This is a genomic window from Saccharopolyspora antibiotica, assembly GCF_047200635.1.
Lineage (GTDB): Bacteria > Actinomycetota > Actinomycetes > Mycobacteriales > Pseudonocardiaceae > Saccharopolyspora_C.
On the sequence record NZ_JBJZOI010000001.1, the window covers coordinates 56,753 to 172,095 of the forward strand.

Below are 115,343 nucleotides of genomic sequence, written 5' to 3' on the forward strand. Positions count from 1 at the left end.
AGCCCTCGTGCCCGGCCACCCCGAGCGGCAGCGGCAGTTCGCCGACCAGGTCCCACACCACGAGCACCGCGATGAACGTACTCGCGATGATCAGGTTCTGCCGGACCAGCGCACGGGCCCGCCGGGCCAGGGAGACCAGCTTCGCGGCGGCGGCGAGCTCGTCCCGCACGATCACCGCGTCGGCGGTCTCCAGTGTGAGGTCCGCGCCCGCGCCGCCCATCGCGACCCCAGTGTGCGCCGCGGCCAGCGCCGGAGCGTCGTTCACCCCGTCGCCGAGCACCAGCGTCCTGGGGCCGAGCTCCCGCACCGCGGCCACCTTGTGCTCCGGGAGCAGCCCGGCTCGCACCTCGCGCAGGCCCGCCTCCGCCGCGATGCGCCGGGCGGCGCGCTCGTGGTCACCGGTGAGCAGCACCGGTTCGGTGCCGGTGAGCTCCCGCAGCGCCGCCACCGCCTGCGCCGCGTCCGGGCGGAGCCGGTCGCTCAGGCCGAGCACCCCGGCCTGCTCCCCGTCCACCCGCACCACCACGGCGGTGCGCCCGGTCGCTTCGACCGCCCCGACGGCGTCGGTGGGCTCCGCCGGGCGGGTCACCTCGACGCGGCGGCCCTCGACGGTCGCCGCGACCCCGCGACCGGGTTCGGCGCGGAACTCCGCGGCCGGAGGCACGGGCAGCCCGCGGTCCCGGGCGGCGGCGACCACCGCGCGCCCCAGCGGGTGCTCGCTGAGCAGCTCCGCCCCGGCCGCCAGCGCGAGCAGCTCGTCCTCGTCCTGCCCCGGTGCCGGCCGGACCTCGGCGACCCGGGGCACGCCCTCGGTGAGGGTGCCGGTCTTGTCCAGCGCCACCCGGTCCACGTCGGCGAGCCGTTCCAGCACGACCGCCGACTTCACCAGCACGCCGCGCCTGCCCGCGTTCGCGATCGCCGACAGCAGCGGCGGCATCGTCGCCAGCACCACCGCGCACGGCGATGCGACGATCATGAACGTCATCGCGCGCAGCAGCGCCTCCGGGGCCGGTTCCCCGCACAGCAGCGGGATCCCGAACACAGCCAGGGTCGCCACCACGATGCCCGCCGAGTAGCGCTGCTCGACCTTCTCGATGAACAGCTGCGTCGGGGCCTTCGCCTCGCTCGCCTCGGTCACCATCGCCACGATCCGCGCGATCACCGAGTCGCCCGGGTCCCGGGTGACCCGCAGGCGCAGCGAACCGGATCCGTTGAGGGTGCCCGCGAAGACCTCGTCGCCGGGCGACTTCGGGGCGGGCAGCGGTTCGCCGGTGATGGTGGACTCGTCGACCTCGCCGCCACCGGCGACGACCTCCCCGTCGGCGCCGACGCGCTCACCGGGGCGCACCAACACCTCGTCGTCCACCCGCAGCTCGGTCGCGGGCACTCGCTCCTCGGCGCCCGCGCGCACCCGCACGGCCGTCTCCGGGGCGAGGTCGAGCAGGCCGCGCACGGAGTCCTCGGTGCGCGCGGTCGCGTAGGCCTCCAGGGCACCGGAGGTCGCGAAGATGACGATGAGCAGCGCGCCGTCGCGGACCTGTCCGATGGAGGCGGCGCCGATCGCCGCGACGATCATCAGCAGGTCCACGTCGAGGGTCTTCTCCCGCAGGGCTCGCAGCCCGGCCAGCGCGGGCTCCCAGCCGCCGGAGGCGTAGCAGACCAGGTAGAGCGCCCACCACGTCCAGGACGGTGCCCCGCCGAGATCGGCGGCGAGTCCGAGCAGGAAAGCAAGCAGCGACGCCCCCGCCCAGCGGGTTTCCGGCAGCGTGGACAGCCGTCGGCGCCCGGCGGCGGGCGGCGGGGTGCGGGAGGGGTGCTCGGCGAGCGCTGTCATCGCGACGTCCTCGGGTCCGGGGGGCGGGACACCGCGAAACAATACCTGAACGACTGCTCATGTGTTCAGGTATTCAGTTGGTCGGGTGCGGATAGACTGCGCGCATGGGGCACGGAGTCGAGAACGCGGTGACGCCCGCGGCGAAGCTGGATCCGGCGTCCGCCGCCTCCGTCGCGGAGACCCTCCAGGCCCTCGCCACGCCCTCCCGGCTGCTCATCCTCAGCGAGCTGCGCCAGGGCGACCGCCCGGTGGGCGAACTCGCCGAGGCCGTCGGCATGGAGGCCTCGGCCGTCTCGCACCAGCTGCGGCTGCTGCGCTCGCTGGGCCTGGTCACGGGCAGCCGCTCCGGGCGCAGCGTGGTCTACCGGCTCTACGACGACCACGTCGCCCAGCTGCTCGACGAGGCCGTCTTCCACATCGAGCACCTGCGCCTGGGCCTGTCCGGCTGACCGCGACCCCGCTCGGCGCCGAGCCGCGGCGGAACCGGACGGTGCCGCGCCGCGCGCCCCGCCGGGGCAGCCCCGGTCAGGGCTTCAGCGCGACCTTGGTCCAGCCCTCGTCCCGGCGGTCGAAGTGCTCGTAGGCGTCGGCCGCCCGTTGCAGCGGCAGGTCGTGCGAAACGATGAACGACGGCCGCGCCTGGCCGCGGTGGATCAGCTCGCGCAGCCGGCGGTTGTACGCCTTGACCGGTGCCTGCCCGGTACCGACGTGCTGGCCCTGGAACCAGAACGAGCCCATCTCGAACTCGATCTTCCCCTCCTGCTGCAAGCGGCCGGGAGCGCCCGGATCGGCGGGCAGGAAGATCCCGGCCACCCCGATGCCGCCGGTGAACCGGACCGATCGCACCAGGTCGTTCATCGTCATCTCCGGGTGCTCGGCGCCCTGCGGGTCGTGCGCCTGGTAGCCGACGCACTCGCAGCCCCGGTCGGCGCCGCGCCCGTCGGTCAGGTCCAGGACCTGTCGGACCTGGTCGCCCTCCGAGTCGTCGACGGGGATCGCGCCCATCCGCTCGACCAGCCGGAGCCGATCGGGGTGGCGGTCCACGACCATCACCTGCGAGGCGCCCTGCAGCATCGCCGAGTACCCCGCCATCAGGCCGACCGGGCCCGCGCCGTAGACCACGCAGCTCTCGCCGGGACGCAGGCCGGCGAGGCGGGTGGCGTGCCACCCGGTCGGGAAGATGTCGGCGAGCATCACGTAGTCGTCCTCGCGGTCGGCCGCGTCTTCCGGCAGCCGCAGGCAGTTGAAGTCGCCGAAGGGCACCCGCAGCAGCTCGGCCTGACCGCCGTGGAACGGGCCCATCCCGGCGAAGCCGAACGCGGCGCCCGCCACGTCCGGATCGGGGTTCGCGGTGAGGCAGTAGGAGGTGATGCCGTCCTCGCAGTTGCGGCAGAACCCGCAGCCGATGTTGAACGGAAGGCACACCCGGTCGCCGACCCGGATGCGCTCCACCCCCTCGCCGATCTCCTCGACGACGCCGAGGTTCTCGTGGCCGAGCACCCGCCCGGTCTCCAGGTCCGTGCGGCCCTCGTACATGTGCAGGTCGGAGCCGCAGATGTTGGTGGTCGTGATCCGGACCAGGACGTCGGTGGGGCGTTCGATCCTCGCGTCGGGGACGTCCTCGACCCGCACCTGCCGGGGACCTTCGTAGACCAGGGCCTTCATGGCGGCTCCTCACTCGCGCTCGACGTCGGGACGCCACCGCCGGTTAACCGCCCGCGCCGCGGTGCCAAACCCGCGGCGGCTCAGGGCAGGTGGCGGGCGGACTCGGCGGCCGCCGCGTCGGCCCGGTCCGCGAGCCCCGGATCGGCCCCGGCCGCGGTGAGGTCGATGCGCACCAGGATCGCGGCGGCGCGGGCGCTCGCGGCGGCCAGCGCGGCCGCGGTGGCCGCGTCGCCGCGCAGCGCCGGACTCGCCGCCCGAGCCGCGTCGTCCGCCAGCCGGGCGACCTCGGCCGCGACCTCCGCCAGCCGGGCCGGGGGCTCGGCCGCCGCCCGCAGCGCCGCGCGCCGGTCGCGCGCGGCCCGGACCCGCCCGTAGGCGGCGGAGTCCGCGTCGGCCAGTTCCAGCCCGCGTTCCCGCAGGCGCTCCGCCCGCTCGGCGAGGCCGGCGTTCCCGCCCAGCCGGGCCACCATCGCCACCAGGCCCGCGGCTCCGGCGGTGGTGACCGCGGCGAGCACCCCGCCGGTGGCGGCGGGGGTGCTCGCCGGGTCGAGGAAGTCCCGCACGCTCGCGTCGAGCCCGCTCAACTCAGCCCCACCACCTCGCCGCGCTCGTCGATGTCGATGCGTTCGGCCGCGGGGCTCGACCCCAGGCCCGGCATGGTGCGCACGTCGCCGCAGATCGGGTACACGAACCCGGCGCCCGCCGAGGCCCGCACCTCCCGCACCGGCAGCGTCCAGCCGGTCGGGGCGCCCAGCAGCGACGGATCGGAGCTCAGCGACAGGTGGGTCTTGGCGATGCACACCGGCAGCGAACCGAAGCCGTTCGCCTCGCACTCGCGCAGCGAGCGCGCCGCCGCCGGGGTGTAGGAGACGCCATCGGCGCCGTACACCCGGCGGGCCACCGTCTCGATCTTGGTCCGGAGGTCGGCGGAGTCCGGGTACAGCGACCGGAACGCGCTCGGTTCGGCGGCGGCCTCGACCACGGCCTCCGCGAGCTCCTTCGCGCCCTCGCCGCCGCCCAGGTAGTGCCCGCTGACCGCGACCCGGGCGCCCGCTGCCTCGGCGACCTCGCGGATGACCGCGTGCTCCGAGGGGTGATCGGTGGGGAAGGCGTTCACCGCCACCACGGGCGAGACGCCGTGCAGCCGGATGTTCTCGATCTGCTTGCGCAGGTTGTCCGCCCCGGCCAGCACGTCACCGGGGTTCTCCGCGAGCAGTTCGGGCGGCAGCGGGCGCCCCGCCACGATCCGGTAGCGCCCGGAGTGCGCCTTGAGCGCCCGCACCGTGGCCACCAGCACCGCCGCGTCCGGACGCAGGCCGGAGGCGCGGCACTTGATGTTGAAGAACCGCTCCGCGCCCATGTCGGCGCCGAACCCGGCCTCGGTCACCACGTAGTCCGCGCAGCGCGCGGCGATCTGATCGGCCACCACCGAGGAGTTGCCGTGCGCGATGTTGCCGAACGGCCCCGCGTGCACGAACACCGGCGTGTTCTCGGTGGTCTGCAGCAGGTTCGGCTTGATCGCCTCGCGCAGAAGCACCGCCATCGCCCCCGCCGCCCGGAGCTGCTCGGCCGTGACCGGGGTGCCGTCCCGGGTGCCGCCGACCACGATGCGCCCGAGCCGGCGCCGCAGGTCCCGCAACGACGTCGCCAGCGCCAGCACCGCCATCACCTCGCTGGCGGCGGTGATGTCGAATCCCGCTTGGCGCGGGGTGCCGTCGCCGCGCCCGCCGAGGCCGGTCACGATCGAGCGCAGCTCCCGGTCGTTGACGTCGAGCACGCGGCCCCAGGTGATCCGCTGCGGGTCGATGCCGAGCTCGTTGCCCTGGTGCAGGTGGTTGTCCAGCATCGCCGCGAGCAGGTTGTGCGCCGAGGTGACCGCGTGCCCGTCCCCGGTCAGGTGCAGGTTCAGCGCCTCCATCGGCACCACCTGGCTGTACCCGCCCCCGGCCGCGCCGCCCTTGATGCCGAAGGTCGGCCCCATCGAGGGCTGCCGGATCGCCACCGCCGAGCGGTGCCCGAGCAGGTCCAGCGCCTGCCCGAGCCCGACGGTGGTGGTCGTCTTGCCCTCGCCCAGCGGGGTGGGTGTGACGGCGGAGACCAGCACGTACTTCGCCCGCGGTCGGTCGGCGAGCTCCTCGGCGGCCTCCAGCGACACCTTCGCCACGTGCCTGCCGCAGGGCTCCAGCAGGTGCGGCCCGAGGCCGAGCCGCCCCGCCACCTCCTCGATCGGGCGCAGCGAGGTCGCTCGCGAGATGTCCAGGTCGGACGGGATGGTCATGCGGGAACCTCCTGAATCCTGTCGAGGAACTCATCGCGCCACCGGGCGGTCCCGGCGATCTCGTTGAAGGTGAACAGGTGCCAGCCCGCCACGCCCGCCGGGCCGAGGTGCGAGCGCAGCGCCTCCACCAGCGGCTCCGGGGAGAAGGGGGTGAGCAGCCTGCTCACCACGCCGTGCTGCTTGCGCAGGAACCGCAGCGACTCGCCGAGCCCGATCCGCATCGAGACCCGCAGCAGCTTCGCCACGTCCACCGCCCCCGGCAGCCCGACGTGCACCGGGAGCAGCACGCCCCGGGCGCGCATCGCGCCGATCCAGCGCGCGATGCGCTCCGGGTCGTAGCAGATCTGCGAGACGGCGTAGTCGGCGTGCTCGGCCTTCTCCGACATCGCCCGGACGACGTCGTCGTCGGGCAGGAAGGGATGCCGCTCCGGGTAGCCCGTGATGCCGACCGACCCCGGCCGCCGCCCCAGCTCGTCCATCGCCCGCAGCAGCGCGAGCGCGTCCGGGAACTCCCCGGCCCGCGACGGGGAGTCGCCGGCGACGACGAACACCTCGTCGCTGCCCAGAGACGCCGCCCGGTCCAGCAGGTCGGCCAGGTGCGCGCGGTCGCGCACCGAGCGGGCCGCCAGGTGCGGCACCGCCCGCAGCCCGGTGGCCGCCAGCCCCGCCGCGGTCTCCAGCGTCGCCTCGAGCCCCTTCGCCGCCGAGGCCGTGACGGTCACCGTGCTGCCCGGGGGCAGCACCCGCGCCGCTTCGGCGGCCCCCCGCACCGGGAGCACCTCGAACCGGGCGCGCAGCAACGATTCGCGCAAGGCGTCCATCAGACCGTCTCCCGCCCGCTCACGCCGACGCCGTGCGTTCGAGGTGCTTGGGGATGTCCTTGTTCGGGTCGTGGAACGGCTTCCGCACCACGATCGCCTCCTGCGGGCCGTGCTGGGTGTGCACGACCAGCTCGGTGCCGGGCTCCTGGTAGGCCACCGGCACCATCGCGAAGCCGATGTTGCTGTCCAGCCGGGGCGAGTGGCAGGCCGAGGTGACCTCGCCGATGCGCAGCCCGTGCGGGTCGTGCACGTCGAACGGTTCGATCATGCTGCCGTCGTTGAACGAACCGACTCCGGGGCCGCCGATCCGCACGCCGACGAGCTTGCGGGCCACGCCCTCGGACTTGATCCTGGTCAGCGCCTCCTTGCCGATGAAGTCGGCCTCCTGGTCCAGGTCGACCATCCAGGTCTTCTCGAAGCCGTACCCGGCCTCGAACGGGTTGGTCTCGTAGGTGATGTCGCAGCCCCAGGACAGGATCCCGGCCTCGATGCGGCGGATGTGGCAGGGCCCGATGACCCGCAGGTCGTGCGGGCGGCCCGCCTCCCAGATCCGGTCCCACAGCTTGACGCCGTCGCGGGAGGCGTCGTGCAGGTAGATCTCGTAGCCCAGCTCGGCGGTGTAACCCGTGCGGGAGACCACGACCCGCATCCCGTCCAGCTCGCGTTCCACCGCGTAGTAGTACGGAACGTCCAGGATGGACTCGCCGAACAGGTCCGCCATGACGTCCCGCGACTTCGGTCCCTGCACCTGCACCGGACCCACGTCGGGCTCGCGGATCCGCACGTCCATGCCGAGGTTGTGCGCCAGGCCCTTCGCCCACAGCAGCACGTCGCTGTCGGCCAGCGAGAGCCAGAAGTGGTTCTCGCCGAGGCGCAGCAGCACCGGGTCGTTGATGATGCCCCCGTCCTCGGCGGTGACGAAGACGTACTTGCACTGCCCGATCCGGCACCGGGTCAGGTCCCTCGGCACCAGCATGTTGGTGAACTCGAACGCGTCCGGGCCGGTGATCTCCACCTGCCGCTCCACCCCGACGTCCCAGAGCGTGACGCCCTCCAGCAGCGCCCAGTACTCCGCGACCGGATCGCCGTAGTGCCGCGGGTGGTAGGTGTGGTTGTAGACGCTGTAGAGGCTCACGCCGTGCTGCCGGGAAGCGTGGAAGAACGGCGACTTGCGCAGCCGGGAGTACTGCAGGATTCCGGGGTTCGGGTTCACGGTCATCGGTGCTGCTCCTTCGCGGTGCGGTGGGTGGCCGGGACGCGCGGGGCGCGGCCCGGAGGACTGGTGCGGGCGCCGCTCAGCGACGCATTCGGGACATCCCGGGGTCGAACACCGGGTCGGCGACGACCACCGCGGGGTGGCGCCGGTCGAAGTAGGACACCCCGACGTCGGTTCCGGGCTCGGCCAGCTCGGCCGGCAGCCAGGCGTAGGCGAGGCTCATGCCCGCGCTGTGCCCGTATGCGGCGCTGGTGGTGAAGCCGACCGCCTCGCGGCCGGTCCCGGCGAACACCGGCTCGGCGCCCAGCAGCGCTGTGCCGTCGGTGATGTGCAGGCAGCACAACCGCCGCCGCACCGGTCGTTCGCGGCGCCGCAGCAGGGCGTCGCGCCCGATGAAGCCGGTCTTGCCGTTCTTGACGGCGAAGCCGAGCCCCGCCTCGTCGGGGTCGTGCTCGCTCCACACGTCCGCGCCCCAGGCGCGGTAGCCCTTCTCCAGGCGCATCCCGTTGAACGCGCCCCGGCCCGCCGGGAAGATCCCGTGCTCCGCGCCGTGCTCGGCCAGCAGGTCCCACAGCCGCCGCCCGAACTCGGCGGAGGTGTAGAGCTCCCAGCCGAGCTCGCCCACGTAGGACAGCCGCAGCGCGGTCACCGGCACCTCGCCGACGAACAGCCGTTTCGCGCGGAAGAACCGGAACGCCTCGTGCGAGACGTCGGCGTCGGCCAGCGGGGCCAGCACCTCACGCGCCAGCGGCCCCCACAGGCCGAGGCAGCAGGTGCCGCCGGTGACGTCCCGGACCCAGGTGGTCTCGTCGGCGTGCGCGCGCAGCCAGGCGATGTCGCGCGGCCCGTTGCAGCCCACCTGGAACTCGGTCTCGCCGAGCCGGGCGACCGTGATGTCCCCGCGCACCCCGCCGGTGCGCTCCAGCATCAGGGTGTAGGTCACGTAGCCGGGCGCGCGGTCGAGCTCGCCGGTGGTCAGCCGCTGCAGCAGCCCGAGCGCGCCGCGCCCGGTGACCTCGGCGCGGGTCAGCGAGGTCATGTCGAACATCGCCACGCCCTCGCGCGCGGCTTGATGCTCGGCGGCGACGACCGGGGACGAGAAGCGCCCGGCCCACTCGCCGGGTTCGGCCGACTCGCGCCCGGCGACGAGGTGCTGGTTGCCGGTGTAGAAGTGCGGGCGCTCCCAGCCGTTGGCCTCCAGGAACACCGCGCCGTGCCGCTGCTCCCGCTCGTGGAAGGGCGAGGTGCGCACCTGCCGGGGTCGGCGCGGCGGTTGCTGCGGGTGCACCACGTCGTAGACCTCGCGGAAGCTCTGCGCGGCTCGCTCGCGCACGTAGGCGGGGCTGTGCGCGAAGCCCTCGAAGCGGCGCAGGTCGGCGGCGCGCAGGTCGATGCCGGGGGAGCCGTCGCTCATCCACTCGGCCATCGCCCGGCCCACCCCGGCCGAGTGGGTGATCCACACGGCCTCGGCGACCCAGAACCCGGCGACCTCCCGGGACGGCCCGAGCACCGGCATTCCGTCGGCGGTGAACAGGAACAGCCCGTTCATGCCCTCGGCGAGCTCGGTCCCGCGCAGCGCGGGCAGCAGCTCGCATGCGTCGTCCCAGGGCTGCTTGAAGTCGTCCGGGGTGAACGGGTGCACCGACGGCATCCCCGTCCAGCGGCCGCCGCCGGAGGGGGCCTCGGTGCCGTCGCCGGGTGCGGTCGCGGCCAGCTCCTCGGAGCGCACCGGGATCACCCGGTGCTGGTAGGAACCGATGCCGAAGCGGTCGTGGATCTGCCGGAAGTACATCGAGGCGTCCTGGTGCCGCAGCATCGGCTGCGCCACCTCCGACCCGCCGTCCTCGCGGGCCGGGCCGAGCCCGGGCACGGGCCCGGTCACCGCGTACTGGTGCGCGAGCGGGAGCACCGGGATGGACACCCCGGCCAGGGCGCCGACCTTCGGGCCCCAGATCCCCGCGCAGCACAGCACCGACTCGCACTCGACCCGGCCCCGGTCGGTGCGCACGGCGCGGATCCGGCCGCGATCGATCTCGAAGCCGACCACCTCGGTGCGCTCCTGGAACCGCACGCCGCGCGCGGTGGCCTCGCGGATCATGACCTCGGCGGCGCGGACGGGCTTGGCGACGCCGTCGGTGGCGACGTGCAGCCCGCCGAAGATCCGGGAGGCGTCGACCTGCGGGACGCGGTCGGCGACCTCGCGGGGGCCGATGAGCTCGGCCGGCACGCCCCAGGCGGCGGCCAGCCCGCGCTTGCGGTGCAGGTCCGCCCAGCGGGTGCGGGTGGTGGCGACCTCGATGCCGCCGACCTGGTGGAAGCAGGGCGCACCGTCCAGGTCCTCGGCGGTGAAGCGCCGCACGGTGTCGCGGGCGAGCCGGGTGAGCAGCTCGGACCCGCTGGTCTGGAAGACCAGCCCGGGGGCGTGCGAGGAGGAGCCGCCGGTGGCGGGCAGCGGTCCCCGGTCCACCACGAGCACGTCGGTGGTCCCGAGCCGCGCGAGGTGGTGGGCCGTGGAGCAGCCGACGATGCCCGCCCCCACGATCACGATCCGCGCCCTGTCGCCCATGTGCCGCCCCCTGGCTCATGCCCCTGGCTCATGACGTCGCGCCCCGGGCCCGCCCGGAACCGGTCCCGGGCGACTCCCCTCCGAAGCGCCCCCGCGCCTGTTGCGCTCCCCACAACCGGACGCGATGGACGCAACGGTGCGCGCTGCTTCCGGGACGCGTCAAGCACACGGCCGAGCTAATTTTCCCTGGTGAGATCGGGTTTCGGGAGGATCGGGCTTCTTCGGAGCGGAGAGCGGCCACGCTCACCCGCGCGGGGGCCGCGGGCCGCCCGGTGGTGCCGGTACCGTCACCAGCAGTGCGTACCGCCCGGCCTCGCTCGGTGGACCTCCGACCGGGGTTGTTGCGCAATCAGCAACGCGGTGTATGGTTCGGGGCGGCATTTCCGCGCAACGAATACGGGTTCAACCGTGGTCAACGCAGGACGATCCTCCACCGGCGAGCGCTCCGGCGCGCTGGTGCAGTCGGTGGACCGGGCGGTGACCGTGCTGGAGCTCCTGGCACGCCACGGCGAAGCGGGCATCACCGAGATCGCGGGCGAGCTCGGCGTCCACAAGTCCACCGCCTCCCGCCTGGTCAGCGTGCTCCTCGCGCGCGGCCTCGTGGAACAGCTGGGGGAGCGCGGCAAGTACGTGATCGGCTTCGGCATCGTCCGGCTCGCCGGGGCTGCCACCGATCGGATGGACCTCTCCCGGCTGGGCCGCCCGTTCTGCGAGAAGCTGGCGGGCGACCTCGGCGAGACGGTGAACATCGCCGTCCGCGACGACGACGTGGCCATCAACATCAGCCAGGCCCGCGGCACCGCCTCGGTGACGGCGCACAACTGGGTCGGCCAGCGCACCCCGCTGCACGCCACCTCCAGCGGCAAGGTGCTGCTGGCGCACGCCCCCGCCGATGACCAGGACGCGCTGCTGCTCGGGGAACTCGCGCAGTACACCCCGCGCACCGTCACCGATCCCGGCGAGCTGCGCGCCGGCTTCGACCTCATCGTCCGCGACGGCTACGCGACCAGCTACGAGGAGCTGGAGCTCGGGTTGAACGCGGCGGCGGTCGCGGTGCACCGCCACGACGGCGAGGTGGTCGCCGCGCTGAGCGCCTCCGGGCCCTCGTACCGGTTCTCCCGCAAGCGGATGCGCGAGGTCGTCGGCGCGATGACGGTGGCCGCCAAGGAGCTCTCCGGGCAGCTCGGCTTCCTGGAGGAGTGAGCCGCGCCCGTCACTCGCGCTGCAGCATCACGTCTTCGAGGTCGAGCTCGTGCAGGACCTTGCGCAACACCTCGTCGTCGATGCGGCCCTCGTCGCGGAAGCGCACGAACACCTCCCGCTCGGCGGCGAGCATCTCGCCCCGCAACCGGCGGTAGGCGGCGGTGGGGCTCTCGCCGAGCTCGGAGTCCGAGCGGCCCAGCCGTTCCCACGCCCGGTTGCTGCGGCGCTCGGCGGCCCGGTGCAGGTGTTCGGAGACCTCCTCGGGCACCGGGGTGTCCTCGGCCAGCTCCTCCAGCCTGCTGCGGGCGGCGAGCGCGGCGTTGTGCGCGGCCTCCGCCTCGGCCAGCGCGTCGGTGTAGTCCTCCTGGCCGCGCACCCCGAGCACCCGGATCACCCACGGCAGCGTCGCGCCGTGCAGCAGCAGCGTCGCCAGGGTCACGAAGAACGCCAGGAACAGCACCTGGGCGCGTTGCGGGAAGGGCGTGCCCGCCGCGGTGAGCTGCGGGATCGCCGCGGCCGCCGCCAGCGAGACCACCCCGCGCATCCCGGCCCAGGAGACCACCGCCCCGTAGCGCCACGGCTCCGCCGCCCGCCGCCGGAACAGCAGCTCCGGAAGTTGCAGCGTGAGGAACACCCACACCGCCCGCACCAGCACCACGGTCGCGGTCAGCCCGAGCCCGACCAGCACCAGCGGACCGAGCTGGTGCGCGACGCCCTCGGTCACCGCGCGCAGCTGCAACCCGATGAGCGAGAACACCAGCGCCTCCAGCAGCGTGTCCGCCGACAGCCACACCGCCCGGTCCTGCAAGCGCACCGAGGCGCTCGCGGTGGGGGAGCGCTGGCCCAGGTAGAGCCCGGCCACCACCACCGCCAGCACCCCGGAAGCCTGGATCCCCTCGGCCAGCAGGTACGCCGCGAAGGGCACCAGCAGTCCCGCCGCGCTCTCCAGCACCCCGTCGGAGAGCGCTCGCCGAACGCGGTGCACCGCCCAGCCGACCGCGAAACCCACGACGAGCCCGCCCCCGGCGGCGAGCAGGAAGGAACCGATCCCGGCCAGCAGCGAGTAGCCGGTGCCGACCACGGTCGCCACCGCCACCCGGTAGGCGGTCAGCGCGGTGGCGTCGTTGACCAGGCTCTCCCCGCTGAGCACCGTCATCACCTTGCGCGGCAGCCCGAGCCTGCGGCCGATGGAGGTCGCGGCGACCGCGTCCGGCGGCGCCACCACCGCCCCCAGCACCAGGGCCGCGCCCAGCGGCATCGCGGGCACCAGCCACCACGCCACCAGCCCGGTGACCAGGGTGGTGACCAGCACCGCGCCCAGCGCCAGCGAGGCGATCGGGCGGGCGTTGGCGCGGAACCCGAGGGTGGAGCTGGTCAGCGCCGCCGAGTACAGCAGCGGCGGCAGCACCAGCACGAGGACGTGCTCCGGGTTGATCGCGTAGTCCGGGACGCCCGGCACGAAGGACAGCGCCAGGCCCGCCAGCACCAGCACCAGCGGCTCCGACAGCCCCCACCGGCGGGCGAGCGCGGTGAGGCCCAGCGCGACCGCCAGCAGCACCATGAGCGCCGGAAACTGCTGCACCGCGAGCCCCCTTCGACGTCGACGACGGCAGTCTAAGGATGATCGGATGCCACCGCCCCGTTCCGGCGGCGTGCATGAGCGCGCGCCCGTCCGGGGACCCCGGTGGCGGACGCGACGAGCACGGAGGTGGCCGGTGGCGGGCTGCGAGCACCTGGAAGCGGCGGCGGGGCGCGATCCCGCGCCGGGCTCCCGGACGGCGTGCCAGGACTGCCTGGCGCTGGGGCGCGACGAGTGGGCGCACCTGCGGCTGTGCACCGAGTGCGGGCACGTCGCCTGCTGCGATTCCAGCCCGCTGCGGCACGCGACCCAGCACCACCGGGACACCGGGCACCCGGTCGTGCGCTCGTTCGAACCCGGCGAGACCTGGGCGTGGTGCTACGTGGACGAACGCCTCGGCTGAGGCGGCAGCGCCGCGTCGGCGGTGCCGAAGCGGGTGCGGATCGCCTCGGCGAACTCCCGCTGCTCGGCCGCGTCGAACAGGGCGGCCAGCCGGGTGGCCAGCTGCGCGCGGTCGGCCCCCGCGCCCTCGGTGCTGAGCTCGTCGATCAGCCCGCGGACGTGGTCGATCGCGGTGTGCTCGGCCCCTTCGGGGAGCCCGCCGGGCGCCGCGGCGAGCTGGCCGTAGGAGAAGAACTGGCCGGAGTCCAGGGTGCCGCTGAACGACAGCGACTCCTGGGAGAACGGCAGCCCCCCGGCGAACGGGGCCTGCCTCGACGAGGGCACCAGGTGCCGGAACTGCTCGGCGATCTCGGTGCCGTTGGCGGCGGCGGACAGCTGGGCGAGAGTGCCGATGAGCTCGGCCGCCCGCTCGACGTCGTGCTCGTTGCGCGACAGCCACCAGACCACCGCGCTGCCGGTGTCGCGCAGCACCTCCTCGCTCAGGTAGGCGCGCTTGCTGCGCTCGTGGTCGCGCTCCCGGTGCCACAGCTGCTCGTCCTTGCGCACCTCGGCGAGCCGGTGCAGCCGGTCGGTGTCCTGCTCGGACAGCACCAGGACCACCTCCGAGGCCCAGGTCTCGACGTGGCCGTGCGGGTCTCGCCGCACCGCGCCGAGCGCGCCCGCGAGCTTGTGCGCCACCACGTCGGCGGCACCGGGATGCTCCACCGAGGTGATCTCGCGGGCCCGGCTGAGCAGGGTGTCCAGCGCCAACCCGGCCGGGTTCTCGTGCCCGACGCCGACCGCGTCGGCCGGGCGCCGCCACCAGGCGGTGGCTCCGAAGACGAACTGGTAGTCGGGCTCCGAGCTGGGCAGCGACACGTTCCGCACCAGCTGCTGACGGGCGGGTTCCGGCTCGGGCTCGACGGGTGCGGCGGTCCGCTGCTGCTGGACCTCCAGCGCCTCCCGCAGCTGCCGCTGGCGGTGCAGCAGCAGGAGCTGCCGGGCGTAGGCACCGACGCCGACCAGCAGACCGGCGCTGAGCAGCGACCACGCCCACAGCGGCCACCGCAGGGCGAGGACCAGCACCCCGGGCACCAGCACGGCACCGCAGGCGAGCGAGCCCAGCAGGATCTTGTTCTCGCGGCTCATCGGTCCGGGCACTCCGCATCGATCGCTGGCACAGCGCCGACAACTGTATGGCGCGTGATCTTCCCGGCGGTACCCGGCGTCCGGGCGACGCGCCGGGCGCGGTGTAACCGGTTCGGTAGCCGGGTAACCGCACAACGTCACGACGTGCTGCGACTCCCGGGGGTGTGGGGCGATGACGGGGCGGAAGAAGGAGGCGCCGCACCCGGTGCACACGGTCCACCGGGTCGGGGCCGTGGTGCTGGGCCTGGTGCTGTGGGTGTTCGGATCCCTCGGGCTCTCCAGGGGGCTGGAGTTCTTCTCGACGAGCGGGCAGGCCGTGCTGGGGTTGTCCAGCAACGGCCTGCTGTCGGTGATCTCGCTGGCGACCGGGGCGGTGCTGATCGGCTGCGCGGCGTGGGGAGGCAAGCAGGCGTCCACGGTGACCACGGCCTTCGGCGGGGTGTTCCTGCTCTCGGGGCTGCTGCACCTGGCGGTGCTCAACAGCCCGTGGAACGTGCTGGCGTTCCGGATGCCGAACGTGCTGTTCAGCCTCGTGGTGGGGCTGGTGCTGCTGTTCACCGGCCTGTACGGGCGGCTCTCGGGCGGGCTCCCGCCGGACAACCCCTACCGGCAGCAGCACCCGATCCGCGAGCGCCGCCCCGACCCGGAGGAGCAGCTCGTGGAGCAGCGGCGCCCGCCGGAGGACGAGGAGAGGCGCTACGAGGAGGCGGAGATCGCGATGGGGGAGGGCCACCCCACCCCCGAGCAGACCCAGATCGTGCTGCGCGACCAGGCCCGGCGCCGCGCGGTGGAGCGCGCCCGCGCCCGCAGGAGGGCCGCGGGCGGCCGATCGTGATCGTCCCGGGGTGGGTGCGGTGGCCCCCGGGCCTGCTGCTCGCGGCGGCCCGCGAGTTCACCAGCGACGTCCCGGTGCACCTGGTGGAGGTCCGCGAAGCGGTCCAGCCGCCGGAGCCCCGGGGGCCGGTCGAGGGCCTCCAACTGCCGGAGCACGGTGTCGGTCCGCTGTTCCACCGCCGCTACCGAGCGGACATCCACCTGCACCTGCGCGACGCGGAACAGGTGATGGCGCTGTTCGAGGCCGCGCCGGACCGGATGGTGCCGGGCGAGGTGGCCCGCTTCGAGCCGGAGGGCGATCACCCCGGGCTGCGCGTCGGGGACGACCTGGTGGTCCGGATGCCGGGCCCCTGGGACGGCCCGGTGCGGGTGCTGGAGGTGACGCCCACGTCGTTCCGGCTGGCGACCCGGCCCGGGCACCTGGAGGCCGGGCAGATCGAGTTCCGCGCCGCCGACGTCGGGGAGCTGCTGCGCTTCGAGATCGAGTCCTGGGCCCGCAGCGGTGACCGGGCGGCGCACCTGCTCTACGACAAGATGCGGCTGTCCCGGCAGGTGCAGACCTACATGTGGGTGCGGTGCTGCGCCCGGGTCTGCTCGGTGGCGGGCGGCAGGCTGGTGCGGGGCGTGGAGGTCCGCACCGGCCGGGACGAGCTGGCGGGCGGACTCGCGTGACGGGCCCGGGCTGCGCCGACGACCCGGCGCTGCGCCGACGGCTGGCGCGGCTGCGGGAGCTGCCGGTGAACTTCGACGTCGATCGAGTGGATCCGCTCGATCCCGGGCCCGGGTGGAGGGTCGACGACTTCCGGCAACCGCTGGGCGCCGAACCGCCGGGGCCGCCGCTGGTGGGAGGGCCGTGGGAGCGGGCGTGCGCCCTGGTGCGGGACTACAAGTTCGCCGATCCGATGGTCGTGACCCGAGCCTGCCGTTCCGGGGAGTCGCTCGCGGACTCCGACCTGCTGCTGGAGGCGAACTTCCACGGGCTTCCCTTCGACCTGCCCTGCCGGGTGGGCGGTGTCGTCGACACGACCAGCGACGGGGTGCGGATCTGGGGCTGGAACTACCGGACGCTGCGCGGGCACCTGGAGCAGGGGCAGATGGACTTCGGCGTGCGCAAGGACCTCGCGACCGGTGACGTGGAGTTCCGGGTGCACGCGTTCTCCCGGCGGGCTCCGATCCCGAACCCCGTGGTGCGGCTGGGTTTCGTGCTGTTCGGCCGAGGCGCTCAGCTGCGCTTCATCCGGAGCGCCTGCCGCCGGATGCGGGATCTGACGCGGCCAGCAGCGCTTCCAGCCGCTCGCGGTCGGCGACCGTGACCGTGACCGCCGGGTGTCGCAGCACCCCCAGCGGTTCGATGCCGGGGACCGGCTCGGCGAACCGGACGCGCACCCCCGGTTCCGCGTTGGTGGCGCAGATCAAGCCGCCGTCGCGGAGCGACATCCGCGCGGGTCCCGCCGTGCGCAGCAGCGGGCAGGGCCCCGAGGTGCTGGTGCCCGCGACGTTGGACCGGGGCGTGCGCAGGCTCCAGGGCCCGAAGCGCACGGCGAACTCGGCCGGGCCGACCCGGACCCACGCGGTCGGCGGTGCGATGCCGAACGCCAGTGCCAGCAGCCGGTGCGCTCCGGCGAACCGGAAGGGGAAGGTCTCAACGGTGCCCGGGTCCATGCCCCGGGTTACCCGGACGATCTCCCGGGTGCACCGGTGGTTCAGGGCTTGCGGGCGACGGCGGCGATGACGCAGTGGCCGACGGCCGACAGCGGGGTGAGCCGCGGGCCGTCCGGCCACCACTCGTCGGCCACCACCAGGCCCGGTTCGAGCAGGTCCAGGCCGGCCAGCACGGGTTCGAGCTGCGCGCGGGTGCGGAAGAACCCGGAACCCATCCCGGAGCCGAGCAGTTCCTGCAACCGCCGGGCCGGGCCGCTGTGCTCGTCCTCGGGGTCGAAGAAGTGGCTGAACGCCAGGAAGGAACCGCTGGGCAGCGCCGCCAGGTACTCGCCCATGATCTCGGCGACGGGGCGTCCCCCGGCGGCCTCGTCGTAGTGGTGCAGGGTGCCGACGTGCAGCAGGCCGAGCGGCCGGGAGAAGTCGAGCGCGCCGCGCACCAGGGGGTCGGCGAGCAGCAGTTCCGGCTGGAAGACGTCCGCGCCGAGGAAGTGGCTGCGGTCGTTGTCGGCGAGCAGCGCCCGGCTGTGCGCGGCGACCGCCGGGTCGTTGTCCACGTAGACCACCCGCGATTCCGGCACGGCTCGCTGCGCGACCTGGTGGGTGTTCTCCGCCGTGGGCAGCCCCGAACCGCAGTCGAGGTACTGGTCGATGCCCGCTTCGACCGCGAGGAACCGCACGGCCCGGATCAGGAAGGCGCGGCTGGTCCGGGCCAGCGCGTTCGCGTCGGGCACCTCCCGGTTGAGCATCCGGTTCAGCTCGCGGTCGACCGCGAAGTTGTCCTTGCCCCCGAGCGCGAAGTCGTACACGCGGGCCAGGCTCGGCCTGCTCGTGTCGATGGCACCCGCCGTATCGCCCGGAATCGGCATGACTTCCTCGCAGCGGCGTCGGGGCCAAGATCATCGACACCCTACAGCGCGGCGCGGTCCGCGGCACCGGTGTTGGCGCGGCGGGAACGGGACGGTTCAGGAGGAGGTGCGGGCCCCCGTGCGGGGGCGCGCGTCGTGCTCAGGCCCGGAGGGCGCGCAGGAAGCGGGACCACTGCGTCGCGGTGGCCGTGAGGTGCCCGGCGGCGCGGTCCTTCGAGTCGCGCACCGCGGCCCCGCCACCCGGCAGCGCGCCGACCTCGACGCAGTTGGTCTCCTGGCTGCTGTAGGTGGAGGTGCGCCAGCCGCGCGGTTCGGCGCTCACGCCGGGACCTGCTCGCGGGAGGCGATCTCGGCGATGAGCTTGCGGGAGTCCTCCCTGCTCAGGGCGACCTGCTCCAGCTCGTCGCGGGCGGAGCGGAACGCTTCGACGGCCTCCGGTTCCCGCAGGAACGCCGAGGAGCGGTGGTGCTCCAGGTGCACCACCGGGTCGGCCTTCGCGAACTCCAGCAGCAGGAACGGCCCGGCGTGCGCGGGCGTCCACCCGGCGGCCGAGGGGATGATGCGCAGTTCGACGTTGTCCCGCTCGGCGATCTCGTCGAGGAACCGCAGCTGGTCGTACCGTCCGGCGGGGCGGCCGATGGGCTGGTGCAGCACGGGCTCCAGGATCAGCGCGGTGTACCTCGCCGGGGCCCGCTTGCGGGTGATGATGTCGCGGCGGCCCTGCCGCATCGCGACCCGCTTGTTGGCCTCCTGGTCGGGCACCCCGGCGGTCATGATCGCCCGGGTGTAGTCGGCGCACTGCAGCAGGCCCGGCAGCAGCAGAGGCGCCACATCAGTGATCTTGGTGGCGGTGCGCTCGAACTCCAGCAGCGTGGCGAGCTGGTCGGCCTCGCCGATGCCGTCCGGGTTCAGCGCGGGCGAGGGCTCGGCGGCGGCCTCGCGCGCGAGTTTGAGCATCCGGGATTGCGCCGTGTTGCTGACGCCGAGCACCACGCACACCGCGGAGATGGATTCGGCCGACGGCACCCGGTCCCCGTGCTCCCAGCGCACCAGCACCGAATGCGATACGTCCAGGATCGAGGCCAGTCCGCGCAGGGTGAGCCCGTTCTTGCGGCGCGCGTCGCGCAGTTCCGCGCCGAGCACGTAAGCCCGCGGTCGTGGTGGGTTTGCGGTCATGTCGAGGAATGCTAATCCATTGTCCGCGGGACCGGCGATCATCCGAATGAGTCATTGTCCCGAGTTCTCGGGTGCTGGCATTCTCCTATTTTCCCCATATGCGCTTCCCGTCGCAGCTCACGCGCGTTCCCCGGTCTTTCCGTCGCGGGAGGGCGATTCGGGTGGGCGCGGCTGGTGGACACCGCGGCGCGGTGCAACGTTTCCATTCGATTCCGCACCTGTGCGGAATCGAATGGAAACGTTGCAACGACCGGTTGCTCTTCCGGGTTCGGCAGGTCATTGCCGTCGCGGCGGAATTCGCGGGGGACCGCGCACCGGGATCGGCGAAGACCCCGGTGTTCGGGCTCGCGGCGGATCTGCCGCACCGCGCCCGGCGTCTCGCCGGAATGCGGGAGGCGAATGCGCGCCCGTCCGGCCCGGTCGGGGCCCGCCGCACCGCGCCGCGGGTGAGCCCGGCAGCGGGGAGCTCGGCCAGGCACCGGTTCCGGTGGTGTCACCGCGCGGGTGCGGCGGGCCCCGTTCCTCCGGTTCGGCTCCAGGCCCCGGGACCACCGGGCGCCCGGACCACCACCAGCTCCGCGCTGATCAGCTGCGGCCCTCGCGCCAGTAGCCCATGAACGCCACGGCCGTTCGAGGCACGCGGTGCTCCTGCACGAGGATCCGCCGCAGCCGCTTGATCACCGCCGCCTCGCCGGCCAGCCAGCCGTAGACCTCGCCGCTCGCGGGGCCGCTGTCCGGGACCTCCCACAGGGTCGCGGTGTCGACGTCCACGTCCTCCAGCCCGGAGTGGGCGCCGCCGCGCGAGCCGAACTCGCCGAGGACCTCGGTCACCGTCTCCTCCAGCAGGGCGCCGTGCGGGACGGTGCCGCCCGCTCGCTGCCGCACCAGCCAGCGGACCTCCACGCCGCGCGGGCTCCGCCAGGTCTGCACGTCGGCGGCCGTGGGCACCTCCGCGCACACCACGCCGCGCGAGTCGTGCGGCAGCGATTCGACGATCGCCGCCATCGCGGGGACCGCGGTCTCGTCCCCGGCCAGCACGAGCTGCCGCGCGGTGCTCGGCGGCGACCACTCGCAGCCCCACATCCGGCCGGTGCCGGGACGGTCCGGGCCGAGCAGCGCGACCTCGTCGCCGGGCGCGGCGGTCGCCGCCCAGGTGGACGCCGGACCGCCGTGGCCCTCCTCGACGCCGTGCAGCACGAAGTCGATGTCCAGCTCGGCCTCCCGCTCCCGGAAGGCCCGCACCGTGTAGGTGCGCAGCGTCGGGCGGATCTCGTCCGGCAGCTCCAGCCAGCGGGTGTACCAGTTCTCGCCGCTGGGCATGTCCGCGACGGTCCGCCCGGGCCGCGGCAGGGCGAGCTTCACCCGCTGGTCGTCCCCGCCGGTGCCGAAGCGGTGCAGCTGCTCGCCGGTGAAGGTGATGCGCGCGAAGCTCGGTCCGAGGCGTTCCGCGCGGGCCACCCGGGCCGGGAACACCAGGTACCGCGGGCGCTGCGCACCGGAGCGCTCGGCCATCATCACACCTCTTCACCGCATCGACGTCGCAGGTTCAGAGGTTAGCCTAACCTGTCCCCGTGCGGGAGGGTGTCGCCGCCGGGAGGACGAGGGGACGAGACGACGCCGGCGCGTCGGCGGCACCGCGCGGGAGCCGGGAAGGGGCGCGGCGCTCCCCGCCCGGCGCCGGGCGCCCCGACCGGCGATCGCCCGGGTGGGGCCGGACCGCTCGCCGCGGGGCGGGGAGCGGTCCGGCCGGGCCGGATCAGTCCCAGGACAGGGAGGAGCCCGACTGGTACTCGGTGACCCGGGTCTCGAAGAAGTTCTTCTCCTTCTTCAGGTCCATGGCCTCCGACATCCAGGGGAACGGGTTCTCGACCTCGGCGAAGACCGGGGCGAGGCCGAGCTGGGCGCAGCGGCGGTTGGTGATGAAGTGCATGTACTGCTCGCACAGCTCGGCGTTGATGCCGAGGATCCCGCGCGGCATCGTGTCGCGGCCGTAGGCGACCTCCAGGCGGCACGCGTCGACGAGCATCCCGCGCACCTCCTCCTGGAACGCGGTGCTCCACAGGTGCGGGTTCTCCAGCTTGATCTGGTTGATGCAGTCGATGCCGAAGTTCAGGTGGATCGACTCGTCGCGCAGGATGTACTGGTACTGCTCGGCGATGCCGACCATCTTGTTCCGCCTGCCCAGCGACAGGATCTGGGCGAAACCGGTGTAGAACCACATCCCTTCGAAGATCACGTAGAAGGCGATGAGGTCGCGCAGGAAGGCCTGGTCGCGTTCCGGGCCGCCGGTGGCGAACTCGGGGTTCTCGAGGTTCTGGGTGTGCCGCAGCGCCCACTCGTCCTTCTCCGAGATGGACGGGATCTCGCGGTAGGCGTTGAACAGCTCGCCCTCGTCGAGGCCCAGGCTCTCGCAGATGTACTGGAAGGTGTGGGTGTGCACGGCCTCCTCGAAGGCCTGGCGCAGCAGGTACTGGCGGCACTCGGGATTGGTGATGTGCCGGTACACCGCGAGCACGATGTTGTTGGCCACCAGGGACTCCGCGGTCGCGAAGAACCCGAGGTTGCGCTTGAGCATCAACCGCTCGTCGTCGGTGAGCCCGTCGCGGGAGCGCCACAGCGCGATGTCGGCGTGCATGGACACCTCGGTGGGCATCCAGTGGTTGTTGCAGCCGGCCAGGTACTTCTCCCACGCCCAGCCGTACTTCAGCGGCAGCAGCTGGTTCACGTCGGCCTGCGCGTTGATCATCGCCTTGTCGTCGACGTTGATCCGGCCCGCGCCGCGTTCGATCTCGCCGAGGCCGGTGGCGTCGGGGGTGTGCGTGGACGTCATGAGTCCTCCAGGGGGGTCGGGCGGGTCACTGGCAGGCTTCGCAGTCGGGGTCGTCGATCGCGCACGCCTGCGGAGCAGGAGCCGGAGCGGCGGCGGGGGAGACCGCGTTGAGCTTGCCGTCGGTGCCGCGCAGGGTGGACTTCTCCACGTGCGTGGCGCTGCTGGACCGCAGGTAGTAGGTGGTCTTGAGGCCCTTGCGCCAGGCCAGCCGGTAGAGCTCGTCGAGCTTGCGGCCGCTGGGCGCGGCCATGTAGAGGTTCAGCGACTGCGCCTGGTCGATCCACTTCTGGCGGCGGGAGGCGGCCTCCACCAGCCAGCGCGGCTCGATCTCGAACGCGGTGGCGTACAGGGACTTCAGCTCGGCGGGCACCCGGTCGATCGGGCCGAGGTCGCCGTCGAAGTACTTCAGGTCCTGCACCATCGCCTCGTCCCACACCCCGGCGGCCTTGAGGTCGCGGACCAGGTCGGCGTTGAGCACGGTGAAGTCGCCGGACATGTTCGACTTCACGTAGAGGTTCCGGTACAGCGGCTCGATGGACTGGCCGACGCCGCAGATGTTGGAGATCGTCGCGGTCGGGGCGATGGCCAGCACGTTCGAGTTGCGCATCCCGTCGGTGCGCACCCGCTCGCGCAGCCCGTCCCAGTCCAGCGTGGACGAGCGGTCCACGTCGACGCCGGTCTCGCGGGCCTGCGCCAGCAGCTCCAGCGAGTCGACCGGGAGCACGCCCCGGCTCCACAGCGAACCCTCGAAGGACTCGTAGCGGCCGCGCTCGGCCGCCAGCTCCGCGGACGCCGCGATCGCGTGGAAGCTGATGTGCTCCATGCTCAGGTCCGCGAACTCGACCGCGGCCTGCGAGGACATCGGGATCCGCTGCGCGAACAGCGCGTCCGAGAAGCCCATCAGCCCCAGCCCGACCGGCCGGTGCCGCAGGTTGGAGGTCCGCGCCTCGGGGATCGTGTAGAAGTTCACGTCGATGACGTTGTCCAGCATTCGCACCGCGGTGCGGGTGGTGCGGCGCAGCCGCTCGGCGTCCAGGCCCTCGGCGGTGACGTGCCGGGCGAGGTTGATCGAGCCGAGGTTGCAGACCGCGACCTCGTCCCCGCCGGTGTTCAGCGTGATCTCGGTGCACAGGTTCGAGGAGTGCACCACGCCCGCGTGCTGCTGCGGGGAGCGCAGGTTGCACGGGTCCTTGAAGGTGATCCACGGGTGCCCGGTCTCGAACAGCATGGTGAGCATCCGGCGCCACAGGTCCACCGCGCGGACCTGGCGGAACACCTTGAGCTCCCCGCGCTCGGCGGCCGCCTCGTGCTCGCGGTAGCGCTCGGCGAACGCCGTCCCGTAGAGGTCGTGCAGGTCCGGGACCTCGTCCGGGGAGAACAGCGTCCACGTCTCGTCGGCCTCGACGCGGCGCAGGAACTCGTCCGGCACCCAGTTCGCGGTGTTCATGTCGTGGGTGCGCCGCCGGTCGTCGCCGGTGTTCTTGCGCAGGTCGAGGAACTCCTCGATGTCCACGTGCCAGGTCTCCAGGTACGCGCACACCGCGCCCTTGCGCTTGCCGCCCTGGTTCACCGCGACCGCCGTGTCGTTCGCGATCTTGAGGAACGGCACCACGCCCTGCGAGGACCCGTTGGTCCCCTTGATGTGCGCGCCGGTGCCGCGGACCGGCGTCCAGTCGTTGCCGAGCCCGCCCGCGTACTTCGACAGCAGCGCGTTGTTGCTGATGCCGTGGAAGATCCCGTGCAGGTCGTCCTCGACGGTGGTGAGGAAGCAGGACGACAGCTGCGGCCGGGTGGTGCCCGCGTTGAACAGCGTCGGGGTCGAGCACATGAAGTCGAAGGAGGAGATCAGGTCGTAGAACTCGATCGCCCGCGCCTCGCGGTCGTCCTCGCGCAGGGCCACGCCCATCGCGACCCGCATGAAGAACGCCTGCGGCAGCTCGAACCGGATGCCGTCCTCGTGCAGCAGGTACCGGTCGTAGAGGGTTTGCAGCCCGAGGAAGCCGAAGGCGGTGTCGCGGTCGGCGTCCAGCTCCGCGCCCAGCCGCTCGAGGTCGAAGCCGCCCAGCTCCGGGTCCAGCTGCTCCAGCTCGATGCCGCGGCGCACGTAGTCGGCGAAGTAACCGGCGTAGCGGTCCCGCATCTGCACCTGGTCCGCCTCGGCCGGCTCGCCCGCGACGAAGCTCAGCGCCTCCCGGCGCAGCTTGTCCAGCAGCAGCCGCGAGGTCACCAGCGAGTAGTTCGGCTCGTGCTCGACGAAGGTGCGCGCGGCCATCGTCAGCGATTCGGCCAGCTCGGCGGCGCTGATGCCGTCGTAGACGTTGCGCCGCACCTCCCGCAGCACCGCGTCGGCGCGCACGTCCTCCAGGCCGGAGCAGGCCTGCTCGACGACGGTGGACACGCGCTCCCAGTCCAGCGGGACGCGGGCACCGTCCGGCCCGGTCATCTCCAGGCGGGGCGGGTCGTCGGCGGGGCGCTCGTCCCCGGCTTCGCGGGCCTGCGCGTGCTCCTCCCGGTAGAGCACGTAGGCGCGGGCGACGCCGTGGTGCCCGCCGCGCATCAGCGCGAGCTCCACCATGTCCTGGATCTGCTCGATGTGCACGAGGCCCTCGGCGCCCGCGTGCCGCAGCACTCCCTCCGCGGCCTGCGCCGTCAGCTCCGCGACGACCTGGTGCAGCCTCGACGACGAGGCGGCCGACTCCCCCTCGGCAGCCAGGAACGCCTTGGTCAGCGCCACGGAGATCTTCGTTTCGTCCCAACCGGAAACGGTGCCGTCGCGCCGCAGCACCCGCACTCCTGCCGGTACCGCGGTGGCTGTGGACGCCCGGGTCGTGGACTCGGTCACTGGCTCTCTCCTCGCAAGCTCGGACAGCTGCCCGGAACTCCTCGGAACGCGCCAGGACCGCGGTGCGCGCGGCACCGCTCGTCCCACGACCCTCCCGCGAGGTCCCGGACGGCGCGCACCCCTCGTGCGCGCACCGATGGCAGGTCTTCGGACTCACGGGCGACCGGTGCGCTCGGCACCGGGCCTACTGGCCGTCGCTTCCCGGACGCCGGACGTCCAGTGCTGCACCACCCTCGGCGGGGTGGTGACGGCGGTCGTTCCCGTTCACCGCTGCGGGGCAGTCCCGGACTCGCACCGGGTTCCCTGTTGTCACGCCGGGCGGACCGGCGAACCATCAGCGGGCGCCACACTACATCTTGGGTTCGAGGTTGATCGGAACCCCATCATCGTCGGCGCGGCGGACGCCGCGCGGAGGTGTGATCGGGAAGCGCTGGTGGCTGGCGGCCCGGTTCGGCAGACTGCGACGCGAGATCGCCACCCGGAAGGAATCCCGAGCCATGCGCGCCTCCCGCGTGCGACGCGGCCTCACCGCCGTCGCCACCGCACTGGCCACCGCCGCCACCGCCACTGCGGCGACCGCCGGCGCCGCACCCCAGGCCCCGCCCGAACCCGCCACCGCCGACGTGCGACTGATCACGTTCAACGACCTGCACGGCAACCTGGAACCGCCGACCGGTTCCTCCGGCGAGATCGAGCTCGACGACGGCGGCACCGTCGAGGCGGGCGGCGCGGCCTACCTCGCCGCGCACCTGGAGCGGCTGCGCGCGGAGGTGCCCAACTCGCTGGTGTTCTCCGCGGGGGACAGCGTCGGCGCGTCGCCGGTGAACTCCGCGCTGTTCCACGACGAGCCCACGATCGACTTCCTCAACTCCCAGGACGTCCGCGCGCACGTCGCCGGCAACCACGAGTTCGACGAGGGCTACCAGGAGCTGTGGCGGATGGCGACCGGTGGCTGCCACCCGCAGGACGGCTGCGAGTTCCGCGATTCCTTCGCGGGCGCGGACTTCCCGTACCTCGGCTCCAACGTGACCTTCGAAGGCGGCGCCCCCGCGCTGCTGCCGTTCACCGTGCAGCTCTCCGGCGGCGTCCCGATCGGCGTCATCGGCGCGACGCTGCACGACCTGCCCAGCTCCGTGAGCCCCGGAGCGGTGCGCGGCCTGGAGTTCGGCGACGAGGTCGAGGCCATCGACCGCACCGCCGACGCCCTCGACCGGATCGGCGTCAAGGCCCAGGTCGTGCTGCTGCACCAGGGCGACGAGGCCGAGAGCGGGGGCCCGAACTCCTGCGACGTCGCGCCCGGGGGCCCGGCGCACCGCATCGCCGCGGCGGTCACGCCGAAGGTCGACGCGCTGTTCACCGCGCACAGCCACCAGCAGTACACCTGCACCGTCCCCGACCCCGCCGGCGCGCCTCGGCCCGTCCTGCAGGGCGCGTCCTACGGGCGGCTGCTGTCCGTGCTGGACCTGCGCGTCGACCGCGCCAGCGGCGAGGTCGTGCGGCAGGGCAGCCGCGCCCGCAACGAGGTCGTCACCCGCGACATCGCTCCGGACCCGGAAGCGGCCGCGCTCGTCGAGGAGGCCCGCGAGAAGGCGGCGCCGATCGCGAACCGCGCCGTGGGCACCACCGCGGGCGACCTGCTGCGGGAGCCCGCGCCGTCCGGGGAGTCCTCGATGGGCAGCGTGATCGCCGACGCCCAGCTGGAGTCCACCGCGGACGCGGGCGCGCAGGTGGCGCTCACCAACCCGGGCGGCGTGCGCGCCGATCTGCCGCACGCCTCCTCCCCGGCCGGGGAGGGCGACGGCGTGGTCACCTACGGCGAGGCGTTCGCGGTGCAGCCCTTCGGCAACACCATGCAGACGATCACCCTCACCGGTGCCCAGCTCAAGGGCGTGCTCGAACAGCAGTGGACCCCGGAGGGCGCCACGATCCTGCAGGTCTCGGCCGGGCTGCACTACGCCTGGTCCGAGTCCGCGCCGATCGGCTCCAAGGTCTCGGGGCTGACGCTGCACGGCGAGCCGGTGGTCCCGGACGCGCCGTACCGGGTGGCGGTGAACAACTTCCTCGCCGGGGGCGGGGACGGGTTCACCGGGTTCCTGGAGGGCACCGACGTCACCGGCGGGAAGCTGGACCTCGACGCGCTGCTCGACTACTTCGCGGCGCACCCCGGAGTCGTCCCGCCGTCCGCCGACCGCATCGAGGTCCAGGGCTGATCGACGCCGATCCGCCCGGCCCCGGCGGGACCGGGCGGATCGGGTGCTCAGCGGGCGAGGGCGCGGGGGGCCATGACCCCGTCGATGCCGGTGGCGAGTTCCGCGGCGCAGTCGCGCCAGGGGTGGCCGGTGCCGAGCAGGTCGGCGCAGCGCCCCCGCAACCCGGCGAGCCGCCCGCGCAGCCGGGCGCTGCGCACCCCGGCCGCCAGCAGCAGCGCCCGGCGGCCGTGCCGGAAGCCCGCGCCGTGGTCGCCCAGCGCGAGCTTCGCCTCGCCCAGGCTCGCCAGCTCGAACACCGCGGAGCGGACCTCGCCCGGCCCGCGCGCGGCCACCGCCCGCGCCAGGTGCGTCGCGGCCGCCTCGTGCTCGCCCAGCACCAGCTGCACCGTGCCGGTCATGCCGAGCAGGTCGGCCTCGCCGAACCAGCGGAACGGCTCGTAGTCGGCGCCGCGATCCGCCGTCGCGTGCAGGGCGCGGCCCTGCTCCAGCAGCCTGCGCACCGAATCCCGGCGCTCGCAGTGCGCGGCGGCCCACGCCGAGTTCAGCTGCAGCACCGCGCCGACCAGCGCCGAGCCCTCCGCCCGGATCGTGCCCAGCTGGAACAGCTTCAGCGCCGAGTTCGGGTGGCCGAAGTGCAGCTCCGCGCGACCGGCCGCGTACAGCGTCCGCGCGATCGCCAGCGGATCCGAGCCGTCCCGGCCGTAGTCCAGCGCTCGGCCGAAGTGCTCCTGCCCGGTGGACAGCAGCCCGTTCTCCACGGCCGTCCAGCCCGCCGTCGCGTGCAACCGGCACAGGGCGGCCAGGAGCTCCCCGCGCACCTGCTCGCACATGAGGCCCCGCAGCATCCGCTCCGCGCGCCGGGTCGTGGCCGAGATCGTGCCGTACTGCCCGACTCCGCCGTAGCGGTGATCGATCCGGCGCAGCGCGACGATGAGCTCGTCGAGCGCGCGGATGTCGGAGGAGCCGATGCGCCGGGGCGCGCGGTCCGGCAGGGCGAGCTCGTCGAGCAGGTTGCGGTGGCGGGGTTCCGCTCCGCACCGCCACGCCGGGCCACCGGACCGCGCGCCGTCGCCGAACACCACGTCCCCCGCGTAGGACAGGAAGGAGCGGCGCTTCTGCTGCTCGTCGGGCTCGTCGGCCGCGTCCGCGGTCTCGTCGTCGCGGGGGTGCTCGTCGGCGGCCATGCCCATCCAGCCGCGCGGTATCCCCAGCCCGTCCGCGATCCGGGACAGCAGCTCGTAGCTGCGGACCGCGCGGCCGTTGAGCACGTCGCTGACCTCGCTCTGCGCCTGCCCGGTCAGCTGGGCGATGCGGCTCTGCGGGATTCCGTGCTCCCGCAGCGCCCGGTAGACCGCGCCGATGTCGCGCACCGCCAGCGCGTCCCGGATCTCCGCGCGCCGCCAGATCTCCGGCGGAACCTCCTCGGTGGACACCGCGCCAGCGTATGCTGAAAGTGATCAACCGTGTGCGGAGAGTGAAAATATCACCGGATCGGAGCGGCAACCCGACCGCCGGGCCGCGAACCGGCTGCCGGGGCGGGGTGCGGGCGCCCGCGTCGGAACCGGCGCCGGGGCGAGCGGCGCGGTTCCGCCGTCGGCGCCCCGCGCGCACGGGTGCTCGGACCGCTGAGGCGAGGCCACGCAGAACCACACGAACCCACATCCGCACGTTGTGCGCCCGCGCGCGCCGCAGGTAACCTCCGCCGCAGGGGGATCAACGGCGGGAGCGATGCCGAGATGTATGCCGAGGAACGCCACTGGGCGATCTTGGAATTGGCCCGGAAGGAAGGGCGGGTCGACGTCGCGGCGCTCGCGTCCCGCTTCGACATGACCACCGAGACAGTCCGCCGCGACCTGACCGTGCTGGAGCGGCGCGGCGTGCTGCGCCGGGTGCACGGCGGTGCGATTCCGGTGGAGCGCCTGGGTTTCGAGCCCAACGTGCCGGCGCGGGACTCCGTGATGACCGCCGAGAAGAACCGCATCGCCAAGGCCGCGCTGGAGCTCGTCCCGGACGAGGGCGCGATCCTGCTCGACGCGGGCACCACGGTCGCGCGGATGGCGAACATCCTGCCGGTGGACCGCGAGCTGACGGTGGTCACGCACTCGCCGACGACCGCCCTCACCCTCTCCGGGCGCGGCAACATCACGCTGATGCTGGTGGGCGGGAGGCTCCGCGGGCGGACGCTGGCGGCGGTGGACGGCTGGGCGCTGCACGCGCTCGGCGACATCTACGTGGACGTGGCTTTCATGGCGACCAACGGGCTCTCGCTGGAACGCGGGCTGACCACGCCGGACTCGGCCGAGGCGATGGTGAAGCGGGCGGCGGTCTCGGCCGCGCGGCGGACCATCGTGCTTGCCGATCACACGAAGGTCGGGAATGATCATTTTGCGCGGTTCGGCGATCTCGCCGAGGTGGACACGCTGATCACCGACGACGGCCTCGACGAGCAGGTCGCCGAGGAGATCAGGCGTGCCGGGCCGCGGGTGGAGATGGTCTGAGCCGCTTCCCCGCCGCGCGCGGCACCGAGCGCAGCGGCCGCCCGGGGGCGGCACGGGAAGGAGCCCCGCATGGTGGTCGACCGGGACGCGGGCGGGGTGTTCGTGGGGCGCGACGAGGAGCTGGCGCGCATCGACGACGCCGCCCGGGCCGCCGGGTCCGGCTCCGGGCGGGCCGTGCTGCTGCGGGGGCCCGCCGGGATCGGCAAGACCGAGCTGCTGCGGACCGCGCTGGCCCGGCTGAGCGGCCGCGCCGCGCGGGTGCGCACCGCCCGTTGCCCGGAGTCGGGCTCCGCCGCCTACGGCATCGTCCGGAGCCTGTTCGAGCCGTCGCTGGACACCGACCTCGTCGGCAGCTCCCGGCTGGCGCTGCCCGCGCTGGTCGCGGAGAGGACCGCGGGTGGCACCGCCAGCGGGACCTACGCCGTGCTGCACGGGCTGTACTGGCTGGCCGCCGACCTGGCCGCCGACGGCTTGCTGGTCCTGGCCGTGGACGACGTCCAGTGGTGCGACGAGAACTCCCTGCGGTTCCTGGCGTTCCTGCTGCGCCGCGCGGAGAACCTGCCGCTGCTGGTGCTGCTGGCCCAGCGCACCGACGGCGCCGCGCCGGTGGAGGCGCTGGCCGAGATCGCCGGGATGCCGCTGTGCCGCCGCGCCGAGCTGCCCGCGCTGGGGCCGGACGGGGTGGCCGAGCTGCTGGCTGCCCAACTGCCCGAGCCACCCGGTGCGGAGTTCGTCGCGCGCTGCGCGGAGGTCACCGGTGGCAATCCGTTCCTGCTGAGCCGGGTGCTGCGGATGCTGCGCGAGCACCCGGGCGACGCGGACGGGGGCGTGGACCGGCTGGACCAGCTGGGCCGCACCGTGGTGCTGCGCTCGCTGCTGGACCGGCTCTCGCCGCGCGCCGTCGCGGTGGCCCGCGCCGTGGCGGTGCTGCCGGGGGAGCGGGTGGAGCTCGTCGCCGCGCTGGCCGGGACCCATCAGCGGCTGACGGCCACCGCGCTGCGCGAGCTGCGGGACAACGACCTCGTCGTGGGCGACGGCGCGGAGTTCGTGCACGGTTTCGTCCGCCAGGCCGTGCTGGACCGCACCCCGCCCGCAGAGCTGGGCCGGTTGCGCGAGCGGGCGGCGATGCTGCTCAACGATTCCGGCCGCCCCGCTGAGGAGATCGCGGGCCTGCTGCTCCAGCTGCCCGGGGTCCCGCGGCCGTGGATGGCGGGAGTGCTGCGCGACGCCGCCGCCCGCGCCGAGCAGCGCGGTGCGCCCGGCGTGGCGGCGCGCTGCCTGGAGCGGGTGCTGGAGGTGCACGGTTCCGACGTCGCGGTGCTGACCCACGCGGCGCGGGTGACCGACGCGGCGGTGGGGTTGCGGTACCTGGAGCGGGCGCTGGAGTTGACCTCCGATCCGCGCGCGCGGATCCCGATCGCGGTGCAGTACGCCCTCACCTCGCTGACCGCGCAGAACTCGGTGCGGGCCTACGAGGTCGTCTCGGCGGCGCTGGACGAGCTGGATTCGGTGCTGGAGCCGGAACCCCCGGATTCCGACCGGACCCTGCGCACCCTGGCCGAGTCGGTGCTGCTCATCTCGGGCATGGACGAGAAGTCCACCCTGGTCCGGGTCGGGGAGCGGTTCCGCGACGTGGTCCCGCCGCCGGGCGACACCGCGGAGGAGCGCCAGCTGCTGAGCATGCTCGCCGCGCTGGGCACCCTGCTGAACCGGCCCGCGGCGGAGGTCGCCGGGCAGGCCCGCCACGTCCTGCGGATCAACGACCTGGACCACGGCGGCTGGGCGCTGCTCGGCGCGGCGCTGCCGCTGTACCTGGCCGACGACAACGAGGCCGCGCTGGAGGCGCTGGGCGCGCTCGTGGCGCACACCCAGCGCACCGGGCAGGCGTGGACGTACTGCGTGGCCACCAGCACCCGCGCGGTGGTCCACCACTGGACGGGTGAGCTCACCGAGGCGCTGGCGGACGCGCAGACGTGTCACGACGTGCTGGTGCAGGAGTCCTGGGCGGAAGCCATGACGATGCCGCAGATCGCGCTCGCCACCTCGCTGATCAGCCAGGGCGAGCCGCAGCGGGCGGACCGGTTGCTGGCCGGGATCGCCCGCCGCCGCTTCGAGGACTTCGCCGTGGAGTACCACCAGTTCCTGATGGCCCGCGCCCGCGCGCGGGAGGGGATGGGGGACGGGGAAGGGGCGCTGGAGCACCTGTTCCAGTGCGCCCGGAGCCTGCGCTCCGCGGGGATCGCGAACCCGGTGTTCGCCCCCTGGTGGTTCGACGCGGCGCGGATCCTGGGTGATCTCGGTCGGATCGATGAGGGGATGCAAGCCGCCGAGCACGGCTCCGCGCTGGCCGGGCGGTGGGGGACCCGGCGCGCGCAGGGGATGGCGCTGGCGGCGCGCGGCGCGGTGACCACCGGGAAGGCCGCCGTCCCGCTGCTGACCGAGGCGGTGCGGGTGCTGGCCGGGTCCCCGGCGAAGCTGGAGCACGCCAGGGCGAAGTACTTGCTGGGGCGAACCCTGCTGCGCGAGGGGGAGCCGGAGGGGGCGCGCGAGCAGCTCCGCTCGGCGCTGGACCTCTCGGTGCTGCACCGCGATCACGCGCAGGTGTCGCTGGCCTCGGCGGCGCTGCTGGAGGCGGGCGGCCGGTTGCGGCACGGCACGGATTCACCGGTGCGCGCGCTGAGCGGCAGCGAGCGGCGGGTGGCGACCCGGGCGGCGGCCGGGGCGACGAACCGGCAGATCGCGGAGTCGCTGTTCCTGACGGTGCGGACCGTGGAGCTGCACCTCACGAGCGCCTACCGCAAGCTCGGCGTGCGGGGCCGGGCGCAGCTGCCCGGCGCCTTCGAGGCCGATCCGGAGGGCTGATCGCCCGGCTCGTTCCCCGTTCTCGTTCCCGTTCGGCCGGTGTGCTGACGTTCCGTCCCGGCTCGTGTGGGAATGATTTTGCTTTGTGCGCGAGAAATGCGGGATATAACACGTTTGGGTGATACGGTGAGTGGCGATTCGGCCCTGGCTTCATCTTTTCGAGCTACGGGAGGTTGGTATGGTCGATCTCCCGCCGGTCGTCGCGAATGGAGATCTGCGGTGCTGCGTATCAGGAATCCTGGTTGAAGTTCGTTCGCGCGCGCTGATCACGCAGGGTGTCCGGCGTCGTCCGGTCGGACGTCCCGAGTTATCTCCGAATTTCTTTCATGTTCGTCCGACTCCTGTCCGGATGACGTTCGACTCCGGGCCCGGGACCATCCGCGAACCGGTGGGAGCGTGCTGATGAGCGCGGTCCACGACGTTCCCGAATCGCGGCCGGGCACCGCCGAGAACCGCTTGGTGGGCCGGGACCAGCAGTTGCACGTGCTCGGGAACCTCGTCGCCGACCTCGCCCGCGGGCGCTCCGGGCTGGTGACCATCAGCGGGGGACCCGGCAGCGGCCGCAGCGCACTGCTGGAAGAGGTGCTGGACCGCGCCCGCGCCGCCGGGATCAACACCGCCGCGGCGCAGAGCTCCCCGCTCGAGACCGACGTCCCCTACAGCACCACCGCCCAGCTGATCGCGCTGCTGTGCCCGCCCGAGCAGCTCGCCCGGATCAGCTCCGCCTGGGCCGAGGGCGCCACCACCAACGCGCCGATTCCCCACCTGCGCAGGCATTTCATCGACCTGGCGCGGGAACGCCCGCTGCTGTTCGCGGTCGACGACCACCAGTGGATCGACCCCTGGTCGCTGGCGTGGTGCCACGCGCTGCTGCGGCACGTGGACCGGGTGCCGATCCTCATGATCCGGACCGTGCGCGCCACGGCGCCCGAGAGCCCCGGCGGCGCCCGCTGGGACGAATCCGTGCCGGTCTCCGCGCGCCGGGTCCGGCTGGAACCGCTGGAGACGCCGGACGTCGCGCGGTTGCTGTCCCAGCACGGCGATCCGGACCCGGCGTTCGTCGCGGCCGCCGTTTCCGCCACCGCGGGCAATCCGGCGGTGCTGCACGAGGTGATCGAGGAGTTCCGGTGCGCCGGGCTGGGCTTCGAGGCCCGGCACGTCCCCCGGCTGCGGGTGCACGCTTCTGACGCCGTGGCCGTCGCGGTCGGGCGAACCCTGCGCGGGCTGCCCGCCGACCAGGTCGCGCTGCTGCGCGCGATCGCCTTCTGCGGCGGGGAGTTCGACTTCGAGCTCGCCTGCGCGCTGGCGGGGCTGCACGGCAGCGCCGCGGTCGAGGCCCGGTCCGCGCTGCGCCACCTCGGGCTGCTGTGCGAGTCCGCCGATGGCGGGCGGGTGCCGCGCGTGTCCAGTCCCGCGGTGGCCACCGGGGTGTTCGCCGAGATGGAGCCGGCCGAGCGCGAGGACCTGCACGCGCGGGCAGCCGAGATCGCCCAGCGCGCCGCCGTCGAGCCCGCCGTCGTGGCCGAACTCCTGCTCAGCGCACCGCAGATGCGCAAGCGCTGGGTCGTGGAAACCCTCGTCGACGCGGCCGAGCAGCACCGCAGGGAAGGCCGCGACGAGCGGGCCGCCGAGCTGCTGCGGCGCGCGCTGCGCGAGCCCGTGCCCACCACCTGCCGGCAGCGGCTGCTGGTGCGGCTCGCCGCGATCGAGGTCGTGCACGCCCCCGTCGCCAGCGATGGCCGGTTGCGCCAGGTCCTCGCCGACGCGGCGGGCACCGGGAACAGCGCGCTGCTGGTGCGCGCGGCGGACCTGCTGGTCGGGCGCGGTGACGCGGAGGCCGCGCGGCGCGAGCTCGCCGTGGTCTGCCACCGGGCCGGGGTACCCGCGCTGGACGCGCTGGGACGGCTCGCCGACGAGGAGTGCGGTCCGGAACCCGATCCGCTCGCCACCCCGCTGCCCGCGCTGCCGGACGGCCCCTCGGATTCCGCGCGGGCCGGGGTGCTGGCCTGGCGCTACGCGCGGCTCGGCCGCCGCCCGGACCTGGTGCGCGCGTTCGCGCGGGAGGCGCTGTCCGGCCGCGAGGCCGAAGCGCCGCTGGGGCCCCGGATCGCGGCCTGCCGAGCGCTGGCGTGCCGCGACGACCTCGCCGAGGCCGCCGCCGGGCTCACCGCCGTGATCTCCGACGCCAACCGGCGCGGGGCGCGGGCCGCGGCCGCCTTCGCCCTGGTGCAGCGCGCCGTGCTCGCCAGCCGGGACGGGCGCTGCCCCGCCGCGAGCGCGGATCTCGCGGCGGCGGAACGGGAACTGCCGCTGCACTGCTGGCACCCGGCGATGCTGCCGCACCACCGCGCCGCCCGGATCACCGCGCTGCTGCGCCGCGAGCACCTCGCCGAGGCGGCGGAGGTCGCGGCCGCCGAGCTGCCGCTGGGGGCCGAGCGCGGAATGGCCTTCGGCTACCTGCTGCATGCCCGCGGCGAGCTGGCGCTGGCCACCGGGGATCCGGAGACCGCGCTCGGATACTTCCAGGAGTGCGGCCGGATCCTGCGTGCGAAGGGGTGGCTGAACCCGGCGGTGCTGCCGTGGCGGATGTCGGCGGCGATCGCGCAGGGACGCCTCGGCGACTCGCGCGCCGCGACCCGGCTGGTCGGCGAGGAGCTGGAACTGGCCGAGCGGTGGGGAATGCCGGGGCTGCTGGAGCCGCTGCACCGGACCGCGCTGACCGCCCTGTCGGTCGCCGGGACCGGCCCCGGCGGGCCGGGAGCCGCGGGCGTGCCCGCCGTGGGGGCGGCGCTGCCCGCCGCGCTCTCGGTGCCGGAGCGCCGCGCCGCGAACCTGGCCGCCCGCGGACTGTCCAACAAGGACATCGCGGCGGAGCTCGGGGTGACGGTGCGGACGGTGGAGCTGCGCCTGACCAAGTGCTACCGCAAGCTCGGCATCGAGGGGCGGTCGCAACTGCCCGCCGACCTCGGCGGGTGAGGCCGGACCGATGCTCGTCGAACGCGAGGCGGAGCTCGCGGTGCTGCACTCCGCCGTGCGCGCGATCCGCCGCGGGACCGGCTCCCTGGTGCTCATCAGCGGGTCGCCCGGCAGCGGTCGCACCACGCTGCTGAACCAGCTTCGCGAGCTCGCCGCCGCCGACGGCGCGCACGTGCTCGGCGCCAGCGGGGCCGCCAGCGAGCGGTCGTTCCGCTTCGGGCTGGCGCGGCGGCTGCTGCACGACCTGTCCGAGGTGGCGCGGGATTCGGGGGACGGGCCGGTGCGCGCGGCAGCGACCGGAGCGCTGCCCCCCGCCGACGAGGAACCCGCCGCCGACCCGGCCACCGTCCCGGTCGGGGTGCTGCACGCCCTGCACGCGCTGCTGCTCAGCAGCAGCGCGCGGCGCGCGGTGATGCTAGCGGTGGACGACCTGCACTGGTCCGACGACGCCTCGCTGCGCTGCCTGGCCTACCTCATCGCGCGGTTGCGCGGGATGCGGGTGCTCATCGCCGTGGTGCTCGACCCCGACAGCGGACGGGAGCGCACCGCGCTGATCCGCGAGATCACCTCGGCCGCCGATCACCGGGTGCGGCCCGGTCCGCTCTCGGTGGCGGCCACCGAGGCCCTGGTCGCCGAGCGCCTCGTGGCCGGGCCGGGAGCGGAGGCGGACGGCTTCGCCGCGGTCTGCCACGAGCTCACCGGAGGTCACCCGCGAGACCTGCTGAGCCTGCTCGACCAGGCCGCCGCGCACGGGCTGCGGGCCGCGACCGGCTCGCTGCCGCAGCTGCGCGCCTTCGCCGAGGGCGACCGCAGGCGGCGGCTGGTGCGGGCGCTGTCGAGCACCGACCTCGCCGCCGACGTGGCCCGCGCGGTGGTGGTCCTCGGCGAGCACGCCGACCCGACGCTGGTGCAGCGGTTGTGCGGGCTGACCCCAGGCCAGTACGAGCAGGCGCTGCGGGCGCTGGAGCCGTGGTTCCGGGTGCGCCCGGACCGGATCGAGGTGGCCGCGCCCGCCGAGCGCGCCGGACCGGCCGCGGAACTGCTGGTCGACGACGTGATCGCCGCCGTGGACGAGACGATGGCCGAGACCGACAACACCCGGCTGCACCTGCGGGCCGCCGCGCTGCTGCACGGGCACGGCTATCCGCCGGAACCGGTGGGAGATCAGCTGCTGCTGGTGAACTCCGCGCTGTCGAGCTGGGGTGTGCAGCGGCTGCGCGAGGCGGCGTACGCGGTGCTGCCGCGCTCCCCGGAGGACGCGGCCCGCTACCTGCGGCGGGCCCTGCTGGACCTGGACTCGGGCGGCATGGGCCGGGCGCGGTTGCTGGCGGAGCTCGGCGCCGTCGAGCTGGCCTTCGACCTGCCCGCGGCGGTTCGCCACATCACCCAGGCCGTCCCGCAGCTGCGCGAGGACCGGGACCGGGCCGGGGTGCTGGGCAGGCTCCCGCTGACGGTGGTGGGCGCGGTGCCGCAGGTCGCCGAGCTGGTGCGCGCGGTCGCGGCGGGCCTGGGCCCGGCGGAGCGGCTGGACGGCCCGGACCGCGACCTGGCGCTGCGGCTGGAGGCGCGGACCCGCTACCTCGAACTGGCCGACCCGGTCGCCAACCTCGGCGTGGTGGACCGGATGGCCGACCTCGACGCGCGGCACCGCCCGTCCGGGGCGGCCGAGCGCGAGCTGCGGGCCGTGCTGCTCGGGACGATGGTGCTCACCGGCCGGCCCCGCGCGGCGGAGGTGGCGGCGATGGCGCGGGAGCTGCTCGCGCAGGAGCCGGCGAACACCGGTACCGAGACCCACTCGGTGCTGCGCTACCTGCCCTCGGTGCTGCTGGCCGCCGGAGATCCGGAGGGCCTGGATTCCTGGCTGTCGCTGGCCGCCGACCACGCCCGGCGGCAGCGGTCCACCGGGACGGAGGCGCTGGTGGCCGCGCAGCGCAGCCTGGTGCTGCTGCACTCGGGCCAGACCTCGCAGGCGCAGCGCAGCGCGAACGCCGCGCTGGACCTGGTGGACGCGGACTCCCCGGAGGCGATGGCGCCGCCGGTGCTCGAGCTCGGCGCCGTGGCGCGCAGGCTGCGGGACCGGGAGCTGGCCGAGCGGGTGCTGCGGTTGCCGCACTCCCCGGACGACCCGCAAGCGGTGTCGCTGCGGCGGTTGGTGCAGAGCTCGCTGGCGATGGAGGACGGGGACCCGGAGGCGGCGCTGTCGTTGCTGCTCGACTGCGGCCGGCGACTGGAGCAGGCCGGTTGGTACGGCCCGGCGACGTGCTCGTGGCGTCCGGCCACCGCGCTGCTGCGGCACCGGTTCGGGGACGTGCGCGCCGCCGGGGAACTGGCCGAGGAGGAGCACTCCCGCGCCCTCGACTGGGGGGCGCCGGTCCCGTTGGGCCGCGCGCTGCGGGTGCGGGCGGTGGTGACCGGCGGCGGCCGGGCGGTGGAGCTGCTGCGGGAGGCGGTGCGGGTGCTGCGCCCCGCGTCGGACCGCCCGGAGCTCGCGCACGCCGTGACCGCGCTCGGCGAGGCGCTGCGCGAGCGCTCACCGGCGGAGTCGCAGCTGCTCCTGGCGGAGGGCGCGCAGCTGGCGGCCCGCACCGGGATGCCGTGGCAGGTCGAGGGGCACGGATCGGTGCGGGTGCGGCGCGGCGCGCTCGCGGCGGATCAGGCCGCCCCGCTCACCCCGGGCGAGGAATCGGTCGCGGGGCTGGCGGCGCTCGGCCGCACCAATCAGGAGATCGCGAACGAGTTGCGGGTGAGCAAGCGGGCGGTCGAGAAGCACCTCACCGCGGCTTACCGGAAACTGGGCATCGAGGGCCGGGCCGATCTCGCGAATTCGCTCGACCTCGGGCCCTGGGCCGACTGATGCGGCGCTGCCGTTCGGGCGAGCGGCGGTGCGCACCGGAAGGCAGGAGCGCGCGAACGGCGTCACCCGGGGCGGGCGCGGGCGGCCGAAATGCCGAACGCGATTGAGGTGATGTTGGTTCGTGTCCGTCCCTGTGGTGGCCTTCGCGGCCGTCGGCCGTACCCGAACCGGCCCCTCGGATGCGGTACGGTTCGGTGCTGCTGCGGGAAAATCCCTGGTAGATCGACACCGTACCGAACCGGGCCGCACCGAACCGAACCAGCGCGCGACTTGACCGCAGCCTTAAGGACGCCGTTGGCGGGCTGTTGACTTGATTGGTTTTCCATCCATAGTCTTGTGTTGTCGTCGAATTCTGGTAATGCCACCGAATGAATGATTGATCTGCGTTTCTCGCCAGCCAGAGAGGAATGGTCGATTTCTGATGACATCCAGCGGCACGATGCGAGCGCGAGTCACGCCGGCCGGGGCGCCCGAAGAACCCGAGGAGGATTACCGCGACGTCTTCCGGTCCCTGTTCGAGCAGTCCGGCATGTGCATGGCGAACCTGGATTCGAGAATGCGGGTGCTGGAGGCCAACAAGTACTTCTTCAAGCAGTTCGGCCGCGGCGCCGCCGACGTGCGCGGGCGCAGCTTCTACGACTTCCTGCACCCCAGCGTGCGGGGGAAGTTCCAGTACCAGTTCAGCAGGCTCACCGAGGGCCGGAACCCGCGGTTCGTCGAGCACGCGGTCGCGATCGGCGCCAAGGACGCGCTGTTCGGCGGCGAGCTGACGGGGATCGCGGTTCCGGGCAGGTCCGGGCGCGTCGAGGGCGTCATGGTCGTGCTCCAGCCCGACGAGGCGCAGCGGTCCGCGATGGTGGGCGGCAAGGAGAAGCTGCTCAGCGAGGTGGACGCCCGGATCCTGGAGGGGGTCGCCGCGGGCGAGTCCACGGTGCAGCTGGCCGCGAAGCTCTACCTCAGCCGGGGCGGCGTCGAGTACCACGTGACGACCCTGCTGCGGAAGCTCAAGGTCACCAACCGCCCGGCCCTGGTGTCCAAGGGGTACTCGATGGGGATCCTCGGCGTCGGCCAGTGGCCGCCCCGGGTGCTGCCCGAGTACGTGAAGTGATCCCGGGCTGCTTCGGCGGGCCGATCCGGCGGCGGTAGCCGCGCTCGCGGTCGGCGCTCGATCGGGGGCTCCGGTGGCGATCGGCAGGAGATCCTTCGGGAAAACCCGGGTTTCGCCGTGCATCGGTTGCTCGCGGTGCGGGTTCGGTGGAAGATCAATTTTCATCCGGTGTCGGCCGGGTCCGCGCGCAGCGGAGCGGGCCGCGCCGGTGCTCATCGATCCGGGGAGGGCTGTGCGCGTGATCGTCACCGTCACGGCGAACCCCAGCCTCGACCGCACCGTGCAGGTGCGCAAGCTCGTCCGGGGCGGGCTGAACCGGGCCTCCTCCATCCGGGTCGACCCCGGTGGCAAGGGCATCAACGTCGCGCGCGCCCTGGCGCTGCACGGAGTCGCCGTGCGCGCGGTCGTGGCCGCGGGCGGCATCGAGGGCGAGCAGCTCGTCGCCCTGCTCGCCGGGATCAGCGTCGACGTGGTGCGGGTGCCCGCCGTCGGACCGGTCCGGATCAACATGAGCGTGGTCGAACCGGACGCCACCGTCACGAAGTTCAACGAGCCCGGTGCGCTGCTCGACGCCAGGGACGCCCGGGCCCTGGCCGACGCGGTGCTGCGGTTGGCGGACGGCGCCGGGTGGGTGGTGATCGCGGGAAGCCTCCCGCCCGGAGTGGACAGCACCTACTACGCGGGCCTGGTCCGCGCGCTGCGCGCCTTCGGGGTGCCGGTCGCGGTCGACACCAGCGGGCCGGCGCTGCGGGAGGCCGTGCGGGCCGGGCCGGAACTGGTCAAGCCCAACCTGCGAGAGCTGGAGGAGATCGTAGGTCACTCGATTACAACGATCGGCGACGCCGCGGCGGCCTCCGACGAGCTCCGGGAGCTCGGTGCCGGCACCGTCCTGGCCAGCCTCGGAGCCGACGGGGCCCTGCTGCGCGGCCACGATGGCGACGGCTACGCCGAGGCCCCCGTGACCGCGCAGAACGCCGTCGGCGCGGGTGACGCTTTACTCGCCGGATATCTTTCCGAAGGCTGCGGAGGACTGCCCGCGCTGGTCACTGCGGTGGCCTGGGGTGCGGCAGCGGCCTCTCTGCCGGGTAGCGCCATGCCGCAACCGCACGACCTGCGCCCGGACCTGGTGCGCGTCGACTCCCGGATGCCCTGGGACCGGCGTCTGCAGCGGGACCCCTGAGCGGGGAGGGCGGTCGGCGAGGCAGAGGACAACGGCGTCGGCGAGGTACGGGAAGTGACAACCATGTCAGGGACGGTCACCGAGGATTCGAGATCGAAGACGCAGGCGCGGCGGGCCCGCGTCGTGGTGCAGCGGTTCGGCGGGCAGCTGGCCGGCATGGTCATGCCCAACATCGGCGCGTTCATCGCCTGGGGGTTGATCAGCGCGCTGTTCATCCCGGAGGGGTGGTGGCCGAACCCCCAGCTGGTGCAGCTGAAAGAGCCGATGATCACGCTGCTGCTGCCGGTGCTCATCGGCTACACCGGCGGCAGGCAGGTGCACGGGCAGCGCGGGGCCGTGGTGGGCGCGGTGGCCACCATCGGCATCGCGATCGGTGCCGAGGTGCCGATGTTCCTGGGCGCGATGATCGTGGGGCCGCTCGCGGGCTGGGTGCTGAATCGCTTCGACAGCACGGTGGGCAAACGGGTGCCTCCCGCGTTCAAGATGCTGGTGGACAACTTCGCCGCGGGCATCATCGGCGGGTTGTTCGCGATAGCGGGCCTGCTGGCGATCGGGCCGGCGATCGAGAGCGTCACCATCGCCCTCGGCCACGGCGTGCAGGCCCTGCTCGACCTGCACCTGCTGCCGCTGGTGGCGATCATCGTGGAACCGGCCAAGGTGCTGTTCCTCAACAACGCCATCAACCACGGCGTCCTGGGGCCGCTGGGGGTCTCGGAATCGCTGGCGCACGGCAAGGCCATCGAGTTCCTGGTGGAGCCCAACCCCGGCCCGGGTTTCGGCGTGCTGCTGGCGATCAGCGTGTTCGGCCCGGCCACGATGCGCGCGACGGCTCCGGGCGCGCTGGTCATCCAGTTCCTGGGCGGCATCCACGAGATCTACTTCCCGTACGTGCTGGCGGCGCCGAAGCTGCTGCTGGCGACGATCAGCGGCAGCGCCGCCGGGTTGTTCGTCTTCAGCATCACCGGCGCGGGCCTGGTCGCCACGCCCTCACCGGGCAGCATGGTGGCCCTGCTGGCCGTGACGCCGAAGGGCGGCTACATGGGCGTGGTCGCCGGCGTGGTCATCTCCGCCGTGGTCGCGTTCGTGGTGGCCGCGGTGGTGCTGAAGCTGGGACGACGACCCGAGGGCGTCGAGTCCGGTGGAGCGGTCCGATGAGCCGGTGGTCGGCGGCGTCGCGCTGGTTCCGCGCGATCGGCTTCGCCCAGCGCCGGGTTCGCGGCTCCCACGAGGAGCTGCGCGAGCGGCCGGTGCCGCCGAACGAGGTCGAGGCCGCGCGAGGAACGGGAGAGGAACGAACGATGGGCACGATCGAAGGTTCCGCGGTGCGCAAGGTGGTCATCGCCTGCGACGCCGGCATGGGCAGCAGCGCCATGGTCGCCGCGCAGCTCGCGGGCAGGCTCAAGCCCTACGACGTGAAGGTCTCGCACGCCTCGGTCGGCGAGATCCCCGAGGACGCGGATCTGATCCTCTGCCAGGAGACGCTGCTGGAGCGGGCGCGGCGCGAGGACACCGGGTCCGCGGTCATCCTGGGATTCCGCAGCTTCCTGGGCGATCCCGTCTTCGACGAGGTCGAGCAGGCGGTCCGGGAGGGCGGCTCCCTTGGTGGTTGAGGCGGGATCGCCTCGCCCGCTGGCGGTGCGGCTCGGCCGCACCGCCGCGGGATGGGCCGACGCCCTCGACCAGTGCGGCAGGTTGCTGGTCGACACCGGCGCGGTCGGCGAGCAGTACATCGCCGCGATGCACGAGCGCGAGCGGTCCCTCACCACCCACCTCGGGGAAGGCGTCGCGATCCCGCACGGCACCACCGCCTCCCGCGTGCACGTCCGGCGCTCCGCCCTCGTGGTGGTGCAGTTCCCGGGCGGCGTGCGCTGGAGCGACGGCCAGCAGGTCGAGCTGTGCGTGGCGATCGCGGCCGGCCGGCGCGACACCGATGGCTCCACCGACCCGGCGGCCGCGCGGCACCTCGACGTGCTGGCGTCCCTGGCGAGGGTCCTGATGGATCCGGTCCGCGCGCGAGAGCTGCGCGAGGCGCCGGACGAGGCGACGGTCGATCGGCTGTTGCGGTCCACTGAGGAGGACAGGTGAAGGTCGCACGTTTCTACGCACCGGGAGACATCCGGATCGAGCAGGCCCCGGAACCGCAGGCCGGGCCGGGCGAGCTGAAGCTGCGGGTGCGCAACTGCTCCACCTGCGGGACCGATCTGAAGATCATGCGCCACGGACACCACCACATCGATCCGCCCCGGGTGATCGGGCACGAGATCGCGGGCGAGGTCGTCGCGGTGGGGGAAGGCGCCACCGGCTTCGAGCCGGGGGATCGCGTGCAGGTCATCGCGGCGATCCCGTGCGGTGAGTGCGGCTTCTGCCGGCGCGGCAGGCAGACCGTCTGCCCGGACCAGCGCTCGATGGGCTACCACTTCGACGGCGGCTTCGCCGAGTACCTCACGGTCCCGGAGCGGGTGCTGCGCGTCGGCGGGGTGAACAGGCTGCCGGACGGGCTCGCGTTCGCCGACGCCTCGGTGGCCGAGCCGCTGGCCTGCGTGCTCAACGGCCAGGAGCTCGCCGGGGTCGGGGAGGGCGACGTGGTGGTGGTCGTGGGCGCGGGCCCGATCGGCTGCCTGCACGCCCGGCTCGCGCGGGCGCGCGGTGCCGCCGCCGTGTACCTGGTGGAGCTGAACTCCCGGCGCCTGGAGCAGGCCGCCGCCCTGGTCGGTCCGGACGCCGCGATCCACGCCGCCGGATCCGACCCGGTGGCCGAGGTGCTGGCCCGCACCGACGGCATCGGCGCCGACGTGGTGATCACCGCCGCGGCTTCCGGGGAGGCCCAGGAGCAGGCGCTGCGGATGGCCTCGCGGCGCGGCCGGATCAGCTTCTTCGGCGGATTGCCCAAGGATTCGCCGATCATCGACTGCGATTCGAACGCGGTGCACTACCGTGAGTTGACCATCGTCGGTGCCAACGGCTCGACCCCGGAGCACAACCGGCGGGCGCTGCGGTTGATCGCCTCCGGCGAGGTTCCGGTGCACGACCTGATCACCCACCGGCTGCCGCTGGACGGGGTGCTCGACGCGATCCGCACCGTCAGCACCGGTGAGGCGATCAAGGTGACCATCGAGCAGTGAGCGGCGGCGAGGGCCGGTGGCCCGGCTCCCGCCGGGTTCCGGCGCGCACGGGAGGAGAGCGGTGACGTGCTGCGGGAACGGGACAAGGAGGGCGCGCTGCTGCGCGCGGCGGTCGACGAGCTGCGGCGCGGCAGCGGCGGCCTGCTGGCGTTCTCCGGCCCGTTCGGCATCGGCCGCTCGGCGATGCTCGCGCAGGCCGCCACCGAGGCGCGGGAGCGCGGCGTGCGGGTGCTCCGGGCGGTCGCGACCACCGCGGAGCGCGACATCCCCTACGGGGTGTTGACCCAGTTCTCCTGCTGCGGCACCGATTCCGAGGTGGGACCCGACTTCGAGGTGATGCGGGCGGGGCTGCTCGCGGACGCGGAGCCGGTGCTGCTGGTCGTCGACGACGTGCAGTGCGCGGACGTGGAATCGCTGCGCTGGCTGGACCGGTTGTGCGCGGCGGCCGACGGCTCGCGGGTGCTGGTGGTCGTCGCGAGCCGCGACGGCGAGCCCGCCACCGATCCGCAGACCGTGCAGCGGTTGCTGTCCAGGGCCGCGCACCGCTGCGCGCTGGCCGAGCTCAGCGCCGAGGGCGTGGGCGCGGTGGTGCGCGACGTGTTCGCCGCGACCGGGCATCCCCGCTTCGTGGCGGCCTGCCACCGGGTCTCGAACGGCAGCCCGCTGCTGCTCAACGCGATCGTCTGCGGGCTGCGCGACAGCGGACGGCGCTGCGGCGAGTCCGATGTGGATGCCGTTCGTTCGCTGCGGCCCTCGGTGGTGGCCGAGCGCGCCGCCGGGGTGCTGCGCGCGCAACCGGCGCCGGTGCTGGCCGCCGCGCGGGCGGTCGCGCTGCTGGACCCGGCGCCCCCCGGGCTGGTCGCCGAACTCGCCGGCCTGGACGGCGAGCGGTGCGCCGGCGCGCTGGGGTCCCTCGGCGCGCTCGGCGCGCTGGTGGATCCCGGCCGGCCCCGCTTCGCGCACCCGGTGATCCGCGAGGTGGTCGAGGGCGGGATGAGTTCCGCCGAGCTCAACGACTGGCATCGCAGGGCGGCCGAGCTGTTGCAGACCGAGCGGCGGCCCGCGGAGGTCGTCGCCGAACACCTGCTCGCCTCGGACGCCTCGCAGGGCGAGTGGACGACCGGGGTGCTGCACGCCGCCGGGCGGCGCGCGTTGGAGCGCGGCGACGTGCCCACCGCGATCCGCTGCCTGCGCCGCGCGCTGCTGGCCTGCCCGACCGCGGGGGAGGAGCGCTCGGTGCTGCTGGCGGACCTGTCCGAGGCGGAGCGATCGGGTGCGCCGGTCGCCTCGATGCGGCACCTGTCGCAGGCGCTGCCGCGCTTCGCCACCGGTTCCCAGCGCGCGGCCGCGCTGGCCCGGGTGCCGCTGATGCTGCTGACCGTCGCCCCGATCTCCATGCACAACGCCTTCGAGGAGTTCCAGGCGCACGACGGGCTGGACCCGGCGGTGGCGCTGGCCATCGACACCCGGACGCGCGCGGCGCGGCTGGGCGATCCCCGCTGGTGCGCGGACACCCGGGAGCGCTTCAACGCGCTCGCCCTCGACGACCGGGTGGAGCCGGAGCGGGCGGCGGTGCTGCTCTACGCGGCGACGATGGCCGGGTCCGACGTCGAGACGGTGGTGCCCTGGGCGCGGCGCGCGCTGGCGGGAGGCACCGGACCGAGGCAGGCCTTCGGCGCCGAGATGCTGGCGGTGCGGGCGCTGGCGCTGGCCGACGAGGTCGGCGAGGCCGAGCAGTGGCTGGTGGAGCTGACCGCGAGCCTGGGCGGCCGGGTGGAGCGCACCGCCGAACGGCTGGTCATCGACTCCGAGCGGGCCTGCGTGCTGGTGCGGGCCTGCCGTTTCGGCGACGCGGTGGCGCTGGCGGAGAGCACGCTGCGCCGCTGCGATCCCGCGCTGATCCCGGTGGTGGCGCGCTGCTTCGAAGCGCTGGCCGCGGTCGTGCTGGACTCGGCGGACAGCGGCGCGGCCGCGCGGGTGCTGTCCCGGTACCGGGACTGGGATCAAGCGGTGCAGCCGTGGGTGCGGGAGCTGCGGGACGCGGCGCTGGCGGTGAGCGCGCAGGACGCGACCTCGGCCCTGGAGCACCTGCTGGAGTGCGGCCGGGAGCGCGAGCGGCTGGGCTGGACGAACCCGGCGCTGCTGCCCTGGCGGAGCTGGGCGGCATCGCTCTACAGCCGGTTGAACCGCGCGGAGCACGCCGCCGAGCTCATCGGCGAGGAGCACCGCCGCGCGGTGGCCTGGGGGGCTCCCAGCGCCGTCGGGCGCGCGCTGCGGGTGCGGGGCGCGATCACCGAGGGCGAGCCGGGGGTGGAGCTGTTCCGCCGGGCGGTGGAGGTGCTGCACGGCCGGGGCCCGGCGCGGACGCTGGAGCTGGCGAAGGCGCACCTGATGCTCGGCCGCAGGCTGCTGGCCACCGACCGGGCGGAAGCCGCCGTGCAGCTCAACGAGGGCGACGAGCTCGCCGCGATGTGCGGGGTGCCGAGGCTGCGCTCGGTGGAGGAGATCGCCGCGGACGGCGGCGGAGCGCAGGCCGAGCTGACCCGGTCCGAGCTGCGCATCGCCCGGCTGGCGGCGGGCGGCCTGGGCAACCAGCAGATCGCCACGGAGCTGGGCGTGAGCTCCCGGGCGGTGGAGAAGCACCTGACCAAGGTCTACCGCAAGCTCGGCGTCGCGGGCCGCGCGGGCCTGATCGCACTGGCGGACTCCCTCGACCCCACCTGAGCCCCGGCCGGACGGCCGATGTGGCGGTGGGCGGCGCCGGGCACGGTGGCGGGAGCACCCGGCCCCGGCGATCTCGTCGCGGGCGGCGAACTGAGGAGGTCTGACTCGTGCGCATCGACCGAGACGTGGTGGTTCCCGCGAGGGACGGCGTCCCGCTCGTCCTCGACGTGTTCCGGCCCGACGGCGATCGGCCGGCACCGGTGATCGCCGCGATGAGCCCGTACGGCAAGGACGTGCACTGGCCGGAGCGCTACCCGCTCTACGACTTGGTGGACCAGGGCGAGCACATGGTGTGGGAGACGCCGAACCCGGAGTGGTGGACCGAACGGGGCTTCGCCGTCGTGCGCGCCGACGCGCGCGGCACCGGTGGCTCCGGTGGCCGTTTCGACGTCTTCGGCCGCGCCGACGCCGAGGACTTCTTCGACGTGGTCGAGTGGTGCGGTACGCGGCCGTGGTCGACCGGCAAGGTCGCCACCAGCGGCATCTCCTGGTACGCGATGATGGGTTGGCGGGTCGCCGCGCTGCGGCCGCCGCACCTGGCCGCGATCGTCGCCTGGGAGGGGTGCACCGACTTCTACCGGGACTGGGGCCGCCAGGGCGGCATCTACGCGAACGCCACCGAGGGCTGGTGGCGGCGGCAGATCATCCCGCAGCTCAACGGGGGTGGCCACGCGGACATGCCTGCCGAGCTGAGTTCGCGGGAGCTGGTCGACGACTGGTACCGGGAGCGGACCGTCGATCTGTCCCAGGTGCGCGTTCCCGTGCTCTCGGCGGGCAACTGGGGCTCGATCCACCTGCACCTGCGCGGCAACGTGGAGGGGTGGCTCGGCGCGGCCTCGGAGCACAAGTGGCTCGTGGTGCACGTCGGCTCGCACATCGACCCCTACTACGCGGACTGGGCCAAGGAATTGCAGCTCCGGTTCTTGCGGCGCTTCCTCCGCGACGACGAGACCGCGATGGACGGCGTCGCGCCGGTGCGGCTCGCGATCCGGCGGGGCCGTGAGGTGGAGTGGCGCGACGAGCAGGACTGGCCGCTGCCCCGCACCCGGTGGAGCCGCCTCTACCTGGGCGCGGGGGAGCTCGGCTGGGAGCGGCCCGCCGCCGGGAGCACGCCGCACCCGGCCGACTTCGAGTTCACCGCCACCGAGCGCCTGGAGATCACCGGCCCGCTCGCTCTCCGCCTGTGGGTCTCCTCCACCGCCGAGGACGTGGACGTTCTCGTCCGCCTGGAGCAGTACGACGCGAACGGCGCGCGGATCCCCGGGATCGGACCCGGCGGGGCCGAGACCCCGGTGCCGATGGCGGTCGGCTGGCTGCGCGCCTCGCACCGGGAGCTCGATCCCGACCGCACGCTGCCGCACCGGCCGTGGCACCGCCACGAGGAACCGAGCCCCCTCGAAGCCGGGGTGCCCGCGCTGCTGGAGGTGGAGCTCTGGCCCACCTCCCTGACCCTCGAACCCGGCCACCGCCTCCGGCTCGGCGTCCGCTCCGAGGACGACGACCTCGGCGACCTCGCGCACGACGACCCGGCCGATCGTCGTCGGGGCGGGGACAGCGTCCTCCACTTCGGCGGCGACCACGCCTCCCACCTGTTCGTCCCGGTCATCCCGGAGTGACCCACCGCCGCCGCGTCGAAGCCCGGGCACCGGCCGGGCACCCCGGGTTCAGCGGAGGTGGTGCAGCTCCTCGGCCAGTTCCTCGTTGACGGCGGTGGCGTGCTGGACGAGGTAGAAGTGGCCGCCCCGGAAGGTGCGCAGGCGGAAGGCGTCGCAGGTGTGCTCCTTCCAGCGCAGCGCCTCGTCCTGGGTGGTCTTCGGGTCGTCGTCGCCGAGGAGCACCGCGATCGGGCAGTCCACCACGCGGTCCGCCCGCACCGGGTAGGTCTCGACCGCCCGGTAGTCGTTGCGGATCGCGGGCAGCGACATCCGCACGACCTCCTCGTCCTCCAGCGCCGCCGCCGCGCCGTTGAGTCCGCGCACGTCGGCGAGCAGGCCCTCGTCGTCGAGCTGGTGCACCCGCTCGTCGCGCGCGGTGCAGGGGGCGCGCCTGCCGGAGACGACCAGCGAGCGCGGCGGAGCCCCCGCGCCGTGCTCCAGCAGGTGCGCCACCTCGAAGGCGAGCAGCGCGCCCATGCTGTGCCCGAAGAAGACCGTCGGCAGCTCGGGTTCGGCGGCCAGCACCTCGGTGACCGCCGCGGCGTACTCGTCGACCGTCGCGAGCAGCGGTTCGCGGTGCCGGTCCTGCCTGCCCGGGTACTGCAGCACCACCACGTCGGCACCGGGGGAGTGCGCGGTGGCGACCGGCCGGTAGAAGCTCGCCGATCCGCCCGCGTGCGGGAAGCACACCAACCGGACCGCCGCCTCCGGCGCGGGGTGGTAGCGGCGCAGCCACTTTCCGGGATCGAGATCGGTCACGGCGCTCTCCTCGTGCTTCGGCCGGATTCGGTGCCGGAGCGAGGTGGCCGCACGCGCACCTCGTGCTCTCCCGCTGCGGCCAGTACAGCACCGGTTCGCCCGGGGAATTGCTAGTTCGGGAATCATCCTCCCCCGCAACGGGAATCGACCTCGACCGGTGCGGTTCGCGGCCGGGTACTCGTCGAATCCCTAGGGTGTCCCGGTTTCCTTTGACATCGAGTTCGACCGGCTGCCAGCGTCGGTGCCCGGCCCGGGCCGGGCACCCCCGGCAGGCGCCGTCGACCTGTGCTGGTGTCCGGCGTGCCATCGCGCGTCTCCCGGCGGCCGCGCACGCGGTCGGCACGGGCGGTCCGTTTGTCAGGTGGTGGAAGGGGAAGCACATGTCCAGGCGAGCGCTGATCACCGGAATCACCGGGCAGGACGGCTCCTACCTGGCCGAGCACCTGCTGGCCCAGGGCTACCAGGTGTGGGGTCTGATCCGCGGTCAGGCCAACCCGCGCAAGTCCCGGATCAGCAGGCTGGCCGCCGACGTGTCCTTCGTGGACGGTGACCTGATGGACCAGGGCAGCCTGGTCTCGGCCGTGGACCTGGTGCAGCCGCACGAGGTCTACAACCTCGGGGCGATCTCGTTCGTGCCGATGTCCTGGCAGCAGGCCGAACTCGTCACCGAGGTGAACGGCATGGGCGTGCTGCGGACGCTGGAGGCGATCCGCATCGTCAGCGGCTTGCAGGGCTCCGGCGGCGGCACCCGCGAAGGGGCCATCCGGTTCTACCAGGCGTCCTCGTCGGAGATGTTCGGCAAGGTCGCCGAGACGCCGCAGAGCGAGCGCACCACGTTCCACCCGCGCAGCCCGTACGGCGTGGCCAAGACCTACGGGCACTACATCACCCAGAACTACCGGGAGTCCTACGGCGTGTGGGGGGTGTCCGGAATCCTGTTCAACCACGAATCCCCGCGCCGGGGGGCGGAGTTCGTCACCCGCAAGATCTCGCTGGCCGTCGCCCAGATCAAGCTGGGGCTGCAGGACAAGCTGTACCTGGGGAACCTGGACGCGGTCCGGGACTGGGGCTTCGCCGGGGACTACGTGCGCGCGATGCACCTGATGCTCCAGCAGGACCAGCCCGCGGACTACGTGATCGGCACCGGGCGGATGCACTCGGTGCGGGACGCGGTGCGGATCGCCTTCGAGGCCGCCGAGCTGAACTGGGAGGACCACGTCGAGGTCGACCCGACGCTGGTGCGCCCCGCCGAGGTCGAGACGCTGTGCGCCGATTCGGCGCACGCCCGCCGGGAGCTCGGTTGGGAGCCGAGCGTCGACTTCACCGAACTGATGACGATGATGGTGCGGTCCGACCTGCGCCAGGCCTCCCGCGAACGGGACTACGCCGAGGTGCTTTCGGCCGCCAGCTGGTAGCTGAGCTGATCATGCTCGCGGGGATCGCGCTCTCGGCGGGAAGAAATCCCGCGTCGAGGTGGCTTCACTAAGGATTTTCCTGCCTCCCGGTGGTGAAACTGGGCGCATGTCGTGCCGGCCCGGTCCTGCCCCGCTCCCGGTGCTCCCGGGTGCGCGGCCGGTCCGCGCGCCCGGCGGTGCTCGCGGGCGGGCCCCCGCGAGCACCGGTTCCTGGAACTCCGCAGTGCCCGGCCGCGCTCCGGCCGGGGGACGGCCCCCCGGGGCCGCCTGAGACGGGTTGGTGGAGATGGACAACGAACAGAAGCTCCGGGACTACCTGAAGCGGGCGAGCGCCGACCTCAAGCGCTCCCGGGCCCGCGTTCAGGAACTGGAGGACGCGGCCCGCGAACCCATCGCCATCGTCGGCATGAGCTGCCGCTACCCGGGCGGGATCACCGGTCCGGAGGACCTGTGGCGGATGCTCGCGGAAGGCCGCGACGGCATCACCGGATTCCCCGCCGACCGGGGCTGGGAGCTCGACGAGCTCGACACCGCCACCCGCTCGGGCGGATTCCTGCACGAGGCCGCGGAGTTCGACGCGGACTTCTTCGGGATCTCGCCGCGCGAGGCGCTGGCGATGGATCCGCAGCAGCGGCTGCTGCTGGAGACCACCTGGGAGGCGTTCGAGCGCGCCGGGGTGGATCCGGGCTCGATCCGGGGCAGCCGCACCGGAGTCTTCATGGGCGCGATGGCCCAGGACTACCGGCCCGGCCCGGACGACGACGTGGACGGCTTCCGGCTCACCGGCAACAGCGGCAGCGTGCTCTCCGGGCGCCTGGCCTACACGTTCGGCGCGGTGGGGCCCGCGGTCACCGTGGACACGGCGTGCTCCTCGTCCCTGGTGGCGCTGCACCTGGCAGCGCACTCGCTGCGCGCGGGGGAGTGCTCGCTGGCGCTGGCCGGCGGTGTCACGGTGATGTCCGGCCCGGCCACGTTCCTGGAGTTCTCCCGGCAGGGCGGGCTCGCCGCGGACGGGCGCTGCCGCTCGTTCGCCGACGCGGCCTCGGGCACCGGCTGGGGCGAGGGCGTCGGCGTGCTCGTGCTGGAGCGGCTGTCCGATGCCCGGCGGCGCGGGCACGAGGTGCTGGCCGTGGTGCGCGGGAGCGCGGTGAACCAGGACGGCGCCTCGAACGGGCTCACGGCCCCGAACGGGCCATCGCAGCAGCGCGTCATCCAGCAGGCGCTGGTGAGCGCGCGACTCGCGGCGTCCGAAGTGGACGCGGTGGAGGCGCACGGCACCGGGACCGTGCTCGGCGATCCGGTGGAGGCGCAGGCGCTGCTGGCGACGTATGGGCAGGATCGGGAGCACCCGCTGCTGCTGGGTTCGGTGAAGTCGAACCTGGGGCACACGCAGGCGGCGGCGGGTGTCGCGGGTGTGATCAAGATGGTGCTGGCGATGCGGCACGGGGAGCTGCCCCGCACCCTGCACGTCGACCGGCCCTCGTCGCACGTGGACTGGGAGTCCGGTGCGGTCCGGCTGCTCACCGAAGCCGCGCCCTGGCCCGAGCCCGACCGGCCGCGCCGCGCCGGGATCTCCTCCTTCGGCATCAGCGGCACCAACGCGCACGCGATCATCGAGCAGGCACCCGGAACCGAGCAGGCGTCCGAGCCGGTCGAGCACCGCGGGCCGGCCCCGGTGGTGCTGTCGGCGAAGACCGGTGCCGCGCTGCGCGCGCAGGCCACCCGGCTGCTGGCCTTCCTGGACTCCGCCGAGTGCACCGCGCTGGAGGTGGCCCGTTCCGCCGCGGCCCGCGCGGACCTGGAGCACCGGGCGGTGGTCACCGCCGCCGACCGCGCGGAGCTGCGCTCCGGGCTGGCCGCGCTCGCCGAGGACACCGACCACCCCGGTCTGGCCCGGGGCACCGCGCGGGCCGGCGGCCTGGCGTTCCTGTTCACCGGCCAGGGCGCGCAGCGGCCCGGTGCCGGGCGCGAGCTGCACGCGCGCTTCCCGGTGTTCGCCGACGCGCTGGACGAGGTGTTGGCGGAGCTCGACGGGCACCTGGACCGGCCGTTGCGGGAGGTGCTGTTCGCCGAATCCGGCAGCGCGGCGGCGGAGCTGCTCGACGAGACCGGGTACGCCCAGCCCGCGCTGTTCGCGATCGAGGTCGCGCTGTTCCGCCTCGTCGAGTCGTGGGGACTGCGTCCTGATCACGTCGTCGGGCACAGCGTCGGCGAGATCAGCGCCGCGCACGTCGCCGGGGTCTTCGACCTCGCGGACGCCTGCGCGCTGGTGTGCGCGCGGGGCAGGCTGATGCAGGCGCTGCCGCGCGGCGGCGCGATGATCTCGTTGCGGGCGGCCGAGGACGAGGTGGTCCCGCTGCTGACCGAGCGGGTCTCGCTGGCGGCGGTGAACGGCCCGGAGTCCGTTGTCGTCTCTGGCGCGGAGGACGAGGCGCTGGCCGTGGCCGAGCACTTCGCCGGGCTCGGGCGCCGCACCAAGCGGCTCGCCGTGAGCCACGCCTTCCACTCCCCGCTGGTCGAACCGATGCTGGCGGAGTTCCGAGCGGTCGTGGCCGGGCTCTCCCCGCGCGAACCCCTGCTGCCCGTGATCTCCACCCGCACCGGGCGGCCCGCCGGCGCGGGGGAACTCGCCTCGGCCGAGCACTGGGTGGAGCACGCGCGCGGCACCGTCCGCTTCGGCGAGGCCGTGCGCTGGCTGGACGAGCACGGCGTGCGGTCCTTCGCGGAGCTCGGCCCGGACGGGGTGCTCAGCCCGATGGTGCCGGCGAACCTCGCCGAGCAGCGCCCGGAAGCGGTGATCGCGCCGCTGCTGCGCGCGGACCGCCCCGAGCTCGCCGCGCTCACCGGCGCGCTGGCCGACCTGCACGTGCGCGGCGGTGGCCCGGACTGGGCCGAGTTCTTCGCCGCCACCGGTGCGCGCCGGCTGGACCTGCCCACCTACGCCTTCCAGCGCCGCCGGTTCTGGCCGAAGGGCCGCCCGGACGGGGACGTGCGCGCGGCCGGGCTCGGTGCGGCGCACCACCCGCTGCTGGCGGCGGCGGTGTCACTGGCGAACTCGGACGGCGTGCTGCTCACCGGCAGGCTCTCGGCGAGCACGCACCCGTGGTTGGCCGAGCACGTGGTGGGCGGTGCGGTGATCGTGCCCGGCGCCGCTCTCGTCGAGCTCGCGCTGCGCGCCGGGGACGAGGCGGGGTGCGACCGGGTCGAGGAGCTGACGCTGGCCGCCCCGCTGGCGCTTCCCGAGCGGGGCGCCGCGCAGGTGCAGGTGTGGCTCGGCGGTCCGGACGACGCGGGACGGCGCGAGCTGAGCCTGTACTCCCGGCCCGATGACGTCGGGGAGCAGCCCTGGACCCGGCACGCCACCGGCGTGCTCACCACCTCCGGCCGGGCCGAGCCCGAGGGCTTCGGCGCGCAGTGGCCGCCCGCCGGGGCGCGGCCGGTGGACCTGGACGGGTGCTACGAGCGGCTGGCCGCGAGCGGGCTCGACTACGGCCCCGCCTTCCGGGGCCTGCGCGCGGCCTGGCGCCGCGAGGACGAGGTGTTCGCCGAGGTGGAGCTGCCCGAGCGGGCGGCTGCCGAGGCGGGCGCGTTCGGCGTGCACCCGGCGCTGCTGGACGCGGCGCTGCACGCTGCCGCGGCCGCCGGGCTCGGCGGGACCGGGGGCGCGGTGCTGCCGTTCTCCTGGGAGGGCGTCGCGCTGCACGCGACCGGTGCCGCGCACGCCCGGGTGCGGCTGACCCGCACCGGTTCGGACGCGCTGGAGGTGCGGCTCGCCGACCGGACCGGCGCGCCGGTGGCCTCGGTGGAGGCGCTGGTGCTGCGCCCGCTCGACGTCCGCTCCGCACCGGCGCGGGACGCGCTGTTCCGCCCGGAGTGGACGCCGGTCGCGGCCCGGGGCCCGGCACCCGCGATCACCGTGCTGGGCGCGTCGGAGCTCCCGCTCGACGCGCCTCGGGTGGCCGGGTTCGACGAGGTCCCCGACGGCACCGGCGTCGTGCTCGTCCCCGTGCCCGGGGCGGCCGACCCGACCGGGGTGCACGCGGCCGTCGCGCGGGCGCTGGAGCTCGCCCAGGACTGGGTCGCCGAGGACCGCCTCGCCGACGCCCGGCTGGTCTTCACCGGACGCGGTGACGACCTCGCCACCGGTGCGGTCCGGGGCCTGATCCGCTCCGCGCAGACCGAGCACCCGGGCCGGTTCGGCCTGCTCGACCTCGACGCGGACGCGCCCGCCGAGCTGATCGGGAACGCCCTCGGCCTCACCGGGGAACCCCACCTGTCCATCGCGGACGGGCAGGTGCGCGCCGCCCGGCTCGCCCGCGCGAGCGCGCCGGAACCCGCGCCCCGGGGCTGGGATCCCGAGGGGACGGTGCTCATCACCGGCGGCACCAGCGGGCTCGGCGCGCTGTTCGCCCGCCACCTCGTCGCCCGCCACGGCGTGCGGCACCTGCTGCTGAGCAGCCGCCGCGGCCCCGAGGCCGAGGGCGTCGACGAGCTCGTCGCGGACCTGGCGGAGCAGGGCGCGGAGGTCGCGGTCGCGGCCTGCGACGCGGCCGACCGGGCGGAGCTGGCCGCGCTGCTGGGCGAGCTCCCCGCCGAGCACCCGCTGACCGCCGTGCTGCACACCGCCGGGGTGCTCGACGACGGCGTGCTGGGTTCGCTCACCCAGGAGCGGACCGCCGCCGTGCTGCGGCCGAAGGTCGATGCCGCCTGGAACCTGCACGAGCTCACCCGCGAGCTCGACCTGGCCGCCTTCGTCACGTTCTCCTCGCTGGCCGGGACGCTCGGCGCCGCCGGGCAGGCGAACTACGCGGCCGGGAACGCCTTCCTCGACGCCCTCGCCGCGCGGCGCCGCGCTGCCGGGCTCCCCGCGCTCTCGCTGGCCTGGGGACCGTGGGCCGCGGCCGGGATGACCGGTGCGCTCACCGGATCCGCCCTGCGCGGGCTGGCCGACGCGGGCACCCCGCCGCTGGAACCGGAGCAGGGGACGGCGCTGTTCGACGCGGCCCTCGGCGCCGGTGAGGCCGTGCTGGTGCCGGTGCGGCTCGACCTGCCCGCGCTGCGCTCGCGCGGTGAGATCCCCGCCGCCCTGCGCGGCCTGGTCCGCGGCCCGGCGCGGCGCACCGCGAGCGACGGCGCGGAATCCGGGCTGGCCCAGCGGCTGTCCGGGCTCGGCGCGACCGAGCGCACCGAAGCGGTGCTGGATCTGGTGCGCGGCCGGGTCGCGGCCGTGCTCGGCCACGCCCGGTCCGAGGACGTCGACCCGGAGCGCGCCTTCCAGGACCTCGGCTTCGACTCGCTGACCGCCGTGGAGCTGCGCAACCGGCTGAGCACCGCCACCGGCCTGCGGCTGTCCGCGACCGCGGTGTTCGACCACCCGACGGTGCGCGCGCTGGCCGCGCACGTGCGGGACGAGCTGGTCGGGGCGGACGCCCCGGCCGACGACGCGACCGGCGTCGCCGTCTCCGGCGATCCGATCGCCATCGTCGGCATGGCCTGCCGCTACCCGGGCGGGGTCGCCTCGCCCGAGGATCTGTGGCGGCTCGTCTCCGAGGGTGTGGACGCGATCACCGGTCTTCCCGCGAACCGGGGCTGGGACCTCGACGCGCTCCACGACCCGGACCCGGACCACCCGGGCACCTCCTACGCGCGCTCCGGCGGATTCCTGCACGACGCGGCCGAATTCGACCCGGCGTTCTTCGGGATGAGCCCGCGCGAGGCGCTGGCCACCGATCCGCAGCAGCGGCTGCTCCTGGAGTCCTCCTGGGAGGCCGTGGAAAGCGCCGGGATCGACCCGGCCGCGCTGCGCGGCAGCCGCACCGGCGTGTTCGCCGGGGTGATGTACAACGACTACGGCACCGTCCTCGCGGGCGGAGAATTCGAGGGCCACCGGGGCAGCGGCACCGCGCCGAGCATCGCCTCCGGACGGGTGTCCTACGCGATGGGGCTGGAAGGCCCCGCCGTCACGGTCGACACCGCCTGCTCCTCCTCGCTGGTCGCGATGCACTGGGCGATGCAGGCGCTGCGCGCGGGCGAGTGCTCGCTGGCGCTGGCCGGGGGCGTGACCGTGATGTCCACGCCGACGGCGCTGATCGAGTTCTCCCGGCAGCGCGGGCTGTCCCCGGACGGGCGGTGCAAGGCGTTCGCCGATTCCGCCGACGGCGTCGGCTGGGCCGAGGGCGTCGGGGTGCTGGTGCTCGAACGGCTCTCCGACGCGCGCCGGAACGGGCACGAGGTGCTCGCCGTGGTGCGGGGGTCCGCCGTCAACCAGGACGGCGCCTCGAACGGGCTCACCGCGCCGAACGGCCCCGCGCAGCAGCGGGTGATCCGGCAGGCGTTGGCCGCCGCGGACGTGTCCGCCTCGGAGGTGGATGCCGTCGAGGCGCACGGGACCGGGACTTCGCTGGGCGATCCGATCGAGGCGCAGGCGTTGCTGGCGACCTACGGTCAGGGTCGGGAGCACCCGCTGCTGCTGGGTTCGGTGAAGTCGAACCTGGGGCACACGCAAGCGGCGGCGGGTGTCGCGGGTGTGATCAAGATGGTGCTGGCGATGCGGCACGGCGAGCTGCCCCGCACCCTGCACGCCGAGACCCCTTCCGGGCACGTGGACTGGGAATCCGGCTCCGTCGCGCTGCTGACCTCCGCGACCGCCTGGCCCCGGACCGGGCGACCCCGCCGCGCCGGGATCTCCTCCTTCGGCATCAGCGGGACCAACGCCCACCTCGTGCTGGAGCAGCCCGAAGCCGACGAGGACGCACCGCCCGCGCGTTCCGCCGAGCCCGTCGTGTGGCCGCTGTCCGGCCGCAGCCGCGCCGCGCTGCGCTCCCAGGCCGCCCGGCTCGCTTCCGCCCTGGACGCCGCCCCGGAACTCGACCCGGCCGACGTGGCGCACTCGCTGGCCACCACCCGCACCTCGTTCGAGCAGCGCGCCGCCGTGGTCGGCACCGGCCGCGAGGCGCTGCTGGACTCGGTGCGCGCGCTGGCCGCCGGCCGCCCCGACGCGGCCGTCGTCGAGGGCGAGGCCGGGACCGCGGGCCGGCTCGCGGTGCTGTTCACCGGTCAGGGCAGCCAGCGCCCCGGCATGGGCGCCGAGCTGCACCGCGCCCACCCCGCCTTCGCCGCCGCGCTGGACGAGGTGCTGGCGCACCTCGACGCCGAACTGGACCGCCCGCTGCGCGAGCTGATCTTCGCCGAGCCCGGCGGGCCCGACGCGGCGCTGCTGGAGCGCACCGGCTACGCCCAGCCCGCGCTGTTCGCGCTGGAGGTCGCCCTCTACCGGCTGGTCGAGGCGCACGGCGTCGTTCCCGCGCAGCTGGCCGGGCACTCCCTCGGCGAGCTGGTGGCCGCGCACGTCGCCGGAGTGCTGTCGCTGCCGGACGCCGCGAAGCTGGTCACCGCCCGCGCCCGGCTGATGGAGGCGCTGCCCGAGGGCGGCGCCATGATCGCCGTGCAGGCGGCCGAGGACGAGGTCGCCCCGCTGCTCACCGAACGGGTCTCGATCGCCGCCGTGAACGCGCCCGGCTCGGTGGTGCTCTCCGGGGACGAGGCGGAGGTCACCGCGCTGGCCGAGCGCTTCGCCGACCGCCGGACCCGGCGGCTGCCGGTGAGCCACGCCTTCCACTCGCCGCTGGTGGAGCCGATGCTCGCCGAGTTCCGCGCCGTCGCGGAGTCCCTGACCTACCACGCCCCGGCGATCCCGCTGGTGTCCAACGCGACCGGTGCCCTCGCCGGGGACGAGGTGCGCACGCCCGAGCACTGGGTGGCGCACGTTCGCGCCACCGTCCGGTTCGCCGACGGGTTGCGCGCCGCCGCCGAGGCGGGGGCCCGCACCTTCCTGGAGCTCGGGCCGGACGGGGTGCTCAGCGCGCTCGTCCCGGACGTTCTCGGCACCGAGGCCGAGGCGGTGCCCGCCCTGCGCGCCGACCAGCCGGAGCGGACCGCGCTGCTGACCGCCCTGGCGCGGCTGCACGTGCGCGGGGTGCCGGTGTCGCTGACCTGGCCGGGGGCGCGGGCCCGGCGGGTGCCGCTGCCCACCTACGCCTTCCAGCACGAGCGCTACTGGCCCGAACCGGTCGCGGCGAACCAGCCGGGAGATCCCGCCGACGAGCGGTTGTGGGCGGCGGTGGAGCGCGGGGCAGGCGAGGAGCTGGCGGAGCTGCTCGGCCTGGAGGATTCCCAGCACGCCTCGCTGTACGCGCTGCTGCCCGCGCTGGCGTCCTGGCGGCAGGGCAGGCAGGAGCAGGCGCTGCTGGACTCCTGGCGCTACCGGGTGGACTGGCGGCCGCTGAGCACGCCCGCCCCGGCCGTGCTCGACGGCTGCTGGTTGCTGGTGGGCACCGCGGAGACCGGCACCGGCGAGGTGGCCGACGCCGTGCGCGCGCACGGCGGACGGGTCGTCGAGCTGCTGCTCGACGTCGAGGACGACCGCGGCTCGGTGGCCGCGCGGCTCGGCGGCATCGAGGCACCCGCCGGGGTGCTCTCGCTGCTGGCCGCCGACGAGCGGCCGCACCCGCTCGGTGCCGCCCTGAGCACCGGGCTCGCGCTCAACGCCGTCCTCGCGCAGGCCCTCGACGACGCGGCGCTGGACGCTCCGCTGTGGATGATCACGCGGCAGGCCGTCTCCACCGGCGCGGACGATCCCCTCGGCCACCCCGCCCAAGCCGCCACCTGGGGTCTCGGACGGGTCCTCGCGCTGGAGCACCCGCACCGCTGGGGCGGGCTCGTGGACCTGCCCGCCGAGCTGGACCGGCGGGCAGCGGCGCGGCTGGCCTGCGCGCTCGGCGGCCTCGACGGCGAGGACCAGCTCGCGGTGCGCGCCGCGGGGATCTCCGGGCGCAGGCTGCTGCGCCACCCGGGAAGCGGGCGTGCCCGCGGGCTCACCCCGGACGGGACCGTGCTCATCACCGGCGGCACCGGCGCGCTCGGCGCCGAGATCGCCCGAGCTCTCGCCGAGGCCGGAGCGCCCCGGCTGGTGCTCACCAGCCGTCGCGGCCCCGACGCCCCGGGCGCCGCGGACCTCGCCGATCAGCTCCGCGCGCTCGGCGCGCAGGTGCACCTCGCGGCCTGCGACGTGGCCGACCGGGACGCGCTGGCCGTGCTGCTCGCGGAGATCGGCGCGGAGCTGAGCGGCGTGGTGCACGCGGCGGGCACCGGGCAGGCCGCCGCGCTGCGCGACACCCCGCTGCCCGAGTTCGCCGAGGTGCTCACCGCCAAGGTCGCCGGGGCCGTCCACCTGGACGAGCTGCTGGCCGAGACCGACCTCGACTTCTTCGTGCTGCTGTCCTCCATCGCCGGGGTCTGGGGCAGCGGCGGGCAGAGCGCCTACGCCGCCGCCAACGCCCGGTTGGACGCCCTCGCCGAGCACCGCAGGGCCCGCGGCCGCACCGCCACCGCCGTCGCCTGGGGACCGTGGGCGGGAGCCGGGATGGCCGCCGACGAGGCCGTGGCCGAGGACCTGCGGCGCACCGGGCTGCGCCCGCTGGCGCCCGCCGCCGCGCTCGCCGAGCTCCACCGCGCCGCCACCGGCCCGGACGCGGCGGTGACCGTGGTCGACGTGGACTGGCAGCGCTACCACCCGGTGTTCACCGCCGCCCGGCCCAGCCCGCTGCTGTCCGAGCTGCCCGAGGTCCGCGAACTCGACCGCGCCACCCCGGAATCCGGCGGCGAGCTCGCCGGGCGGTTGCGCGGGCTGGGGGAGGAGGAGCAGCTGGCGGTGCTGCTGGAGCTGGTGCGCGCCGAGGCGGCCGCCGTGCTCGGGCACTCGGGGGCGGAGTCCGTCCCGCAGCGGCGCGCGTTCCGCGACATCGGCTTCGACTCGCTCACCGCCGTGGAGCTGCGGCAGCGGATCTCCCGCGCCACCGGCCTGGCGCTGCCCAGCACGCTGGCGTTCGACCACCCCAGCGCCCAGGCGCTCGCCGCGCACCTGCGGGCCGAACTGCTCGGCGCCGGGGCCGGTGTCGAGGCCCGGTCCGAGTCCGGGGACGCCGCCGAGCCGATCGCGATCGTGGGGATGGCCTGCCGGTTCCCCGGTGGTGCCGACACCCCCGAGCGGTTCTGGGACCTGATCGCCGAGGGCGTGGACGCGATCTCCGAGTTCCCGGTCGACCGGGGCTGGGACGCCGACCGGATCTACGACCCGGACCCGGACCGCGCCGGGACCACCTACTCCACGCAGGGCGGGTTCCTGCACGACGCGGGGCGGTTCGACCCGGCGTTCTTCGGGATCTCGCCGCGCGAGGCGCTGGCGATGGATCCGCAGCAGCGGCTGCTGCTGGAAACCGCCTGGGAGGCGTTCGAACGGGCCGGGATCGACCCGGGCGCGCTGCACGGCAGCCGCACCGGGACCTACGTCGGGTCCAGCTTCCAGGACTACGGCACCGGTTCCGCCGACGGCTCCGAGGGCCACGCCGTCACCGGCACCAGCCCGAGCGTGCTGTCCGGGCGGTTGTCCTACCTGTTCGGCCTGGAGGGCCCTGCGGTCACCGTGGACACCGCCTGCTCGTCCTCGCTGGTGGCGCTGCACCTGGCCTGCCAGTCGCTGCGCGGCGGGGAGAGCGACCTCGCGCTGGCCGGGGGCGCCACCGTGATGGCGGATCCGGCGGCGTTCATCGCGTTCAGCCGCCAGCGCGCGCTGGCCCGCGACGGGCGCTGCAAGGCGTTCTCCGACGCCGCCGACGGCATGACGCTGTCCGAGGGCGTCGGGCTGCTGCTCGTGGAGCGGCTCTCCGACGCCCGCCGGAACGGGCACCCGGTGCTGGCGGTGGTGCGCGGCAGCGCGGTGAACCAGGACGGCGCCTCGAACGGGCTCAGCGCCCCCAACGGCCCTTCGCAGCAGCGCGTCATCCAGCAGGCGCTGGCCAACGCCGGTCTGTCCACATCGGACGTCCAGGCGGTCGAGGCGCACGGGACCGGAACGGCGCTCGGCGATCCGATCGAGGCGCAGGCGCTGCAGAACACCTACGGCCGCGACCGCGCCGCGTCCGGCCCGCTGCTGCTCGGCTCGGTGAAGTCGAACCTGGGGCACACCCAGTCCGCCTCCGGAGTGGCCGGCGTGATCAAGATGGTGCTGGCGATGCGGCACGGGCAGCTGCCCCGCACCCTGCACGCCGAGCGGCCCTCCACCCACGTCGACTGGTCCGCGGGCGCGGTCTCGCTGCTGCGGGAGAGCACCGGGTGGCCCGAGACCGGCGGCCCGCGCCGCGCCGGGGTCTCCTCCTTCGGCATCAGCGGCACCAACGTGCACCTCGTGCTGGAGCAAGCCCCCGAATCCGCCTGGCCCGAACCGGCCGACCCCGGAACGGCGGTCGTCGAGAGCGCGCCCGCTCCGGCGCTGCCGTGGGTGCTGTCCGCGCGCGGCGAACCGGCGCTGCGCGCCCAGGCCGCCCGGCTCGCCGAGGCGGTGAGCGGGCTGCGGCCCGCCGACGTGGCGCATTCGCTGCTGACCACCCGTGCCCGCTTCGAGCACCGCGCGGTGCTCGTCGGATCCGGACCCGGGGAGCTGCGCGCCGCGCTCGCCGAGTTCGCCGCGGGCCGCCCGGCCCCCGGAGTCGTGCACGGCGAGGCGGACGCGGCGGGCGGCACCGCGTTCGTGTTCCCCGGCCAAGGCGCGCAGTGGGCCGGGATGGGGGCCCGGCTGCTCGACGAGTCCCCGGTGTTCGCGGCCCGCGTCGCGGAGTGCGCCGCCGCGCTGGCCCCGTTCGTCGACTGGTCGCTCGCGGACGTGCTGCGCGGCGCCGAGGGCGCGCCCTCGCTGGAGCGGGTCGACGTGGTGCAACCCGCCTCGTTCGCGGTGATGGTCTCGCTGGCCGCGCTCTGGCGGCACCACGGCGTGCACCCGGACGCCGTCCTCGGCCACTCCCAGGGCGAGATCGCCGCCGCCTGCGTCTCCGGCGCCCTGTCCCTGCCGGACGCGGCCCGGGTGGTGGCGCTGCGCAGCCAGGCCATCGCGCGCGGCCTCGCCGGGGCGGGCGGGATGCTGTCGATCGCGCTGCCCGTCGCCGAGGTCGCCCCGCTGCTGGACGAGGGGGTTTCCGTCGCCGCCGTGAACGGGCCGCGCTCGGTCGTGGTCTCCGGCGATCCGGCCGCCCTGGACGAGCTGCACGCCCGGTTGACCGGTGCGGACGTACGGGCTCGCCGCATCGCGGTGGACTACGCCTCGCACTCCACGCACGTCGAAGCCCTGGAAGCCGAACTGCTCGACGTGCTCGCTCCGGTGCGCCCGGTCGCCGCCGAGGTGCCGTTCTTCTCCACCGTCACCGGGGACTGGCTCGACACCACCGGGATGGACGCGGCCTACTGGTACCGGAACCTGCGCCGCACCGTGGGCTTCGACCCCGCCGTGCGCGCGCTCGCCGAGCAGCGGTTCGGGGTGTTCGTCGAGATCAGCCCGCACCCGGTGCTCACCCCGGCGGTGCAGGAGATCGCCGAGCAGACCGGAGCCGCCGCGCTCGCGGGCGGCACGCTGCGCCGCGACCACGGCGGGCTGGACCGCTTCCTGCTCTCGGCGGCGGAGCTGTTCGCGCGCGGTGTGCGGGTGGACTGGGGCCCGGCGCTGGCCGGCACGGGGGCGCGGCGGGTCGAACTGCCCACCTACGCCTTCCAGCACGAGCACCTGTGGGCGCTGCCCGCCGCGCCGAAGCCGGCGGCGGGGGAGGCCGGGGCCGCCGAGGCCGGGTTCTGGGCCGCCGTGGAGCAGCAGGACCTGGCGGCGCTCACCGACCGCCTCGACGTGGACGAGGACTCGCTGGCGGCCGTGCTGCCCGCGCTGTCGTCCTGGCGCCGGGGCAGCACCGAGGCGTCCACCGTGGACTCCTGGCGCTACCGCGTCGCGTGGCGCCCGCTGCGGCCGGAGGGCGCGGCGGAGCTGAGCGGTGCGTGGCTGGTCGTCGGCGACGCCGCCGCGCGGGGCCCCGCCGACGAGGTCGCCGCCGCGCTGAGCGCGCACGGCGCCGAGGTGCACCGGCTCCCGCTCGACGAGACCTCCCTGGACCGCGCCGAGCTCGCCGAACGGCTCGCCGCCGAGGCGCCGCCGGAGCTCGCGGGCGTGGTCTCGTTGCTGCCGTTCGCCGAACGGCCCGTCGAGCCGCACCCGGAGCTCGCGCTCGGTCTCGCGCTGGGCCTCGTCCTGCTCCAGGCCCTCGGCGACGCCGGGATCGACGCCCCGCTGTGGGCGCTCACCCGCGGCGCGGTCGCCACCGGCCGCACCGAGCGGGTCGTGAACCCGGTGCAGGCGCAGAGCCACGGCCTCGCCTGGACGGCCGCGCTGGAGCACCCGGCGCGCTGGGGCGGTGCGCTCGACCTCCCCGACCCGCTCGACGAGCGGGCCGGGCGGCGGCTGGCCGTCGCGCTGTCCGGCGCGACCGGCGAGGACCAGCTCGCGCTGCGCGCCTCCGGCCTGTTCGCCCGCCGCGTCGTGCGCGCCCCCGCGGGCGACCGCGCTCCCGCCCGCGAGTGGCGGCCGCGCGGCACCGCGCTGATCACCGGTGGCTCCGGCACCCTCGCCCCGCACCTGGCCCGCTGGCTCGCCGCGCGAGGCGCCGAGCACCTGGTGCTCACCAGCAGGCGCGGCCCGGACGCGCCCGGGGCGGCCGAGCTCGTCGCGGAGCTCGCCGAGCTGGGCACCACCGCCGAGGTCCTGGCCTGCGACCTCGGCGACCGCGACTCGGTGCGCGGCCTGCTCGACGGGCTGCGCGCCCGGGGCCGCGTGGTGCGCACCGTGCTGCACACCGCCGCGTTCATCGGCTTGCAGTCCCTCGACGAAGCCACCCCGGAGTCCGCGGCCGAGGTGCTGCGGGCGAAGGTGCGCGGCGCGGAACTGCTCGACGAGCTGCTCGACGACACCGAGCTGGACGCCTTCGTGCTGTTCTCCTCCACCGCCGGCATGTGGGGCAGCGGGCAGCACGCCGCCTACGTCGCGGGCAACGCCCACCTCGCCGCGCTCGCCGAGCACCGCCGCGCCCGCGGCGCACCCGCCACGTCGATCTCCTGGGGGATCTGGGCGGACGACCAGAAGCTGGGCCGCGTCGACCCGGACGCGATCCGCCGCAGCGGACTCGTGTTCATGCCCCCCGAGCTGGCGCTGGCCGGGCTGCGCGGCGCGCTGGACCACGACGAGACCGCGCTGGCCATCGCCGACGTGGACTGGGAGCGCTACTACCCGGTGTTCGCGGCGGCCCGGCCCACCTCGCTGTTCGCCGAGATCCCCGAGGTGCGCGAACTCGACCGGCGGCAGGCCGAACCCGCCGCGTCCGGTGCGGGGGGCGAGTTCGCCGCGCGGGTGCGCTCGCTGCCCGCGACCGAGCAGACCAGGGCCCTGCTGGATCTGGTGCGCGCCGAGGCCGCGACCGCGCTCGGGCACACCTCCTCGGCCGCGCTCGGCGAGCAGCGGGCGTTCCGCGACGTCGGCTTCGACTCGGTCACCGCCGTGGACCTGCGCAACCGGATCGCGGCCGCGACCGGGTTGGCGCTGCCCACCACGATGGTCTTCGACCACCCCAACCCGCTGGCGCTCGTCGAGCACCTGCGCGCCGAGATCGCCGGTTCCGCCGGCCCCGCCACCGGAACCGCCCAGGCGCGGCCCACCGACGAGGAGCCCATCGCCGTCATCGCGATGAGCTGCCGCTATCCGGGCGGGGTGACCTCCCCGGAGCAGCTGTGGGAGCTGGTCACCGGGGGCGCGGACGTGATCTCCGAGTTCCCCGCCGATCGCGGCTGGGACGCCGAGGGGCTCTACGACCCGGACCCCGACCGGCAGGGCCGGACCTATTCCACGCGCGGCGGGTTCCTGCGCGACGTGGCCGATTTCGACGCGGAGTTCTTCGGGATCTCGCCGCGCGAGGCGCTGGCGATGGATCCGCAGCAGCGGCTGCTGCTGGAGACCACCTGGGAGGCGTTCGAGCGCGCCGGCATCGACCCGGCCTCGCTGCGCGGCAGCGGAACCGGCGCGTTCATCGGCGCGAGCTACCAGGACTACCAGGCCGCCGCCGAGGGGTCCGAGGGCCACATGATCACCGGGGCGCTCTCCAGCGTCCTGTCCGGTCGGCTGTCCTACCTGTTCGGGCTGGAGGGGCCGGCCGTCACGCTGGACACCGCCTGCTCGTCCTCGCTGGTGGCGCTGCACCTGGCCTGCCGCTCGCTGCGCAGCGGCGAGAGCTCGCTCGCGCTCGCCGGAGGCGTGTCGGTGATGTCCACGCCGAACGCGTTCATCGGCTTCAGCAGGCAGCGCGCGATGGCCGCCGACGGGCGCTGCAAGGCGTACTCCGACGCGGCGGACGGGATGAGCCTCGCCGAGGGCGTCGGTCTGGTGCTGGTGGAGCGGCTCTCCGACGCGCGGCGCAACGGGCACCCGGTGCTGGCGGTGGTGAAGGGTTCGGCGATCAACCAGGACGGGGCCTCCAACGGGCTCACCGCGCCGAACGGCCCGTCCCAGCAACGGGTGATCCGCGCCGCGCTGGCGGACGCCGGGCTCGCCCCCGCCGAGATCGACGTCGTCGAGGGACACGGCACCGGTACCGCGCTGGGCGACCCGATCGAGGCGCAGGCGCTGCTGGCGACCTACGGGCAGGAGCGGGAGCACCCGCTGCTGCTGGGGTCGATCAAGTCCAACATCGGACACGCCCAGATGGCCTCCGGGGTCGCCGGGGTGATCAAGGTGGTGCAGGCGCTGCGGCACGGCACCGTCCCGCGCACGCTGCACGTGGACGAGCCCTCCTCGCACGTGGACTGGGAATCCGGCTCGATCGCGCTGCCGACGGAGCAGGTGCCGTGGCCCGGGGTGGACCGGCCGCGCCGCGCGGCGGTCTCCTCCTTCGGGCTCAGCGGCACCAACGCGCACACCGTCCTGGAGCAGGCACCGCCCGAACCGGAGCCGGAACCCGAACCGGAACCGGAGCCGGGAGTCCTGCCCGTGCTGCTGTCCGCCCGGAGCGAGGCCGCGCTGCGCGCCCAGGCCGACCGGCTGCGGACCCACGTGACCGCGACGGAGCCCGCGCTGGCCGACCTGGCCCGCTCGCTGGCCACCGGCCGCGGCCGCTTCGAGCACCGGGCCGCCGTGCTCGCCGCCGACCCGGCGGAGCTGGAGCGCGGCCTCAGCGCGCTGCGCGACGGCCTGCCCGCCGCGAACGTGGTGCGGGGCGAGGTGCGCGAGGGGCGCACGGCGTTCCTGTTCTCCGGGCAGGGCAGCCAGCGGGCGGGTGCCGGGCGCGAGCTGCACGCGCGCTTCCCGGTGTTCGCTGACGCGCTGGACGCGGTGTTGGCGGAGCTCGACGGGCACCTGGACCGGCCGTTGCGGGAGGTGCTGTTCGCCGAACCCGGCAGCGCTGAGGCCGCCGAGCTGGACCGCACCGGGTGCACCCAGCCCGCGCTGTTCGCGATCGAGGTCGCGCTGTTCCGCCTCGTCGAGTCGTGGGGGCTGCGTCCTGATCACGTCGTCGGGCACAGCGTCGGCGAGATCAGCGCCGCGCACGTCGCCGGAGTGCTCAGCCTGCCGGACGCCGCGAGGCTGGTGGCCGCGCGCGGTCGCCTGATGGAGGCGCTGCCGGAGGGCGGCGCGATGATCTCGTTGCGGGCGGCCGAGGACGAGGTGGTCCCGCTGCTGACCGAGCGGGTCTCGCTGGCCGCGATCAACGGCCCGGAGTCCGTGGTGATCTCCGGTGCGGAGGACGAGGCGCTGGCGGTGGCCGAGCACTTCGCCGGGCTCGGGCGCAGCACCAAGCGGCTCGCCGTGAGCCACGCCTTCCACTCGCCCCTGATGGACCCGATGCTCGACGAGTTCCGGGCCGTCGCGGACTCCCTCACCTGCCACGCCCCGACGATTCCCGTGATCTCCACGCTCACCGGCGAAGCCGCCACCGCCGAGCGGCTCGGCAGCGCCGAGCACTGGGCGGCGCACGCGCGCGGCGCGGTCCGCTTCGCCGACGCGGTCCGGGCGCTCGCCGAGGCGGGCGTGCGGAACGTCCTCGAACTCGGGCCGGACGGCGCGCTCTGCGGACTCGCCCAGGACGTGCTGCCCGGGGACACGCTGCTGCAACCCGCCCTGCGCCGGGACCGGGACGAGACCGGGGCGATCACCACCGCCCTGGCCCGGATGCACGTCGCGGGCGTCGCAGTCGACTGGCGGATCGTGTTCGCCGGCACCGGAACGCGCCGGATCGACCTGCCCACCTACGCGTTCCAGCACCGCCGCTTCTGGCCGGAACCGGTCCCCGCGCAGCGGGACGCCGATCCGGTGGACGCCGAGTTCTGGTCCGCGGTGGACCGCGCCGACACCGGCGCGCTCGGCCGCACCCTGGAGCTCGACGAGGACACCGTGGCCGCCGTGGTGCCCGCGCTGTCGGCCTGGCGCCGCAAGCGGCACGACTCCGCCACCGTCGACTCCTGGCGCTACCGCCCGGCCTGGCGTCCGGTGCGCGCCGGGGCCACCGCGCCCGCCGGACCGTGGTTGGTGCTCACCCCGCAGGGCTGCGACGAGGACCCCACCGCCGCGGTGCTCGCCGTCCTGGGGCCGGACGCGGTGCGCGTCGAGGTGCACCGCGCGGACCGCGCCGAACTCGCCTGGCGGCTGCGCGCCGAGGCCGCCGACGCCGGATTCCCGGAGCACGGCGCCGGATTCGCCGGAGTGCTCTCGCTGCTGGCCTGGGACTCCACCGCGCACGAGGACGCCCCGGAGGTGCCCGCCGGGCTGCTGCTCACCACCGCCGCCGTGCAGGCGCTCGCCGACGCGGCCATCGACGCCCCGCTGTGGATCGCCACGCGCGGGGGAGTCGCGGCCGGGCGCGGTGAGGGCGCCGCCGATCCCGGGCAGGCCGCGCTGTGGGGCCTGGGCCGCGTGCTCGCGCTCGAACAGCCCGCCCGGTGGGGCGGTCTCGTCGACCTGCCCGCCGGGGACGACGCGCTGGACCGGCTGCCGGACGTGCTCGGCGGGACCGAGGACCAGGTGGCGCTGCGGACCACCGGGATCTTCGCCCGCCGCCTGGTTCCCGCGCCGGTGGCCGCCGAGGACGAGCGGACCTTCCGCACCAGCGGCACCGCCCTCGTCACCGGTGGCACCGGTGGCCTCGGCGCCCACGCCGCCCGGCTGCTCGCCGCGTCCGGGGCCGAGCACCTGCTGCTGCTGAGCCGGCGGGGCCCGGACGCTCCCGGAGCCGAGCTGCTGCGCGCCGAGCTCCTCGACACCGGCGCCGAGGTGACCATCACCGCCTGCGACGTCGCCGACCGCGCCGCGCTCGCCGCCGCGCTCGCCGAGGTCCCCGCGGGGATGCCGCTGCGGACCGTCGTGCACACCGCCGGAGTCGTCGAGGACGGCGTGCTCGACGCGCTCACCCCCGAGCGGTTCACCGGGGTCTGGCGCTCCAAGGTCAGCGCGGCCCGGCACCTGGACGAGCTCACCGCCGGGACCGAGCTGGACGGGTTCGTGCTGTTCTCCTCCACCGCGGGCACCTTCGGCGCCGCCGGGCAGGGCAACTACGCCGCCGCCAACGCCGCCCTGGACGCGCTCGCCGAGACCCGCCGCGCCGCCGGGCTCCCGGCCACCTCGATCGCCTGGGGCCCGTGGGCCGAGGCGGGCATGGCCGTCGACGGCGCCTCGGTCCAGGACCGGGTCCGCCGGGGCGGGTTCCGCCCGCTGGCACCCGAGCGGGCGCGCACCGCGCTGCGGCGCGCGCTGGAGCAGCGGGACACCGCCCTCGCCCTCGCCGACGTCGACTGGGCGCGCTTCACCGCCGCGTTCCCGGCCGCGCGCGGCCTGGTCGGGGAGCTCCCGCAGGTCCGCGCCCTCGCCCCCGCCGCCCCGGAGGCCGAACCGGAACTGCGCTCCCGGCTCGCACCGCTGCCCGAAGCGGAGCGCGGGCGGTGGGTGCTGGAGGTGGTGCTGGAGCGGGTGGCCGCCGTGCTCGGCCACGACGACCCGGGTGCGATCGCCGCCGAGCGCGCCTTCCAGGACCTCGGCTTCGACTCGCTGACCACCGTGGAACTGCGCAACGCGCTCGGCTCCGCCACCGGCCTGACGTTGCCCTCGACCCTCGTCTACGACCACCCGACACCGCTGGCCCTGCGAGATTTCCTGCTCGCGGAGCTGCGCGGCGACCTGCCCTCCGCCGAGGCGGCCCCGGCCGCGCGGCCCCCGGCGGAGGACCCGATCGTCGTGGTCGGCATCGGCTGCCGGTTCCCCGGCGGGGTTCGCTCGCCCGAGGACCTGTGGGCGCTGCTGGCCGAGGGCGCCGACGCGATCGGCCCGTTCCCCGCCGACCGGGGCTGGGACCTCGACGCCCTCGCCGCCACCTCCGACACCCGTCAGGGCGGTTTCCTCGACGGGGTGGCCGACTTCGACGCCGGTTTCTTCGGGATCTCGCCGCGCGAGGCGCTGGCGATGGACCCGCAGCAGCGGCTGCTGCTGGAGACCACCTGGGAGTCCCTGGAGCGCGCCGGGATCGACCCGGACGGGCTGCGGGGCAGCGCCACCGGGGTCTTCGTCGGCACCAACGGCCAGGACTACCCGCAGCTGCTGCGCCGGGTCGCCGCCGACGTGCGGGGCCACGTGGCCACCGGCAACACCGCGAGCGTGCTGTCCGGGCGGATCTCCTACGCGCTCGGGCTGGAGGGTCAGTCCGTGACCGTGGACACCGCCTGCTCCGCCTCGCTGGTCGCGTTGCACTGGGCCGTGGGCGCGCTGCGCTCCGGTGCGTGCTCGCTGGCGCTGGCCGGGGGAGCCTCGGTGATGTCCGGGCCGGACTCCTTCGTCGAGTTCAGCGCGCAGAGCGGCCTCGCCCCCGACGGTCGGTGCAAGGCATTCGGCGCGGGAGCCGACGGCACCGCCTGGGCCGAGGGCGTCGGGATGCTCGTGCTGGAGCGGCTGTCCGACGCGGTCCGCCACGGCCACGAGGTGCAGGGCGTGGTGCGCGGCGGCGCGGTCAACTCCGACGGCGCCTCCAACGGGCTCACCGCGCCGAACGGGCCCTCCCAGCAGCGGGTGATCCGGGAGGCGTTGGCCGACGCCGGCCTCGGCCCGGGTGATGTGGACCTGGTGGAGGCGCACGGCACCGGCACCGCGCTGGGCGACCCGATCGAGGCCGGGGCGCTGCTGGCGACCTACGGGCGGGACCGGGAGGAGCCGCTGCGGCTCGGGGCGATCAAGTCCAACCTGGGCCACGCCCAGGCCGCCGCCGGAGTCGCCGGAGTGATCAAGGTGTTGCTGGCGATGCGGCACGGCCTCCTGCCGAGGACGCTGCACGCCGAGCGCGCCAGCGAGCGCGTCGACTGGGACTCGGGGCGGGTGCGGCTGCTCGCCGAGGCCGAGCCGTGGCCCGACACCGGCCGTCCGCGCCGAGCCGGGGTGTCCGCGTTCGGCGTGAGCGGCACCAACGCGCACGTCGTGCTGGAGCAGGCCCCCGCCGCCGGCGCCGAGCGCCCCGAACCCGCCGTGCGGCCGAACGCCGTGCCCTGGCCGGTGTCCGCCCGCTCGTCCGCCGCGCTCGACGATCAGCTGCGCGGGCTCACCCGCGCGGCCGAGGGCCTTTCCGCCGTGGACGTCGGTTTCTCGCTGGCCACCGGTCGTGCGGCGCTGCGCCACCGCGCGGTGCTGCTGGCGGGCCCGGAGGGCACGCGCGAGGTCGCGCGCGGCACGGCGGCCGGGGAGGGGCGCACGGCCTTCCTGTTCTCCGGTCAGGGGAGTCAGCGGTCCGGCATGGGCCGCGAGCTCGCCGCTCGGTTCCCGGTGTTCGCGGCCGCGCTGGACGAGGTGCTGGCGCACCTGGAGCTGGAGCTCGACGCCCCGCTGCGCGAGGTGCTGTTCGCCGAGCCGGGCAGCGCGCTGGCGGCCGAGCTGGACGGCACCGGCCGAACCCAGCCCGCGCTGTTCGCCTTCGAGGTGGCCCTGTTCCGGTTGCTGGAGTCCTGGGGCGTGGTGCCGGACTTCGTGGCCGGGCATTCCATCGGTGAGCTCGCGGCCGCGCACGTGGCGGGCGTGTTCTCGTTGCCGGACGCGGCGAAGCTGGTCGCGGCGCGGGCCGGGCTGATGGCGGCGTTGCCCGAGGGCGGGGTGATGATCTCGGTTCGGGCCGCCGAGGAGGAGGTCGTCCCGCTGCTGTCCGGGCAGGTCTCGATCGCCGCCGTCAACGGACCCGAGTCGGTGGTGATCTCCGGTGCGGTCGAGGACGCCCGGTGCCTCGCCGAGCGGTTCGCCGAGCAGGGCCGCGAGACCCGCGAGCTCCCCGTGAGCCACGCCTTCCACTCGCCGCTGATGGATCCGATGCTCGACGAGTTCCGCCGCGTCGCCGCCGGAATCGACTACCGGGCCCCGGAGCTCCCCGTGATCTCCACCCTGACCGGTGAACTCGCCACCGCGGAGCGGCTGGGCTCCCCGGAGCACTGGGTGGAGCACGTTCGCCGCCCGGTCCGCTTCGCGGACGGCGTGCGGACCCTGCGCGCGGCCGGGACCACCCGCTTCGTGGAGCTCGGCCCGGACGGGGTGCTCGCCGCGCTGGTGCGGCGGACCCTCGCCGAGGACGACGCCCCGCTGGTGGTGCCCGCGCTGCGCGGGGACCGCGACGAGGAGGTGGCGCTGGGCACCGCGCTGGCCCAGCTGCACGCCCACGGGGAGGCGATCGACTGGGCGGCGTGGTTCGAGGGCACCGGCGCCCGCCGCGTCGACCTGCCCACCTACGCCTTCCAGCGGCAGCGGTTCTGGCCCGAGCCCGCAGCCCACCCGGTCACCGCCGCCGATCCGGTGGACGCCGCGTTCTGGACCGCCGTCGACGGGGGCGACGTGGCCGCGTTGTCCGATTCCCTCGACGTGGACGGCGAGGCGCTGTCCGCCGTGGTGCCCGCGCTCTCGCGGTGGCGCCGCGACCGCCGGGAGAGCTCCGTCGTGGACGGCTGGCGCCACGTCATCACCTGGACCCCGCTGCGGCCCGCCGGGCCGCCGGAGACGAGGCGGATCGTGCTGGTCCCGGCGCGGCAGCGGGCGGAGTGGACCGACGCCGTGCTCACCGCGCTGCCCGGCGCCGAGGTCCGGGAGGTCGACGGCGATCCGGTCGCCGCGCTGCCCGAGCTGGACGAGGCTCCCGGGTTCGCCGACGGCACCGCGCTGCTCGCGCTGCCCGGGGTGAACGCGGAGCCGCTGCCCGCCGCCCTCGTCGGCACCGGCGCGCGGCTGTGGCTGCTGACCCGCGGCGCCGTCGCGGTCGGGCCCGCCGAGACCCCGGACGCGGCGGAGGCCGCGCGCTGGGGCCGGGGCAGGGTCCGCGCGCTGGAGCACCCCGCGGAGTGGGGCGGCCTCGTCGACCTGCCCGCGCACCCGGACCGGCGCGCCGCCGAACGGCTGCCCGTCGTGCTCGGCGGGCCCGAGGACCAGGTGGCGCTGCGCCCCTCCGGTGCCTACGGGCGCAGGCTGGTGCCCGCCCCGGCTCCCGACGCGCCGTGGAGCCCGCGCGGAACCGTGCTGGTCACCGGCGACGGCGCCCCCGCCGACCGGATCCGCCGCTGGCTCGCCGAGCAGGGCGCTGAGCGCGTGGTGCGCGGCGACGAACTGGACTGCGACCTCTCGGGAGCCGATACCGGGGCCGTGGCCGCCGCGCTGCCCGGCGAGCTCACCGCCGTGCTGCACGCCGAGACCGGGCCGCACGCGGTGGCCGCCGCCGAGAACCTCGCGGCGGCGCTGGCCGAGCGGCCGCCGGAGGTCTTCGCGCTGATGTCCTCGCTGGCCGCCGCCTGGGGCGTGCGCGGCGAAGCGGACGCGGCCGCCGACGGCGCCCGGCTGGAGGCCCTGGCGCTGCGCTGCCGCTCCACCGGGCTGCCCGCGCAGGTCGTGTTCTGGGGCGCCTGGGCGGCCGAGGACGACCCGGGCGCGGCGCACCGCCGGGCCAACGGTCTCCCGGCGCTGGACCCGGACTTGGCCGTCGCCGCGCTCGGCCGCGCGCTCGGCGGGTCCGCACCCGCGCTGGTGCTGGCCGACGTGCGCTGGGAGCGGTTCGCGCCCGGGTTCACCGCCGACCGCCCGAGCCCGCTGCTCGCCGAGATCCCGGCCGCCCGCACCGGAGGTGGCCCGGAGATCACCGACCCGCGCGCCGAACTGCTGGCGCTGCCGGAATCCGAGCGCGCCGAGCGGTTGCTGGCGCTGGTGCGCTCCGCCGCCGCGGACGTGCTCGGTCACGGCGGTGCCGAGGAGATCGACCCGGAGCTGGCCTTCCGCGACCTCGGCTTCGACTCGCTGACCGCCGTGGACCTGCGCACCGCGCTCGGCACCGCCACCGGGCTCGCGCTGCCCGCGACGCTCGTGTTCGACCACCCCACGCCGGGTGCGCTCGCCGCGCACCTGGGCGACCTGCTCGGCGGAGAGCGGCGGGCCGGGCGGACTCCCGTCGGCACCGGTGGGGACGCCGGTGAGCCGATCGCCATCGTCGGCATGAGCTGCCGCTACCCCGGCGGGGTCCGGTCCCCCGAGGACCTGTGGCAGCTGCTGCTCGACGAGACCGACGCGATCGGCCCCGCGCCCGCCGATCGCGGCTGGGACCCGGCCGCGATGGCCGGAAGGGAAGGTGGCTTCCTCCACGACGCCGCCGAGTTCGACCCCGGCTTCTTCGGCATCTCCCCGCGCGAGGCGATGGTGATGGACCCGCAGCAGCGCCTCGTGCTCGAAACCGCCTGGGAGGCCTGGGAACGGGCCGGGATCGACCCGGCCGGGCTGCGCGGCACCGACGCGGGCGTGTTCGTCGGCGGCGGCACCGGCGACTACCGGCCGCCGGCCGGTCAGGTCGGGCACGCCCAGACCGCCCAGTCCGCGAGCCTCATCTCCGGGCGCCTCGCCTACGCCCTCGGGTTGGAGGGGCCGGCGGTCACCGTGGACACGGCGTGCTCCTCCTCGCTGGTGGCGCTGCACCAGGCGGTGCAGGCGCTGCGCGGCGGGGAGTGCTCGGTCGCCCTGGCGGGCGGGGTGACGGTGATGTCCACCCCGGTCGGGTTCGTCGAGTTCGGCGAGCTGGGGGCGCTGTCCCCGGACGGGCGCTGCCGGGCGTTCGCCGAGGCCGCCGACGGGACGGGCTGGGCCGAGGGCGTGGGAATGCTCGTCGTGGAACGGCTCTCCGAGGCACGTCGGCGCGGGCACGAGGTGCTGGCGGTGCTGCGCGGTTCGGCGGTGAACTCCGACGGCGCCTCCAACGGGCTCACCGCGCCGAACGGCCTCTCCCAGCAGCGGGTGATCCGCAAGGCGCTGGCCGCCGCCGGCGTCGAACCGTCCGAGGTGGACGCGGTGGAGGCGCACGGCACCGGGACCGCGCTGGGGGATCCGATCGAGGCGCAGGCCCTGCTGGCGACCTACGGTCAGGACCGGGAGCACCCGCTGCTGCTGGGCTCGGTCAAGTCGAACCTGGGCCACAGCCAGTCGGCGTCCGGCGTGGCAGGGGTGATCAAGGCGGTGCTGGCGCTGCGGCACGGCGAGCTGCCCGCCACGCTGCACGTGGATCGGCCGAGCGGCCACGTCGACTGGACCGCGGGCGCGGTCGAGCTGCTCACCGAGCGGGTCCCGTGGCCCGAGACGTCTCGCCCGCGCCGCGCGGCGGTCTCCTCCTTCGGGGCCAGCGGCACCAACGCGCACGTGGTCCTGGAACAGGCCACCGAACCCGGGCCCGATCCGGTTCCGGAACCGCTCGTCCCAGCGGTGCTGCCGCTCGTGCTCTCCGCCCGCACCCCGGACGCGCTGCGGGCGCAGGCCCGGCGGCTGCTGGAGGTCGAGGCCGCACCGCTGGACCTGGCGCACTCGTTGGCCACCACCCGCTCGCACTTCGAGCACCGCGCCGCCGTGCTCGGGAGTGATCGCGCGGAGCTCGTCGCGGGGCTCACCGCGCTCGCCGAGGGCACCGGCGCGGCGACCCCGCTGCGCGGCACCGCCTCCCGGGGCAAGGTCGCGTTCCTGTTCTCCGGTCAGGGGAGTCAGCGGCCCGGCATGGGCCGCGAGCTCGCCGCCCGGTTCCCGGTGTTCGCCGCCGCGCTGGACGAGGTGCTGGCGCACTTCGACCTGCTGCTGCCGCGTCCGCTGCGCGAGGTGCTGTTCGCCGAACCGGGCAGCGCGGAGGCGGCCGAGCTGGACGACACCGGCCGCACCCAGCCCGCGCTGTTCGCCTTCGAGGTGGCCCTGTTCCGGTTGCTCGAATCCTGGGGCGTGCGCCCGGACTTCGTGGCCGGGCATTCCATCGGTGAGCTCGCGGCCGCGCACGTGGCGGGCGTGTTCTCGTTGCCGGACGCGGCGAAGCTGGTCGCCTCGCGCGCGGGCCTCATGGCGGAGCTGCCCGAGGGCGGGGTGATGATCTCGGTTCGGGCCGCCGAGGAGGAGGTCCTCCCGCTGCTGTCCGGGCAGGTCTCGATCGCCGCCATCAACGGACCCGAGGAGCTCGTGCTCTCCGGGGAGGAAGCGGCGGTGCGGCGGATCGCCGAGTCGTTCGAGGCGAACGGCCGGAAGACTAGGCGTTTGCGGGTGAGTCATGCGTTTCACTCGCCACTGATGGACGCCGTGCTGGAGGACTTCCGCCGCACCGCCGAGGACATCGCCTACGCGGCCCCGGCGATCCCCGTCGTGTCCACCCTGACCGGTGAGCTCGCCACCGCCGGGCAGCTCGGGGACCCCGGCTACTGGGTCGAGCACGCGCGCCGGGCCGTGCGGTTCGCCGATGGCGTCCGCACCCTGGCCGGCCGCGGGGTCCGCACCTTCTGCGAGATCGGTCCGGACGCCGTGCTCTCCGCGCTGGCCGGTGGACTGCTGGCGGAGGACGCCGAGATCATCCCCGCGCAGCGCCGGAACCGCTCCGAGGAGGAGGTCCTGGTCGGCGCGCTGGCCCGGTTGCACGTGACCGGCACCGCACCGCGCTGGGCGGAGTTCTTCGCCGGCACCGGGGCGCGCCGGGTCGACCTGCCCACCTACCCCTTCCAGCACGAGCGGTTCTGGCCCGAGCCCGAGGCTCCGCTCACCGGGGCCACCGGATCCACCGGACCGGAGGAATCGTTCTGGGCCGCCGTGGACGGTGCCGACCACGCGGAGCTGGCCGCGGAGCTGGACGTCCCGGGGACGGCGCTGGCCGAGGTGCTGCCCGCGCTCGCCGACTGGCGCAAGCGCCATCAGGACCAGGCCGTCGTGGACTCCTGGCGGCACCGGTTCGGCTGGACTCCGCTGCGCGTCCCGGCCACCGCGCGGCCCGCCGGGACCTGGCTGGCGGTGCTGCCGGAAGGGATCGACGCCGACTGGAGCGAGGCGCTGCTGCGCGGCCTCGGCGAGGTGACCCGCGTCGAGCTCTCCGGCACCGACCGGGGCGAGTGGGCCGAGCTGCTGCGCGGCCACCGGGCCGACGGCGTCGTGTCCCTGCTCGCCACCGCGGACGTCGGGTCGACCGTGCCGGAGGGACCCGCGCGCACGGCGACGCTGCTGCAGGCGCTCGGCGACGCCGGGATCACCGCTCCCCTGTGGACGGTGACCACCGGCGCGGTGCGCACGACCGGATCCGAGGCTCCGGCGAATCCCGCGCAGGCGGGCGTGTGGGGGCTCGGCCGGGTCGCCGCGCTCGAACTCCCCGACCGCTGGGGCGGGCTGGTGGACTTGCCCGCCGCACCGGACGCCGCGGCCACCGAGCGGTTCCGCGCCGTGCTGGCCGGGATCGACGGCGAGGACCAGGTCGCGATCCGCGCGGGCGGCGCCTTCGGCCGCCGACTGCTGCCCGCCCCGGAACGGCCCGCGCACCGCTGGAACCCGGAGGGCGGCGTCGTGCTCATCACCGGCGGCACCGGTGCGCTGGGCGCCCAGGTCGCCCGGCGGCTCGCCGCGGACGGGGCCGCGCACCTCGTGCTGCTCAGCCGCGGCGGCCTCGACGCGCCGGGGGCGAAGGAGCTGCGCGAGGAGCTCCACGGGCTCGGGGCCACCACCACCGTCGAGGCGTGCGACGTCGCCGACCGCGCCGCGCTGGAAGCGGTCCTCGCCGAGCTGCCACGTCCGCTGACCGGCGTGGTGCACGCGGCGGGGGTGCTCGACGACGGCGTGCTCGATTCGCTGACCCCCGACAGGTTCGCGGCGGTGCTGCGCACCAAGGTCGGCTCCGCGCTGCTGCTCGACGAGCTGACCCGGGACCACGAGCTCGCGGCGTTCGTGCTGTTCTCCTCCGCCTCGGCCGCCGTGGGCAACGCCGGTCAGGGCAACTACGCGGCCGCGAACGCGGTGCTCGACGCGCTCGCCGAGCGCCGCCGCGCGGAGGGGTTGTCCGGAACCTCGATCGCCTGGGGCGCCTGGGGCGGTGCTGGCATGGCCGCCGGGCAGGACGCGGCGGGCGGCGCGCAGCGCGGCGGGGTGGACGCGATGCGTCCCGACCTCGCGCTGGACGCCCTGGTCGAGCTCGCCGCCGGTACCGAGGCGACGCCGCTCGTCGCGGCCGTGAGCGGGGAGAAGTTCACCCGCGCGTTCACCTCCACCCGGCCGAGCCCGCTGCTGCGCGCGATGCCCGGGTACGCCGAGCCCGACCCCGAGGCGGGTCCGGCCGGCGAGCTCTCGCTGCGGGACGAGCTCGCCGAGCTGCCCGCCGGGCGGCGCCGGGACGTGCTGGCCGATCGGATCCGGGAGCACAGCGCCGACATCCTGGGACACGCCGGGGTGGACGCGGTGGGGCCCGACCGGACGTTCCGCGACCTCGGCTTCGACTCGCTGGCGGCCGTGGAGCTGCGCAACCGGCTCGGTGCCGCCACCGGGCTGGCCCTGGCCACGACGTTGATCTTCGACCACCCCACGCCCCTCGCTCTCGCCGAGCACCTGTACGCCGAACTCGGCGGCCCCGGGACTCCCGGAGAGCGGGAGCCCGGCGTCGAGGAGGACGACGGGATCCGGCGGCTGCTCGCCTCGGTGCCCCTGTCCCGGCTGCGGGACTCCGGCTTGCTGGAACCGCTGCTGGAGCTCTCCGGGGAGCGGGTGGCTCCCGGCGGCGCCGAGGACGACGAGGACTCGATCGACGACATGGCGCTGGACGACCTGGTGCAGGCGGCGCTGGACGGCGCCCCGGAGACCGACTGACGGCGAGACCGACCAACGGAGCTGATGATGACCTCTGGCGAACACGCCCCGGCGGACCGGCAGGCGCAGGTCGAGAAGGCACTCCGGGCGTCGATGAAGGAAGCCGAGCGGCTGCGCAGGCAGAACCAGCGGCTCGCGGCCCAGCGATCGGAGCCGATCGCGATCGTGTCGATGGGATGTCGGTTCCCGGGCGGCATCTCCTCCCCGGAGCAGCTGTGGGACCTGGTCGAGGCCGGGGGAGACGTCATCGGCGAGTTCCCCGCCGACCGGGGCTGGGACCTGGACGCGCTGCGGGACGCCGAGGTCGACGAGCGTGGCAACGCGGTCTCCCGGCGCGGCGGTTTCCTCGACGGGGTGGCCGATTTCGACGCCGCGTTCTTCGGGATCTCGCCGCGCGAGGCGATGACGATGGACCCGCAGCAGCGACTCCTGCTGGAGGTGTCCTGGGAGGCGATCGAACGCGCCGGTATCGACCCCACCGCGCTGCGCGGCAGCCGCACCGGCGTGTTCGTCGGCACCAACGGCCAGGACTACGCGTACCTGGTGGTGCGTTCGCTGGCCGACGCCGACGGCGACGTGGGCACCGGCATCGCGGCCAGCGCCACCTCTGGGCGGCTGGCGTACCAGCTCGGATTGGAGGGGCCGGCGGTCACCGTGGACACGGCGTGCTCCTCCTCGCTGGTCGCCCTGCACCAGGCGGCGCACGCGCTGCGCGCGGGGGAGTGCTCGATCGCGCTCGCGGGCGGCGTCAACGTCATGTGCACGCCCGGCTCGCTGCTGGAGTTCTCCCGGCAGGGCGGGCTGTCCCCGGACGGCCGGTGCAAGGCGTTCTCGGACGCCGCGGACGGCACCGGCTGGGCCGAGGGCGTCGGGGTGCTGGTGCTCGAACGGCTCTCCGACGCCCAACGGCACGGCCACCCGGTGCTGGCGCTGGTGCGGGGTTCCGCCGTGAACTCCGACGGCGCCTCGAACGGTTTCACCGCGCCGAGCGGTCCGGCGCAGCAGCGGGTGATCCGGCAGGCGTTGGCCGCCGCGGAGGTGTCCGCGTCGGAGGTGGACGCGGTGGAGGCGCACGGGACTGGTACTTCGTTGGGTGATCCGATCGAGGCGCAGGCGTTGCTGGCGACCTACGGTCAGGGGCGGGAGCACCCGTTGTGGTTGGGTTCGGTGAAGTCGAACTTGGGTCATACGCAGGCGGCGGCGGGTGTCGCGGGTGTGATCAAGATGGTGTTGGCGATGCGGCACGGCGAGCTGCCCCGCACCCTGCACTGCGATCCGCCGTCCTCGCACGTGGACTGGTCGTCGGGCGCGGTCGCGCTGCTCACCGGCGCCGAGCCGTGGCCGGAGGCGGGGCGGCCCAGGCGCGCGGCGGTGTCCTCCTTCGGGGTCAGCGGTACCAACGCCCACACCGTCCTGGAGCAGGCACCGGAACGACCCGCCGCGCCCCGCCCGGACGGCTCCGGGACGGTGCCGTGGATCATCACCGCCCGCACCGAGCAGGCCCTGCGGGACCAGGTCGCCGAGCTGCTGCGCCAGGTCGACGCGGCCGGACCCCGCCCGGACGACGTGGCCCTCTCGCTGACCACCGGCCGGGCCGCCTTCGAGCACCGGCTGGCCGCCGTCGGGGCGGACGGCGGTGAGCTGCGGGACGCGCTGGCGGGCTGGCTCGCGGACGGGGACGCGCCGGGCGTGCTGCGCCACACCGCGGAGCGCCCGGCGAAGCTCGCCGTCCTGTTCTCCGGGCAGGGCGCGCAGCGCGCCGGGGCGGGCCGGGAACTCGCCGCTCGACACCCGGCCTTCGCCGAGGCCCTGGACGAGGTGCTCGCCGAGCTGGACCCGCACCTGGACCGGCCGCTGCGCGAGCTGCTGTTCGCCGAGCCCGGCAGCGCCGAGGCCGCCCTGCTGGACCAGACCGCGCACACCCAGCCCGCGCTGTTCGCGATCGAGGTCGCGTTGCACCGGCTGCTGGAATCCTGGGGAGCGGCCCCGGCGTTCGTGGCCGGGCACTCCATCGGGGAGATCACCGCCGCGCACGTGGCCGGGGTGCTCGCGCTGCCCGACGCGGCCGCGCTGGTCGCCGCCCGGGGCCGCCTCATGCAGGCGTTGCCGAGCGGCGGCGCGATGACCGCGGTGCGCGCCACCGAGCAGGAGATCGCGCCGCTGCTGTCCGGGCGGGTGTCGGTCGCGGCGGTGAACGCGCCCGGGTCGCTCGTCGTCTCCGGTGCGGAGGACGCCGTCGCGGAGGTGGAGCGGCGGCTCGCCGAGCTCGACCGCAAGACCACCCGGCTCGCCGTGAGCCACGCCTTCCACTCCCCGCTGATGGACCCGATGCTCGACGAGTTCCGGTCGGTGGTGCGCGGGTTGTCCTTCGGCAGGCCGCGGGTCCCGCTCGTGTCGAACCTGACCGGCGCTCCCGCCACCGCCGAGGAGCTGGCGGACCCGGAGTACTGGGTGCGCCACGTGCGCGAGCCGGTGCGCTTCGCTGACGGGGTGCGCGCGCTCGCCGCCGACGGTGCCTCGGTCTTCCTCGAAGTGGGCCCGGACAGCGCGCTGTGCTCGATGGCGCAGGAGTCCCTCGACCCGGAGCTGCCGGTGGTGCCGGTGCTGCGCCGGGACCGGGAGGACCACGCCGCCGCCGTCACCGCTCTCGTCCGGCTGCACGTCGCCGGGGTTCCGGTGGACTGGGCGGCCTTCTTCGCGGACACCGCCGCGCGACGCACCGAGCTGCCCACCTACGCCTTCCAGCACGAGCGGTTCTGGCCGGGGGCCGCGGCCGGCCCCGGCGACGCGGCGGCGCTGGGCCTCACCGCCGCCGGGCACCCGCTGCTGGGAGCGGCCGTGGAACTCGCCGGGGATGAGCTCGCGCTCAGCGGCCGGTTCTCGCTGGCCGCGCACCCCTGGCTGGCCGATCACGAGGTCAGCGGGCAGGTCTTCTTCCCCGGCACCGGATTCCTCGAACTGGCGGTGCTGGCCGCCGACCAGGTGGGCTGCGCGCAGGTCGAGGACCTGACGCTGGCCGCTCCGCTGGTGCTGCCCGCCCAGGGCGCGGTGCAGGTGCAGCTGCGGGTGAGCGCGGCCGACGAATCCGGTCGCCGCGAGCTGAGCTGGTACTCGCGCGCCGCCGAGGACCCGGGAGCGTCGTGGACGCGGCACGCGGCCGGGACGCTGGCCGAGCAGGAGCGCGTGCTCGATCTCGACACCGGAACCTGGCCCCCGGCCGGGGCGTCCGAAGTGGACATCGCGGGGATCTACGACGACTACGCCGCGACGGGGCTGCGCTACGGACCGGTGTTCCGCGGACTGCGGGCGGTGTGGCGGCACGGCGACGTGCACTACGCGGAAGTCCGGTTGCCACCCGAGGTCCGCGACGCGGAGTCGTACGGACTGCACCCCGCGCTGCTGGACGCCGTGCTGCACGCCACCGTGTTCGCGGTGTCCGAAGGGGACGGTCGCGGGCTGCTGCCGTTCTCCTGGAGCGGTGCCTCGCTGCACGCCTCCGGCGCCTCGGCGTTGCGGGTGCGGATCGCGAAGAACGGCAAGGACTCGGTCGAGCTGGTCGCGGCCGACCCGCAGGGCGTGCCGGTGCTCTCGGTGGACGCGCTGACCCTGCGCGAGGCCGCGCCCCCGCCGGCCGCCGGGACCCCGGCCGCGCTGGACTCGCTGTTCCACGTCGACTGGGTGCCGCACCCCGCCGAACCCGCCGAGCGGGCGTGGGCCGTGCTCGGGCCGGATCCCCTCGGCCTGGGGCTCGGCGCGGAGGTCACCGAACTGGACGCACTGCCCGACCCGGTGCCGGAGTTCGTCGCGGTCCCGCTCGCCGGCGACGGCTCCGCCGGGGCGCCGGGGCAGGTGCGGGAACTCACCGCCCGCGTGCTCGGACTCGTGCAGCGCTGGCTCGCCGAGCCCCGCTTCGCGGGGGCCCGGCTGGTGTTCGTGACCCGGGACGCGGTGGCGGCCGAGTCCGCCGCCGACCTGGCGGTGAACGCGGCGTGGGGACTGGTGCGCTCCGCGCAGGCCGAGCACCCCGGCCGCTTCCTGCTGCTGGACCTCGACGGGTCCGGCCCCGCCGAGGCGCTGGCCCTGGTGCCGAGTCTGGTCGACCGTGACGAGCCCCAGGCCGTCGTGCGGGACGGCGAGCTCCGGGTGGCCCGGTTGGCGCCGATGGCCACCGCCGAATCGCTGCTGCCGCCCCCCGGAGAGCCCTGGCACCTGGACAGCACGGCCAAGGGCAGCCTGGACGCGCTGGCGCTGGTGCCCTTCCCGCAGGCCACCGCTCCGCTCACCGGTCGCGACGTGCGGGTTCGCGTCGAGGGCGCCGGGGTGAACTTCCGCGACGTGCTCAACGCGCTCGGCATGTACCCGGGCGAGTCCGGTCCGTTCGGGTCCGAGGTCGCGGGCGTGGTCGTGGAGGCCGGACCGGACGTGCGCGACCTCCGGCCCGGGGACCGCGTGCTGGGGATGCTCTTCGGCGGGTTCGGCCCGCTGGGCACCGTGGACGAGCGGTTCCTGGCCCGCGTACCGGCGGACTGGTCCTGGCCCACGGCGGCCTCGGTCCCGTTGGTGTTCCTCACCGCCCGCTACGGCCTGGTCGACCTGGCCGGGCTGCGCGCGGGCGAGAAGGTGCTCGTGCACGCCGGGGCCGGTGGGGTGGGGATGGCCGCGATCCAGCTGGCCCACCACCTCGGTGCGGAGGTGTTCGCCACCGCGGGCGAGGCCAAGCACGACGTGCTCCGCTCCCTGGGCGTGGCCGAGGACCACATCGCTTCCTCCCGCGACACCGGCTTCGAGCGGGTCTTCGCCGAGGTGGCCGGGGACGGCGGGCTGGACGTCGTGCTCAACGCGCTCTCCGGTGAGTTCGTGGACGCCTCGTTGCGCCTGCTGCGCCCGGGCGGGCGGTTCGTCGAGATGGGCAAGACCGATGTGCGCGAGCACGTGCCCGGCGTCGAGTACCGCTCCTTCGACCTGGGGTTGGTGGACCCGGACCGCATCCAGCGGATGCTCGGCGAGCTGCTGGCGCTGTTCGGCTCCGGTGCGCTGCGACCGCTGCCGGTGCGGACGTGGGACGTGCGGCGGGCCCGCGAGGCCTTCCGGCACATGAGCCTCGCCCGGCACGTGGGCAAGATCGTCCTGACCGCGCCCGTCCGCTGGGATCCCGAAGGCACGGTGTTGATCACGGGTGGTACGGGTGGGCTCGGGGCTGAGCTGGCTCGGCATCTGGTGGTCGAGCGCGGTGTGCGGCATCTGGTGCTGGTGAGTCGTCGGGGTTCGGGGGCTCCGGGTGCGGTGGGGTTGCGGGACGAGTTGGTGGCGCGGGGCGCGGAGGTCACGCTCGCGGCCTGCGACGTGGCCGACCGCGCATCGGCTGCCGCGCTGCTGGACGAGGTGCCCGCCGGGCATCCGCTGACAGCGGTGGTGCACACCGCCGGGGTGCTCGACGACGGCGTGGTCGACGCGCTCACTCCCGAGCGGCTCGCGGCCGTGCTGCGGCCCAAGGTGGACGGTGCCTGGAACCTGCACGAGCTCACCGCCGGAATGGATCTGGCGGCGTTCGTCGTCTACTCCTCGGTCTCCGGGGTGCTGGGCAGCGCGGGGCAGGCCAACTACGCGGCGGGCAACGTGTTCCTGGACGCCCTCGTCCGGTACCGCCGGGCGCGGGGACTGCCCGCCCTCTCGCTGGCCTGGGGAGCCTGGGAGGGGGGCTCCGGGATGACCGCCGGGCTCGACGAGCGCGACCTGCGCCGCATCGGCGACAACGGGATGCCCCCGTTGCCGGTCGAGCGGGGCCTGGCCCTGTTCGACGCGGCGATCGGGGCGGACGAACCCCTCGTGGTGCCGCTGGGCATCGGATCGGCACCGGCCCGGGCCCGGGGCGAGGTGCCCGCGATGCTGCGCGGCCTGGTGCGCTCCACCCGCCGGACCGCCTCCGGGACCGACCGGGGCGCCGAGCGCGTCGACCTCGCCGGACGACTGGCCGGGATGAGCGCGGCGGAGCGCGAGCAGGAGCTCGTGCGCCTGGTGCGCGAGTCGGCGGCGAGCGTGCTCGGCCACGGCTCGGCGGAGGCGATCGGCGCGGAGCGCGAGTTCCGGCAGCTCGGCTTCGACTCGCTCACCGCCGTGGAGCTGCGCAACCGGCTCGCCACCGCGACCGGCGCGCGACTGCCCTCGACCCTGATCTTCGATCACCCGACCCCGATGGCCGCGGCCCGGCTGCTCGCCGAGGAGTTCGGCGGTGGCGCCGAGGTGCTGGGCGCGGGCGAGCTCGGCGGCGCGGCGCTGCTGGCCGAGCTGGATCGCGTGGAGCACGCCCTCGCCGCCGGGGACACGGCCGCCGAGGTCCGCGGCGAGGTCACCGCGCGGCTGCGGAGCCTGGTGGAGCGCTACGGCGAGGCGGCGCACGAGGACGCGGCCGACGAGCCCGTCGGCGAGCGCATCCAGGAGGCCAGCGCCGAGGACCTGCTCACCTTCATCGACAACGAGCTCGGCAGGCGCAGCCAGCCCTGACCCGCCCGCACCCGCACAGCACAGGACCCGTGACGCGGCACCGCTGCCCGCCGCCGACCGGTCGTTCGCAGGGAGGAACCGACGATGCCGGACGAGAGCACGCTCGTCGACTACTTGAAGTGGGTCACCGCGGACCTGCACGAGACGCGGCAACGCCTGCACGAGGCGGAGGCGAGCAGGCACGAGCCGATCGCGATCGTCGGCATGGCCTGCCGGTTCCCCGGCGGGCTCGACTCGCCGGAGGCGCTGGGCGAGCTGCTGGCCGCGGGGGAGGACGTCATCACCGGGTTCCCCCCGGACCGCGGCTGGGACCTCGCCGCGCTCGGCGACGGCCGCAGCGCCACCACCGAGGGCGGTTTCCTGGCCGGCGCCGCCGAGTTCGATCCCGGCTTCTTCGACATCTCCCCGCGCGAAGCCCTCGCGATGGATCCGCAGCAGCGACAGGCCCTGGAGGTCTCCTGGGAGGCGCTGGAACGGGCCGGGCTGGATCCGAGATCCCTGCGCGGCAGTCGAACCGGGGTGTTCGTCGGCACCACCGGGCAGGACTACATCCACCTGGTGCTGGCCTCCGGCGAGGACCTGGAGGGGCACGCCTCCACCGGGATGGCGGCGAGCGTGCTCTCCGGCAGGCTCTCCTTCGCGCTGGGCCTGGAAGGCCCCGCGCTCACGGTGGACACGGCCTGCTCGTCCTCGCTGGTGGCCCTGCACCTGGCGGCGCAGGCGCTGCGGGCAGGGGAGTGCTCGCTGGCGCTGGCCGGCGGGGTCACGGTGATGACGACCCCGGCGAACTTCTCCTCGTTCAGCCGGCAGGGCGGACTCGCCCCCGACGGGAGGTGCAAGGCGTTCTCCGCGGACGCCGACGGGACGGCCTGGTCCGAGGGCGTCGGCGTGCTCGTCGTGGAGCGGCTCTCCGACGCCCGCCGCCACGGCCACGAGGTGCTGGCGGTGCTGCGCGGCAGCGCCGTGAACCAGGACGGAGCGTCGAACGGGCTGACCGCGCCGAACGGTCCCGCGCAGCAGCGGGTGATCCGCCAAGCACTCGCCGGGGCCGGGCTGGCCGCGCAGGACGTGGATCTGGTGGAGGCGCACGGCACCGGCACCCGGCTCGGAGACCCGATCGAGGCGCAGGCGCTGCTGGCGACCTACGGGCGGGAGCGGGAGCGGCCCGTGCTGCTGGGGTCGGTCAAGTCGAACCTCGGGCACACCCAGGCCGCCGCCGGGGTCGCGGGCGTGATCAAGGTGGTGCAGGCGATGCGTTCCGGCGCGGTGCCGCCCACGCTGCACGTGAGCGCCCCGTCCCCGCACGTGGACTGGGACACGGGCGCGGTCGAGCTGGCCACCGCGAGCACCCCCTGGCCGGACACCGGCCGCCCCCGCCGGGCCGGGGTGTCGTCGTTCGGAATCAGCGGTACCAATGCCCACGTCGTCGTCGAGCAGGCGCCGGATCGCGCGGAGGAATCCGAGCAGGACGTTCCGGAGGAACCGGTGGTGCGCCCCGCGGCGGCACCGTGGCCGGTCTCCGGGCGCACCCCCGCCGCCCTGGACGCGCAGCTGGCGCGGCTCGCTGCCTTCCACGCCGAGCACCCCGAGATCGATCCGGCGGACGTCGGCCGCTCGTTGGCGGGGCGCACCGACTTCGAGCAGCGGGCGGTGCTGCTGACCACCGCCGACGGCGTCGAGGAAGTCGCGCGCGGCACCGTCGGCGCCGACCCCGGCGGGCTGGCCGTGCTGTTCTCCGGCCAGGGCTCGCAGCGCCTCGGCATGGGCCGCGAGCTGCACGCCCGGTTCCCGGTCTTCGCCGCCGCCTTCGACGAGGTGCTGGCCGAACTCGACCGGCACCGGGAGGAGCCGCTGCGCGCGGTGCTCTGGGGCTCGGACGCGGCGGGGCTGGCGGACACCGGCAACGCCCAGCCCGCGCTGTTCGCCCTGCACGTCGCGCTGCACCGGCTGGCCGAATCCGTCGGCGTCGTGCCGGACCTCCTCGGGGGGCACTCCATCGGCGAGATCGCCGCCGCGCACCTGGCGGGCGTGCTGTCGTTGCCCGACGCCGCCGCCCTGGTCTCCGCCCGCGCCAGGCTGATGAGCCGGTTGCCCGCGGGCGGCGCGATGGCGGCCGTGCAGGCCACCGAGGACGAGATCGCGCCGCGGTGCACCGGAACCGTCTCCATCGCGGCGATCAACGGTCCGCGCTCGCTCGTCGTCTCCGGCGAGGAGGCCGGGGTGCGCGCCGTGGTCGAGCACGTCGAGGCGCGGGGCCGCCGGGCGAAGCTGCTCGACGTGAGCCACGCCTTCCACTCGCCGCTGATGGAGCCGATGCTCGACGAGTTCCGCGCGGTGGTGGGAGAGCTGGACTTCGCGCCCGCGCGCCGCCCCCTCGTGTCGACCGTGACCGGTGCCCTCGTCGAGGCCGCTGAGCTGGCCGAACCCGAGTACTGGGTCCGGCACGCGCGGCAGGCGGTGCGGTTCGCCGACGGCGTCCGCGCGCTCGCGGAGTCCGGTGCGCGAACGGTCCTGGAGCTCGGTCCGGACGGCACGCTCAGCGCGATGGCGCAGGAGTCGCTGCCCGCGTCCGCCGCCGCGGTGCCCGCGCTGCGCCGGGACCGCCCCGAGGAGGCGGCCTTCGCGGGCGCGCTCGCCCGGCTGCACGTGCGCGGGCTGCCCGTGGACTGGGCGGCGATGTTCGCGGGTACCGGGGCGCGCCGCATCGACCTGCCCACCTACGCCTTCCAGCACGAGCGCTTCTGGCCCTCGAACCCGGACGCCGCGGAGCACAGCGAGCAGCCGGGACCCCCGGTGCGGGCGGAAGAACCGCCGCGGGAGTCGTTGCTCGGCCTGGAGTGGCGGCCCGGCCCCGGGCCGGAACCCGTCGGCGCTCGCCGCTGGGCCGTCATCGGCGGCGACGAGTTCGACCTCGCCTACGCGCTGCACCGCGCGAACGAGAACGTGGTGGCTTACGGGGAGACCCTGGCGGGCGCGGTGCGCGGCGGCGCCGCCGACGTGTTCCTGGTCCCGGTCAGCGGCGGTGCCGAGGCCGGACCGGAGCAGGCGCACCGGCTCGCGCGCCACGTGCTCACCGTCCTGCAGGAGTGGCGATCCGACCAGCGGTTCGCCCGCTCGCAGCTGGTGTTCGTGACCCGGGGAGCGGTCTCGGTGGAGGGCGAGGCGCCCGCGGACGTGGCCGCCGCCGCCGCGTGGGGGTTGGTGCGCTCGGCTCAGGCGGAGGACCCGGACGGGTTGCTGCTGTTCGACCTCGACGACGCCTTCACCTCGGCGGCCGTGCTGCCCGGACTGCTCACCGCCGGGGAGCCGCAGCTCGCCGTGCGGCAACGCGAGGTCCGGGTCCCCCGGCTGGTGCCGCTGCCCGACGGGCCCGCGACCGAACCCGCCGAGTGGAACTCCGAGGGCACGGTGTTGATCACGGGTGGTACGGGTGGGCTCGGGGCTGAGCTGGCTCGGCATCTGGTGGTCGAGCGCGGTGTGCGGCATCTGGTGCTGGTGAGTCGTCGGGGTTCGGGGGCTCCGGGTGCGGTGGGGTTGCGGGACGAGTTGGTGGCGCGGGGCGCCGAGGTGCGGGTGGAGGCGTGCGACGTCGCTGAGGCGGCGCAATTGCGGGAGCTGATCGGCGGTCTGCCCGCCGGGCGTCCGCTGACCGCCGTGGTGCACGCCGCCGGGGTGCTGGACGACGCGGCGATCGCCTCGCTGACGCCGGATCGACTCGACCGCGTGTTGCGGCCCAAGGTGGACGCGGCGTGGAACCTGCACGAGGCCACGGCCGGGCTCGATCTGGCGGCGTTCGTCCTCTACTCCTCCGTGTCCGGTGTGCTGGGTGGTCCCGGCCAGGGCAACTACGCGGCCGCCAACGCCTTCCTGGACGCGCTCGCGCAGCGCCGCCGGGCCGAGGGCCTGCCCGCGCGGTCGCTGGCCTGGGGCCCGTGGGCTCCGGGCAGCGGCATGACCGGCGAGCTCGGCGAGGCCGACCTGGCCCGGATGGCCGACTCCGGGCTGCCGCCGCTGCCGGTCGACCGGGGCCTGGCCCTGTTCGACGCCGCCCTGCGCCGCGACGAGCCGCTGGTGGTCCCGGTCCGGATGCGGGCGACCGGGACCCGAGGGGGCGGGCCGGCGCCCGCCGTGCTGCGCGAGCTGCTGCCCCCCGAGGCCCGCCCCGCCCCGCCCGGCCGGGCCGGAGCGACACCGCGCGACCGGATCGCGGCGGCCGATCCCGCCGATCGCGAGCGACTGCTGGTGGAGCTCGTCGTGGAGCACTCCGCCGCCGTCCTCGGCCACCGGGACGCGGCGGCCGTCGACGCCGCGCGGGACTTCCTGGAGCTGGGCTTCGACTCGCTCATCGCCGTCGAGCTGCGCAACCGGCTCGCCGAGGCGCTGGACGTGCGGCTGGCGGCCTCCGCCGTGTTCGACACCAGGACGCCGGCCGCACTGGCCCGCTGGATCGGCGACGAGCTCGGCGATCGCCTCGGTGCCGGGGATTCCGGCCGCGCGAGGGGAAATCCGAACGACACGCTGGTGAACCTGTTCCTCGCCGGGGTGCACTCCGGCAAGCGCAAGGAATCGATGCGGATGCTGGGCGCGGTCGCCGCGACCCGCCCCACCTTCGAGACTCCGGCCGAGCTGGCCGAGCTGCCCGAGCCGGTGCTGCTGGCGGACGGTCCCACCGATCCGAGGCTGATCTGCGTGAGCTCTCCCGGGGCCACCGGCGGCGTGCACCAGTACGCCCGCATCGCCGCGCACTTCCGCGGCTCGCGGCACGTCTCGGCGCTCCCGCTGGTGGGGTTCGAGACCGGCGAGGTGCTGCCCGAGCACGGCACGGCGGCGGTCCGCTCGGTCGCCGAGAGCGCGCTGCACGGCAGCGACGGTGATCCGTTCGTGCTGGTCGGGCATTCCACCGGCGGCACGATCGCTTACCACGCCGCCGGGATGCTGGAGGAGACCTGGGGCGTGCGGCCGGAAGCGGTGGTGCTGCTGGACACCCTGAGCCTGCGCTACGACGACAGCGACGACATCGACTACGACGAGGTGGCGAACTACTACCTGGCCGACATCGACTCGCCCTCGGTGAACCTGAGCAGCTCGCGGCTCTCGGCGATGGTGCACTGGTACAACAAGGTCGCCGCGATCAGCGCTCCACCGGTGACCACGGCGCCGACGCTGCTGGTCCGCTGCTCGGTGCCCGTGCCGGGCAGCCGGGGCACGAAGGCGCCGCCCGCGATCGAGACGGACGCCGTGCGCACCATCGAGGCCGACCACCTGTCGCTGGCCAAGGAGCACTCCGGACTCACCGCCCAGGTCGTGCGCGACTGGCTGGCCGAGCTGGTGCCCGCGGGCGCCTGAGCCCGCGCGGCCCCCGCACCCCGGTTGTCCCGTCCCATCCACATCGCGGAGGAATCGCCCATGAGTCAATCCCTCGACCTGCCGAAGCTGGGCACCGGACCGTCGGCCACCTTCCGGCCGCCGAAGCAGCTTCGCGAGCTGCAGGAGCAGGCACCCGTCTGCAAGGTGCGCACGCCCGCGGGTGACGAGGCGTGGCTGGTCACCCGGCACGAGGAGGTCAAGCAGCTGCTCAAGGACGAGCGGATCAACCGGTCGCACGCCGACCCGCCCTCGGCCCCGCGCTACGTCGACACCCCGTTCTTCAACCTGCTCATCACGCATCCGGATCCCGACGAGGCGACCCGGTTGCACAAGGAGATGCGCGCCCTGCTCACGCCGAGCTTCTCCGCCCGCAGGCTGGCGCGGCTGCGGCCCAAGGTGGAGGCGCTGGCGCTGGAGATGGTGCAGGAGCTGCTGGACGAGGGCCCGCCAGCGGATCTGCACGCGCAGTTCTCGCAGCCCTTCGCGCTCCAGGTGCTCTACGAGCTGATCGGCATCCCGCCCGAGGACCGGTGGCGGATCGTCGAGCTGATGGGCCGGATGGCCGTGCTCGGGGATCCGGCCGCGGCCGAGGAGGGCGCGGCCGAGCTGTTCGGCTACATCTCCGAGCTGGTCGGGCGCAGGCGCGTCGCCCCGGGCGAGGACGTGATCTCCCGGCTCTGCGAGGCGGGCCTGGAGGACGAGCGGATCGGCACCCTCTCGGCCGGCGTCCTGTTCGCCGGGCTGGACAGCGTGATCAGCCACATCGACGTCGGCGTCCTGGTGCTGGCGGGCAACCCGGACAAGCGCGAGCGGGCGCTGCGCGACTCCGCCTCGCTGGCCCTCGCCGTGGAGGAGGTGCTGCGGGCGGCGAAGGCCGGGAGCTCGATGCTGCCGCGCTGGGCGACCGGCGACGTCGAGATCGCCGGGGTGACCATCGAGAGGGGCGACCTGGTGCTGCTGGACTTCACCTTGTCGAACTTCGACGAGCGCGCCTTCGACGATCCGGAGCGGTTCGACGTCGAGCGCGCGCCGAACCCGCACCTGACCTTCGGGCACGGCATGTGGCACTGCATCGGTGCCCCGCTGGCCAGGGTCGAGCTCCAGACCGCGTTCAGCACGCTGTTCGGCCGCATCCCCGGGCTGCGGGTGGCGGTCGCGGAGGAGGAGCTGCGCTGGGAGACCGGGCAGCTCTCCGGCGGTCTGCTGGAGCTCCCGGTCACCTGGTGACCCGGCGGGGGCGTCCGGGGGCCGGGTGGGCGGCGCCGCGGCGGGCGGTCCGGATCGGGGGCCGGCCGCGGTGCCGTGCGGCCGCGGCGGTGCGAACAGCGCGCGCAGCGCACGGCCGCGGCGGCGCAGCCGGGCGAGCGCGGTGGCGGCGAGCCGGCGGTGCGAGGGGCACGGCCCGCACCGCGGCGGGGTGGCCGCGGCTCGGGTCTCGGGAGCGGTGGAGGTCGCCATGACCTCGATGATCCCGACTCGAACACGTGTTCACCAGTCGCTTGATCGGGTGGACGTGCCGGGGGAGGAAGCGGAAAACCGTTGCGGGGCAACCGGATTCATCCCAGATCGGGTGAAATCGGTGGACCCAGGCGCACCGGCGCGGGCGATCCGCGGGAGGGCCCGCGCCGGTGCGGGCGGGGGTCAGTCCTCCTGCACGGTGATCGCCTGCGAGGGGCAGATCAGCGCCGCCTGGCGCACGTTCTCCGCGTGCTCCGCGCCGGGGCTCTCCACCAGCAGCGTCACGACGCCCTCGTCGTCCTGGTCGAACACGTCGGGGTCGGACAGGACGCACTGCCCGGCGCCGACGCAGCGCTCGGTGTCCGCGGTGATCTTGAGCATGGGTCTCCTTCGGGAACGGTGCGTGGTCACCAGCGGACCGGCAGCGAGTGCAACCCGAACAGCACGCCGTCGTGCTTGAACGGCAGCTCCGCCACCGGCCCGGCCAGTTCCAGCTTAGGGATGCGGTCGAACAGCACCTGGTAGGCGAGGTCCATCTCCCCGCGCACCAGGTTCTGCCCGAGGCACTGGTGCACCCCGTAGCCGAACGCCACGTGGTGCCGGGCCGCCCGGTCCGGGTCGAAGCGGTGCGGGCAGCCGAAGGCGCGCTCGTCGTGGTTGGCCGCCGCCACCAGCGGCACGATGCCCTCGCCCGCCGCGATCCGCTGCCCGCCGATCTCCAGGTCCTCGACCGCGACCCGCAGCGCCACCAGATCGGCCACCGAGTGCAGCCGCAGCAGCTCCTCGACGACGCCGTCGCGGCCGATCCACTCCGGGTTCAGCAGCAGCGTCAGCACCCCGAGCGCGATGTTGTTCGCCGTGGTCTCGTGCCCCGCGATGAGCAGCAGCATGGCCACCCCGGACAGCTCGGCGGCCGACATGGTGCCGGCGGCGAGCAGCCTGCTGATCAGGTCCTCGCCCGGACGCCTGCGCTTGATCGAGATCAGCCGGTTGAGGTAGCGCAGCAGCTCCTTGGTGGCCGCCTCGCGGTCCTGGTCGGTGGCCGCGGTGCTCACCAGCACCCGGGTCTTGGCCTCGAAGAAGTCCCGGTCCACCCGGGGCACCCCGAGCAGGCTGGAGATCACCAGCGAGGGCACCGGCAGCGCGAAGTCCGCCACCAGGTCCGCGGTGTCGCCCGCCGCGAGCATCGCGTCCACCCGGTCCCGCACCACCTGCTCGATCGCGGGCCGCATCTCCCGGATCCGGCGCACCGAGAACTCGGAGATCAGCGTCTTGCGGAACCGGCCGTGGTCCGGCGGGTCGAGGGCGACGAACCAGCCGGGCATGGTGTCCGGCGAGGGCACCCCGCCGGTACTGCCGAGCAGGCTCGGGAAGCCCTCGTGCGCCGGGTTGGAGCTGACCCTCGGGTCGGTGAGCACCGCGCGCACGTCCTCGTGCCGCGTCACCAGCCACACCACCGCTCCCGTGGGCAGCCGCGAGCGCACCAGGCCCGGCCGCTCGCGGTAGCCCGCGTACTCGGGCGGCGGGAAGGGCGCGCCGGGACGGCGCGTCGGGAAGTCGACCACCTCGGGCATGATCCGCACTCCATCGTCGTCTGCTGCGTGGTCAGCTCCGGGCGCAGAACTCCCGGACCTTGCCGACGATGTAGTCCTGGTCGTCGGCGCTGAGCCCGGTGTGCGTGGGCAGGTAGAGCCCGTCCTCGCTGAACCGGGTGGCGTTGAGCTCGGGCCAGCCCGGGTGGTGGTAGCCGGGCTGCCTGCTCATGGGTTTGAAGAACAACCGGGTCTCCACGCCGTGCTCGGCGAGGTGGGCCCGCAGCCCGTCCCGGTCGCGGGCGCGCAGGTCGTACATCCACAGCACGTCGCGCTCGGGCATCAGGGTGATGCCCTCGACGTCGCGGAGGCCCTCGTCGTAGCGCTGCTCGATCTCGCGGCGCAGCGCCAGGACGCGGTCCAGCTGCTCGGTCTGGGCGAGCGCGACCGCGGCCTGCATCGCGGTCATCCGGAAGTTGTAGGCCAGCTTCTTGTGCAGGAAGCTGTGATCGCGGGAGAAGGCCATGCCGCGCAGGTGCGCGAGCTGCTCGGCCAGCCTCGGGTCGTCGGTCAGGCAGATGCCGCCCTCGCCCGCCGTGATGATCTTGTTGGCGAACAGCGAGAAGCAGGCGACGTCGCCGACCGGGCGCACGCCGTGGGCCTCGGCGGAGTCCTCCACCACGCGCAGGTTGTACTCGTAGGCCAGCTCCAGGATCGGGTCCATGGCGCAGCGCCTGCCGTAGACGTGCACCGGCATGATCACCTTGGTGCGCGGAGTGATCTTCTCCTCGATCCGGGTGACGTCGATGTTGAGGTCGTCGGCGCAGTCCACGAACACCGGTGCGGCACCGGTGTAGGTCACCGCCCAGGCCGAGGCGATCATGGTGAACTCGGGGACGATCACCTCGTCGCCCGGGCCGATGCCGAGCGCGCGCAGCGCCAGGGTCAGCGCCGTGGTGCCCGAGGAGCAGGCCACCCCGTGCGCCGAACCGTGGTACTGGGCGAACGCCTCCTCGAACCGGCGCACGAACGGGCCCTGCGAGGAGATCCAGTTCTCGCTGATCGCCTCGCTGGTGTACTGCAGCTCGCGGCCCCGCAGCCAGGGCATCGACACCGGGTGGCGCATCAGCGGCCCGCCCCCGTCGCGGTCAGCGCCGGCAGCGCCAGCAGCAGCTCGGCGGCCCGCTCCCGCCCGCCCGCCTCGCGCAGCAGCTTTCCGCTGAGCTCGGCCCGGTCCCGGAACGAGGGGTCGTCGAGGACCCGGGTCAGCTTGTCCAGCACGTCGTCCACGTCGATCGTCTCCGGCCGGTCCAGGGTGAGGCTGACGCCGAGGTCCCGGCCGCGCACCGCCTGGTCGTCGCAGTCGACCCACAGCGGCCTGACCACCAGCGGCGTGCCGAAGTGCAGTCCCTCGTGGAAACCGTTGCCGCCCGCGTGGGTGAAGAACAGCCGCACGTGGGGGTGGGCGAGCACGTCGAGCTGCGAGGGCAACCAGGCCTCCACCCGCAGGTTGGCGGGGAGCTCGGCGACCGGGGGCAGCAGGTGCTGCTGCTCGGCGGGCAGCTTCCAGAGCACGTGGGTGCCGCGCTCGCCGAGCCGCCGGACCACCTCCAGCAGGGCGCGCACCTGCTCGGCGGTGAGCCGGGTGATGGTGCCGAAGCCCATGTACACCACGGAATCGCGCTCGTCCAACCAGGCCGAGAGCCCGCCGTCGTCGGGGGCCTGCGGCAGCGGCGGCACCATCGTGCCGACCAGGCGCAGGTGCGGCGGGGCCGGGAACGGGTAGTCCAGTTCGGGGACGGAGTAGCACAGCACCATCTCGGCGTGCTCGACGCGGGACATGAACCCGCCCGCCTCCTCGGCGATGCCGAGCTCGTCGCGGATCCGCTGGTCCCGCGCCGCCCGCTCGCGCAGCTCCCTGGTCAGGAACATGCCCAGGGTGCGGAACTTGAACACCCGGTTCGCGATCCGCTGCGCGAGGCTCATCGGGTGCGGCAGCCCGGAGTGCGGGACGGGGAAGTCGGGTCCGGTGTAGGACTTCGCGAACGGCACGTGCGAGGTGAGCACGTTGCTCGGCATGAACGGCACCCCGAGCACGAACGGGATGCCCTTGGTGATGGCGAGCTCGTAACCGTAGGAGCACATGCTCTCCACGACCATCAGCGCCGGGCGGATCTCCTCCACCGCGGCCTCCAGCGCGCGGTACTTCTCGATGCGCGCCTCGGGGGAGAAGGTGTGCCGGATGACCGCGCGGTGCGCCTTGAACCGGGACCGCTGGGTGACCTCGGCGTAGGTCTCGTCGTCCCAGGTCACCGCGGACATCTCCGGGACCACCGGTCCGAGCGGGACGAACTCGACGGGCGTGTCCACCTGGAGCGCCGCGACCTCGGCCCGCCGGTTGTCGTCCGTGGCGAAGTGCAGGTCGGCGACGCCGCGCCGGGACAGCTCCGCGGCCAGCACCAGCAGCGGGTTCAGCAGTCCGCTCTCCGGGTAGCTGACGAACAGGATCGGCCGCCGGGTCGAGTCCATGGGGCACACCCTTCACGAGTCGGCATCCCCCTGCGGCAGGGGACGGGAGGGGACGCCGCCCTTTCTCCCACGCTGCCGGGCGGAGAATCCCTAGTCCTGCGAACGCCTTCCGCGTCCACGACCTGCTGCTCTAGGGAAAAGTACAGCGATCTCGCTCCTACGCTGCGCAGTCGAGCGGTGCCGTGCCCGGCTCCTGCCCGAGCCACGAACTCCTGCCAGAGGTGGTGCAGCGCATGACGATCCCGCGCCAGACGAGCCCGGCCGGTGACGACTTCGCGGCCGAGCCGATCGCGGCCGACCCCGTCGTCGTGGTGGGGATGGCATGTCGTTTCCCCGGCGGGGTGCGCTCCCCGGAAGACCTGTGGGAGCTGGTCACCTCGGATTCCGCCGCGTCCTCCGGTTTCCCCCGGGACCGGGGCTGGGACCTGGCGGGGCTCCGCGAGCGCTGTCCGGTGCGGGCCGGTGGTTTCCTGGACGGGGCCACCGAGTTCGACGCGGAGTTCTTCGGGATCTCGCCGCGCGAGGCGCTGGCGATGGATCCGCAGCAGCGGGTGCTGCTGGAGGTCGCCTGGGAGGCGTTCGAACGGGCCGGGATCGACCCGGAGTCGATCCGGGGGAGCCGGACCGGCGTGTTCGCGGGCCTGCACGGCCAGGACTACGCGGTGGCCGCCGAGGGCGCCGCCGAGGACGTGAGCGGGCACCTCGTGACCGGCTGCTCGCCCGCCGTCGTCTCCGGCAGGCCGGCCTACCTGCTGGGCCTGCGCGGCCCGGCGCTGACCGTGGACACGGCCTCGTCCTCCTCGCTGGTCGCGCTGCACACGGCGGTGCGCTCGATCGCGGCGGGCGAGTGCTCGCTGGCGCTGGTGGGCGGGGTGACCGTGATGGCGACGCCCGCTTCCTTCGTCGGCTACGCGCGGCAGGGCGGGCTGGCCGCGGACGGGACGTGCAAGCCGTTCTCCGCCGACGCGGACGGGACCGCGTGGTCCGAGGGCGCCGGGGCGGTGCTGCTGGAGCCGCTGTCGCGGGCCCGCGCGCACGGGCACGACGTGCTGGCGGTGCTGCGCGGCAGCGCGATCAACTCGGACGGCGGCTCCGCCGGGCTCACCGCGCCGAGCGGCGCGGCGCAACGCGCGGTGCTCACCGACGCGCTGGCCGACGCGGGGCTGACCGCCGCCGATGTGGACGTCGTGGAGGCGCACGGGACCGGGACCGCGCTGGGCGATCCGGTGGAGGCCGCGGCGCTGCTGGACACCTACGGGCAGGACCGCGAGGTCCCGCTGCTGCTGGGGTCGGTCAAGGGGCACCTGGGGCACGCGCAGGCCGCCGCCGGGCTGGCCGGATTGATCAAGGTGGTGCTGGCGCTGGGGCGCGACAGGGTGCCGGGGATCCGCGGCCTCGGAACCCCGACCTCCCGGGTGGACTGGGCCTCGGGCGCGGTGGAGGTGCTGGCGGACGCCGCGCCGTGGCCGCGCGCGGACCGGCCGCGCCGCGCGGGGGTGTCCTCCTTCGGCATCAGCGGCACCAACGCGCACGTCGTCCTCGAACAACCGCCGGAACCCGTGCCCGAGCGGGAGCCGGAGCGCTCGGTGCGGCCCGCCGCAATCCCGCTGCCGGTGTCGGCGCGCTCCGCCGGTTCGCTGGACGCGCTGCTGGACGCGGTCGCCGGCATCGAAGCGGAGCCGGTGGACGTGGGATGGTCGCTGGTGACCCGGCGCGGTGCGCTCCAGCGGCGCGCGGTGCTGCTGAGCGGGCCGGAGGGCGCGGCCGAGGTGGCGCGCGGCGAGGTCGGGCCGGGCTCGCTGGCGGTGCTGTTCTCCGGCCAGGGCTCGCAGCGGCTCGGCATGGGGCGCGAGCTGCACGCCCGGTTCCCCGAGTTCGCGGCTGCCTTCGACTCGGTGGTCTCCGAAGTGGACGCGCACCTGGACCGACCGCTGCGCGAGGTCGTGTGGGGCGAGGACGCGGCGCTGCTGGAGGACACCGGCTACGCGCAGCCCGCCCTGTTCGCCCTCGAAGTCGCGCTGTACCGCCTCGCCGAGGCGCACGGGGTGCGCCCGGACCACGTCGGCGGTCACTCGGTCGGCGAGATCGCCGCCGCGCACGTCTCGGGCGCGCTGCCGCTGCCGGACGCCGCGCGGCTGATCACCGCCCGGGGCCGGTTGATGCGGGACCTGCCCGCCGGGGGCGCGATGCTCGCCGTGCAGGCGGCCGAGCACGAGGTGCTCCCGCTGCTGACCCCGCGAGTGGGCCTGGCGGCGGTGAACGGGCCGGAATCGGTGGTCGTGTCCGGTGCGGCGGTGGAGGTCTCCGCGCTCGGCGAGCACTTCACCGAGCTGGGCCGCAAGACGAGCAGGCTGCGCGTCTCGCACGCCTTCCACTCGCCGCTGGTGGAGCCGGTGCTCGACGAGTTCCGCGCGGTGGCCGCGGCGTTGTCCTTCGCCGAGCCGGAGATCCCGGTGGTGTCGAACCTGACCGGCGCGCACGCGCGGCCGGGCGAGCTGGCCGATCCCGGTTATTGGGTGCGCCACGCGCGCGAAGCGGTGCGCTTCGGCGACGGTGTCGCCGCGCTGCACGCGGCGGGCGCCACCCGCTACCTGGAGCTGGGACCGGACGGCGTGCTCTCGGCGATGGTGCGGGACTCCGTGCCCGAGGGGCCCGTCGCGGTGGTCCCCGCGCTGCGGCGCGACCGGGACGAGGAGGCGGCCTGGGTGACCGCGCTCGCGCGGTTGCACGTGGTGGGCGTGCCGGTGGACTGGCGGGCGCTGTTCGCCGGCACGGGCGCGCGGCCGGTGTCGCTGCCGACCTATCCGTTCCAGCGCGAGCGCTTCTGGCCCACCCGGGGGACTGACGCGCCCCCCGCGCCGCCGCGCGCGGCCGAACCGGTGCTGGCCGACTTCGCCGGGCGCTTCGAGCGGCTGCCGCGCGCCGAGCGGGCCGGGTTCCTGCTGGAGCTGGTGCGCAGCGAGGCGGCGGCGGTGCTCGGGCACCGCGACCCGGAGCGGGTCGGCCCGGGGCGGGTGTTCAAGGAGATGGGCTTCGAATCGCTGACCGGGGTGGAGCTGCGGGACCGGCTGGGCTCGGCGACGGGTTTGGCGCTGCCGACCTCGCTGGTCTTCGACCGCCCGACGCCGCGCGCGGTGGTGGCGCACCTGGAGGAGCGGCTGGCCGCCGACGACTCGCTCGCGGCGGAGCTGGCCCGGTGGGAGCAGCGGCTGGACGGGGGCCCGGAGGACCCCGAGGAGCGCGAGCGGCTGGCGCAGCGGCTGGACGGCCTGGCCGCGCGGTTGCGCGACGGTTCGCCCGGCGGTGCGGCGGACGAGGACATCGCCGGGGCGTCGGTGGACCGGCTGCTCGACCTCATCGATGAGGAGTTCGTCGCCTGAGCCACCGCTCATCCCCAGCCCGCGCTAGCCGATGTGAGGACGGACCGGTGCCAGAAGACCAGCAGGACAGAGTCGTCGACTACTTGCGGCGCGTGACCGTCGACCTGCGCCACGCCCGCAAGCGCATCGAGGAGCTGGAGGGGCGCGAGCGCGAGCCGATCGCGATCGTCGGGATGGCCTGCCGCTACCCCGGGGACGTGTCGTCCCCGGATGACCTGTGGGAGCTGGTGCGCTCCGGCGGCGATGCGGTGGGCGGGTTCCCGGAGGATCGCGGCTGGGACCTGGGCCGGCTGCGGCGGGACAGCGCCACCGACGCGGGCGGCTTCCTGGCCGACGCGGCGGGGTTCGACGCCGGTTTCTTCGGGATCTCCCCGCGCGAGGCGCAGGCGATGGACCCGCAGCAGCGGCTGCTGCTGGAGGTCTCCTGGGAGGCGGTGGAGCGCGCCGGCATCCGCCCGGACGCGCTGCGCGACACCGAGGCCGGGGTGTTCGTCGGCGCCTACCACTGGGGCCGTGCGCAGGCCGTCGCCGAGGACTCGCGGGGCCATGCGATGACCGGGACCGCCTCCAGCGTGCTGTCCGGGCGGTTGGCGTACGCGCTGGGTCTGCGCGGGCCCGCGCTCACGGTGGACACGGCCTGCTCGTCCTCGCTGGTCGCGCTGCACCTGGCGTCCCGGTCGCTGCGCGCGGGGGAGTCCTCGCTGGCGCTGGTCGGCGGGGTCGCGGTGCTGTCGGACCCCTCGCTGTTCGTGGAGTTCAGCAGGCAGGGCGGGCTGGCGGCGGACGGTCGCTGCAAGGCGTTCGCGGCGGAGGCCGACGGCACCGGCTGGTCCGAGGGCGTGGGTGTGCTGGTGCTGGAGCGGTTGTCCGACGCTCGTCTGCGCGGGCACGAGGTGCTGGCCGTGGTGCGGGGCAGCGCGGTGAACCAGGACGGCGCGTCGAACGGGCTGACGGCGCCGAACGGTCCCGCGCAGCAGCGGGTCATCGAGCAGGCGCTGGAGAGCGCGGCACTGCGACCGTCCGATGTGGACGTGGTGGAGGCGCACGGGACCGGTACTTCGCTGGGTGATCCGATCGAGGCGCAGGCGTTGCTGGCGACCTACGGTCAGGAGCGGGACGAGCCGTTGTGGCTGGGCTCGCTGAAGTCGAACATCGGCCACACCCAGGCGGCGGCCGGGGTCGCCGGGGTGATCAAGGTGGTCCAGGCGATGCGGTACGGGCTGCTGCCACCGACGCTGCACGCCGGGACGCCTTCCCCGCACGTGGACTGGAGCTCGGGCGCGGTGCGGCTGCTGACCGACCAGGTGGACTGGCCGGACGGGCAGCGGCCGCGCCGGGCCGCGGTGTCCTCCTTCGGCATCAGCGGCACCAACGCGCACGCGGTGCTGGAGCAGGCCCCGCCGGTCGAGCCCGCCGAACCGGTGGACGCCGAACCGGTGGGCACCGGGGGCGCGGGCGTGGTGCCGTGGGTGCTCTCCGCCCGGACCGAGCGGGCGCTGCGCGGCCAAGCCGATCGCCTCGCCCGCGCCCTGGAATCCGGCTCGCCCGATCCGGTGGACGTCGCGCGCTCGCTGCTGCGCTCCCGGTCCCTGTTCGAGCACCGAGCCGTGCTGCTCGGCTCCGAACTCGGGCAGCGCCGGGACGCGCTGCGGGCGCTGGCCGCCGGGGAGACCGACCCCGCGGTGGTGGACGGCGCGGCCGAGGTCGACGGCGGCGTCGTGTTCGTCTTCCCCGGCCAGGGCGCGGCCTGGGCGGGCATGGGGGCCCGGCTGCTCGACGAGTCCCCGGTGTTCGCCGCCCGTCTCGCCGACTGCGAGCGGGCGCTCGCCGAATTCGTGGACTGGTCGCTGACTGCCGTGCTGCGCGGAGAACCCGGGGCGCCCGGGCTGGAGCACGACGAGGTGCAGCAACCGGCGACCTTCGCGGTGATGGTGGCGCTCGCGGAGCTGTGGCGAGCGCACGGCGTCACCCCGGACGCGGTCGTCGGCCACTCGCAGGGCGAGGTCGCCGCCGCCGTCGTCTCCGGGGCGCTGTCGCTGCGGGAGGGCGCTCGGCTGATCGCGCGGCGCGGCCGGCTCATCGGCCGCCGGCTGGCCGGGACGGGCGGGATGCTGTCCGTCGCGCTCCCCGCCGCCGAGGTCGAGCGGCTGATCGAGGGGCGCGACCTGGCGCTGGCCGCCCTGAACGGTCCGGGCTCGGTGGCCGTCTCCGGGCCGGTCGCGGCGGTGGAGGCGCTGCGCGAGGAGCTCACCGCCGCCGGGCACCGGTCGCGGCGGGTCGACATGGACTACCCCTCGCACTGCCCGCTCGTGGAGCCGCTGCGGGAGGAGCTGCTGGCCGAGCTCGCCGACCTGGAACCGGCCACCCCGCGGATCCCCTTCCTGTCCACCGTCACCGGAGAGTGGCTGGACACCGCGTGCACCGACGCGGAGTACTGGTTCCGGAACATGCGCGAACCGGTGCGCTTCGGCCCGGCGGTGGAGGCGCTGCTGGAGTCGGGACACCGCGCGTTCGTCGAGGTGGGCGCGCACCCGGTGCTCGGCCCGGCGGTGCAGGAGCTCGCGGAGCCGCGAGCGGCGCGGGTGGTCGTGACCGGCACGCTGCGCCGCGACGACGGCGGGCTGGACCGGGTCCTCGCCTCGGCCGCCGCCCTGTTCGCGCGGGGCGTCCAGGTCGACCTCGCGGCGGGCCTGCCGGAGGGGCGGATCGTGCCGCTGCCCACCTACGCCTTCCAGCACGAGCGGTTCTGGACCGAGCCCGCGCGATCCGGCGGCGATCCGGCCGACGCGGAGTTCTGGACCGCGGTCGAGCGCCAGGACGCCGACGCGCTCACCGCGCACCTGCACGTCGACGAGCGGGCGCTGGCTGCCGTGCTGCCCGCGCTGTCGAGCTGGCGCAGACAGCGCCGGGCGCTGGCCGAGGCCGACGACTGGCGCTACCGGGTCGCGTGGCGCGAGGTCACCGGGCTGCCGCGCCCCGCCCTCGCGGGGACCTGGCTGGTGGTGTCCTCGGCGCGCGCCGCCGACGCGGAGGTCGCCGCCGCGCTGGCGGCGGGCGGCGCCGAGGTGCGGGAGCTGGAGCTCGGCGAGGCGGACGCGGACCGCGCCGCGCTGGCCGGGCGGCTGGCCGGGGCCGGGGCGGTCGAGGGCGTCGTCTCGCTGCTCGCCCTCGACGAGGAACCCGCCGCGGCGCAACCGGATCTGCCGCTGGGCCTGGCGTCGACCGTGCTGCTGGTGCAGGCGCTCGGGGACGCCGGGATCGACGCACCGATGTGGACGATCACCCGGGACGCCGCGCGCACCGGACCGGAGGACGCGCTGCGCAACCCGGTGCAGGCTCAGGTGCAGGGCGTGTCCTGGACGGCCGCCCTGGAGCACCCGAGGCGCTGGGGCGGCACCGTCGACCTGCCCGCCGGGCCCGACCCGCGCACCGGGGAGGCGCTGGCCGCGATCCTCACCGGAGCCCGGGGCGAGGACCAGCTGGCGATCCGCCCGCGGGGGGTGCTGGCCCGGCGGGTGGTGCGCGCCGAGGCGCCGCGTCCGGTGCGGGAGTGGGCGCCGCGCGGCACCGCGCTGATCACCGGCGGCACCGGGACCATCGGCCCCGGCCTGGCCAGGTGGCTGGCGGCGCGGGGCGCGGAGCGGATCGTGCTCACCTCGCGGCGCGGCGCGGCTGCCGAGGGGATGCCGGAGCTCGTCGCCGAGCTCGCCGAGCGCGGGACCGAGCTGCGGGTGGAGTCCTGCGACGTGGCCGACCGGGACGCGGTGGCGGCGCTGCTGGACCGCCTCACCGCCGAGGGCCACGAGCTGCGCACCGTCGTGCACGCCGCCGTGACCATCGAGCTGGAGACCCTCGCGGAGACCTCGCCGGAGGCGGTCGCGCGGGTGGTCCGGGCCAAGGTCGCCGGCGCCCGGCACCTCGACGAGCTGCTGGGCGCCGAGCTGGACGCCTTCGTGCTGTACTCCTCGGTCGCCGGGATGTGGGGCAGCCGCGAGCACGCCGCGTACGCGGCGGGCAACGCTTTCCTGGGCGCGCTCGCGGAGAACCGGCGGGCCCGGGGACTGCCCGCGACGTCCCTGCACTGGGGGAAGTGGCCGGACTCCCCGGAGCTGGCCGCGGCCGACCGGCACGGCGCGCGCCGGTCCGGATTGCGCGTCCTCGACCCGGAGACGGCGCTGCTCGGGCTGCGGCGGGCGCTGGACGAGGACGCCTCGGTGCTCGCGCTGACCGACGTGGACTGGGCCACCTACCACCAGGTCTTCACCTCGGCGCGGGCGACGGCGCTGTTCGACGAGATCCCGGAGATCGGCGCGGCGGAGGCGGCCACCACGAGCGGGACCGGGGAGTTCGCCGAGCGCGTCCGGGCCGCGGCCGGGCCCGAACGGGACGCGCTGCTGCTGGAGCTGGTGCGCGAGCAGGCGGCGGCGGTGCTCGGGCACCCCGGTGGCGGGGGGCTCCCCGCGCGGCGCGCCTTCCGCGAGCTCGGTTTCGACTCGGTGACCGCCGTGGAGTTGCGCAACCGGCTGGTGCGCGTCACCGGCGCCGCGCTGCCCACCGCGGTCGTGTTCGACCACCCGTCCCCGGTGGCGCTGGCGGAGTTCCTGGGCGAGCTGCTGACCGGGGCGTCCGAGCACCGCGCGGCCACCGCGTCCGCACCGGCGGACGAGCCGATCGCCGTGGTCGGCATGGGATGTCGGCTGCCGGGAGGCGTGACCTCCCCGGAGGACCTGTGGCGGCTGCTGCGCGAGGGCGGTGACGCGATCTCGGAGATCCCCGCCGACCGGGGCTGGGACGTCGCGGAGCTCTACGACCCCGACCCGGAACGGGCGGGCCGGACCTACGCGGTGCTCGGCGGTTTCCTGGACGACCCGGCCGGGTTCGACGCCGGTTTCTTCGGGATCTCGCCGCGCGAGGCGCTGGCGATGGATCCGCAGCAGCGGCTGCTGCTGGAGACCGGCTGGGAGGCCCTGGAGCGCGCCGGGATCGACCCGGAGTCGTTGCGCGGCAGCTCCACCGGCGTCTTCGTCGGCGCGACCCACCAGGGTCACAGCGCCAGCGCCTTCGGCATCGACGACGGCACCGAGGGGCAGTTCATCACCGGCGCCGCCGCCAGCGTGCTCTCCGGTCGGCTGGCCTACCTGCTGGGGCTGGAGGGCCCGGCGGTCACGGTGGACACGGCCTGCTCGTCCTCGCTGGTGGCGCTGCACCAGGCCTGCCAGTCGCTGCGCACCGGGGAGAGCTCGCTGGCGCTGGCGGCGGGATCGACGGTGCTGGCCGGCCCGCAGGACTTCCTCGGGTTCAGCCGGCTGGGTGCGCTGTCGGTCGACGGGCGGTGCAAGGCCTTCGCCGAGGGCGCCGACGGGATGAGCCTCGCCGAGGGCGTGGGGGTGGTGGTGCTGGAGCGGTTGTCCGAGGCTCGTCGGCGCGGGCACGAGGTGCTGGCGGTGGTGCGGGGCAGCGCGGTGAACCAGGACGGTGCGTCGAACGGGTTGACGGCGCCGAACGGTCCGTCGCAGCAGCGGGTGATCCGCTCCGCGCTGGCCGCGGCCGGGCTCGATCCGTCCGAAGTGGATGCCGTGGAGGCGCACGGGACCGGTACTTCGCTGGGTGATCCGATCGAGGCGCAGGCGTTGCTGGCGACCTACGGTCAGGGTCGGGACGAGCCGTTGTGGCTGGGCTCGCTGAAGTCGAACATCGGCCACACCCAGGCCACCGCGGGCATCGCCGGACTGATCAAGGTGGTGCTGGCGCTGCGGCACGGGCTGCTGCCCCGGACGCTGCACGCCGAGCACCCCACCGAGCACGTGGACTGGTCCGGCGGGCAGGTGCGGTTGCTCGCCGAGGAGATCGCCTGGCCGGGCGGGGACCGCCCGCGCCGCGCGGCGGTCTCGGCGTTCGGCATCAGCGGCACCAACGCCCACGCCGTCCTGGAGCAGGCCCCTGAGACCGGTGCGGCGCGGCGGGAACCGGTGGGGGTGCGGCACGGAATCGTGCCCTGGACCCTCTCGGCGAAGTCCGAGGCCGCGCTGCGCGCGCAGGCCGCTCGGCTGGCCGCGACCGCCGCCGAGGCGGACCCGGCCGAGCTGGGCCGGGCGCTGCTGGACTCGCGCGGCACCTTCGAGCACCGCGCCGTGGTGCTCGGCGCGGACCGCGCCGAGCTCACCACCGGGCTCGCGGCCGTGGCCGGTGCGGGCGGCGCCGCCTCGGCAGTGCTCGGCGCCGACGTGGGCGGGCCGGGACCGGTCTTCGTCTACCCGGGTCAGGGCTCGCAGTGGCGGGGCATGGGTCGCGCGTTGCTGGAGTCCTCCGAGGTGTTCGCCGCCGCGATCGACTCCTGCGAGCGGGCGCTCGCGCCGCACGTGGACTGGTCGCTGCGCGCGGTGCTCACCGGGGAGGACGAGGCCGAGCGGGTGGACGTGGTGCAGCCGGCGCTGTTCGCCACGATGATCGCGCTCACCGAGCTGTGGCGCTCCTGGGGCTGCGTCCCGTCCGCCGTGATCGGGCACTCGCAGGGCGAGATCGCCGCCGCCTGCGCGGCGGGCGCGCTGTCGCTGGAGGACGCCGCGCGGGTCGTCGCGCTGCGCAGCAGGGCGCTGCTGGCGCTGGCCGGCCGGGGCGGCATGGTCTCGCTGGCCACCTCCGCCGAGCGGGCGACCGAGCTGCTGGAGCCGTGGTCCGGGCGGATCGGGCTGGCCGTGGACAACGGACCGTCCTCGGTCGTCGTCTCCGGCGAGCCCGCGGCGCTGGCCGAGCTGCGGGCGGAGTGCGAGCGCCGGGAGATCCGCGCCCGCGAGGTCAACGTGGACTACGCCTCGCACGGGCCGCACGTCGAGCAGGTGCGCGAGGAGCTGGCCGAGGCGCTGGCGCCCATCGCGCCGCGCCCGGCCGCCGTCCCGTTCTACTCGACCGTCACCGGCGGCCGCCTCGACACCGCCCGCCTCGACGCCGGGTACTGGTACGAGAACCTGCGCCACCCGGTGCGGATGCAGGACGCCACCCGCGCCCTGCTCGCCGACGGACGCCGGATGTTCGTCGAGGTCAGTCCGCACCCGGTGCTGGGCGCCGCGCTGGAGGAGACCGTCGACGCGGCGTGCCCGGACCCGGCGGTGGTGCTGGGCACGCTGCGCCGCGAGGAGGGCGGCCCGCGCCGCTTCCTGCTCTCGCTGGCCGAAGCGCACGCGCACGGCGCGCGGGTCGACTGGTCGGGCGCGTTCACCGGCGGACCCGGGGCGCGGCTCGACCTGCCGACCTACCCGTTCCAGCACCAGCGGTACTGGCTGTCCCGGCGCCCCCGCCGGGACGGCGCGCCGGACGCCGCCTTCTGGGAGCTGGTGGAGCGCGGTGATCCGGCGGCGCTGTCGGCCGAGCTCGGGGTGGACGGCGGGGAAGCGGTCTCCGAGGTGCTGCCCGCGCTGGCCCGCTGGCGGGAGCGCTCCGCGCACCGCTCCGCGGTGGAGTCGCTGCGCTACCGGATCGGCTGGACCCGGCTCACCGGGCGGACCGAGGCGGCGCCCGGGACGCGGCTGGTCCTCGTCCCCGAAGCACCCGGGCATCGAGACGAGTGGCTCGCCGCCGTGCTCGACGCGCTCGGCCCGGACGCGGAGGTGCTGCCGGTGCGGACCCGGGACCGGGCGGAGCTGGCCGCCGCCCTGCGCGGGGTGGCGGGCTCGGAGCCCGGCTCGGTGATCTCGCTGCTGAGCGCGGTCGAGCGGCCGGGCGCGGTTCCCGGGGAGCTGACCGGCTCGGTGCTCGCCGTGCAGGCGCTCGGCGACGCCGGGATCACCGCCCCGCTGTGGTGGATCACCCGCGGCGCGGTCTCGGTGGAGGGCGAGGACGTGCGCCCGGGGCAGGCGGCCGTCTGGGGCCTGGGCCGGGTGGCCGCGCTGGAGCTCCCCGGCAGCTGGGGCGGGCTGGTGGACCTGCCGGACGAACTCGACGAGGCCGCCGCCGGGCAGCTGCGCGCGGCGCTGTCCGGCGCGGAGGACCAGGTCGCCGTGCGCGGCACCGGGCGGTTCGGCCGGAGGCTGCTGCGTCCCGCGCCCTGGCGGGGCGGCTCGCCGCGGCTCCGGGGCGGAGCCCTCATCACCGGCGGCACCGGTGGGGTCGGCGCCTTCGTCGCGAGGTGGGCGGTGGCGCGCGGCGCCGAGCACGTCGTGCTCACCAGCCGCCGGGGCCCGGAGGCGCCCGGCGCGGACCGGCTCGCCGCCGAGCTGGAGGAGCTCGGGGCGAAGGTGACCGTCGCGGCCTGCGACGCGGGCGACCGGGACGGGCTCGCCCGGGTGCTGGCCGACATCCCCGACCTGCGCGCCGTGTTCCACGCCGCCGGGGTCGCCGACGGCGACGCCCCGGTGCGGGAGCTCACCGAGCAGCGGCTCGCGGGACTGCTGCGGGCCAAGCGGGACGCCGCCCTGCACCTGCACGAGCTCACCCGCGCGCACGAGCTGGACGTCTTCGCGCTGTTCTCCTCGGGAGCGGCGGCCTGGGGCAGCGGCGGTCAGCCCGGCTACGCGGCGGCGAACGCCTTCCTGGACGGGCTCGCCGAGCATCGTCGCGCGCACGGGCTGCCCGCCACCTCGGTGGCCTGGGGGACCTGGGGCGAGGCCGGGATGGCGGCGGACGAGGCGGTCGGCGAGCGGCTGCGCCGCCAGGGCGTCCCGGCGATGCGGCCCGAGCAGGCGCTGGACGGGCTCGACCGGGCCGTCGCGTGCGGGGAAGCCACGGCCGTGGTGGCGCGCGTGGACTGGGAGCGGTTCGCGCCCGGGTTCACCGCCGCCCGGCCCAGCCCGCTGCTGACCGAGCTGCCCGAGGCGGCGGCGGTGCTGGCGGCGGCCGAGCCGGCCGCGGCGCCCGAGGGCGGCACGGCGCTGCGGCAGCGGCTCGCCGCGCTGTCCCCGGCCGAGCGGTCCCGCGCGCTGCTGGAGGTGGTCCGCGGCGAGGCCGCCGCCACCCTCGGCTACGACGGCGCGGACGGAGTCCCGGCCCAGCGCGCGTTCAAGGACGTGGGCTTCGACTCCGTGACCGCGGTGCAGCTGCGCAACCGGCTGCGCACCGCGACGGGGCTGGCGCTGCCAGCGGCGCTGGTCTTCGACCACCCGAACCCCGCCGCGCTGAGCTCCCACCTGGCGGCGGAGCTGTTCGGCGACACCGCGGGGGAACGCCCGGCGGATCCCGATGCCCGGATCCGCGAGGTGCTGGCCACCGTCCCGCTCGGCAGGCTGCGCCGGGCCGGGCTGCTGGACGCGGTGCTGCGCCTGGCCGAGGACGAGGACGGGTCCGACGAGACCGCCGAGGAGGCGCCGACGGGCTCGATCGACGACATGGATGCCGAGAGCCTGCTGCGGCTGGCCTCCGGCACGAGCGACTGAGGCGGGAGAACCGGTGATGGCCGACTCCGAGAACGAGTACGTCGAAGCGCTGCGCAGGTCGCTCAAGGAGGTCGAGCGGCTGCGCGAGCAGAACCAGCGCCTGGTGTCGGCGGCGGCCGAGCCGATCGCCGTCATCGGCATCGGCTGCCGGTTCCCCGGCGGGGTCGCCACGCCCGAGCAGCTGTGGGACCTGGTGGCCGGGGAGCGCGACGCCATCGGCGGTTTCCCGGCCGACCGGGGCTGGGACCTGGAGCGGCTGGGCGGGGACGGCGCGGGCGCGAGCCTCGCCCGCGAGGGCGGTTTCCTCGACGGGATGGCGGAGTTCGACGCGGAGTTCTTCGGGATCTCCCCGCGCGAGGCGGTGGCGATGGACCCGCAGCAGCGGCTGCTGCTGGAGACGGCGTGGGAGGCGCTGGAGCGCGCGGGCATCGACCCGGTCGCGCTGCGCGGCTCGGCGACCGGCGTGTTCACGGGCACCACCGGGCAGGACTACGGCCAGGTGCTCGACGCCTCGGACGAGGACGTGGAGGTGTACTCCACGACGGGGCACGCGGCCTGCGTGCTCTCCGGCAGGCTGTCCTACCTGTTCGGTCTGGAGGGGCCGGCGATCACGGTGGACACCGGTTGCTCCTCCTCGCTGGTGGCGCTGCACCAGGCGGTGCAGGCGCTGCGCGGCGGGGAGTGCTCGCTCGCGCTCAGCGGCGGCGCCTCGGTGATGGCGACGCCGCACGCGTTCGTCTCGTTCACCGCGCAGCACGGCCTGGCGGCCGACGGCCGGTGCAAGCCGTTCTCGGACGCCGCCGACGGCACCGGCTGGGGCGAGGGCGCCGGGGTTCTGGTGCTGGAGCGGTTGTCGGACGCGCGCCGCAACGGGCACCCGGTGCTGGCGGTCGTGCGGGGCTCGGCGATCAACCAGGACGGCGCCTCGAACGGGTTGACGGCGCCGAACGGTCCCGCGCAGCAGCGGGTGATCCGGGCGGCGTTGGAGAACGCCAGGCTGGACACGTCCGATGTGGACGTGGTGGAGGCGCACGGGACTGGTACTTCGTTGGGTGATCCGATCGAGGCGCAGGCGTTGCTGGCGACCTACGGTCAGGGTCGGGACGTGCCGTTGTGGTTGGGTTCGGTGAAGTCGAACTTGGGTCACACGCAGGCGGCGGCGGGTGTCGCGGGTGTGATCAAGATGGTGCTGGCGATGCGGCACGGCGAGCTGCCCCGCACCCTGCACGCCGCGGCCCCGTCGTCCGATGTGGACTGGAGCGCGGGAGCCGTGGCGCTGCTCACCGAGCGCCGGGACTGGCCGGGAACCGGTCGGCCGCGCCGCGCCGGGGTGTCGTCGTTCGGCATCAGCGGCACCAACGCGCACGTGATCGTGGAGCAGGCGCCCGCCGCCCCGGACGCGGAGCGCGCGGCGGAGGTGGAGCCCGGGGTGGTCGCGCTCCCGGTGTCGGCTCGCGGACCGCGGGCGCTGGCCGCGCAGGTGGAGCGGCTCACCGCGCACCTGGCCGAGCACCCCGGTGCGGCACCGGTCGACGTGGCGCTGGCGCTGGCGGAGTCCCGATCGGACTTCGAGCACCGCGCCGTCCTGCTGGCCGGGGCGGACGGGCTCACCGAGCTCGCCTCCGGCGTCGCCGAGGACCGGCCGCCGCTGGCGTTCGCGTTCTCCGGGCAGGGCTCGCAGCGGCTCGGGATGGGGCGCGAGCTGCACGCGCGGTTCCCGGTGTTCGCGGCGGCCTTCGACGCGGTGCTCGCCGAGCTGGACCGGCACCTCGATCGAGCGTTGCGGGAGGTGGTGTGGGGCGAGGACCAGGGCACCCTGTCCGATACCGGGTTCGCCCAGCCCGCGCTGTTCGCGGTGGAGGTGGCGCTGTTCCGGCTCGCGGAGTCCTGGGGCGTGCGCCCCGATTATCTGGTCGGTCACTCGATCGGCGAGATCGCCGCGGCCCACGTGGCCGGGGTGCTGTCGCTGCCGGACGCGGCGGCGCTCGTCGCCGCGCGCGGCCGGTTGATGCGGGCGCTGCCCGCCGGGGGCGGGATGCTCGCGCTGGAGGCGACCGAGGACGAGGTCGCCGGGCTGGTGGGGGACCGGCTCGGCCTCGCCGCGATCAACGGTCCGTCCTCGCTGGTGCTGTCCGGATCCGTCGAGCTGCTCGACGACGTCGAGCGGAGCTGGCGGGAGCGGGGCAGGCGGGCGAAGCGGCTCGCCGTCAGCCACGCCTTCCACTCGCCGCTGATGGACCCGGTTCTCGACGACTTCCGCGCCGTCGTCGCGGGATTGGACCTGCGCGCGCCGGAGATCCCGATCGTCTCCGCGCTCACCGGTGCCGACCCGGCCACCGTCGAGCACTGGGTCCGCCACGTGCGGGAACCCGTCCGCTACGCCGCCGCGCTGGACGCGCTGCGCGCGAGCGGGGTGCGGGCGTTCCTCGAACTCGGCCCCGACGGGGTGCTCTCGGCGCTGCACCGGGAGAACGTGCCCGAGGCGGTCGCGGTCCCCGTGCTGCGCGCGGGGCGGGACGAGGAGCTGACCGCGATCACCGCGCTGGCCGGGTTGCACGTCGCCGGGGTGCCGGTGGACTGGACCGCGCCGCTGGCGGGCACCGGCGCGCGGCGCGTCGAGCTGCCGACCTACCCCTTCCAGCGCAGCCGATTCTGGCCCTCGCGCTCCCGGACCCGCGGCGGTGATGCCCCCGCCGCGGGTCCGGGCACCCACCCCCTCCTGGGGGCGCGGATCGACCTCGCCGGGGGCGAGGAGGTGGTGTTCGGCTCGGTGCTCTCGACCGGCACCCAGCCGTGGCTGGCCGGGCACGTGGTGGGCGGCCGGGTCCTGCTGCCCGGCACCGCGTTCGTGGAACTCGCGATCCGCGCCGCCGACGAGACCGGCTGCGCGCGGGTCGAGGAGCTGGCGCTGGCCGCGCCGCTGGTGCTGGAACCGGAGGCCGCGACGCGCCTGCAGGTGCGCGTCACCGCCGCCGACGCGGACGGTCGCCGCTCGATCGAGGTGCACTCCCGCGCCGAGGAGCTCGCGCCCTGGACGCTGCACGCCACCGGGGTGCTCGGCCCGGACGCCGCCGAGGGCGTCGCGCTCGCGGAGTGGCCGCCCGCGGCGGCGGAAGCCGACGTCACCGGGACCTACGACCGGCTCGCGGAGCTCGGCTTCGACTACGGGCCCGCCTTCCGCGGCCTGCGCCGGGTGTGGTGCGCGGAGGACGTGGTGTTCGCGGAGGTGGCGCTGCCGGAGGGCACCGAACCCGGCGAGTTCGGCCTGCACCCGGCGCTGCTGGACGCGGTGCAGCAGGCGGCCGCGTTCGCCGACCTGGGACCGATCAGCCGGGGCGGGCTGCCGTTCGCCTGGGAGGGCGGCGCGCTGCACGCCTCCGGTGCCTCGACCGTGCGGGCCCGGCTGGCGAAGACCGGTGCGGGCGCGGTGTCGCTGGTGCTGGCCGACGCCGAGGGCGCCCCGGTCGCCACCGTCGATTCGCTGCTGGCGCGCGAGGTTCCCGCGGGGCAGGCCGCGGCGGCCGCCGCCCGCGACGCGCTGTTCCGCCTCGACCACGTCCCGGTGCGGCCGGGCGAGGTCCCGGCGTCGGTCACCGTGCTCGGTTCGGCCGACGCGCTGGCCGCGGCGGGGGTGTCGGTGCGGGAGCTGCCCGGGCTGGGCGCGGTCCGCGCGGACGGCACCGTCCCGGACCGGGTGGTGGTGCCGGTGCGCGGCGGGGACGACGTGGTGCGCTCGGCGCACGAGGTGACCGCCGGAGTGCTCGCGCAGATCCGGGAGTGGCTCTCCCGGGAGGAGTTCGCGGCCTCGCGGCTGGTGTTCCTCACCGCCGACGCCGCCGAGGATCCCGCCGCCGCTGCCGCGCACGGGCTGGTGCGGGTCGCCGAGACCGAGCACCCGGGCCGGTTCGGGGTGCTGCGGCGCGCCGCCGGAGCGAGTCCGCGCGCGGTGGCCACCGCGCTGGGGTCGGCGGAGTCGGACCTGCTGGTGCGCGGCGAGGAGGTGCTGGCCGCGCGGCTCGCCCGCGCCACCCCCGCGGCCGAGCCGAGCACCTGGGACCCGGACGGCACCGTGCTGATCACCGGGGGCACCGGCGGGCTCGGCGCCGCTCTCGCCGAGCACCTGGTGCGCGAGCGCGGAGTGCGGCACCTGCTGCTGCTGAGCCGCCGCGGTCCCGGCGCCGAGGGGGCCCCGGAACTCGCCGCGCGGCTGCGCGAGCTCGGAGCCGCGGTCGCCGTGGTGGCCTGCGACGCCGCTGACCGGGAGGCGCTGGCCGAGGTGCTGGCGGCCGTTCCCGGTGAGCACCCGCTGACGGCGGTGGTGCACGCGGCGGGGGTCGTCGATGACGGTGTGGTGGAGTCGTTGTCGCCGGAGCGGTTGGCCGCGGTGTTGCGGCCGAAGGTGGACGCGGCCTGGCACTTGCACGAGCTCGTGGGGGACGTGTCGGCGTTCGTGCTGTTCTCCTCGGTGGCGGCCACCTTCGGCAGTGCCGGCCAGGGGAACTACGCGGCGGGCAACGCCTTCCTCGACGCCCTCGCGCGACACCGGCGGGCCGCCGGGCTGCCCGCGACCGCGCTGGCCTGGGGCCCGTGGAGCGGTGCGGCCGGGATGACCGGTGCGCTCGCCGAGGCCGACGTGCGGCGCCTGCGGCGCGCCGGGATGCCGCCGCTGGAGCTGGCGCGCGGACTCGCGCTGTTCGACGCCGCCGTCGCCGGGGACGATCCGGCGCCGCTGCCGGTTCGGCTGGACCTCGCCGTGCTGCGTTCCCGGGGGGAGGTGCCGCCGCTGCTGCGCGGCCTGCTCCGCGCGCCCGCGACCCGGGCGGCTGCCGCCGAGGGAGCAGCGGGAGCCGGGGGGCCGATCGCCCGGCTTTCCGGGATGTCCGCGCAGGACCAGCGGGACGCGCTGCTGGAGCTGGTGCGCGCCCGGGTCGCGGCGGTGCTGGGGCACACCGGTGCCTCCGCCGTGCGGGCCGCGCGGCAGTTCCAGGACCTCGGCCTCGACTCGCTCACGGCGGTGGAGCTGCGCAACGGGCTGGGCGCCGATACCGGTCTGCGGCTGCCCGCGACGCTGGTCTTCGACCACCCCACCCCGGCCGCGCTCGCCGGGCACCTGCACGCCGAGTTGTTCGGCGGCGCCGCCGAGGTCCAGGTCAGCGCGCCGGCGCGCTCCGACGCGGACGACCCGGTGGTGATCGTGGGCATGGCCTGCCGCTACCCGGGCGGGGTCGCCTCACCGGAGGACCTGTGGCGGCTGGTGTCCGAGGGCGGCGAGGGCATCGGCGAGTTCCCCACCAACCGCGGCTGGGACCTCGACGCGCTGTTCGACCCGGACCCGGACGTGCCCGGCCGCACCCACGTGCGCCGCGGCGGTTTCCTGCACGAGGCACCGGAGTTCGATCCGGGCTTCTTCGAGATGAGCCCGCGCGAGGCGCTGGCGACGGATTCGCAGCAGCGGTTGCTGCTGGAAGTGTCCTGGGAGGCGCTGGAGCGCGCCGGGCTGGACCCGCACGGCCTGCGCGGCAGCCCGACCGGGGTGTTCGCCGGGGTGATGTACAACGACTACGGGACCCTGCTGCCCGGGGCCGAGTTCGAGCCCTACCGGGGCAACGGCAGCGCGCCGAGCGTGGCGTCCGGTCGGGTGTCCTACGCGTTCGGTTTCGAGGGTCCGGCCGTCACCGTCGACACGGCGTGCTCGTCCTCGCTGGTGGCGCTGCACCAGGCGGCGCAGGCGCTGCGCTCCGGGGAGTGCGCGCTCGCCCTGGCGGGCGGCGTGACGGTGATGTCCACGCCCAGCACGTTCGTGGAGTTCTCCCGGCAGCGGGGCCTGTCCCCGGACGGGCGGTGCAAGGCGTTCTCCGATGCCGCCGACGGGGTCGGCTGGTCGGAGGGCGTGGGGATGTTGGTGCTGGAGCGCCGCTCCGACGCGGAGCGGCTCGGGCACGAGATCTTGGCGGTGCTGCGGGGCAGCGCGGTGAACCAGGACGGTGCGTCGAACGGGTTGACGGCGCCGAACGGTCCGTCGCAGCAGCGGGTGATCCGGCAGGCGCTCGCGGCCGCCGGTCTGTCCACGTCGGACGTGGATGCCGTGGAGGCGCACGGCACCGGTACCAGGCTGGGTGATCCGATCGAGGCGCAGGCGCTGCTGGCCACCTACGGGCAGGATCGCGCGGAACCGCTCTGGCTGGGCACGGTCAAGTCGAACATCGGGCACACCCAGGCGGCCGCCGGGGTCGCCGGGGTGATCAAGATGGTGCAGGCGATGCGGCACGGCTCGTTGGCCGCCAGCCCGCACGCGGGCACGCCCTCGCCCGAAGTGGACTGGGAAGCCGGTGCCGTGCGGCTGCTCGCGGACGAACGCCCCTGGCCGGAGGGTGATCACCCGCGCCGCGCCGGGGTGTCCTCCTTCGGCATCAGCGGCACCAACGCCCACGTCATCCTCGAACAGGGCCCGCCGCCCGCCGCCGAGAGCGGTGGTCTCGCCGAGGAAACCGGAGCCGTGTTGCCGTGGGTGCTCTCCGGCCGCACCCCGCAGGCGCTGCGCGCCCAGGCGGCCCGGTTGCTCGGCCACGCGCAGGTCGGCACCACCGCCCGCACCGATCTGGCGTTCTCGCTGGCCACCACACGTTCCGCGTTCGAGCACCGGGCCGTGCTGCTCGGCGCCGACCGGGAGGAGTCGCTGCGCGCGCTGGCCGCGCTCACCACCGGTGAACCCGATCCGCGGATCGTGGACGGCGCCGCCGTTGAGGGCGGGCTCGCGATCCTGTTCTCCGGTCAGGGGGCGCAGCGGCTCGGGATGGGGCGCGAGCTGCACGCGCGGTTCCCGGTGTTCGCGACGGCCTTCGACGCGGCCGTCCGGGAGCTGGACCGGTACCTGGACCGCCCGCTGCGGGACGTGGTGTGGGGCGAGGACGAGGACGTCCTG

47 protein-coding genes, 2 pseudogenes and 1 riboswitch (2 of these 50 running past the window's edge) are annotated in these 115,343 nt (G+C 75.1%); of the genes and pseudogenes, 27 read left to right on the plus strand and 22 right to left on the minus strand.

The window, feature by feature from the left end; genetic code table 11:
• Positions 1-1,834, minus strand: the 5' portion of a protein-coding gene (locus ACL03H_RS00265; RefSeq protein WP_412808953.1) for a heavy metal translocating P-type ATPase. 59 nt of this gene lie to the left of the window's left edge; the window shows 1,834 of its 1,893 coding nt (coding positions 1-1,834); the start codon lies at positions 1,832-1,834; the stop codon falls past the left edge of the window.
• Between the two features lie 104 nt (positions 1,835-1,938).
• Here ACL03H_RS00265 and ACL03H_RS00270 point away from each other — a divergent pair, with 104 nt between their 5' ends.
• Positions 1,939-2,283: an ArsR/SmtB family transcription factor gene (locus ACL03H_RS00270; RefSeq protein WP_412808954.1), complete on the plus strand. Its 345-nt coding sequence runs from the start codon at positions 1,939-1,941 to the stop codon at positions 2,281-2,283.
• A 76-nt stretch (positions 2,284-2,359) separates the two neighbouring features.
• On the opposite strand, the gene ACL03H_RS00275 is transcribed toward ACL03H_RS00270, so the two are convergent.
• From ACL03H_RS00275 to ACL03H_RS00300, 6 genes are all read right to left on the minus strand, one after another.
• Positions 2,360-3,499 carry a glutathione-independent formaldehyde dehydrogenase gene (locus ACL03H_RS00275; protein WP_412808955.1) on the minus strand — a complete coding sequence of 380 codons (1,140 nt, stop codon included), beginning with the start codon at positions 3,497-3,499 and terminating at the stop codon, positions 2,360-2,362.
• Positions 3,500-3,579: 80 nt separating this feature from the next.
• The gene (locus ACL03H_RS00280; protein ID WP_412808956.1) at positions 3,580-4,083 is read right to left on the minus strand and encodes a cyclodeaminase/cyclohydrolase family protein; all 504 of its coding nucleotides are present in this window, start codon (positions 4,081-4,083) and stop codon (positions 3,580-3,582) included.
• Positions 4,080-5,777: a formate--tetrahydrofolate ligase gene (locus ACL03H_RS00285; protein WP_412808957.1), complete on the minus strand. Its 1,698-nt coding sequence runs from the start codon at positions 5,775-5,777 to the stop codon at positions 4,080-4,082. Before ACL03H_RS00285 ends, ACL03H_RS00280 begins: the two co-directional genes overlap by 4 nt.
• On the minus strand, positions 5,774-6,598 hold the full coding sequence (locus tag ACL03H_RS00290; protein ID WP_412808958.1) for a methylenetetrahydrofolate reductase: 825 nt from the start codon (positions 6,596-6,598) through the stop codon (positions 5,774-5,776). Before ACL03H_RS00290 ends, ACL03H_RS00285 begins: the two co-directional genes overlap by 4 nt.
• Positions 6,599-6,617: 19 nt before the next feature.
• On the minus strand, positions 6,618-7,817 hold the full coding sequence (locus ACL03H_RS00295) for a glycine cleavage T C-terminal barrel domain-containing protein (RefSeq protein WP_412808959.1): 1,200 nt from the start codon (positions 7,815-7,817) through the stop codon (positions 6,618-6,620).
• Between the two features lie 76 nt (positions 7,818-7,893).
• Complete coding sequence (locus tag ACL03H_RS00300; protein ID WP_412808960.1) at positions 7,894-10,380, minus strand: GcvT family protein; 2,487 nt, start codon at positions 10,378-10,380, stop codon at positions 7,894-7,896.
• A 456-nt stretch (positions 10,381-10,836) separates the two neighbouring features.
• On the opposite strand from ACL03H_RS00300, the gene ACL03H_RS00305 reads away from it, so the two are divergent.
• The gene (locus tag ACL03H_RS00305; RefSeq protein ID WP_412809067.1) at positions 10,837-11,583 is read left to right on the plus strand and encodes an IclR family transcriptional regulator; all 747 of its coding nucleotides are present in this window, start codon (positions 10,837-10,839) and stop codon (positions 11,581-11,583) included.
• Positions 11,584-11,593: 10 nt separating this feature from the next.
• Here the strand turns inward: ACL03H_RS00305 and ACL03H_RS00310 are convergent, their stop codons facing one another.
• The gene (locus ACL03H_RS00310; protein WP_412808961.1) at positions 11,594-13,165 is read right to left on the minus strand and encodes a Na+/H+ antiporter; all 1,572 of its coding nucleotides are present in this window, start codon (positions 13,163-13,165) and stop codon (positions 11,594-11,596) included.
• Positions 13,166-13,298: 133 nt separating this feature from the next.
• On the opposite strand from ACL03H_RS00310, the gene ACL03H_RS00315 reads away from it, so the two are divergent.
• Complete coding sequence (locus tag ACL03H_RS00315; protein WP_412808962.1) at positions 13,299-13,565, plus strand: UBP-type zinc finger domain-containing protein; 267 nt, start codon at positions 13,299-13,301, stop codon at positions 13,563-13,565.
• Here ACL03H_RS00315 and ACL03H_RS00320 read toward each other — a convergent pair.
• Positions 13,541-14,692: a hypothetical protein gene (locus tag ACL03H_RS00320; RefSeq protein WP_412808963.1), complete on the minus strand. Its 1,152-nt coding sequence runs from the start codon at positions 14,690-14,692 to the stop codon at positions 13,541-13,543. The genes ACL03H_RS00315 and ACL03H_RS00320 overlap by 25 nt on opposite strands.
• A 172-nt stretch (positions 14,693-14,864) precedes the next feature.
• On the opposite strand from ACL03H_RS00320, the gene ACL03H_RS00325 reads away from it, so the two are divergent.
• The 3 genes from ACL03H_RS00325 to ACL03H_RS00335 are packed head-to-tail and all read left to right on the plus strand — an operon-like array spanning position 14,865 to position 16,839.
• Entirely contained in the window at positions 14,865-15,527 is a 663-nt protein-coding gene (locus tag ACL03H_RS00325; RefSeq protein ID WP_412808964.1) for a DUF4383 domain-containing protein, read from the plus strand.
• A gap of 14 nt (positions 15,528-15,541) precedes the next feature.
• Entirely contained in the window at positions 15,542-16,198 is a 657-nt protein-coding gene (locus tag ACL03H_RS00330) for a DUF1990 family protein (RefSeq protein ID WP_412808965.1), read from the plus strand.
• On the plus strand, positions 16,195-16,839 hold the full coding sequence (locus tag ACL03H_RS00335) for a DUF1990 family protein (RefSeq protein ID WP_412808966.1): 645 nt from the start codon (positions 16,195-16,197) through the stop codon (positions 16,837-16,839). The genes ACL03H_RS00330 and ACL03H_RS00335 overlap by 4 nt, the downstream gene beginning before the upstream one ends.
• Here ACL03H_RS00335 and ACL03H_RS00340 read toward each other — a convergent pair.
• From ACL03H_RS00340 to ACL03H_RS00370, 7 genes are all read right to left on the minus strand, one after another.
• Positions 16,760-17,188, minus strand: a complete 429-nt coding sequence (locus ACL03H_RS00340; RefSeq protein WP_412808967.1) for a hypothetical protein — start codon at positions 17,186-17,188, stop codon at positions 16,760-16,762. The two genes, ACL03H_RS00335 and ACL03H_RS00340, sit on opposite strands and share 80 nt — an antisense overlap.
• A gap of 41 nt (positions 17,189-17,229) precedes the next feature.
• Positions 17,230-18,054 (minus strand): SAM-dependent methyltransferase, encoded by an 825-nt coding sequence (locus ACL03H_RS00345; RefSeq protein WP_412808968.1) that lies wholly within the window; start codon positions 18,052-18,054, stop codon positions 17,230-17,232.
• A 139-nt stretch (positions 18,055-18,193) separates the two neighbouring features.
• Positions 18,194-18,376: a DUF397 domain-containing protein gene (locus ACL03H_RS00350; protein WP_412808969.1), complete on the minus strand. Its 183-nt coding sequence runs from the start codon at positions 18,374-18,376 to the stop codon at positions 18,194-18,196.
• Positions 18,373-19,230 (minus strand): helix-turn-helix domain-containing protein, encoded by an 858-nt coding sequence (locus ACL03H_RS00355; RefSeq protein WP_412808970.1) that lies wholly within the window; start codon positions 19,228-19,230, stop codon positions 18,373-18,375. Before ACL03H_RS00355 ends, ACL03H_RS00350 begins: the two co-directional genes overlap by 4 nt.
• A gap of 585 nt (positions 19,231-19,815) precedes the next feature.
• Positions 19,816-20,742, minus strand: coding sequence for a siderophore-interacting protein (locus ACL03H_RS00360; RefSeq protein ID WP_412808971.1), 927 nt, complete (start codon positions 20,740-20,742; stop codon positions 19,816-19,818).
• Between the two features lie 244 nt (positions 20,743-20,986).
• Entirely contained in the window at positions 20,987-22,060 is a 1,074-nt protein-coding gene (locus ACL03H_RS00365; protein ID WP_412808972.1) for a ribonucleotide-diphosphate reductase subunit beta, read from the minus strand.
• Positions 22,061-22,085: 25 nt separating this feature from the next.
• Positions 22,086-24,902, minus strand: coding sequence for a ribonucleoside-diphosphate reductase subunit alpha (locus tag ACL03H_RS00370; protein ID WP_412808973.1), 2,817 nt, complete (start codon positions 24,900-24,902; stop codon positions 22,086-22,088).
• Between the two features lie 121 nt (positions 24,903-25,023).
• Positions 25,024-25,253: riboswitch (cobalamin riboswitch) on the minus strand.
• Between the two features lie 146 nt (positions 25,254-25,399).
• Here ACL03H_RS00370 and ACL03H_RS00375 point away from each other — a divergent pair.
• Positions 25,400-27,112 (plus strand): bifunctional metallophosphatase/5'-nucleotidase, encoded by a 1,713-nt coding sequence (locus ACL03H_RS00375; RefSeq protein WP_412808974.1) that lies wholly within the window; start codon positions 25,400-25,402, stop codon positions 27,110-27,112.
• Positions 27,113-27,159: 47 nt separating this feature from the next.
• On the opposite strand, the gene ACL03H_RS00380 is transcribed toward ACL03H_RS00375, so the two are convergent.
• The gene (locus ACL03H_RS00380) at positions 27,160-28,545 is read right to left on the minus strand and encodes a helix-turn-helix domain-containing protein (RefSeq protein WP_412808975.1); all 1,386 of its coding nucleotides are present in this window, start codon (positions 28,543-28,545) and stop codon (positions 27,160-27,162) included.
• 303 nt (positions 28,546-28,848) lie between these two features.
• Between ACL03H_RS00380 and ACL03H_RS00385 the strand changes: the two genes are divergently transcribed.
• The 12 genes from ACL03H_RS00385 to ACL03H_RS00440 all read left to right on the plus strand — a co-directional run bounded on the left by ACL03H_RS00385 (position 28,849) and on the right by ACL03H_RS00440 (position 48,052).
• Positions 28,849-29,610, plus strand: coding sequence for a DeoR/GlpR family DNA-binding transcription regulator (locus ACL03H_RS00385; RefSeq protein WP_412808976.1), 762 nt, complete (start codon positions 28,849-28,851; stop codon positions 29,608-29,610).
• 69 nt (positions 29,611-29,679) lie between these two features.
• Positions 29,680-32,472 carry an ATP-binding protein gene (locus ACL03H_RS00390; protein ID WP_412808977.1) on the plus strand — a complete coding sequence of 931 codons (2,793 nt, stop codon included), beginning with the start codon at positions 29,680-29,682 and terminating at the stop codon, positions 32,470-32,472.
• Positions 32,473-32,874: 402 nt separating this feature from the next.
• Positions 32,875-35,448 (plus strand): AAA family ATPase, encoded by a 2,574-nt coding sequence (locus ACL03H_RS00395; RefSeq protein ID WP_412808978.1) that lies wholly within the window; start codon positions 32,875-32,877, stop codon positions 35,446-35,448.
• Between the two features lie 10 nt (positions 35,449-35,458).
• Complete coding sequence (locus ACL03H_RS00400; RefSeq protein WP_412808979.1) at positions 35,459-38,302, plus strand: AAA family ATPase; 2,844 nt, start codon at positions 35,459-35,461, stop codon at positions 38,300-38,302.
• Positions 38,303-38,723: 421 nt separating this feature from the next.
• A complete protein-coding gene (locus ACL03H_RS00405) occupies positions 38,724-39,410 on the plus strand; it encodes a PAS domain-containing protein (protein WP_412808980.1) in 687 nt (228 codons plus the stop codon).
• A gap of 238 nt (positions 39,411-39,648) precedes the next feature.
• Positions 39,649-40,590, plus strand: a complete 942-nt coding sequence (locus tag ACL03H_RS00410; protein ID WP_412808981.1) for a 1-phosphofructokinase family hexose kinase — start codon at positions 39,649-39,651, stop codon at positions 40,588-40,590.
• Positions 40,591-40,653: 63 nt separating this feature from the next.
• Entirely contained in the window at positions 40,654-41,745 is a 1,092-nt protein-coding gene (locus ACL03H_RS00415) for a PTS transporter subunit EIIC (protein WP_412809068.1), read from the plus strand.
• Complete coding sequence (locus ACL03H_RS00420) at positions 41,742-42,200, plus strand: hypothetical protein (RefSeq protein ID WP_412808982.1); 459 nt, start codon at positions 41,742-41,744, stop codon at positions 42,198-42,200. The genes ACL03H_RS00415 and ACL03H_RS00420 overlap by 4 nt, the downstream gene beginning before the upstream one ends.
• On the plus strand, positions 42,193-42,675 hold the full coding sequence (locus ACL03H_RS00425) for a PTS sugar transporter subunit IIA (protein WP_412808983.1): 483 nt from the start codon (positions 42,193-42,195) through the stop codon (positions 42,673-42,675). The genes ACL03H_RS00420 and ACL03H_RS00425 overlap by 8 nt, the downstream gene beginning before the upstream one ends.
• A complete protein-coding gene (locus tag ACL03H_RS00430; protein WP_412808984.1) occupies positions 42,672-43,712 on the plus strand; it encodes a zinc-dependent dehydrogenase in 1,041 nt (346 codons plus the stop codon). Before ACL03H_RS00425 ends, ACL03H_RS00430 begins: the two co-directional genes overlap by 4 nt.
• 66 nt (positions 43,713-43,778) lie before the next feature.
• Positions 43,779-46,436: a LuxR C-terminal-related transcriptional regulator gene (locus ACL03H_RS00435; protein ID WP_412808985.1), complete on the plus strand. Its 2,658-nt coding sequence runs from the start codon at positions 43,779-43,781 to the stop codon at positions 46,434-46,436.
• A gap of 107 nt (positions 46,437-46,543) precedes the next feature.
• The gene (locus ACL03H_RS00440; protein WP_412808986.1) at positions 46,544-48,052 is read left to right on the plus strand and encodes a CocE/NonD family hydrolase; all 1,509 of its coding nucleotides are present in this window, start codon (positions 46,544-46,546) and stop codon (positions 48,050-48,052) included.
• Between the two features lie 48 nt (positions 48,053-48,100).
• On the opposite strand, the gene ACL03H_RS00445 is transcribed toward ACL03H_RS00440, so the two are convergent.
• On the minus strand, positions 48,101-48,850 hold the full coding sequence (locus ACL03H_RS00445) for a thioesterase II family protein (RefSeq protein ID WP_412808987.1): 750 nt from the start codon (positions 48,848-48,850) through the stop codon (positions 48,101-48,103).
• 380 nt (positions 48,851-49,230) lie between these two features.
• Here ACL03H_RS00445 and ACL03H_RS00450 point away from each other — a divergent pair, with 380 nt between their 5' ends.
• From ACL03H_RS00450 to ACL03H_RS00470, 5 genes and pseudogenes are all read left to right on the plus strand, one after another.
• On the plus strand, positions 49,231-50,265 hold the full coding sequence (locus ACL03H_RS00450; RefSeq protein ID WP_412808988.1) for a GDP-mannose 4,6-dehydratase: 1,035 nt from the start codon (positions 49,231-49,233) through the stop codon (positions 50,263-50,265).
• A gap of 286 nt (positions 50,266-50,551) precedes the next feature.
• Positions 50,552-78,289 (plus strand): type I polyketide synthase, encoded by a 27,738-nt coding sequence (locus ACL03H_RS00455; protein WP_412808989.1) that lies wholly within the window; start codon positions 50,552-50,554, stop codon positions 78,287-78,289.
• Between the two features lie 21 nt (positions 78,290-78,310).
• A complete protein-coding gene (locus ACL03H_RS00460) occupies positions 78,311-84,790 on the plus strand; it encodes an SDR family NAD(P)-dependent oxidoreductase (protein WP_412809069.1) in 6,480 nt (2,159 codons plus the stop codon).
• A 99-nt stretch (positions 84,791-84,889) separates the two neighbouring features.
• Positions 84,890-90,136 (plus strand): annotated as a pseudogene (locus ACL03H_RS00465) (SDR family NAD(P)-dependent oxidoreductase); the annotation flags it as partial.
• A gap of 60 nt (positions 90,137-90,196) precedes the next feature.
• Positions 90,197-91,384 (plus strand): cytochrome P450, encoded by a 1,188-nt coding sequence (locus tag ACL03H_RS00470; RefSeq protein WP_412808990.1) that lies wholly within the window; start codon positions 90,197-90,199, stop codon positions 91,382-91,384.
• Between the two features lie 414 nt (positions 91,385-91,798).
• Here the strand turns inward: ACL03H_RS00470 and ACL03H_RS00475 are convergent, their stop codons facing one another.
• Genes ACL03H_RS00475 through ACL03H_RS00490 form a run of 4 tightly spaced genes read right to left on the minus strand, consistent with a single transcriptional unit; the run spans position 91,799 to position 95,676 of the window.
• The gene (locus ACL03H_RS00475) at positions 91,799-91,996 is read right to left on the minus strand and encodes a ferredoxin (RefSeq protein WP_412808991.1); all 198 of its coding nucleotides are present in this window, start codon (positions 91,994-91,996) and stop codon (positions 91,799-91,801) included.
• Positions 91,997-92,022: 26 nt separating this feature from the next.
• The gene (locus ACL03H_RS00480; protein WP_412808992.1) at positions 92,023-93,189 is read right to left on the minus strand and encodes a cytochrome P450; all 1,167 of its coding nucleotides are present in this window, start codon (positions 93,187-93,189) and stop codon (positions 92,023-92,025) included.
• A gap of 31 nt (positions 93,190-93,220) precedes the next feature.
• Positions 93,221-94,273: a DegT/DnrJ/EryC1/StrS family aminotransferase gene (locus ACL03H_RS00485; protein WP_412808993.1), complete on the minus strand. Its 1,053-nt coding sequence runs from the start codon at positions 94,271-94,273 to the stop codon at positions 93,221-93,223.
• Positions 94,273-95,676 (minus strand): glycosyltransferase, encoded by a 1,404-nt coding sequence (locus tag ACL03H_RS00490; RefSeq protein ID WP_412808994.1) that lies wholly within the window; start codon positions 95,674-95,676, stop codon positions 94,273-94,275. Before ACL03H_RS00490 ends, ACL03H_RS00485 begins: the two co-directional genes overlap by 1 nt.
• A gap of 287 nt (positions 95,677-95,963) precedes the next feature.
• Between ACL03H_RS00490 and ACL03H_RS00495 the strand changes: the two are divergent.
• The 3 genes and pseudogenes from ACL03H_RS00495 to ACL03H_RS00505 form a co-directional block, all read left to right on the plus strand.
• Positions 95,964-99,056, plus strand: a pseudogene (locus tag ACL03H_RS00495) (type I polyketide synthase); the annotation flags it as partial.
• A 47-nt stretch (positions 99,057-99,103) separates the two neighbouring features.
• On the plus strand, positions 99,104-108,421 hold the full coding sequence (locus tag ACL03H_RS00500) for a type I polyketide synthase (RefSeq protein WP_459561763.1): 9,318 nt from the start codon (positions 99,104-99,106) through the stop codon (positions 108,419-108,421).
• A gap of 16 nt (positions 108,422-108,437) precedes the next feature.
• Positions 108,438-115,343 carry the 5' end (the start) of an SDR family NAD(P)-dependent oxidoreductase gene (locus ACL03H_RS00505; RefSeq protein ID WP_412808996.1) on the plus strand. Its footprint extends 13,644 nt past the window's final position, so the window shows 6,906 of its 20,550 coding nt (coding positions 1-6,906); the start codon lies at positions 108,438-108,440; its stop codon lies off the right edge, out of view.

What these genes read in the sequence shown, in the direction of transcription:
- ACL03H_RS00270 (WP_412808954.1), top strand. Translation starts at nt 1,939, where the DNA reads ATGGGGCACGGAGTCGAGAACGCGGTGACGCCCGCGGCGAAGCTGGAT.
- ACL03H_RS00275 (WP_412808955.1), bottom strand. Translation starts at nt 3,499, where the DNA reads ATGAAGGCCCTGGTCTACGAAGGTCCCCGGCAGGTGCGGGTCGAGGAC.
- ACL03H_RS00285 (WP_412808957.1), bottom strand. Translation starts at nt 5,777, where the DNA reads ATGACCATCCCGTCCGACCTGGACATCTCGCGAGCGACCTCGCTGCGC.
- ACL03H_RS00290 (WP_412808958.1), bottom strand. Translation starts at nt 6,598, where the DNA reads ATGGACGCCTTGCGCGAATCGTTGCTGCGCGCCCGGTTCGAGGTGCTC.
- ACL03H_RS00295 (WP_412808959.1), bottom strand. Translation starts at nt 7,817, where the DNA reads ATGACCGTGAACCCGAACCCCGGAATCCTGCAGTACTCCCGGCTGCGC.
- ACL03H_RS00300 (WP_412808960.1), bottom strand. Translation starts at nt 10,380, where the DNA reads ATGGGCGACAGGGCGCGGATCGTGATCGTGGGGGCGGGCATCGTCGGC.
- ACL03H_RS00320 (WP_412808963.1), bottom strand. Translation starts at nt 14,692, where the DNA reads ATGAGCCGCGAGAACAAGATCCTGCTGGGCTCGCTCGCCTGCGGTGCC.
- ACL03H_RS00325 (WP_412808964.1), top strand. Translation starts at nt 14,865, where the DNA reads ATGACGGGGCGGAAGAAGGAGGCGCCGCACCCGGTGCACACGGTCCAC.
- ACL03H_RS00340 (WP_412808967.1), bottom strand. Translation starts at nt 17,188, where the DNA reads ATGGACCCGGGCACCGTTGAGACCTTCCCCTTCCGGTTCGCCGGAGCG.
- ACL03H_RS00345 (WP_412808968.1), bottom strand. Translation starts at nt 18,054, where the DNA reads ATGCCGATTCCGGGCGATACGGCGGGTGCCATCGACACGAGCAGGCCG.
- ACL03H_RS00355 (WP_412808970.1), bottom strand. Translation starts at nt 19,230, where the DNA reads ATGACCGCAAACCCACCACGACCGCGGGCTTACGTGCTCGGCGCGGAA.
- ACL03H_RS00360 (WP_412808971.1), bottom strand. Translation starts at nt 20,742, where the DNA reads ATGGCCGAGCGCTCCGGTGCGCAGCGCCCGCGGTACCTGGTGTTCCCG.
- ACL03H_RS00365 (WP_412808972.1), bottom strand. Translation starts at nt 22,060, where the DNA reads ATGACGTCCACGCACACCCCCGACGCCACCGGCCTCGGCGAGATCGAA.
- ACL03H_RS00375 (WP_412808974.1), top strand. Translation starts at nt 25,400, where the DNA reads ATGCGCGCCTCCCGCGTGCGACGCGGCCTCACCGCCGTCGCCACCGCA.
- ACL03H_RS00385 (WP_412808976.1), top strand. Translation starts at nt 28,849, where the DNA reads ATGTATGCCGAGGAACGCCACTGGGCGATCTTGGAATTGGCCCGGAAG.
- ACL03H_RS00390 (WP_412808977.1), top strand. Translation starts at nt 29,680, where the DNA reads ATGGTGGTCGACCGGGACGCGGGCGGGGTGTTCGTGGGGCGCGACGAG.
- ACL03H_RS00395 (WP_412808978.1), top strand. Translation starts at nt 32,875, where the DNA reads ATGAGCGCGGTCCACGACGTTCCCGAATCGCGGCCGGGCACCGCCGAG.
- ACL03H_RS00400 (WP_412808979.1), top strand. Translation starts at nt 35,459, where the DNA reads ATGCTCGTCGAACGCGAGGCGGAGCTCGCGGTGCTGCACTCCGCCGTG.
- ACL03H_RS00405 (WP_412808980.1), top strand. Translation starts at nt 38,724, where the DNA reads ATGACATCCAGCGGCACGATGCGAGCGCGAGTCACGCCGGCCGGGGCG.
- ACL03H_RS00415 (WP_412809068.1), top strand. Translation starts at nt 40,654, where the DNA reads ATGTCAGGGACGGTCACCGAGGATTCGAGATCGAAGACGCAGGCGCGG.
- ACL03H_RS00420 (WP_412808982.1), top strand. Translation starts at nt 41,742, where the DNA reads ATGAGCCGGTGGTCGGCGGCGTCGCGCTGGTTCCGCGCGATCGGCTTC.
- ACL03H_RS00450 (WP_412808988.1), top strand. Translation starts at nt 49,231, where the DNA reads ATGTCCAGGCGAGCGCTGATCACCGGAATCACCGGGCAGGACGGCTCC.
- ACL03H_RS00455 (WP_412808989.1), top strand. Translation starts at nt 50,552, where the DNA reads ATGGACAACGAACAGAAGCTCCGGGACTACCTGAAGCGGGCGAGCGCC.
- ACL03H_RS00470 (WP_412808990.1), top strand. Translation starts at nt 90,197, where the DNA reads ATGAGTCAATCCCTCGACCTGCCGAAGCTGGGCACCGGACCGTCGGCC.
- ACL03H_RS00475 (WP_412808991.1), bottom strand. Translation starts at nt 91,996, where the DNA reads ATGCTCAAGATCACCGCGGACACCGAGCGCTGCGTCGGCGCCGGGCAG.
- ACL03H_RS00480 (WP_412808992.1), bottom strand. Translation starts at nt 93,189, where the DNA reads ATGCCCGAGGTGGTCGACTTCCCGACGCGCCGTCCCGGCGCGCCCTTC.
- ACL03H_RS00485 (WP_412808993.1), bottom strand. Translation starts at nt 94,273, where the DNA reads ATGCGCCACCCGGTGTCGATGCCCTGGCTGCGGGGCCGCGAGCTGCAG.
- ACL03H_RS00490 (WP_412808994.1), bottom strand. Translation starts at nt 95,676, where the DNA reads ATGGACTCGACCCGGCGGCCGATCCTGTTCGTCAGCTACCCGGAGAGC.